121 protein-coding genes, 1 other RNA gene, 2 pseudogenes and 1 riboswitch (1 of these 125 running past the window's edge) are annotated in these 115,343 nt (G+C 33.9%); of the genes and pseudogenes, 22 read left to right on the forward strand and 102 right to left on the reverse strand.

Annotation, left to right across the window (positions count from 1 at the left end):
- Window positions 1-128: 128 nt before the first annotated feature.
- The 9 genes from dapF to ACQKP0_RS06595 form a co-directional block, all read right to left on the reverse strand.
- Window positions 129-1,118: a diaminopimelate epimerase gene (gene dapF, locus ACQKP0_RS06555; RefSeq protein ID WP_427405028.1), complete on the reverse strand. Its 990-nt coding sequence runs from the start codon at window positions 1,116-1,118 to the stop codon at window positions 129-131.
- Window positions 1,119-1,257: 139 nt separating this feature from the next.
- Complete coding sequence (locus ACQKP0_RS06560; protein ID WP_427405317.1) at window positions 1,258-2,541, reverse strand: NCS2 family permease; 1,284 nt, start codon at window positions 2,539-2,541, stop codon at window positions 1,258-1,260.
- Window positions 2,542-2,675: 134 nt separating this feature from the next.
- Window positions 2,676-3,428 (reverse strand): hypothetical protein, encoded by a 753-nt coding sequence (locus ACQKP0_RS06565; RefSeq protein WP_427405029.1) that lies wholly within the window; start codon window positions 3,426-3,428, stop codon window positions 2,676-2,678.
- 275 nt (window positions 3,429-3,703) lie between these two features.
- On the reverse strand, window positions 3,704-4,483 hold the full coding sequence (locus tag ACQKP0_RS06570) for an ABC transporter permease subunit (protein ID WP_427405030.1): 780 nt from the start codon (window positions 4,481-4,483) through the stop codon (window positions 3,704-3,706).
- The gene (locus tag ACQKP0_RS06575) at window positions 4,480-5,388 is read right to left on the reverse strand and encodes an ATP-binding cassette domain-containing protein (RefSeq protein ID WP_427405031.1); all 909 of its coding nucleotides are present in this window, start codon (window positions 5,386-5,388) and stop codon (window positions 4,480-4,482) included. Before ACQKP0_RS06575 ends, ACQKP0_RS06570 begins: the two co-directional genes overlap by 4 nt.
- Window positions 5,385-5,600: a PLDc N-terminal domain-containing protein gene (locus tag ACQKP0_RS06580; RefSeq protein WP_427405032.1), complete on the reverse strand. Its 216-nt coding sequence runs from the start codon at window positions 5,598-5,600 to the stop codon at window positions 5,385-5,387. The genes ACQKP0_RS06575 and ACQKP0_RS06580 overlap by 4 nt, the downstream gene beginning before the upstream one ends.
- Before the next feature lie 51 nt (window positions 5,601-5,651).
- Complete coding sequence (locus tag ACQKP0_RS06585) at window positions 5,652-6,743, reverse strand: DUF1648 domain-containing protein (RefSeq protein WP_427405033.1); 1,092 nt, start codon at window positions 6,741-6,743, stop codon at window positions 5,652-5,654.
- 14 nt (window positions 6,744-6,757) lie between these two features.
- Complete coding sequence (locus ACQKP0_RS06590) at window positions 6,758-7,138, reverse strand: GntR family transcriptional regulator (protein WP_427405034.1); 381 nt, start codon at window positions 7,136-7,138, stop codon at window positions 6,758-6,760.
- Window positions 7,139-7,335: 197 nt separating this feature from the next.
- The gene (locus ACQKP0_RS06595) at window positions 7,336-7,659 is read right to left on the reverse strand and encodes a DUF4870 domain-containing protein (RefSeq protein WP_427405035.1); all 324 of its coding nucleotides are present in this window, start codon (window positions 7,657-7,659) and stop codon (window positions 7,336-7,338) included.
- 162 nt (window positions 7,660-7,821) lie between these two features.
- Between ACQKP0_RS06595 and ACQKP0_RS06600 the strand changes: the two genes are divergently transcribed.
- The 3 genes from ACQKP0_RS06600 (at window position 7,822) to ACQKP0_RS06610 (ending at window position 10,059) form a co-directional block, all read left to right on the forward strand.
- Window positions 7,822-8,604: an undecaprenyl-diphosphate phosphatase gene (locus ACQKP0_RS06600; RefSeq protein ID WP_427405318.1), complete on the forward strand. Its 783-nt coding sequence runs from the start codon at window positions 7,822-7,824 to the stop codon at window positions 8,602-8,604.
- Window positions 8,605-8,620: 16 nt separating this feature from the next.
- A complete protein-coding gene (locus ACQKP0_RS06605) occupies window positions 8,621-9,220 on the forward strand; it encodes a DedA family protein (RefSeq protein ID WP_427405036.1) in 600 nt (199 codons plus the stop codon).
- Between the two features lie 275 nt (window positions 9,221-9,495).
- On the forward strand, window positions 9,496-10,059 hold the full coding sequence (locus ACQKP0_RS06610; protein ID WP_427405037.1) for a GNAT family N-acetyltransferase: 564 nt from the start codon (window positions 9,496-9,498) through the stop codon (window positions 10,057-10,059).
- A gap of 264 nt (window positions 10,060-10,323) precedes the next feature.
- Here the strand turns inward: ACQKP0_RS06610 and ACQKP0_RS06615 are convergent, their stop codons facing one another.
- The 3 genes from ACQKP0_RS06615 to ACQKP0_RS06625 form a co-directional block, all read right to left on the reverse strand.
- Entirely contained in the window at window positions 10,324-10,476 is a 153-nt protein-coding gene (locus tag ACQKP0_RS06615; RefSeq protein ID WP_427405038.1) for a DUF2639 domain-containing protein, read from the reverse strand.
- A 116-nt stretch (window positions 10,477-10,592) separates the two neighbouring features.
- Window positions 10,593-11,306 carry a CAP domain-containing protein gene (locus tag ACQKP0_RS06620; RefSeq protein WP_427405039.1) on the reverse strand — a complete coding sequence of 238 codons (714 nt, stop codon included), beginning with the start codon at window positions 11,304-11,306 and terminating at the stop codon, window positions 10,593-10,595.
- A 391-nt stretch (window positions 11,307-11,697) separates the two neighbouring features.
- Window positions 11,698-11,964 (reverse strand): hypothetical protein, encoded by a 267-nt coding sequence (locus tag ACQKP0_RS06625; RefSeq protein ID WP_427405040.1) that lies wholly within the window; start codon window positions 11,962-11,964, stop codon window positions 11,698-11,700.
- Between the two features lie 113 nt (window positions 11,965-12,077).
- Between ACQKP0_RS06625 and ACQKP0_RS06630 the strand changes: the two genes are divergently transcribed.
- The gene (locus tag ACQKP0_RS06630; protein WP_427405041.1) at window positions 12,078-12,329 is read left to right on the forward strand and encodes a DNA alkylation repair protein; all 252 of its coding nucleotides are present in this window, start codon (window positions 12,078-12,080) and stop codon (window positions 12,327-12,329) included.
- Window positions 12,330-12,500: 171 nt separating this feature from the next.
- Here ACQKP0_RS06630 and ACQKP0_RS06635 read toward each other — a convergent pair whose 3' ends face one another.
- The 4 genes from ACQKP0_RS06635 to deoD all read right to left on the reverse strand — a co-directional run bounded on the left by ACQKP0_RS06635 (window position 12,501) and on the right by deoD (window position 16,365).
- Complete coding sequence (locus ACQKP0_RS06635) at window positions 12,501-12,917, reverse strand: MarR family winged helix-turn-helix transcriptional regulator (RefSeq protein ID WP_427405042.1); 417 nt, start codon at window positions 12,915-12,917, stop codon at window positions 12,501-12,503.
- 129 nt (window positions 12,918-13,046) lie between these two features.
- Window positions 13,047-14,501 carry a S41 family peptidase gene (locus tag ACQKP0_RS06640; RefSeq protein WP_427405043.1) on the reverse strand — a complete coding sequence of 485 codons (1,455 nt, stop codon included), beginning with the start codon at window positions 14,499-14,501 and terminating at the stop codon, window positions 13,047-13,049.
- Between the two features lie 216 nt (window positions 14,502-14,717).
- Window positions 14,718-15,515 carry a M15 family metallopeptidase gene (locus ACQKP0_RS06645; protein ID WP_427405044.1) on the reverse strand — a complete coding sequence of 266 codons (798 nt, stop codon included), beginning with the start codon at window positions 15,513-15,515 and terminating at the stop codon, window positions 14,718-14,720.
- A gap of 151 nt (window positions 15,516-15,666) precedes the next feature.
- Window positions 15,667-16,365 (reverse strand): purine-nucleoside phosphorylase, encoded by a 699-nt coding sequence (gene deoD / locus ACQKP0_RS06650; RefSeq protein ID WP_427405045.1) that lies wholly within the window; start codon window positions 16,363-16,365, stop codon window positions 15,667-15,669.
- Between the two features lie 129 nt (window positions 16,366-16,494).
- On the opposite strand from deoD, the gene ACQKP0_RS06655 reads away from it, so the two are divergent.
- The gene (locus ACQKP0_RS06655; RefSeq protein ID WP_427405046.1) at window positions 16,495-16,617 is read left to right on the forward strand and encodes a hypothetical protein; all 123 of its coding nucleotides are present in this window, start codon (window positions 16,495-16,497) and stop codon (window positions 16,615-16,617) included.
- Window positions 16,618-16,885: 268 nt separating this feature from the next.
- Here the strand turns inward: ACQKP0_RS06655 and ACQKP0_RS06660 are convergent, their stop codons facing one another.
- The 3 genes from ACQKP0_RS06660 to ACQKP0_RS06670 all read right to left on the reverse strand — a co-directional run bounded on the left by ACQKP0_RS06660 (window position 16,886) and on the right by ACQKP0_RS06670 (window position 18,367).
- A complete protein-coding gene (locus ACQKP0_RS06660; protein ID WP_427405047.1) occupies window positions 16,886-17,062 on the reverse strand; it encodes a YozD family protein in 177 nt (58 codons plus the stop codon).
- Window positions 17,063-17,363: 301 nt separating this feature from the next.
- The gene (locus ACQKP0_RS06665) at window positions 17,364-18,020 is read right to left on the reverse strand and encodes a hypothetical protein (RefSeq protein WP_427405048.1); all 657 of its coding nucleotides are present in this window, start codon (window positions 18,018-18,020) and stop codon (window positions 17,364-17,366) included.
- 122 nt (window positions 18,021-18,142) lie between these two features.
- The gene (locus tag ACQKP0_RS06670) at window positions 18,143-18,367 is read right to left on the reverse strand and encodes a YozE family protein (RefSeq protein ID WP_427405049.1); all 225 of its coding nucleotides are present in this window, start codon (window positions 18,365-18,367) and stop codon (window positions 18,143-18,145) included.
- Window positions 18,368-18,626: 259 nt separating this feature from the next.
- On the opposite strand from ACQKP0_RS06670, the gene ACQKP0_RS06675 reads away from it, so the two are divergent.
- Window positions 18,627-20,435, forward strand: coding sequence for a methyl-accepting chemotaxis protein (locus ACQKP0_RS06675; RefSeq protein ID WP_427405050.1), 1,809 nt, complete (start codon window positions 18,627-18,629; stop codon window positions 20,433-20,435).
- Window positions 20,436-20,482: 47 nt separating this feature from the next.
- Here ACQKP0_RS06675 and ACQKP0_RS06680 read toward each other — a convergent pair.
- From ACQKP0_RS06680 to ACQKP0_RS06740, 13 genes and pseudogenes are all read right to left on the reverse strand, one after another.
- Window positions 20,483-20,572 (reverse strand): annotated as a pseudogene (locus tag ACQKP0_RS06680) (YjcZ family sporulation protein); the annotation flags it as partial.
- Between the two features lie 188 nt (window positions 20,573-20,760).
- Window positions 20,761-21,192, reverse strand: a complete 432-nt coding sequence (msrB, locus tag ACQKP0_RS06685; RefSeq protein ID WP_427405051.1) for a peptide-methionine (R)-S-oxide reductase MsrB — start codon at window positions 21,190-21,192, stop codon at window positions 20,761-20,763.
- The gene (msrA, locus tag ACQKP0_RS06690; protein ID WP_427405052.1) at window positions 21,182-21,718 is read right to left on the reverse strand and encodes a peptide-methionine (S)-S-oxide reductase MsrA; all 537 of its coding nucleotides are present in this window, start codon (window positions 21,716-21,718) and stop codon (window positions 21,182-21,184) included. The genes msrB and msrA overlap by 11 nt, the downstream gene beginning before the upstream one ends.
- Window positions 21,719-21,734: 16 nt before the next feature.
- Window positions 21,735-22,310 carry a YpmS family protein gene (locus ACQKP0_RS06695; RefSeq protein ID WP_427405053.1) on the reverse strand — a complete coding sequence of 192 codons (576 nt, stop codon included), beginning with the start codon at window positions 22,308-22,310 and terminating at the stop codon, window positions 21,735-21,737.
- A 23-nt stretch (window positions 22,311-22,333) separates the two neighbouring features.
- Complete coding sequence (locus tag ACQKP0_RS06700) at window positions 22,334-23,122, reverse strand: SGNH/GDSL hydrolase family protein (RefSeq protein WP_427405054.1); 789 nt, start codon at window positions 23,120-23,122, stop codon at window positions 22,334-22,336.
- A gap of 303 nt (window positions 23,123-23,425) precedes the next feature.
- Window positions 23,426-23,911, reverse strand: coding sequence for a dihydrofolate reductase (locus ACQKP0_RS06705; protein WP_427405055.1), 486 nt, complete (start codon window positions 23,909-23,911; stop codon window positions 23,426-23,428).
- Complete coding sequence (locus ACQKP0_RS06710) at window positions 23,908-24,702, reverse strand: thymidylate synthase (RefSeq protein ID WP_427405056.1); 795 nt, start codon at window positions 24,700-24,702, stop codon at window positions 23,908-23,910. Before ACQKP0_RS06710 ends, ACQKP0_RS06705 begins: the two co-directional genes overlap by 4 nt.
- A 150-nt stretch (window positions 24,703-24,852) precedes the next feature.
- Window positions 24,853-25,464 carry a YpjP family protein gene (locus ACQKP0_RS06715; protein WP_427405057.1) on the reverse strand — a complete coding sequence of 204 codons (612 nt, stop codon included), beginning with the start codon at window positions 25,462-25,464 and terminating at the stop codon, window positions 24,853-24,855.
- Window positions 25,465-26,154: 690 nt separating this feature from the next.
- Window positions 26,155-26,943, reverse strand: a complete 789-nt coding sequence (locus ACQKP0_RS06720; protein ID WP_427405319.1) for a class I SAM-dependent methyltransferase — start codon at window positions 26,941-26,943, stop codon at window positions 26,155-26,157.
- A gap of 44 nt (window positions 26,944-26,987) precedes the next feature.
- Window positions 26,988-27,422 (reverse strand): BrxA/BrxB family bacilliredoxin, encoded by a 435-nt coding sequence (locus ACQKP0_RS06725; RefSeq protein WP_427405058.1) that lies wholly within the window; start codon window positions 27,420-27,422, stop codon window positions 26,988-26,990.
- A 22-nt stretch (window positions 27,423-27,444) separates the two neighbouring features.
- Window positions 27,445-28,575 carry a conserved virulence factor C family protein gene (locus ACQKP0_RS06730; RefSeq protein WP_427405059.1) on the reverse strand — a complete coding sequence of 377 codons (1,131 nt, stop codon included), beginning with the start codon at window positions 28,573-28,575 and terminating at the stop codon, window positions 27,445-27,447.
- Between the two features lie 87 nt (window positions 28,576-28,662).
- Window positions 28,663-30,555 carry an ABC-F family ATP-binding cassette domain-containing protein gene (locus tag ACQKP0_RS06735; protein ID WP_427405060.1) on the reverse strand — a complete coding sequence of 631 codons (1,893 nt, stop codon included), beginning with the start codon at window positions 30,553-30,555 and terminating at the stop codon, window positions 28,663-28,665.
- Complete coding sequence (locus tag ACQKP0_RS06740; protein WP_427405320.1) at window positions 30,536-31,186, reverse strand: HD domain-containing protein; 651 nt, start codon at window positions 31,184-31,186, stop codon at window positions 30,536-30,538. The genes ACQKP0_RS06735 and ACQKP0_RS06740 overlap by 20 nt, the downstream gene beginning before the upstream one ends.
- A 179-nt stretch (window positions 31,187-31,365) precedes the next feature.
- Here ACQKP0_RS06740 and ACQKP0_RS06745 point away from each other — a divergent pair, with 179 nt between their 5' ends.
- Window positions 31,366-33,021, forward strand: a complete 1,656-nt coding sequence (locus ACQKP0_RS06745) for a glutamine--tRNA ligase/YqeY domain fusion protein (RefSeq protein WP_427405061.1) — start codon at window positions 31,366-31,368, stop codon at window positions 33,019-33,021.
- A 45-nt stretch (window positions 33,022-33,066) separates the two neighbouring features.
- Here ACQKP0_RS06745 and ACQKP0_RS06750 read toward each other — a convergent pair whose 3' ends face one another.
- The 5 genes from ACQKP0_RS06750 to ACQKP0_RS06770 form a co-directional block, all read right to left on the reverse strand.
- Window positions 33,067-33,921, reverse strand: a complete 855-nt coding sequence (locus tag ACQKP0_RS06750) for an amidohydrolase family protein (protein WP_427405062.1) — start codon at window positions 33,919-33,921, stop codon at window positions 33,067-33,069.
- Between the two features lie 11 nt (window positions 33,922-33,932).
- Entirely contained in the window at window positions 33,933-36,995 is a 3,063-nt protein-coding gene (locus tag ACQKP0_RS06755) for a GNAT family N-acetyltransferase (protein WP_427405063.1), read from the reverse strand.
- Window positions 36,996-37,226: 231 nt separating this feature from the next.
- Window positions 37,227-37,721: a hypothetical protein gene (locus tag ACQKP0_RS06760; RefSeq protein ID WP_427405064.1), complete on the reverse strand. Its 495-nt coding sequence runs from the start codon at window positions 37,719-37,721 to the stop codon at window positions 37,227-37,229.
- A gap of 47 nt (window positions 37,722-37,768) precedes the next feature.
- Window positions 37,769-39,457 carry a formate--tetrahydrofolate ligase gene (locus ACQKP0_RS06765; protein ID WP_427405065.1) on the reverse strand — a complete coding sequence of 563 codons (1,689 nt, stop codon included), beginning with the start codon at window positions 39,455-39,457 and terminating at the stop codon, window positions 37,769-37,771.
- A 91-nt stretch (window positions 39,458-39,548) separates the two neighbouring features.
- Window positions 39,549-40,226 carry a methyltransferase domain-containing protein gene (locus ACQKP0_RS06770; protein WP_427405066.1) on the reverse strand — a complete coding sequence of 226 codons (678 nt, stop codon included), beginning with the start codon at window positions 40,224-40,226 and terminating at the stop codon, window positions 39,549-39,551.
- Window positions 40,227-40,390: 164 nt separating this feature from the next.
- Here ACQKP0_RS06770 and ACQKP0_RS06775 point away from each other — a divergent pair, with 164 nt between their 5' ends.
- A complete protein-coding gene (locus ACQKP0_RS06775) occupies window positions 40,391-40,609 on the forward strand; it encodes a DUF3892 domain-containing protein (RefSeq protein ID WP_427405067.1) in 219 nt (72 codons plus the stop codon).
- A 52-nt stretch (window positions 40,610-40,661) separates the two neighbouring features.
- On the opposite strand, the gene mntR is transcribed toward ACQKP0_RS06775, so the two are convergent.
- On the reverse strand, window positions 40,662-41,087 hold the full coding sequence (gene mntR, locus ACQKP0_RS06780) for a transcriptional regulator MntR (protein ID WP_427405068.1): 426 nt from the start codon (window positions 41,085-41,087) through the stop codon (window positions 40,662-40,664).
- Between the two features lie 402 nt (window positions 41,088-41,489).
- Here mntR and cspD point away from each other — a divergent pair, with 402 nt between their 5' ends.
- Window positions 41,490-41,690 carry a cold-shock protein CspD gene (gene cspD / locus ACQKP0_RS06785; RefSeq protein WP_427405069.1) on the forward strand — a complete coding sequence of 67 codons (201 nt, stop codon included), beginning with the start codon at window positions 41,490-41,492 and terminating at the stop codon, window positions 41,688-41,690.
- Between the two features lie 69 nt (window positions 41,691-41,759).
- On the opposite strand, the gene ACQKP0_RS06790 is transcribed toward cspD, so the two are convergent.
- Both ACQKP0_RS06790 and ACQKP0_RS06795 read right to left on the reverse strand, forming a co-directional pair.
- Window positions 41,760-41,948, reverse strand: a complete 189-nt coding sequence (locus ACQKP0_RS06790; protein WP_427405321.1) for a zinc-finger domain-containing protein — start codon at window positions 41,946-41,948, stop codon at window positions 41,760-41,762.
- Window positions 41,949-41,983: 35 nt separating this feature from the next.
- Window positions 41,984-42,673, reverse strand: a complete 690-nt coding sequence (locus ACQKP0_RS06795) for a reverse transcriptase-like protein (RefSeq protein WP_427405070.1) — start codon at window positions 42,671-42,673, stop codon at window positions 41,984-41,986.
- Between the two features lie 140 nt (window positions 42,674-42,813).
- On the opposite strand from ACQKP0_RS06795, the gene ACQKP0_RS06800 reads away from it, so the two are divergent.
- Both ACQKP0_RS06800 and ACQKP0_RS06805 read left to right on the forward strand, forming a co-directional pair.
- Window positions 42,814-43,212 (forward strand): reverse transcriptase-like protein, encoded by a 399-nt coding sequence (locus ACQKP0_RS06800; protein ID WP_427405071.1) that lies wholly within the window; start codon window positions 42,814-42,816, stop codon window positions 43,210-43,212.
- Window positions 43,213-43,214: 2 nt separating this feature from the next.
- The gene (locus tag ACQKP0_RS06805) at window positions 43,215-44,132 is read left to right on the forward strand and encodes a DMT family transporter (protein ID WP_427405072.1); all 918 of its coding nucleotides are present in this window, start codon (window positions 43,215-43,217) and stop codon (window positions 44,130-44,132) included.
- A gap of 49 nt (window positions 44,133-44,181) precedes the next feature.
- Here ACQKP0_RS06805 and ACQKP0_RS06810 read toward each other — a convergent pair whose 3' ends face one another.
- Window positions 44,182-44,463 (reverse strand): DUF6123 family protein, encoded by a 282-nt coding sequence (locus ACQKP0_RS06810; RefSeq protein ID WP_427405073.1) that lies wholly within the window; start codon window positions 44,461-44,463, stop codon window positions 44,182-44,184.
- Window positions 44,464-44,600: 137 nt separating this feature from the next.
- On the opposite strand from ACQKP0_RS06810, the gene sspL reads away from it, so the two are divergent.
- Window positions 44,601-44,735 (forward strand): small, acid-soluble spore protein L, encoded by a 135-nt coding sequence (gene sspL / locus ACQKP0_RS06815; protein WP_427405074.1) that lies wholly within the window; start codon window positions 44,601-44,603, stop codon window positions 44,733-44,735.
- 62 nt (window positions 44,736-44,797) lie between these two features.
- Here sspL and ACQKP0_RS06820 read toward each other — a convergent pair whose 3' ends face one another.
- The 7 genes from ACQKP0_RS06820 to ACQKP0_RS06850 form a co-directional block, all read right to left on the reverse strand.
- Window positions 44,798-45,700 (reverse strand): 5'-3' exonuclease, encoded by a 903-nt coding sequence (locus ACQKP0_RS06820; protein ID WP_427405075.1) that lies wholly within the window; start codon window positions 45,698-45,700, stop codon window positions 44,798-44,800.
- A 117-nt stretch (window positions 45,701-45,817) separates the two neighbouring features.
- On the reverse strand, window positions 45,818-46,648 hold the full coding sequence (locus ACQKP0_RS06825) for a sulfurtransferase (RefSeq protein ID WP_427405076.1): 831 nt from the start codon (window positions 46,646-46,648) through the stop codon (window positions 45,818-45,820).
- Complete coding sequence (locus ACQKP0_RS06830) at window positions 46,645-46,833, reverse strand: hypothetical protein (RefSeq protein WP_427405077.1); 189 nt, start codon at window positions 46,831-46,833, stop codon at window positions 46,645-46,647. The genes ACQKP0_RS06825 and ACQKP0_RS06830 overlap by 4 nt, the downstream gene beginning before the upstream one ends.
- 21 nt (window positions 46,834-46,854) lie before the next feature.
- The gene (locus tag ACQKP0_RS06835; protein WP_427405078.1) at window positions 46,855-50,463 is read right to left on the reverse strand and encodes a dynamin family protein; all 3,609 of its coding nucleotides are present in this window, start codon (window positions 50,461-50,463) and stop codon (window positions 46,855-46,857) included.
- A gap of 180 nt (window positions 50,464-50,643) precedes the next feature.
- Entirely contained in the window at window positions 50,644-50,838 is a 195-nt protein-coding gene (locus ACQKP0_RS06840) for a hypothetical protein (RefSeq protein WP_427405079.1), read from the reverse strand.
- The gene (locus tag ACQKP0_RS06845; protein WP_427405080.1) at window positions 50,839-51,396 is read right to left on the reverse strand and encodes an isoprenylcysteine carboxyl methyltransferase family protein; all 558 of its coding nucleotides are present in this window, start codon (window positions 51,394-51,396) and stop codon (window positions 50,839-50,841) included.
- Window positions 51,396-52,475 carry a type III polyketide synthase gene (locus ACQKP0_RS06850; protein ID WP_427405081.1) on the reverse strand — a complete coding sequence of 360 codons (1,080 nt, stop codon included), beginning with the start codon at window positions 52,473-52,475 and terminating at the stop codon, window positions 51,396-51,398. The genes ACQKP0_RS06845 and ACQKP0_RS06850 overlap by 1 nt, the downstream gene beginning before the upstream one ends.
- 928 nt (window positions 52,476-53,403) lie before the next feature.
- Between ACQKP0_RS06850 and ACQKP0_RS06855 the strand changes: the two genes are divergently transcribed.
- Window positions 53,404-54,360, forward strand: coding sequence for a cation diffusion facilitator family transporter (locus ACQKP0_RS06855; protein WP_427405082.1), 957 nt, complete (start codon window positions 53,404-53,406; stop codon window positions 54,358-54,360).
- A gap of 87 nt (window positions 54,361-54,447) precedes the next feature.
- On the opposite strand, the gene ACQKP0_RS06860 is transcribed toward ACQKP0_RS06855, so the two are convergent.
- Window positions 54,448-55,398 (reverse strand): diacylglycerol/lipid kinase family protein, encoded by a 951-nt coding sequence (locus ACQKP0_RS06860; RefSeq protein WP_427405083.1) that lies wholly within the window; start codon window positions 55,396-55,398, stop codon window positions 54,448-54,450.
- 47 nt (window positions 55,399-55,445) lie between these two features.
- On the reverse strand, window positions 55,446-56,024 hold the full coding sequence (gene pdxH / locus ACQKP0_RS06865) for a pyridoxamine 5'-phosphate oxidase (RefSeq protein ID WP_427405084.1): 579 nt from the start codon (window positions 56,022-56,024) through the stop codon (window positions 55,446-55,448).
- A gap of 396 nt (window positions 56,025-56,420) precedes the next feature.
- Between pdxH and ACQKP0_RS06870 the strand changes: the two genes are divergently transcribed.
- Window positions 56,421-57,050: a DUF1349 domain-containing protein gene (locus ACQKP0_RS06870; protein WP_427405085.1), complete on the forward strand. Its 630-nt coding sequence runs from the start codon at window positions 56,421-56,423 to the stop codon at window positions 57,048-57,050.
- Between the two features lie 194 nt (window positions 57,051-57,244).
- Here the strand turns inward: ACQKP0_RS06870 and ACQKP0_RS06875 are convergent, their stop codons facing one another.
- Together ACQKP0_RS06875 and ACQKP0_RS06880 are read right to left on the reverse strand one after the other, a co-directional pair.
- A complete protein-coding gene (locus ACQKP0_RS06875; protein WP_427405086.1) occupies window positions 57,245-57,559 on the reverse strand; it encodes a CotD family spore coat protein in 315 nt (104 codons plus the stop codon).
- 141 nt (window positions 57,560-57,700) lie between these two features.
- Window positions 57,701-57,949: pseudogene (locus ACQKP0_RS06880) on the reverse strand (purine permease); the annotation flags it as partial.
- Window positions 57,950-58,529: 580 nt separating this feature from the next.
- Here ACQKP0_RS06880 and ACQKP0_RS06885 point away from each other — a divergent pair.
- Window positions 58,530-58,832 (forward strand): hypothetical protein, encoded by a 303-nt coding sequence (locus tag ACQKP0_RS06885; protein ID WP_427405087.1) that lies wholly within the window; start codon window positions 58,530-58,532, stop codon window positions 58,830-58,832.
- Between the two features lie 632 nt (window positions 58,833-59,464).
- Here the strand turns inward: ACQKP0_RS06885 and ACQKP0_RS06890 are convergent.
- Together ACQKP0_RS06890 and ACQKP0_RS06895 are read right to left on the reverse strand one after the other, a co-directional pair.
- Window positions 59,465-60,769: a nucleobase:cation symporter-2 family protein gene (locus ACQKP0_RS06890; RefSeq protein WP_427405088.1), complete on the reverse strand. Its 1,305-nt coding sequence runs from the start codon at window positions 60,767-60,769 to the stop codon at window positions 59,465-59,467.
- On the reverse strand, window positions 60,769-61,353 hold the full coding sequence (locus ACQKP0_RS06895; protein ID WP_427405089.1) for a xanthine phosphoribosyltransferase: 585 nt from the start codon (window positions 61,351-61,353) through the stop codon (window positions 60,769-60,771). Before ACQKP0_RS06895 ends, ACQKP0_RS06890 begins: the two co-directional genes overlap by 1 nt.
- A gap of 146 nt (window positions 61,354-61,499) precedes the next feature.
- A riboswitch (purine riboswitch) is annotated at window positions 61,500-61,601 on the reverse strand.
- A 346-nt stretch (window positions 61,602-61,947) separates the two neighbouring features.
- Here ACQKP0_RS06895 and ACQKP0_RS06900 point away from each other — a divergent pair.
- The 3 genes from ACQKP0_RS06900 (at window position 61,948) to ACQKP0_RS06910 (ending at window position 64,398) form a co-directional block, all read left to right on the forward strand.
- Entirely contained in the window at window positions 61,948-62,088 is a 141-nt protein-coding gene (locus ACQKP0_RS06900; protein WP_427405090.1) for a cytochrome c oxidase subunit 2A, read from the forward strand.
- 181 nt (window positions 62,089-62,269) lie between these two features.
- The gene (locus ACQKP0_RS06905) at window positions 62,270-62,752 is read left to right on the forward strand and encodes a cytochrome c oxidase subunit II (protein WP_427405091.1); all 483 of its coding nucleotides are present in this window, start codon (window positions 62,270-62,272) and stop codon (window positions 62,750-62,752) included.
- A complete protein-coding gene (locus tag ACQKP0_RS06910) occupies window positions 62,749-64,398 on the forward strand; it encodes a b(o/a)3-type cytochrome-c oxidase subunit 1 (RefSeq protein ID WP_427405092.1) in 1,650 nt (549 codons plus the stop codon). Before ACQKP0_RS06905 ends, ACQKP0_RS06910 begins: the two co-directional genes overlap by 4 nt.
- A gap of 42 nt (window positions 64,399-64,440) precedes the next feature.
- Here ACQKP0_RS06910 and ACQKP0_RS06915 read toward each other — a convergent pair whose 3' ends face one another.
- The 11 genes from ACQKP0_RS06915 to ACQKP0_RS06965 all read right to left on the reverse strand — a co-directional run bounded on the left by ACQKP0_RS06915 (window position 64,441) and on the right by ACQKP0_RS06965 (window position 76,587).
- Complete coding sequence (locus ACQKP0_RS06915; protein WP_427405093.1) at window positions 64,441-65,340, reverse strand: DMT family transporter; 900 nt, start codon at window positions 65,338-65,340, stop codon at window positions 64,441-64,443.
- Window positions 65,341-65,420: 80 nt separating this feature from the next.
- On the reverse strand, window positions 65,421-66,929 hold the full coding sequence (locus tag ACQKP0_RS06920) for a carboxypeptidase M32 (RefSeq protein WP_427405094.1): 1,509 nt from the start codon (window positions 66,927-66,929) through the stop codon (window positions 65,421-65,423).
- 381 nt (window positions 66,930-67,310) lie between these two features.
- A complete protein-coding gene (locus tag ACQKP0_RS06925; protein WP_427405095.1) occupies window positions 67,311-69,239 on the reverse strand; it encodes an ATP-dependent DNA helicase in 1,929 nt (642 codons plus the stop codon).
- An 86-nt stretch (window positions 69,240-69,325) separates the two neighbouring features.
- Window positions 69,326-69,502 (reverse strand): hypothetical protein, encoded by a 177-nt coding sequence (locus ACQKP0_RS06930; RefSeq protein WP_427405096.1) that lies wholly within the window; start codon window positions 69,500-69,502, stop codon window positions 69,326-69,328.
- Window positions 69,503-69,573: 71 nt separating this feature from the next.
- Window positions 69,574-70,710, reverse strand: a complete 1,137-nt coding sequence (locus tag ACQKP0_RS06935; RefSeq protein WP_427405097.1) for a THUMP domain-containing class I SAM-dependent RNA methyltransferase — start codon at window positions 70,708-70,710, stop codon at window positions 69,574-69,576.
- 93 nt (window positions 70,711-70,803) lie between these two features.
- An RNA gene (rnpB, locus tag ACQKP0_RS06940) (RNase P RNA component class B) lies at window positions 70,804-71,198 on the reverse strand.
- Between the two features lie 90 nt (window positions 71,199-71,288).
- Window positions 71,289-71,591 (reverse strand): cell division regulator GpsB, encoded by a 303-nt coding sequence (gene gpsB, locus ACQKP0_RS06945; protein WP_066228522.1) that lies wholly within the window; start codon window positions 71,589-71,591, stop codon window positions 71,289-71,291.
- A gap of 70 nt (window positions 71,592-71,661) precedes the next feature.
- Window positions 71,662-72,213: a DUF1273 domain-containing protein gene (locus ACQKP0_RS06950; protein ID WP_427405322.1), complete on the reverse strand. Its 552-nt coding sequence runs from the start codon at window positions 72,211-72,213 to the stop codon at window positions 71,662-71,664.
- A 76-nt stretch (window positions 72,214-72,289) separates the two neighbouring features.
- A complete protein-coding gene (locus ACQKP0_RS06955) occupies window positions 72,290-72,583 on the reverse strand; it encodes a CotD family spore coat protein (protein ID WP_427405098.1) in 294 nt (97 codons plus the stop codon).
- Window positions 72,584-73,055: 472 nt separating this feature from the next.
- Window positions 73,056-74,297: a ribonuclease H-like domain-containing protein gene (locus tag ACQKP0_RS06960; RefSeq protein ID WP_427405099.1), complete on the reverse strand. Its 1,242-nt coding sequence runs from the start codon at window positions 74,295-74,297 to the stop codon at window positions 73,056-73,058.
- A 22-nt stretch (window positions 74,298-74,319) separates the two neighbouring features.
- Window positions 74,320-76,587, reverse strand: a complete 2,268-nt coding sequence (locus ACQKP0_RS06965) for a DEAD/DEAH box helicase (protein WP_427405100.1) — start codon at window positions 76,585-76,587, stop codon at window positions 74,320-74,322.
- A 129-nt stretch (window positions 76,588-76,716) separates the two neighbouring features.
- On the opposite strand from ACQKP0_RS06965, the gene ACQKP0_RS06970 reads away from it, so the two are divergent.
- Window positions 76,717-77,187: an Hsp20/alpha crystallin family protein gene (locus tag ACQKP0_RS06970; protein WP_427405101.1), complete on the forward strand. Its 471-nt coding sequence runs from the start codon at window positions 76,717-76,719 to the stop codon at window positions 77,185-77,187.
- A gap of 301 nt (window positions 77,188-77,488) precedes the next feature.
- Here the strand turns inward: ACQKP0_RS06970 and ACQKP0_RS06975 are convergent, their stop codons facing one another.
- The 4 genes from ACQKP0_RS06975 to ACQKP0_RS06990 all read right to left on the reverse strand — a co-directional run bounded on the left by ACQKP0_RS06975 (window position 77,489) and on the right by ACQKP0_RS06990 (window position 80,137).
- The gene (locus tag ACQKP0_RS06975) at window positions 77,489-77,998 is read right to left on the reverse strand and encodes a YppG family protein (RefSeq protein ID WP_427405102.1); all 510 of its coding nucleotides are present in this window, start codon (window positions 77,996-77,998) and stop codon (window positions 77,489-77,491) included.
- A gap of 99 nt (window positions 77,999-78,097) precedes the next feature.
- Window positions 78,098-78,454 (reverse strand): YppE family protein, encoded by a 357-nt coding sequence (locus ACQKP0_RS06980; protein ID WP_427405103.1) that lies wholly within the window; start codon window positions 78,452-78,454, stop codon window positions 78,098-78,100.
- Between the two features lie 100 nt (window positions 78,455-78,554).
- A complete protein-coding gene (locus ACQKP0_RS06985; protein ID WP_427405104.1) occupies window positions 78,555-78,797 on the reverse strand; it encodes a hypothetical protein in 243 nt (80 codons plus the stop codon).
- A 344-nt stretch (window positions 78,798-79,141) separates the two neighbouring features.
- Window positions 79,142-80,137, reverse strand: coding sequence for a DUF2515 family protein (locus ACQKP0_RS06990; RefSeq protein ID WP_427405105.1), 996 nt, complete (start codon window positions 80,135-80,137; stop codon window positions 79,142-79,144).
- A gap of 115 nt (window positions 80,138-80,252) precedes the next feature.
- Between ACQKP0_RS06990 and recU the strand changes: the two genes are divergently transcribed.
- On the forward strand, window positions 80,253-80,858 hold the full coding sequence (recU, locus tag ACQKP0_RS06995) for a Holliday junction resolvase RecU (RefSeq protein ID WP_427405106.1): 606 nt from the start codon (window positions 80,253-80,255) through the stop codon (window positions 80,856-80,858).
- Between the two features lie 63 nt (window positions 80,859-80,921).
- Window positions 80,922-83,585, forward strand: coding sequence for a transglycosylase domain-containing protein (locus ACQKP0_RS07000; RefSeq protein WP_427405107.1), 2,664 nt, complete (start codon window positions 80,922-80,924; stop codon window positions 83,583-83,585).
- A gap of 32 nt (window positions 83,586-83,617) precedes the next feature.
- Here ACQKP0_RS07000 and nth read toward each other — a convergent pair whose 3' ends face one another.
- The 17 genes from nth to ACQKP0_RS07085 all read right to left on the reverse strand — a co-directional run bounded on the left by nth (window position 83,618) and on the right by ACQKP0_RS07085 (window position 100,432).
- Window positions 83,618-84,277, reverse strand: a complete 660-nt coding sequence (nth, locus tag ACQKP0_RS07005; protein WP_427405108.1) for an endonuclease III — start codon at window positions 84,275-84,277, stop codon at window positions 83,618-83,620.
- Window positions 84,278-84,315: 38 nt separating this feature from the next.
- A complete protein-coding gene (locus ACQKP0_RS07010) occupies window positions 84,316-85,011 on the reverse strand; it encodes a DnaD domain-containing protein (protein WP_427405109.1) in 696 nt (231 codons plus the stop codon).
- Window positions 85,012-85,393: 382 nt separating this feature from the next.
- Window positions 85,394-86,686: an asparagine--tRNA ligase gene (gene asnS, locus ACQKP0_RS07015; protein ID WP_427405110.1), complete on the reverse strand. Its 1,293-nt coding sequence runs from the start codon at window positions 86,684-86,686 to the stop codon at window positions 85,394-85,396.
- A 348-nt stretch (window positions 86,687-87,034) separates the two neighbouring features.
- Complete coding sequence (locus ACQKP0_RS07020; RefSeq protein ID WP_427405111.1) at window positions 87,035-88,228, reverse strand: pyridoxal phosphate-dependent aminotransferase; 1,194 nt, start codon at window positions 88,226-88,228, stop codon at window positions 87,035-87,037.
- Between the two features lie 17 nt (window positions 88,229-88,245).
- The gene (locus tag ACQKP0_RS07025; RefSeq protein WP_427405112.1) at window positions 88,246-88,728 is read right to left on the reverse strand and encodes a DUF5590 domain-containing protein; all 483 of its coding nucleotides are present in this window, start codon (window positions 88,726-88,728) and stop codon (window positions 88,246-88,248) included.
- Window positions 88,729-88,740: 12 nt separating this feature from the next.
- Window positions 88,741-88,911 carry a YpmA family protein gene (locus tag ACQKP0_RS07030; protein ID WP_427405113.1) on the reverse strand — a complete coding sequence of 57 codons (171 nt, stop codon included), beginning with the start codon at window positions 88,909-88,911 and terminating at the stop codon, window positions 88,741-88,743.
- A gap of 212 nt (window positions 88,912-89,123) precedes the next feature.
- Entirely contained in the window at window positions 89,124-91,934 is a 2,811-nt protein-coding gene (dinG, locus tag ACQKP0_RS07035) for an ATP-dependent DNA helicase DinG (protein WP_427405114.1), read from the reverse strand.
- A gap of 298 nt (window positions 91,935-92,232) precedes the next feature.
- Window positions 92,233-92,616: an aspartate 1-decarboxylase gene (gene panD, locus ACQKP0_RS07040; protein ID WP_427405115.1), complete on the reverse strand. Its 384-nt coding sequence runs from the start codon at window positions 92,614-92,616 to the stop codon at window positions 92,233-92,235.
- Between the two features lie 23 nt (window positions 92,617-92,639).
- Window positions 92,640-93,488: a pantoate--beta-alanine ligase gene (gene panC, locus ACQKP0_RS07045; protein WP_427405116.1), complete on the reverse strand. Its 849-nt coding sequence runs from the start codon at window positions 93,486-93,488 to the stop codon at window positions 92,640-92,642.
- A 2-nt stretch (window positions 93,489-93,490) separates the two neighbouring features.
- Window positions 93,491-94,324, reverse strand: coding sequence for a 3-methyl-2-oxobutanoate hydroxymethyltransferase (gene panB / locus ACQKP0_RS07050; RefSeq protein ID WP_427405117.1), 834 nt, complete (start codon window positions 94,322-94,324; stop codon window positions 93,491-93,493).
- 343 nt (window positions 94,325-94,667) lie between these two features.
- The gene (locus tag ACQKP0_RS07055; protein ID WP_427405118.1) at window positions 94,668-95,651 is read right to left on the reverse strand and encodes a biotin--[acetyl-CoA-carboxylase] ligase; all 984 of its coding nucleotides are present in this window, start codon (window positions 95,649-95,651) and stop codon (window positions 94,668-94,670) included.
- Entirely contained in the window at window positions 95,621-96,829 is a 1,209-nt protein-coding gene (locus ACQKP0_RS07060) for a CCA tRNA nucleotidyltransferase (RefSeq protein ID WP_427405119.1), read from the reverse strand. Before ACQKP0_RS07060 ends, ACQKP0_RS07055 begins: the two co-directional genes overlap by 31 nt.
- Window positions 96,826-97,980: an N-acetyl-alpha-D-glucosaminyl L-malate synthase BshA gene (bshA, locus tag ACQKP0_RS07065; RefSeq protein ID WP_427405120.1), complete on the reverse strand. Its 1,155-nt coding sequence runs from the start codon at window positions 97,978-97,980 to the stop codon at window positions 96,826-96,828. The genes ACQKP0_RS07060 and bshA overlap by 4 nt, the downstream gene beginning before the upstream one ends.
- Window positions 97,977-98,681: a bacillithiol biosynthesis deacetylase BshB1 gene (bshB1, locus tag ACQKP0_RS07070; RefSeq protein ID WP_427405121.1), complete on the reverse strand. Its 705-nt coding sequence runs from the start codon at window positions 98,679-98,681 to the stop codon at window positions 97,977-97,979. Before bshB1 ends, bshA begins: the two co-directional genes overlap by 4 nt.
- A complete protein-coding gene (gene mgsA / locus ACQKP0_RS07075; RefSeq protein WP_427405122.1) occupies window positions 98,674-99,087 on the reverse strand; it encodes a methylglyoxal synthase in 414 nt (137 codons plus the stop codon). Before mgsA ends, bshB1 begins: the two co-directional genes overlap by 8 nt.
- A 16-nt stretch (window positions 99,088-99,103) precedes the next feature.
- Complete coding sequence (gene dapB, locus ACQKP0_RS07080) at window positions 99,104-99,907, reverse strand: 4-hydroxy-tetrahydrodipicolinate reductase (protein ID WP_427405123.1); 804 nt, start codon at window positions 99,905-99,907, stop codon at window positions 99,104-99,106.
- A gap of 201 nt (window positions 99,908-100,108) precedes the next feature.
- A complete protein-coding gene (locus ACQKP0_RS07085; protein WP_427405323.1) occupies window positions 100,109-100,432 on the reverse strand; it encodes a nucleotide pyrophosphohydrolase in 324 nt (107 codons plus the stop codon).
- A 238-nt stretch (window positions 100,433-100,670) separates the two neighbouring features.
- On the opposite strand from ACQKP0_RS07085, the gene ACQKP0_RS07090 reads away from it, so the two are divergent.
- Window positions 100,671-101,543: a YitT family protein gene (locus ACQKP0_RS07090; RefSeq protein WP_427405124.1), complete on the forward strand. Its 873-nt coding sequence runs from the start codon at window positions 100,671-100,673 to the stop codon at window positions 101,541-101,543.
- Window positions 101,544-101,603: 60 nt separating this feature from the next.
- On the opposite strand, the gene ACQKP0_RS07095 is transcribed toward ACQKP0_RS07090, so the two are convergent.
- The 16 genes from ACQKP0_RS07095 to aroC form a co-directional block, all read right to left on the reverse strand.
- Entirely contained in the window at window positions 101,604-102,287 is a 684-nt protein-coding gene (locus ACQKP0_RS07095; protein WP_427405125.1) for a zinc metallopeptidase, read from the reverse strand.
- Between the two features lie 57 nt (window positions 102,288-102,344).
- Window positions 102,345-103,130, reverse strand: coding sequence for a sporulation protein YpjB (ypjB, locus tag ACQKP0_RS07100; RefSeq protein WP_427405126.1), 786 nt, complete (start codon window positions 103,128-103,130; stop codon window positions 102,345-102,347).
- A gap of 78 nt (window positions 103,131-103,208) precedes the next feature.
- Window positions 103,209-103,802 (reverse strand): DUF1405 domain-containing protein, encoded by a 594-nt coding sequence (locus ACQKP0_RS07105; protein ID WP_427405127.1) that lies wholly within the window; start codon window positions 103,800-103,802, stop codon window positions 103,209-103,211.
- A 100-nt stretch (window positions 103,803-103,902) separates the two neighbouring features.
- Complete coding sequence (locus ACQKP0_RS07110) at window positions 103,903-104,673, reverse strand: c-type cytochrome (RefSeq protein WP_427405128.1); 771 nt, start codon at window positions 104,671-104,673, stop codon at window positions 103,903-103,905.
- Window positions 104,674-104,731: 58 nt separating this feature from the next.
- Window positions 104,732-105,406, reverse strand: a complete 675-nt coding sequence (qcrB, locus tag ACQKP0_RS07115; RefSeq protein ID WP_427405129.1) for a menaquinol-cytochrome c reductase cytochrome b subunit — start codon at window positions 105,404-105,406, stop codon at window positions 104,732-104,734.
- Window positions 105,407-105,420: 14 nt separating this feature from the next.
- Window positions 105,421-105,930 (reverse strand): ubiquinol-cytochrome c reductase iron-sulfur subunit, encoded by a 510-nt coding sequence (locus ACQKP0_RS07120; RefSeq protein WP_427405130.1) that lies wholly within the window; start codon window positions 105,928-105,930, stop codon window positions 105,421-105,423.
- Window positions 105,931-106,083: 153 nt separating this feature from the next.
- A complete protein-coding gene (locus ACQKP0_RS07125; protein WP_427405131.1) occupies window positions 106,084-106,545 on the reverse strand; it encodes a YpiF family protein in 462 nt (153 codons plus the stop codon).
- Between the two features lie 197 nt (window positions 106,546-106,742).
- A complete protein-coding gene (locus ACQKP0_RS07130; protein ID WP_427405132.1) occupies window positions 106,743-107,282 on the reverse strand; it encodes a ReoY family proteolytic degradation factor in 540 nt (179 codons plus the stop codon).
- A gap of 35 nt (window positions 107,283-107,317) precedes the next feature.
- Window positions 107,318-108,580 carry a tetratricopeptide repeat protein gene (locus tag ACQKP0_RS07135; protein WP_427405133.1) on the reverse strand — a complete coding sequence of 421 codons (1,263 nt, stop codon included), beginning with the start codon at window positions 108,578-108,580 and terminating at the stop codon, window positions 107,318-107,320.
- Window positions 108,581-108,610: 30 nt separating this feature from the next.
- Window positions 108,611-109,498, reverse strand: coding sequence for a hypothetical protein (locus ACQKP0_RS07140; RefSeq protein ID WP_427405134.1), 888 nt, complete (start codon window positions 109,496-109,498; stop codon window positions 108,611-108,613).
- Window positions 109,499-109,567: 69 nt separating this feature from the next.
- A complete protein-coding gene (gene aroA, locus ACQKP0_RS07145; protein WP_427405135.1) occupies window positions 109,568-110,863 on the reverse strand; it encodes a 3-phosphoshikimate 1-carboxyvinyltransferase in 1,296 nt (431 codons plus the stop codon).
- Window positions 110,864-110,889: 26 nt separating this feature from the next.
- Window positions 110,890-111,993 carry a prephenate dehydrogenase gene (locus ACQKP0_RS07150; RefSeq protein WP_427405136.1) on the reverse strand — a complete coding sequence of 368 codons (1,104 nt, stop codon included), beginning with the start codon at window positions 111,991-111,993 and terminating at the stop codon, window positions 110,890-110,892.
- A gap of 57 nt (window positions 111,994-112,050) precedes the next feature.
- Window positions 112,051-113,154 carry a histidinol-phosphate transaminase gene (gene hisC, locus ACQKP0_RS07155; protein WP_427405137.1) on the reverse strand — a complete coding sequence of 368 codons (1,104 nt, stop codon included), beginning with the start codon at window positions 113,152-113,154 and terminating at the stop codon, window positions 112,051-112,053.
- A gap of 15 nt (window positions 113,155-113,169) precedes the next feature.
- Window positions 113,170-113,535 carry a chorismate mutase gene (aroH, locus tag ACQKP0_RS07160; protein WP_427405138.1) on the reverse strand — a complete coding sequence of 122 codons (366 nt, stop codon included), beginning with the start codon at window positions 113,533-113,535 and terminating at the stop codon, window positions 113,170-113,172.
- Between the two features lie 3 nt (window positions 113,536-113,538).
- A complete protein-coding gene (aroB, locus tag ACQKP0_RS07165; RefSeq protein ID WP_427405139.1) occupies window positions 113,539-114,609 on the reverse strand; it encodes a 3-dehydroquinate synthase in 1,071 nt (356 codons plus the stop codon).
- 1 nt (window position 114,610) lies between these two features.
- Window positions 114,611-115,343, reverse strand: the 3' portion of a protein-coding gene (aroC, locus tag ACQKP0_RS07170; RefSeq protein WP_427405140.1) for a chorismate synthase. It continues 440 nt past the right edge of the window; the window shows 733 of its 1,173 coding nt (coding positions 441-1,173); its start codon lies off the right edge, out of view; its stop codon occupies window positions 114,611-114,613.

Genomic DNA, 115,343 nt, shown 5'->3' on the forward strand with positions numbered 1-115,343 from the left:
GCATCTTCATCACCCCAAGTATTATTTCTATTTATATTTTAAAACAAAAAAGACTGTAGGCAAACTCGATTTTTATCGAGTTTGTCTACAGTCTGAACCGACAATAAAAACATTGTCGGTTTTAGAATTTATCCAAAAAGTATTTCTTTTTCAATAACATTTTTAGCATGGTTTTCGAGTTCTTCATACTGTTTTTGCTCATCAAAATTGGTTTTTTTTATAACTTCAAATGTTTCAGATCTTTTTTCATTGAATACTATTTCTGCATCATATAAATATGTTGCATTGCCAATTAAGTCAATTTTGTAGTTTTGATCATTTTTATGAACAACACAGCGAACTTTCCCGCCATTATTATAAACGTCTATCACCTGTTCAAATTGATTAATAGAGAGTAGGCATGAGACTAGTGAAGAGGCAGACATAGCAGTACCACATGCATTCGTAAATCCTACCCCGCGTTCAAACGTCCGAACATAGATAACTCCCTGATCCATCGCTTTCACAAAACTTACATTAACCCCATCTGGAAATAATTCATTCGTTCCGTTTACATATTCAGCAATTTTCTCTTGAATATTCGAGCGAATCACATCATTATCTACAAAACTGATTAAATGAGGATTAGGCACTGCGACAGCAGTAAATAATAACTCATTAGACAAAGATTCTATTTTTTCATTAATTAGCTGTTCTTTTTCTATGTTCAATGGCAATGCTGTAAGCGAAAACAAAACTGGGGATATTTCCACACAATAAGTTGGAATATCACTAAAAATTGAATCCGACTTATTTACTCTTAAAGTTACTTTCATCGTTTCTATGTAAATTTCATCTTTCTCTAATAACTCACAAACATATCTTCCTACACAACGTAAGCCATTTCCACACATTGAAGCCTCAGAGCCATCTGCGTTAAATACGCGCATTCTTGCATCTGCATGATCACTTTTCATTGTGAAAAGAATTCCATCAGCACCTAATTCAGTATTTCGATCACATAAGGCTATAGCTATATTTTGGCGATCTTTTTCTGAAAAATGATATTGAGTAGAAATTTCATCAATTAATAAGAAGTCATTTCCAGAACCGTGGACTTTTCGTATCGTTATATTCATATTTAGAATCCCCCAGTTTGTTAATACTATTAAATTAGTTATTTATTAAGGTTGCCACAAAACAAGAAATCAATCAAGATAATGTGGCGTTAACATCAAAATGGGCAGCAAATAATGCTGCCCACAAAAAATTTATTATTTATAAATATTGTAAAAGAAAATTAATAAAAAATAAACATGAAATAATATAAAGTGGAATCGATACCTCTTTTGCTTTTCCTATTGAAAGCTTAAGAATGGGATATAAAATAAACCCTATTGCAATTCCATCCGAAATACTTGATGTAAATGGAATCATTGCAATAATTAATATTGCTGGAAAAGCCTCGGTAAGATCACGTAAGTCCATAAAACGAATGTTCTGAGTCATTAATACTCCAATTAAGATTAGTATTGGAGCAATTGCATTATCTGGAATGAGACTCATATAGGGAATTGCAAAAGCTGATAATAAGAAAAAAGCACCAGTCGTAATCGCAGTCAAGCCTGTCCGTCCACCTGCAGTAATAGCTGCAGTGGTTTCGACTGTTGCTACGGTTGGACTCGATCCAAAGATCCCAGAAACAAGAGCTGAAATGCTATTTGCTTGTAATCCCTTTTTAAAATTATCCTCTCTTTTTAACAGAACCATTTGGCTATGAACAAGACCTATATTTTCAAAGACCACTACCATTGTGATTGTAAAAACTGCTATCCAAAACGAAAAGGACAGAAATTTATCAAAAGATAAATGTAGAAACACATCGTGGTAAGAATTCAATGAAAAATTGGCTTTACTAGTTGATGGGATTATACCCAAAAATGCTGCCAGTCCTGTTCCAAAAAGAATACTCCATAAAAAATGCCCTTTAATATTCCGTAAGAAAAGGATGATTGTGACCAGAAAGGTAATTATCGTTGCGATCACCTTTATATCACTTAAATCTCCCAGTGCAATAATTGATGTTCCTCCACGTACAACAAGACCACCCTTTTCCAATCCAATCAGCATTAAAAACAAACCTAAACCCACTGTAATCGCATCTTTTAATGTTTTAGGTATGGATGCATTTAAAATGTACGCAAGTCTTGTAAACGCGACGAGAGCAAAGATAATTCCTGATACAAATACTACCGCGAGGGCTTCTTGCCAGGATAGATTCATCGATTGAACAAGAGTATACGTGAATAATGCATTTATTCCCATTCCAGGAACTAAAATAATTGGAGCATTAGCCCATAGTCCCATGATTAAACAACCAAAAAAGGATGTTAAAATAGTTGCTAATACGGCTCCTGTTAATGGAATTCCCGCTTCTGAAAGAATAAATGAATTAACAGCAATAATGTACACAACAGTAAAAAAACCAATCATTCCAGCTGTAAATTCTTGCTTTACAGTCGTATCATGATCTTTTAACTGAAAAAAACTTTTCTTCTTCATGTCATTACCTATATTCAGTTGTCCCTCTCCCAACCCGCTTACATCTGCATAAAATATACAGGGAAGCCACAATTCATTATTATATCTTCAACTCCTTTACTTGACAATAAGTACCGTAAAAATGTAAGAGATATTCAGTAATAGTAGTTTCGAAAAAAATATATCAATAAACAAACAAGAATATAAAAATCAATTTCTTCTATACTTTCGATAAATTCAATAATCGGGGTATTCGGTGAAAACTGCTTTTGCCAATTAATCGGCATGATGCCTCTTTCAATTCTTGCAATGACTTTGTTTTCTTTATTAAACTCGATAGCCGAAGATTTTTTTACAATTGAATATTCAATCTTGTTTACAGAAAAGGAATGTTTATTTTTTTCTCTATTATTATGCGTAAGTATTAACCTTTCCTTATTATATGAGAGCCCAGCAGCTATTTTATTTGAAGAATCTAATTTAAACGTTGCTAGTATACTCCCATCTCGTTTTTTTATTTGATATATAGATGTAGTTTGAAAAAAAGTTTTCAACTTGGGAATTCTTTTTTCAGAAATTTCCCATTCACATAATCCGTTACTTTTAAACAACCTTATTTGAATGTTTCGTGCCGGGACATACATTACTAGAAATCGCTTATTATCATGAATGAATTTTTCCTGAGAATTTAAAAGAAAGGAAGCCTTTGAATGTCGATATACATAATAATGATATTTAAAGAAAAAATAGATTAATATAATGCATATTAGACCACATAAGAGTACTATGTTTATTGTAATTCCAAGACTAAACAGAATGAATAAACAAATCGTCGTATATATACTTATAATAATTACTTGATTAAAATATACCTTTGCCACCAAGGAATAATATTCTTTAATATTCATCTCTCTCTTCACCCTATTCTAGAAGTATCAATCTATTATATGAAAAAAAGATAGAATATATTCGTTTTTGGTGTCAGGCACCGCTTGTGGACTTTTCAATTAGTTTTCCACCCCATATGGACATTTTCGGTTTTCAAATGAAAATTTTTCCTTTTTGTCCATCTTGGGTGGAAAAAAAGATAAAATGTCCACGTATGGTGTCAGGCACCTTAACAATTAGAAAAGTCAGACATCAATTTGCAGAATGTCTGACTTTTGTTTTGACTCGTTACTATTTAGATCAGTTCTTTTCTCTTAAAGATTGCTAACGAAGAAACGAGTAATAGGACAATGAGGCAAAAGGTAATAATAATTGCTGATGTTGTACCTTCGGAAATATTCCCGTTACTCCATAATTCACCCGTATATTGAAATAATTTAGATGGAAACCATTTAAGTTTCTCTGGTACTAATGTCGGAACAAAGCTTAAAATAATTGTCAATGCAAGAGTCAAGGCTGCCGTTGCGCCTCCCGATTTCAACATACTACCAAAAAAGAAAACGAGTGTTACCACTAATGTTAACCATACTCCATAGATCATTAGTCCTTTAAGCATGAGGGAAACATCTATTAAAGCAAACAATTGATAAGTATAGTACCAGTTAGCGAACATTCCTAAAATATAGGACACCCAAACAATTAATAAGGCAGATGTCCATTTTGCAAGTACGTATGAGCGAAACGAGACCGGTTTTACTAAGACTAATGCGGCACTTCCATTTTTTCTTTCTCCTGGTATTGAGGACATAAAAGCTAACACAATAACCAAGATTCCAATCATATTAAAATACTGGCTTACCGTTCCAAATAAGACATCTGATGCTGATGGAGGCGGAATTTCGATTACTGATCCTTCTGGTAAATCTCCAAGAGAGTCAATAATTTTCGGCATATAATAGGTTGTTATGGGTTGAATCAATCCTAACAATATGAAAAGTAAGGGCATCCATACCCATCTAAAATTTCTAAGTGATTCTAAGCTTTCTTTTTTAAAAAATATGAAAAACTGTTTCATCCTCTCACCACTTTCGTGAAAACTTCTTCTAATGAAAGCATGCCAATTTCAAAACCAAGCAACGGCCAATTTTCATCACTAGCTCTTTTTAGTAACTGCTTCCTACCTTGCTCTTGATCTTTTACATTCACATGAATTTCTTTATTCACCATCTCTATCTTTTCAATCCAATCCTCTTTTTCTAAAGAGTTGTAGATGAATACTGGATTACTAGAAAAGTTCAAGCGAATTATTTTATTAGTATGTTTTTCTTTTACTTGACTTAATTCACCATTTTCAATAAGCTTACCGCTGTGCAAAAATAAGACATTATCACATACTTCTTCAGCATCATTTAAAATATGGGTAGAGAATAAAATAGTTGTTTCATTTTTCAACCTTCTCATTAGCTCTATCACTTCTCTGCGACCAAAAGGATCAAGTGCAGATACTGGTTCATCAAGTATTAAAATTTTTGGTTTATGAATAAGTGCTTGAGCGATTCCAAGTCTTTGCTTCATACCGCCTGAATATTGTCCAATACGTCGATTTCGCCCTTCCGATAAACTAACCATTTCAATTAGTTCATCAATTCTATGTTCTAATGCAAGTTTATTAATATTTGTTAACTGACCAACAAAGCGTAGATACTCTTCTCCGCTCATCCAATCAAAAAATGATGGATATTGAGGTAGATAACCGATTAAATAACGTAAATCCGTCTGAATAGGATTTGCCTGGGAGCGAGTCGTTCCACTAGTCGGTGAAATGAGTCCTGAAATCATATTTAAAGTTGTTGTTTTTCCAGCGCCATTTGGCCCTAATAAAGCTGTACATTTTCCTTCCTCTAGTGAAAAACTGATTGAATCGACAGCTTTTTTACCCTTGTAATTTTTCGTAAGATTTCGAACCTCTAGTACATTCATCTATTTTGTCTCCTTCCAACAATGAAATAAATGATTGGACCTACAATGCTTAAAAATAAAATAATTATAACCCAGAGCCATTTTGGTCCATTCGCTTGCTTCACACGAATTAAATCGATAATTGCGACAATAACTAAGACCAACTGAATTAATATGATCGGTGCGATTAAACCCCAATTAATCGATTGTAATGCATCTTGAATATTATCCATTCCTACCCCTCCAAAATGTTTGATCTAACTCTTGAAGTCCACCACTTTTTTCTATTTAACCGTTAAACTAATAATTATGGGTATTAATATGATAGTAATCATTACCATCCAACCAATTGGCCTAGCCAAATTAATTGTCCAACCAGTACCAAAACGCTTTTCTACCCATAAAGATGGATCATTCGGATTGAAATAAAATACACCTAATTTCCAAAAACGATCATCATCATAATTAATCTTATTATTACTAAAGTCATTTTTTATTTTCACCCTGCTTCCACCTTGACCAGTGGTGACAGATATAATAATCACTAGCAAAATAATGATTCCTACTAAACCTAATGAAAACCCTTGGAGTAAATTCTGATTGATGTTGATAATAAAGGAGAGCTGAATAAGAAAAAACATCAGTGACATTAATATGCTTGTCACAATCAAAAATAAAGACCATCTACGACGAAATATCACATTTTGTTTCATTGATTTTTCTGGATTTGATGCATTAATTTGCTGTTTGCTTCTAGAGATAATTTGATTGAGATATAAAAATAACCCTGTTAAAAATAACTGAATAAGAGGGAGTTGAAACACTGACCAGTAATTTTTATCTACCCAGTTGGTTACATTCCCTTTAAAATCGTATTTCATCGGCATTCTGTTCGGAATTTCTTTATAAAATAAAATCGTTATAATGATCGAGGCAATAGCAATGACAAATGAAATTAATAGCCATCCATTTGAATAAGTCTTTTTTTGAGAATGAAATCTTGTATCGATCGAGATGGATTGTGTTTTTGATTTTCTCCAATCATTACTTGCTTTTAACTTCTTCATTTGGTTATGAAACTTTAAATAGATTAAAAAAGAACCTATTGAAAAACCAATTATTGATACGAGCAATGATTGAATGACCCAATTTTCATTGCCAATTAGCCAGCTAATAAATACAAAAATGCAAATGATCAAACTGAGTATCCCTGTTAGAAAAACATACTTTTTTCTCATAACGATAAGCTCTTTACTACTGTATATTTCCTCGGGTATCGAAACCCCAAAGCACTCTGTCTTTCTAGTGATGTACGGAATTATCATCGTAATGATGGTAATAGGTATGACTGTAAAAAACACGATAAAATAACTCATCTCTTTTCCCCCATTTATTGTGTAATATCTTTAAAGATTTCGTTGCATAATTCTAAAAACTTTTCATCTTCCATCCCGCGACAAATAGATTCACTAATTAAAGGTCTTAGATTTTCTTTTAATGTCATCATAAACTCATCATTTACTGTTGGTAATTGGTCTGGATTGATAACGACCCCTTTTTGCCTGTGGATCAGAATAAAACCATCCTGTTTCAATAATTGATAGGCCTTATTTACTGTATGCATATTTACACCTAGATCCGCAGCCATTGTTCGAACTGATGGAAGGTCTTCACCAGGAAGAAGTTGCTTTGAAGCAATCCCTTCAATAATTTTATTTTTCAATTGGATATAAATGGGTGTTTCAGATTGTAAATCAAGACTAATAATCATTTCATAATCATCTCTCCTCTAGTCCATTCTAACTGTTATATAAATAATATAACAGTTAGAATGGGAAATCAATAGTAATTATTAAAATTAGACATTCTTAAAGATTATATTGCTACTGATAAGGTCTTGTAAGGAGCGTATCTAAGCCAATACATAAAGAATAGAAAAAGCTTGGAATGAATCCAAGCTTTTTCTTTTTATTTAATAAATTCAATCGTGAATGGTATACGATAAGCTTCACCTTGATATGCTTTGACAGCAGCTACAATCGTAAAAATGAATGCAAGTATTCCCAGCACCCAAAGTAAAACCACACCAATTAATACAAGAATTAAGATGGCACTAATAACAGAATACAGAAAATAGGAAATCGCAAAATTAAAATATGCCCTCCCATGAAAATCTATAAAATCGGAATCATCTTTCTTGATCAACCAAATAATTAAAGGACCAATAATTGTTGTAAAAAAACTTAATACATAAATCGCTGCAGCCATTAATTTTTCTTCTTGAGTTATCATTCCACATTCCTCATTTCAATTTGATTTCTAATACAAGAATATACGAATTTAATCTGTGTTTGTTTCCCATTTTGAAAATTTTTGATTAATTTCTTCTATATATATTGCATATGTTTATTATAGTTGTCCATATTTATCAATCATACAAAGTAGGTGAATTTTTTGTTATCAAATTTGCAGGCTTTCATTTTAGGCATTATCCAAGGATTAACAGAGTTCTTGCCAATTTCTAGTACGGGCCATTTGTATATTGGAAGACATTTATTTCATTTAGATGATGCCGGTCTTTTTCTTGATACGATGCTCCATGTTGGTACATTTCTAGCTATTGTTGTTGTATATAAGGATGAGTTTTGGAAGATGATTTGCCATCCGTTTAGTAAGCTCACATATATTATGATAATAGGGACGATTCCTGCGGTGGTTGTTGGCCTTTTACTCAAGGATTTTTTTGAGGAGATATCAAAAACAGGTGTCACCATAGGGTGGGAATTTCTAGCGACTGGACTAATTTTATGGTTTTCTGAAAAAGCAAAAAAAGGCAGCAAAAAATTAGAGGATATCGGTTACTCAGATGCACTTATTATTGGAACATTTCAAGCAGCTGCCATATTCCCAGCATTATCTCGATCAGGCTTAACCATTGCTGCAGGATTAATACGAAAACTAGATAGAGAAACTGCCGCTTATTTTTCCTTTTTATTATCTACACCGGCCATCCTTGGGGGGATTGTTTTACAAGGGAAGGATCTATTTACTGGACAAGTTGAATCTGTCACATTAACCGGTCTGCTAATAGGGACGATTACTTCTGCTATTTTTGGCTATATGGCCATTGTTGGGATGGTTAATTTTCTAAAGAAAAAATCACTAAAAATATTTGCATATTATGTTTGGATTCTAGGATTCTCCCTCATTCTTTTGCAATCAATAGGAATCTTCTAAATGGAGCTGAAAAATAATGGCAAGTGATTGGATAACAAATATTTTAGAAATTCTTGGGCAATATGGTTTTTTAGGTATAGCTTTAGCCTTAATGATTGAAATCATTCCTAGTGAGATTGTTTTAGGCTATGGGGGATATTTAATCTCAAGTGGAAAAATAAGCTTTATTTCTGCACTGCTTGCCGGGATAACGGGGGGTACCATTGCTCAACTTTTTTTATATTGGTTAGGTAAATACGGAGGACGTCCATTCTTCGATAAATATGGCAAGTTTCTTTTCATCAAACAAAAACATCTAGATGCGGCGGAAGGCTGGTTTAATCAATATGGTACAATTGTAATTTTTACAGCAAGATTTATCCCAATTGTTCGACATGCTATATCGATTCCAGCAGGTATTGCTAGAATGTCCTTCTACCATTTCCTCATATATACTCTAGCTGCGATGCTTCCTTGGACCATCCTATTTTTGCTCATAGGAATGCAGTTAAATCAACACTGGAACACGATTAGTGGTGTGGCAAATGCTTATATAAAACCGATTGTCATTATAGCTATTGGTTCACTTATAATCTATTTTTGTTTTCATTACATTCATAAAAAGAGAAGGAATTAGAACTTTGTCGAAATGAGGGTAATATAGTCAAAAAAAATTAACAAAAAACCTATTTTCAATTGCAAATTTTTATTGTAAGATACAATCAGAAACTAAACTTAAAAGCATAAATATTGTATTTTTAGGGAAGGCAAATGGTGCGCCACCAGCTCGTTTCTTGACTGGTTCTAGTGGGTTCGATTCCCACCCCGAAATTTTTTACGCAACTTTAAAAAATTTCGAGGGTGGAGATCTTCCTTTATTAGGGGACAACTGCCCTCTTTGGAGGGATCGTCATGCTCAAGAAACGCGAATTAATTGGTCAAGAGAACCATATTCTATTCGAACTAATGGTACACCCAGAAGTCTTTCCTTTTGTACGTCATAAGGCCTATTCACATGACGAATTTCTATTTCTGACCAAGAAAACAATAGAAGCTGAAGAGCAAGGTAAATTAATTTCCAGAACAATTATTGATGAATGGAGTAATCCAATAGGCACGATTAATCTATATGATATCGAAAATGGAGCCGGATTTTTAGGGACTTGGATTGGTAAAGCCTATCACGGAAAAGGCTACAACAAACTTGCTAAAGAAGTATTTTTTAACGAAGTTTTCTATGAGTTAGGTATTGAGACTATTTTTATGCGTATTCGAAAAGAAAATATTCGCTCAATAAAAGCTGCAGAAAAATTACCGTATACGATAAAAGCAAATGAATCACGCAAATCTATTTTCGAGCAAATAAATGCTAAAAATTATATATACGATTTATATGAAATATCAAAAGATCTATACTCACTGTACATTATGCGTCAGCAATCGATTCAAGATGAAACACAGGCATTAGAAGCATAAAGAACTCGCTTTTGCGAGTTCTTTATTTTTGGCTCTTTTCGTATAAATTGTTGTTTTTAGACTATAAACTTAGTCCGTTGATTTCCGCTCTTGCTTTCCGCGGGGAGGGATGGGAGCCTCCTCGGAGGTACCGCCTGTGGGGTCTCCCACTTCCCTCTTTTTCCCGCAGGAGTCAAGTGTCCTCCGCTACAATCAACTCAGATTGTTAATAAATTATCACTAAAAAAGCAACAAACTTTACGAAAACAGCCTTATTTTTATAAACTATTTTTCATTCTTTGTTTGTAGTTCATTATACAGATTTCTTACCACCCATGTTTTGTACAGTTCTAGTTTTCTTCTTCCTACAGGATGATAACGCATTCCCATATTTTTTAATTGTTGGACATACCATCCCTTTGAATACTTATAGGCCATTAACATTCCCCTTTCATTATTACTAGTCCATTTCAATATATGTGATGAAGATAAGGAATATGACCTTATTAAAAGACATAAAAAAGAACCTCCATTAGTGAAGGTTCTTACATATATTATTTACCGATAAATTCTTGAGTCCAATAGTTACCATTGGCAACATAACCTACACCAATATTAGTGTAACTTTTGTTTAAAATATTGGCACGATGTCCTGGACTATTCATCCAACCATTGACCACTTCTTCTGGAGAACGTTGACCCATTGCAATATTTTCACCTGCTGAACGATAAGAGATTCCAAATTTTTTCATCATATCGAATGGAGATCCGTAAGTAGGACTATTATGGTCAAAATATTTATTTGTTGCCATATCATTCGATTTAATTCGTGCAACTTTACTTAGTTCTGTATCAATTGATAATGCCGGTAAACCATTTTTTGCACGTTCTTTATTTGTTAAATCAACAACTTGCTTTTCAAAAGCATTTAAAGTATATCCACTTTGTTGATTATTTGTAGTTGTTGGTTTTGTAGTAGCTGGTTTTGTAGTTTGCCCAGTTGAAGGTTTATTTTGATTAACAACCGGTTTCTTTTCAGTTGTTGGTTTATTTTGTTGAACAACAGTTTTACCTTGTACATTATATTTTGACAATAATTGATTCATCCAAGTTTGTAGATCTTGAATATTGTTAGTTTTATAATCATATTGTACTACTTTCATATTTTGGTTGCAGTCATTTTGAAATGTTGCAGCATCTGCTTTATTCATAAATGGAGTTGCAAGAAGTGCCAATGCAGTTGCGGTAGTAATAATTGTTTTTTTCATGATTATTTTCTTCCTCCTTGTTATCTGCGTTGTTTGTCCTGCACAAAAATCATATCATATGTTTTTTGTAATATATTTGGAAAAGAATTCAATTATCATAGATTGATAACTATTTATAAGATTCTATTAGTAAAAGAAGCTTGGTAATATAGGATACTACTTAAATAGCTACCATAGGTTTGCCTCCAAAATTTTTACCAACTAATGATTAGTAATACCAAATATTAACTCATAATTGCTATTGACAGATTTTCAGGAAGAAGGAAAAATTAACGATTGTTTCAAATAGATTTCAAACATTTATATAAGATTAAAGTCATAAATGACCATGCTACAGGAACTTAAATAAGGTCACCATGTATCTCCATAAAAAAAAAGCCATTAGCATGAACTAATGACTGATTTCTTCCATAGTTTCTAGATAATATTTGATTAACTCCATTTTAAAGGAATTGTCTAAAGTAGATTCAGATATTCGCTTGATTGCATAATAAAACTTTTTTTCTATGGATTTTCTGATTCTAGGATGAGAATTTTCATCACGAAGCTCTATTAATATTGCCTTTTTTAGTTGTTCTTTAGAAGAATCAGTATTTTCTATACCTTTTCGGTTCTTCCAAATACTTAAATAAGCTTCATAAAGTTTTGAATCATTCATATATCCATCCCCTTTAGTAATTAATAACATAAATACGAACAAAATGGTTATCCTAATGTTAAAGACCTCGGATGAGGAAGAAATATAGAAATGCGGATAAAGGAGGTTTTTTTATGCATGGACCCTATTGCTGTCCAAATTGTAAAACGAATAGAACTCGTTTTAATATTATAGAGCAAGTTCCACAAGCAATAAAGATGGACCCAAAATCAGGGGATATTATTGAAGAATATGGTATCGAAGCACCTGATCTTTTTCATATTTCATATAATGGTCCAGAGTATCGGGTTCAATGTGGAGCTTGTGGTTTAGTAGAAGACGAAAAAACCTTTTTAAAATTCGGGGAGAATAAAACGAACTCGTAAGGGCTTTAATCAACCCCATACTATAATGTTCTTCGGCGATAAAAGTCCGCTTTTGACTTTTATTGCCGAAATATAATCTAGCCTTAAGGGGCTGCACACATAACTCTAAAAATAATCATATATAGAAAAACATCTATTTTGCCAATCTAGCTGTATGTACAGTCTGTAAATTTATATAATTGAATTTTCAAGCTTGCGTAATAGACAAATTAAATCATTTATTTCCTCTTTAGAAAACACTTTAAATTTTTCTTGTAAAAACTCTGAATTTAAAGTATTTAATTTTTTGATTAAATCATTTCCTTCGTTTGTTAAGCATAGAACAACTACTCTTCGATCCTTACTAGATCTCTCTCTTTCGATTAACTGCTTTTGAACTAGTGAGTCAGTAATACTTGTTATATGGCTTGCGGATACTTGTAAAGCCCTAGACAAATCTGACACCCGCATTTTCCCCTTCAGCAAATGCTTTAATACGATAAACTCATTAATTGTTACATATTCACTCATAACACTACTATATTGTTCACGCATCTTTCTAAAAACAATCCTAAATAACAACTCCAATTCAGATAATTCGTTATCCATTAGCTTTTATCCTTTCATTTTCACCCTTCCTTTTATGATACTATAAGATTCAGATTAAAAAAAGAGGATGACCCATAAGTGTCTAGCACTTTCTTTGAGGGTCACCCTAATTATGTGTCATACTCTCTATTATTTTAATATGCTAATAGCTTTTTTCACTTGAGTATCATTCTTAACAATCTTTTCTCTAATTTTATTCATTAATTGAAGCGTGGTTTCTCCTTCAATAATGCCGTTAACCTTTAATTTTTCTTTCTTTTGAAATTCTTTTACAGCTTTTTCTGTATTCTTATCGAAATATCCATCTACTTTTCCAGGATTGTAACCTAGTGCTTTCAACATTTCTTCAGCGGCTTTCACTTCATTTGATAATGACGAAACCTTAAGCTTGCTGTCAGGATTAATAATTGGAAGTTCTGAATATTTTGGGAGAGTCACCTTATAATTAGGATCAATCCCTTTTTTATGAATCCAATTCGCATCAGGGGTTAACCATTTTGCGGTTGTAAATTTAATATTTGATCCATCCTTAAAGTCACTTGCAGTCTGAACAGTTCCTTTTCCAAACGATTTCAGACCAACCAATGAAATCCCTGCTGATTCACTAACTGCAGCAGCAAATATTTCAGATGCACTTGCACTTCCATTGTCAATAATGACCGCTGTAGGTACATCTATTTTCTTTCCGCCCTCTGCTACTATTTCTTCTCTTTTTCCTTTTTTGTCCTCTATTTGCACAATTTTCTTTCCTTCAGGTACAAAAAGATTCGAAATTTTTATCGCCTGATCAAGTAATCCGCCTGGATTTTGGCGAAGATCAATAATTAGTGCCTTCATTCCTTTTGAATCCATATCTTTCAGAGCATTTAAGAGTTCTTTATAAGTATTTTCCGAAAAGCTTGTGATTTGAATTTTCGCTACTCCATCCTTCATCATTTCCGGATATACTGTATTCAGTGGAATTTCATCCCGGGTGATTGTAAGTTGTGATGTTTCATGAGAACCAGCTCTTTGGATGGACAATGTTACTTTCGAACCTTTTTCGCCGCGTATTAAAAGAACCGCTTCATTTGCACTCATTCCGCGAATACTTTTACCATCTACAGAAAGTATTTTATCATTGGGCTTAATTCCCGCTTTTTCTGCAGGAGATCCTTTGATTGGAGAAACAACAACGATAAATCCGTCTTTTTCCTGAATTTCAGCACCAATTCCTTGGAACGACGAGGAGATACTTTCGTGAAATTTCGTTGCATCTTCTTTAGTCATATAATCAGAATATGGATCATCTAAGGAATCTACCATTCCTTTAATCGCACCGTTAATTAATTTTTCGTTATCCAAATCCTTGTAATAATTTTTTTTCAATTGATCATACGTATCGTATAATTTATTGAACTCTGTTCTTTGGTTAACGCCAACCGTTACTGCTTTTTCATCACCAAATGCTAAGGCAAACGTTGTAATACCAGCTGTTGCAAAAACTAAAACAAATATAAGCATGATAAATTTAAATTTTCTTATTCGTATATAGCCATTTGTTTGTTCTGCATGAGAATCTATTTCTTGCTTATCATGTTCCAAGACCTTCACCACTTTCTTACCCGAAATACACTGCCTAATTTTCGAAAAATTTTCACAAAAAGAAATGCTAACTTCTATATTTTATCAGCTTTTTATTAATTACGAAAGAAAAGCTTTTTTACGGCATTATGACATTAAAATTTATATCATTTTTTAATGTTCTCTTTTTATTCTCAAATTGATAATATTTGTAGAAAAAGCAGGCATTGCCTGCTTTTACATTTTTTTGACCTCTTGAAAGTACTCCTCTAATGTCCAATTATTTTTATAAATAATTGAAGCTACTTTTGTACCAACATAGCGAAAATGCCATGGTTCATATTCGTAACCTGTAATTTTTTCTTTTTCTTTTGGATATCTCAATATAAAGCCAAATTCATGGGCATGTTCACGAAGCCATATACCTTCTTTTTGCTTCCCGAAATTTTCGGTCAATAGGAAGTTTTCAGATTTACCCGTAATATCCATTGCAAGCCCAGTTTGGTGTTCACTTTGACCCGGAGTTGCAACAGCTTGTACAGCCTTTTCTTTTCCTACTTTAGCTATTTCTGCATCTTGTAAAGCTTTTTGTCTTTTATAAGAGCGATATCCGGATGAAGCATATAAGATGATTCCATCCTTTTCAGCTTTTTTGAACATTTTTTCTAATGCCGCTGCTGCTTCTTTTCTCATATAGCTTTTTTCAATATCTTGGTTTCCGAAGGAAAAATTTACATTCGGACGAACTAAATCCTTAGGTTCGTAAGCGCCTAAGGAATATTCCTTATTAACCAGTGCAAGTATGTTAGATCTATTCTCAATGAGATTTTGACCATTTACTACCTTTATATGATTAAAATACTTAGATTCTAATAGTAAGTCAGGTTTTGAAGTTACCTGTGATTGCTTTGTTTCACCACTCGTATTTGAATCCTGATGCGGAGAAACTTTTTTAGTATCAATATTACTATTCTGTCCCCAACTACAACCACCTAGTAGGAGGAGCACTGATGTCGTTGCTATAATTCGTTTCATGTTTTCACCTTTCTTCTTGTTTCACATACAAAATGGAATACATAATAAATATTATCAAAACTTATAAAGGTCTGCTAGAAAAATTTATTGTAAAAAAATAGCCTCGCGTGTACCGAGACTATTTCTATTAAACCTTATTATTCGAAGTAAATTAGACTAATGTTGCTAGCGCTACTTCAATCATATCATTAAAGGTTGTTTGACGCTCTTCAGAGGTTGTTTCTTCACCAGTTAAAATATGGTCACTTACAGTTAATACTGATAAGGCATTTCGTCCATATTTTGCCGCAAGCGTATATAATGCCGCAGTTTCCATTTCAATTGCTAAAATACCATATTTAGCCCATTTTTCATGGTCAGCATTATCATTATAGAACATATCTGCAGTGAAAACATTTCCTACTTTTAAATTCAACCCTTTTTTAACTCCACCATCATATGCTTTTCTTAATAATTCAAAGTTAGCAGTTGGTGCATAATCAATACCACCGAATGTAAGACGATTCATCTGAGAATCTGTTGAAGCGGTCATCGCCAAAATTACATCTCTGACTTTGACATCTTTTTGTATTGCACCACATGTACCTACTCGAATTAAATTTTGAACATTATAGCTTTGCATTAATTCATTAATATAAATAGAGATAGATGGTACACCCATTCCTGTGCCTTGAACAGAAACTTTTTTTCCTTTATATGTACCAGTAAAACCATACATATTTCGGACCTCATTATAGCAAGTCACATTTTCAAGAAAAGTCTCAGCTATATATTTAGCCCGTAATGGATCACCTGGTAATAGCACTGTTTCAGCGATTTCATTTTCTTTTGCATTAATATGTATACTCATATAAATCCTCCTTCAAAATCCAGTATGTCCATTGTACTGGTTTACTATAAAGGATGCAATATTCTTTTGTAATGATGCGATCAATTTTAGGGAAGATTATGAAAGAATTTAAAAGAAGGAGGGTAATGGATGGGAAAGAAGCATCGCAATCGTATCAATGGTCAAAAGAAAAACAACCATATTCCTGCTGAACAAATTGTTGCTGAACATGAGGCCCACGCGAAGGAATTCTCTGCAAAAGATCGAAAATAAGAAAAGCGGAAGCGCCGCAGATCTAGCCTACGGATTTTGTAGTCTTCGACTGAGATAAAGGAAACACGGTGAGGTAGTTCACGAGTCGATGCCCGCTTATCGTATGGAAAAGATGAAGAAATCCGCTAGCCGATGGCTGCTTGCGCTAGACAGAAACTAATTTATTTAGTAAAAAATTTTATCCTTTCTTAACCTTTAAAAAAGCCTTCCTTAACAGGAAAGCTTTTTTTAAAACTATGACACCTTTTTAAGTTTGAAGTCGGACACGTTAGAAATCATCTTCCGATTCCTCATCAATAATTGATTTTGCGATTAAGTAGTCAAATGTTATGTCGGCGATTTCTTCAACCTCTTCTTCTTTAGGAGCATACCCTCTCTTAATTAATTCTTGAAAGAAAAATTCCGCTATCTCTTCCGTATCAATAATCACTTCAATATCCCTCATTAAAATCGCCTCCTTTGATTTACAATGTATGTTTTTTAAGCAAATTTTATGCACAGGCTCTTAACTGATTGAAACCAACTTTATATTGTTCTTGTTTTTGTTGGACAAGCATATACATTTAACAAATGATCATTACTTTTTAAGAACGGGGGCAATAACTATGATTCACTCTCATAATAATCAAAAAATAAATAAAAGTTCAGATAACATTGAATCAAATATTCTATTTTATATGGAGAAAGTATTATCCTTTTTATTTAAATCTTTTATCATCTCTTTTGTAGCATTATCAATCTATCTTTTATTTTTTTAAATTTTCATTTTTATATAGTGAAAGATTTAGTAATTGCTTTTCTATTACATGAAGATTTGACAGATATTTTTCATCATTAAACATTAAAAATAGTGTTTTATAATCATTATATTTATCCAGCAAGCAGTCAATCTTATGGGAAAGTTGTTCTTTCGGTGCAGGGATTAATAATGGTTTTTTTGTCTTTTTTACTGGATAAACAAATCCAAATTTTTTTAAGAATGCATCTGCATGTTCTGAGTCAGCAACCAATATCAACTCTGCTTCATCGGCTTCCAGCCATTCACCATCATTCACCCTTGTTAATTCATAAATGATGTCTTCCCATGCATCCTCCTGGTATCTCCAAATCTCTGTACGAAATCCAACAACTTTAAAAAGTTCATCTTTATATCCTTTAACTTGAACTAAGTCTCCAAAAAAGAATTTATATTCTATGTCAATTTGTTCTTTATCAAATATTTCACCCTTATAATCAGTTAGTAACATGATTCCATTCTCTTTAAATAAACCGCCGCTTTCATTAACTTCATACAAATATTGTCCATCCAACATTTTAATACTTGTTATTTTACCAACGGAACCATATTTTGTTACTACCACAATATCTCCTATCTCATATTTTGGTTGCCCTGGATTTTTCATTTCCTCCCGTCTCCTTGATACAAAGCCTAAGTATTATTAATTAGTATATGCAATGTCAATGCGAACGGTTTTGATTATTATTTAGTCTCATTATTCAAAATTAACTTATCTTAACAAATAGGTCATTGTTTTTTTTCAATTATGTATAGTTCCCATGCCTCGTCAAACACAGTCATTGATTTTAAATAATGTCCATTCAGTTCAAGATAGGAACTAATCTCATGATAGTCAAATGAACCTTTTGGGAAGGAATGATCTTCATAAGCATAATTAGCGAATTCGGAAATACTATCTTTAGGTTTCGGATTACGATATTTCATTAAATAGTGATAAAAAGTTTGATTCATATAGGGGACCCTTTCTTTTGATTATATATTTTAAAATTACATGCTCAGAAAACATAGCAAAAACCTCTTCATTATCCCCTATTATATTTTAACTCTACCTATAATAAAATACATGACAATTGCTCTATTTCCTTTTTCATACAAATTTTCTGTGTTTTTCGACAAAAAAAATAACTTTGACTAGATTATTCAATTAAGTGAAGGTAAAATTAATATTAGTAATATTTTCATAATTCAATAGACCAAAGGGGGAAAAGGTTTGATAAAGAAGCAAAAAAACACCAAGAAAGAAAAAACGCCTAAACCAATTAAAATAGGTCTTTTTCAAAAAATGAAAAAAAATAAATCAAGTGGGAAAAGAACTTCCTATTTGCAAACGATTAGGGGAAAAGTAGTAATATCCTTCAGCATTTTAACTTTATTGTTAATAGTTTTGACTACTACATCATACATCAATATGTCAAAGCTAGAATCAGAAATTAATAGGGTTGTTGAACAAGACTTAGTTGTCCATGAGAAAGTCAATGATATCAAGAGTTCTTCATTAAAAATCGAATCAGCCGAACTAAGCTATGTCGCTTCAGCGGACAAATCTTTCTTAAAATCCATGGATAAAGAAAAGGAAAATGTCCACTCCCTGATTACTGATTTACAAAAGATGCTAAAAGGAAATAAATCACAATTAAAAAAATTAGATGGGATTGAGAATGCCTATCAGTTTTGGATTGATTGGATTACTAAAGTTATTCAAGTAAGAGATTTTTGGTCGATTGAAGAAGCTGGCAAAGAGATTAAGTCTGCAAGAGGTCAAGATTATATAAAGCAAATGAATGAGAATATACAAGCATTAGTTGATGTTGAAACAAAATCGACTAATCAACGGATTGAGAACTTACATATACAAGCTACTATTGCAAAAACGGTTACTATTAGCTTATCTTTATTTGCACTTATTTTATCTGTAGTATTAGCAGTTGTATTATCAAGAAATATCATTTCAAGTGTTAGAAAAATCAGCTCATCTATTCTAGATATTGCAAATGCAGGAGGAGATTTAACAAAACGAATTGAGATAAAATCACATGATGAACTCTCTGGACTTGCTAAGGATACGAATGTTCTAATTGAAGGTATTGCTAACCTTGTTAAAAAGGTTTCTCTCATGTCTGAAAATGTATCGGCAAGCAGTGAGGAACTGTTAGCATCAGCTGAAGAAACTTCAAAAACGATCATGTCGATAGCTGAAACTTCAAGTGAAATTGCAACTGGAAGTGAACATACATCCAAACAAATGGATGAATCTTTAAATAAAATGAAATCATTAGAAGCAGTTGTAAATACCTTAAATACTCAAGCAGAAAGATTGAAGATTACTGCGCATAATATGCAAACAGCCGCGGAAGCTGGTAGCGAATCTGTAAAAGAAGCATCAAATGAAATAATGAGTATTGAAGAAACGATGGCAAATACTAGTACAACAGTTGAAACACTCGGTAAAAAATCACACGAAATTACAAATATTATTAATACAATAACTGGGATTGCTGCACAAACGAATCTTTTAGCATTAAATGCTGCGATTGAGGCTGCACGAGCGGGAGAACATGGACGGGGATTTGCGGTAGTTGCGGATGAAGTAAGAAAGCTTGCTGAACAATCTCAACTCGCTGCTAAAGAGGTAACAAAGATCGTACATTCCATACAAAGTGAAGTAGAAAAAATTATTGAACAAAACAAAGCTGGAGTCAGTGCAGTGATTTCTGGTGTCGAAATTTCAAATGAAACCAATCAATCTCTTCAAAAAATATTACAACAATCGAGTGAAACGAATAACGTTATTGCTGAAATGGTTGATCAAATCGAACAATCTCTATTACTTAGTCAAGAGGTTACATCCTCGTTTACAGAAGTTAGTGAAATTGCAGAAATCACAGCTGCACATACTGAAACGACCGCTGCTGCCTCTGAAGAAGGTTCGGCTGCAATGGAAGAAGTAACAGCATCTGCAACAGAATTATCTAAACAAGCAGAAAACTTAAGGGAACTCATTTCCAATTTCAAAATATAAAAGGGGCGGATACTTCCTCCCCTACATTCAATTACCTTTTAGATTATTTAATTAGGTCCAAACCAGCATGCTCCTATTATTATTAAAAGAATAAATAAAACAACAATTAGAGCAAAGCCTCCTCCAAATCCCCCACCATAACCACATCCATAGCCATAACCGTAACTGGCAGTTGGATAACAGCAGCTGTCATATCCGTAGTACATACCCTTCACTCCTCGGACGGTTTTTATGTTCCAATTGTAAGGTATGTCAAAAACCCAGACATTGTTTGTGCATTCGCCCATTTTTATATTAATTAAATGATGTTTCGAAATATTCCTATTTATTCTTCACTAAATAAGTAGCTAAATTCACCATATCCTTCATCTTCAAGGCTATCTTTAGGAATAAATCTTAATGATGCAGAATTAATACAATAACGAAGCTTTGTCGGTCCTGGTCCATCATTAAACACATGACCTAGATGTGAGTCAGCCGTTTTACTTCTTACTTCTGTACGTACCATGCCATGACTTGTATCCGACTTTTCAATAACTTCTTGCTCCTCTATTGGCTTTGTGAAGCTTGGCCATCCACATCCAGCGTCAAATTTATCCTTGGAGCTAAAAAGAGGTTTACCCGAAATAATATCTACATAAATTCCTTCAGCAAATTGATCCCAATATTCATTACGAAAAGGAGGTTCTGTTGCGTTATTTTGTGTAACTTCATATTGTAATGGGTTTAGTTTTGATTGTAAGCCCTTATCTATCATTTCCATCACTCCAATGTTTACGAATAAATGAAGCTCTTCCAGAACCTTCACTATAAGCATGATAATGTTCTGGATTTTTTTTATAATACTTTTGATGGTACTCCTCTGCATGATAAAAATTTGTAGCAGGAATAATTTTGACGACAATCGGTTTTTGAAATTGCCCACTTAATTGAAGCTTCTCTTTTGAATCTTGAGCTAAATAATGCTGATATTCATTATGATAATAGATGGCCGGTTGATAAGAAATTCCTCTATCATAAAATTGTCCGAATGCATCTGTAGGATCAATTTGCTGCCAGTATACATTTAATAATTTTTCGTACGGAAAAATTTCTGGATTAAATGTGATTTGGACAGCTTCTGTATGTCCTGTTAATCCTGAACAAACTTCCTCATAGGTAGGGTTTTCTGTTTTTCCACCAATATATCCAGAAACGACGCTATCAATGCCTGGCAATTCATCAAATGGCTTTACCATACACCAAAAACAGCCGCCCGCAAATGTTGCTTTTTCTGTTGGCATTTTCTTCACCCTTCTCTCATTTAGTTGGAAATTCCAATGTAAAAGCAATATCATTATTTTTCAAATCAAATTTGTCAGCATGGACAATCATATCGTTATTTACTTTCATCTTTTGCAAACCAACATAAACAATTTTATTATTTGGTTCAATGCTTACCCAATTAGGTAATTTATATGAATTTTGGATAAAATGTAATACATAGGAAACTGGAAGCTTCAGATCTCCTATGAGAATTGATTTTGGTTTTAATAATAAATCTCCATTTGCAAGAGCTTCTGGATCAAAAGTCATTTTTAATTGGATATCTTGTGAAAATATTTGAATGGTCCCATACAATTCCACTTCATCGGTTAAATTAATACTATAATCAATAGGACCGTTTAAACCTTCTTTTTGAATATAATGATTGATTAAACGGGTTAAATCATCTTTATTCGTATTAACTTTAAACTTTACATTTTCTGTTATCTTAGGAGCTGGTAACACTTTTTCTTTTCCTGGTGTAAAAATAAAGTAAGTTAATAAAAATACAACAATAATGTTAATAATTAATAAACTGAAAAATGCAATTTTCCATCGATGTTTCCCCATAGCATCTCTTCCTTCACAACACTTTATTCATTTAGCATTATTTCTTTACTATCATTCAAATAGTCAAAAACTCGATTAGCGATAAGTTTATATCCCTGATCGTTTGGATGAAAATTATCTGAATACAAAAGATCTTTTTCCTGATCTTCGAAAATATCCGAAATAGGTATAAATAGAGATTTATTATATTGGTTAATTACTTGTTTACTTGTATTGTTCCAATCCAAGATAATTTCATCCACTTCTTTAATGTCAGAAAACCATTTCATGAATGGATTGTAAATACCTATCAAGACAATCCCGGCATTTTTATTATATTCTCTTATCGTTTTTATTATTTCATTTAGTCTTTGCTTATATCCTATTAGTTCATGTTCAAACTTTGAAATTTTCAAGTTAGAAAAGTTATCCTTGAAAACTTTCATTACATCATTTCCGCCAATGGTGATCATCACTAGATCCGCTTTTTCGATTTCTGAGCGAATCTCGTTTTGCTGAAGTCGCTTCACCAATTGATCTGTGCGATTACCCATCACACCATAATTTTTAAAACTTGCTTTTCTTACCTCTTTTAATGTTTCAAGATCACTTCTTAAATATGGAATGTATCCACCATTATTTGAACTATCACCTATACCTTCCGTTAAAGAATCACCAATGGAAACAATACTCAAGTCCTTTGGAATAAAGTCAACAGGAGGTTTGGTTTTACTTTCACCATTCATGGTTTTTAATGTGTGTTCTTTAAATCCGAATGAACATCCTGAAACAAAAAGCAATATTGTTAAAAGTAAGGTGAGAATTTTCTTCATTATTAGGTCACCCCGCTTTAATGTTCGATTTATTATAACATGGAAATTTAGTAGGTAATCATATCTTTTAAGTTCTTCATTTCATTATAAATAGTTCAAAATATTATTTACAAAATTAAATTATGAAACCTGAATTTTATCTTTTTTATAAAATATGAAAATAACAACTACTATTTATGACAATTTTCTTCGATAATGGGACTTAAAATAAAATCGTTGAGTTTTTGATATATCAAACTCAACGACCTCCTAAGCTTTATTTTTTCACATTTAGTTTTATAAAGTGGATCATACTCTGGGCCATTATTTCCTATGATAAACCTGAAATTCATAATCATATGGATTTTCTTCGTTTTTTATACCCTTTTCACATGAAACTTGTACCCATTCTGACCAATCAATTATTGGAAAATATGTATCTCCGCCAATATCCTCATTGATTTTAGTTACATACAACCGATTAACTTCATCCATGAATAAACCAAATATCTCAGATCCACCCGTTACGAAGACTTCATCATCATTTTTTTCAATCCAATTTAATAATTGATACTTTGTTTGAAATATTAAACAGCCCTCAGCGTGAAAATTTTCATCCCTCGTCAGGATAATATTTTGTCTGCCAGGTAATGGTTTCCCGATTGACTCATAAGTTTTACGCCCCATCACAATTGGATGCCCCATTGTAGTCCTTCTAAAATATTTCAAATCTTCAGGAAGGTGCCACGGAAGTTGATTATTTTTACCGATAACCCCTTTTTCATCTTGTGCCCATAAAAAGGATATCATACACTAACCACTCCTTTTATATGAGGATGCGGATCATATTCTTCAATTGCAAAATCTTCATATTTAAAATTAAAAATATTTTTCACCATAGGATTTATTATCATTTTTGGTAATGGCCTAGGCTCCCTAGTTAATTGAGTTTTTACCTGTTCTATATGATTTGTATATATATGTGCATCTCCAAGAGTATGTACAAATTCACCAGGAGCAAGTTCACAAGCTTGAGCTATCATCATCGTTAATAGTGCATATGAAGCAATATTAAATGGAACACCTAAAAAAATATCAGCTGAACGTTGATAAAGTTGACATGAAAGTCGTCCATCTGCAACATAGAATTGAAAGAAGCAATGACATGGAGGCAGTGCCATTTTATCTAGATCAGCAACATTCCATGCATTTACAATCAAACGACGAGAATCAGGATTTGTTTTAATTTGATCTATAACCTCGGATATTTGATCAATCGTATTTCCATCGGCAGCTGTCCAAGAACGCCATTGGTGTCCATATACTGGTCCTAAGTCCCCATCTTCATTTGCCCATTCATTCCAAATTCTTACTCCATTTTCTTGAAGATAATGAATATTTGTGTCACCATTTAACATCCAAAGCAGTTCATGAATAATTGATTTCATGTGAAGTTTTTTAGTAGTTAATAAAGGAAATCCCTCTTGTAAGTTAAATCTCATTTGATAACCAAATGTACTGTATGTTCCAGTTCCTGTTCTATCCTCTTTTTTTACTCCATTTTCGAGTACATGCTTACAAAGTTCCAAATATTGTTTCATAAAACTATAATCACCTTTTTCTACTTAAGACTTGAAATATAAGGATGTGCCTTTTGCGGCTTTTTTTATTATATCATAACAATCGAATTTCAATTAATGGTATATCTCTTCAAAATAAAAATCGGCAAATGCCGATTTTTTTAGTAGTATTTAAGAATTCATCCACTTTGGTGGAGTATTTTTATCCCAATATATTTTTCCTAAATCATAATGTGTTTGATATCCATCGAAGCGTGTGTGGTAATGAAAGTTAAAGTAATATCCATCCATTGGCGGGCGATCTCTTCTTACATGAAACCGGATAATATCTTCTTTCGTTTTTACATTGTATATATGAAATATTTTTTCACTGACTCCACCACTTGGTGTCTCAGTAATAGCTAATGAAGATAATTCTTCCTCAGGATATAGGGCTATTGTCATCTCAATTGCATCTTGAATTTTTGGAAGAATCACTTGTCTGAATTCATCTTCTATGACAGGCGAAATCTTTCTTCCGAACTTTTCAAATGATTGTTTTTCCGCTTCATTCATCATCTTATGAATCAATTGTTCTCGATCAATTTCTTCGTTATCAAAATCTTCGCGAGCACTTATATGAGGATTAATTGATGAAGTTTGAGCAACACTCGTATTTGAACTCTGCTGCCTCGTTTTATCTACATCTTGGTTCCCATTCCAAATAGCATGTGCAGGAGTAACTAAGCCAAATGTTAAAATAGAGACAAGTACGACAACTGATTTTCTAAGCCATTGTTTCATACAAAAAGTCCTTTCCGATGTAAAAAGCCTATCTATGAAATTACTAATTACTTATACTATTATCTTATACTTATAGAGACGAAATTGGTACAAAAAGGTTTCAATTTTCACAAAAAAGATATATAATTAATATTATCAAATTATTCATCAACTTAAAAATATTCTAATATGCACAAATAATATTTTATATTAAATCACTTTATAGTAAAGTCATTTAGAAAACTATTTTTTCTCAAAATGTATATGCAATTTTTATTCTCGTATGATAGTAATAAGTACAATTTCACTTTTATAAGATTTATATTCGTAAGGAGGATAATATGAGCGCACTCATTTATATCGGCATATTTCTAATGCTGGCTTATTTTGTCTATTTAACAGCTACAGATTAATTTTAATTAGAAAAGCGCAAGCGCCTTGCTCATCGACGTACTTCCTTTCGGGACTTTCGACTGAGATAAAGGAAACGCAGGGCCTAAGGGCGAATCGATGTTGACTTATCGTAGGGAGAAGTCCTGAAGTACGTTAGTCGATAGGCGCTGGAGCTAGACATAGCAGACACTTTTCATGTCTAATACCTTTAGTAAATTTTATACTTTCTTACCTTAAATAAAAAAAAGAGGGGTACATTTATCAGCCCCTCGAAATCAAAAATTTGACAAGTAATATATATCCAACTTCAGCAATTTACTAAATTGAATTTTTTTCTAAATTAATTATTCCAAAGTGGAATTTCGCAGACTTCCTAATAAAAACTTCAAATCCATATTGATCAAAGCGCTTGGAACGAAAATGATCCTTAAGGATAATACGTTGTTTAGCTACTCTCTTTGCTTCAGATAGTACATCTTCATTAAGATTAGAATATAGTGCAAATTGTCTTAAACTTGAAATCCCATCTGATGAAAGTATCTTCTCTTCGAACATTGGATCAAAATAAATCACATCCACTGATTTTTCTGGTAACTCTTTGAGAACGTCTAGATAATTAGCATTCTTTGTTTCGATTCTTCTCATAGCTTGATTCATTTCTTCTAATTCTGATTCCCACTTTTCTAAACCTTTATTTACTAAAAAATATAAATACTTATTAGCTTCAATAGCCCTTACTTTACCTTTTTTCCCGACAACAAATGAAGCAACAATACTATCAGATGCAAGCCCCATTGTACAATCAAGGATTGTCATGCCGGGAGATAATTTTGCAGCTTCGATAAACGGGTCTTTTTCACCTTTATTCAACCTTTTTATACGAAAGCTGGCGGAATTAGGATGAAAGAAAAAAGGCTTTTCTGAATAAAGAGGATATAACTCCAATCTATTTTTTCCAACAACGATACAATCACTCTGAAACAGCTGCTGCATTATTTCGATTGATCGCTTTTTTCTAGGAATAAAGGGGATATTCAATTCTTTAGCAATAATTTTAGCTTCATCAATCATAAATTCTTCTGTTCTTCCAGCAGTTGTTACAATCATTTCATCACCTAAAAAAGAGGTGTCTCTGATAGACACCCCGTATATTATAAATATTTGTTAAATGCAGAAGTTAAATTACTCACAATTTCCTCTACGTCATGATCTTCAATGTCATCACGAGGAATGAAATGTACAACTTCCTTCCCCTTTAAAAGTGCCATAGATGGGGACGATGGTTCGTAACCAACAAAATACTCCCGCATTTTTGCTGTTGCTTCTTTATCTTGTCCAGCGAAAACCGTAACTAAATGATCTGGTTTTTGACTGTTATTCTGAACAGCTTCAATAGCTGCAGGACGAGCGAGGCCTGCTGCACATCCACAAACAGAATTAACAACAACAAGAGTAGTTCCCTCTACTGAATCTAAAAAGTTTTCTACTTGCTCTGTTGTCGTTAATTCTTTAAAATTAGCGTTTATAAGTTCTTCTCTCATCGGTTTTACAATTTGTTTCATATACTCTTCATATGCCATTGACATCTTTTTATTCCTCCATCTTCTTTTATTTATTTCCTTGTCTTGCTTCTAACATTTGCTTCCATACAGATCCCTTTGCCTGCTCACCACCAGCAATTCTTTCGATTGCCATCTTTACCTGTAATTTCACTTCAAATTCTGGATCATTTTCAGCTTTATTTAATGCAGGTAGAGCTCTTTCATCTCCTTCTTCATATAGAAACATTGCCGCTCGCCAGCGAACAATTTTGCTTTTATCAGAAAGTGCTTCCATCATTGGTTCAATTGCCTCTTTAAAACCAAGATCTGATAAAGCATCACCTGCAGTTCGTCTTACAGTAACAACCTTGTCTTTTAGCCCCCTAAACAAAAGTGGAAGGACCTGTTTATCTTTTATCATACCTAGATAAACGACGGCTAATCTTCTAATAGATGAATTTTCATCCTCTAATGCCTTCTCAAGGACAGGCAAATCTTCTATTGTCGGCTCTTCCATTTGTTCAAGAAGCTGATATCTTTTTCTCCAATCGGGATCTTCTAGCATTTCTGGTGTAACCTTAATTAATTTTTTTAGCTGTTGTTCTGTATTTGTGTGCGGTTTTTTCGTTGCTTCAATCAGACTTTTTAATCGTGTCTCTGGATAGGCTGCTAGTAGTTCTTCAACAACATCATGGCCAATTTGGTCCAAATCACCGTATCGAACACCCATCTCTTTCCATTTTCTTAATAATACATAGTTTTCGCCTTCCAATTGGGCCTCACTCATTGCGTGAACAAAGCTTTGCGGCAAACCAAAGCGTTTTTCTTGTTCTCCATCTGTTAATTTTACTTGTAAAGGAATCCCTTTAAACATTTGAACAAATACATTCACTTCCCCATAATGTTCATCAATTCCTGAAGTAGTGAGCTGTCCGCTATCTTCCTCTCCGAATATTTCCCTAACCTTAGGTAAAATTTGCTGCCAGTCAAACTTCCCATTCCGTTCCACGGCAAGGAAATCTGCCACATGATAAACCCCTTTAACACCTTCGATTTCTAATACATCTTGAATAAATTTTGGCGCATCATTCGCATGCTCTTTTTTATAATTGCTACTTTTACCCGCAGGCAGTTCTTGATCTAAAATTACTTTCATTGTGTTCGGACTGGGAGTTGGCTCAATTGAGATAATTTTCACCGATAGACCACCTTTCCTATAATTGTATTCATTCTAGCATAATCACTTTAATCATTTATTCATATATGCTCATAAATCTTGATTAAGTTAAGACATTGAATCCACTAATTCAGATAGATAGCTCCACCGCTCTATAAGGAATTCAAGTTTTTCATTCTGTGTACCAAGTTCTTCAGATAATTTTTGAGCTTTTTCAAAATCACTTCCAACCTGATTTAGTTGATCTTGAATGGATTCAATCATTTCTTCAACTGCAGCTATTTCTTTATCAATCTCTTCCCACTCTTTTTGTTCTTTATAGGACAGTTTTTTCTTTTTCAAAGGATTTTTCACTTCAATTGGTGAAGAAACCTTCTCTTTTACAGGTTCTTTGTTTTCAGATTTTGTATTTTGTTCCAAATACTCACTGTAGGTACCGAAGTAGCGGTCAATATTCCCTTCTCCTTGAAAAATTAAAAGTTGTTCAGCAGTTTTATCAAGAAAATATCGATCATGGGAGACAGAGATGACTACTCCCGGAAAATCCTCTAAATAATCTTCTAATACGGTTAATGTCTGCGTATCTAAGTCATTGGTCGGCTCGTCTAGTAAAAGCACATTCGGTTTTCCCATTAAAAGCTTAAGAAGGTATAATCGACGTTTTTCACCGCCAGATAATTTTCTTATCGGAGTACCGTGAGTGTTCATTGGAAAAAGAAATCTCTCTAACATTTGCGTTGCAGATATGGATTCCCCATCCTTCGTAGTCACTACTTCACCTTGTTCACGAATATATTCAATCATTCGTTTCGATTCATCCAATGCTTCATTTTCCTGTTGGTAATAGGCGATATTTACGGTTTTTCCAGTGATTATATTCCCTTGATCAAGCTGGATTTTTCCTGTTATTAAATTCATAAACGTAGACTTCCCACTACCATTTTTCCCAATTATTCCTATGCGGTCATGAGGCTTTATGAGCCAATTAAAATCCTTAAGAATGGTTTGCTCTGAAAAAGATTTATATGCATGTTCAAATTCAAAAACTTGCTTCCCTAAACGGCTGCCTTGCAATGCGATATCGACATTTTCCTTACTAGGTAAATTTCCAATACTCGTCTCTAATTTTTCAAATCTTTGAATTCTTGCTTTTTGCTTCGTAGACCTTGCTTTAGCCCCTCTTCTCATCCAAGCAAGTTCTTTTCGATAAAGGTTTTTTCTTTTTTCCTCTGCTTGAATGTTTTCCTCTTCTCTTAGAGATTTTGCTTCAATAAATGATTGGTAATTTCCTTTATAAGAGTATAAGTTTCCATGATCTAATTCAAAAATCCGATTGGTTACATGGTCTAGAAAATAACGATCATGAGTAACTAAAAGCACAGAGCCTTGGTATTTCGATAAATAATCCTCCAGCCAAGTTACAGTTTCGTAATCTAAATGGTTAGTAGGCTCATCTAATATTAATAAATCCGGTGTTTCAATTAACACTTGGGCTAAAGCCACCCTTTTCTTTTGTCCGCCTGAAAGTTCACCAATTTTTCTATTAAAATGGTCAATTCCCAGCTTAGAAAGGATCATTTTTGCATTTGCACTAGCATCCCAAGCGCTTAGGGCATCCATCTCTTCCTGTATCTTAAAAAGACGCTCTTGAAATTTTTGGTTTGTTGGATCCTCCTCTAAATTAAGAAGTGCTAATTCATATGTACGCAAAAGCTTCATTATTGCTGATTCACCTTGATAAACCTGTTCTAATATTGAAAGTTCAAGATTCAACTCAGGGTTTTGAGGTAAATAAGTAATGGAATAATCATTCGGATGAATCAATTCACCTGAATCAGAATCATCAATTTTTGCTATAATTTTTAAGAGGCTTGATTTTCCCGTACCATTGACCCCAATGAGACCAATTCTTTCTTTTTCATTGATGTGAAAGGATATATTTTGAAACAGTTGTTTATCACCGTAGGATTTTGAAAGATTTTCAACTGTTAATGATCTCATTGTCACCATTCCATTCTTTAAAAAATTGTTCTAAATACTTTTCCATCCATAAATGTCGCTCTATGGCAATTTTTTTTGCAGTTTCCGTATGCATAAGAGCCTTTAATTTTAATAATTTCTCATAAAAATGTTGAATTGAAGCGGATCTGCCTTTTCGATACTGTTCAACAGTCATATTTTCACGAATTTCTATTTTCGGATCATAAATGGCCTGACCTTTTCTTCCACCGTAGGCAAAGACTCTTGCAATACCGATTGCCCCGATTGCATCTAAACGGTCAGCATCTCGGACAGCTTTCTCTTCAAACGTTGTCAATTCTGCTTCATTCCCGCCTTTAAAGGATATTTTATTAATAATATTTACAATTTGTGTTCTTTGATCATTTGTTAAAGGGATAGTGTCAAGAAATGAATTTAATTTCTCCATTCCAATAAAGGTGCTATCATTTAATTTTTCATCAGGTATATCATGAAGTAATGCAGCCATTTCAATAACGAATGGATCTCCATTTTTTTCTTCGTCTGCAATATATAATGCAAGCTTTCGTACCCGATCTACATGATAAAAATCATGCCCTGTTACATCATCGCCCAACTGTGCATTTACAAACTTTTCCGTTTTGCGAATCATCCATTCCAACTCATTTTCTCTCCTCTCGGGTATTATTTTTATTTTAACATGTTTTAAAAATTTATTATAAGGATGCGATTATTTCTTACCTCAAACTTCCATAGAAATGTTTACTGTTTTGATTAGTTTGTTATAATATTAGAATATCTAAAATGAAAGTGTTAGAAGGGTGATAGTAAATGGAGGAAAAAGTAATTCCATCTAATTTTATACGAAACATAATGATCGAAGACTTACAAAATGGAAAACACGACAAAATTATTACTCGTTTTCCACCAGAGCCAAATGGCTACTTACATATCGGGCATGCCAAATCAATATTTATTAACTTTTCTTTAGCTGATGAATTTAATGGGATAACAAATCTTCGTTTTGATGATACAAATCCATTAAAAGAAGATATCGAATATGTAAAATCGATAAAAGAAGATGTTAAATGGTTAGGCTATGATTGGGAAAATCTATGTTTTGCCTCAAATTATTTTGAAGAAATGTATGAACGTGCAGTACTTTTAATTAAAAAAGGACTAGCATATGTTGAAGATTTTTCTGCCGACGAAATTAGAGAAAACCGTGGGACATTAACTGAACCAGGGAAAGAAAGCCCTTCTAGAAATCGTAGTGTAGAAGAAAACCTTGATTTATTCGAACAAATGAAAAATGGTGCGTTTGCAAATGGAGAAAAGGTTTTACGGGCAAAAATCGATATGTCTTCACCAAATATTAATTTAAGGGACCCTGTTCTTTATCGTATTTCTCATGCAACACACCATAATACGGGCGATAAATGGTGTATTTACCCGATGTATGCTTTCGCCCATCCAATTGAAGATGCGATTGAGGGTGTTACTCATTCACTTTGTACAGTAGAGTTTGAGGATCAACGTCCTCTATACGATTGGGTTGTTGAGAAAAGTGAAATGGAATCAACGCCGAGACAAATTGAATTTGGCCGTTTAAATTTAACAAATACAGTAATGAGTAAGAGAAAGTTAAAATTATTAGTAGATGAAAATTTTGTAGACGGCTGGGATGACCCACGGTTACCAACGATTTCTGGTCTAAGACGCAGAGGGTATACCCCTGAAGCAATTCGTGCTTTTTGTGAAGAACTAGCAATCACAAAAGGGAGCGGTGCTGTAGATGTTCAATTGCTTGAGCATTTTATTCGCGAAGATTTAAAACTTAAAGCACCACGGACAATGGCAATTTTAAAACCATTAAAAGTTGTCATCACTAACTATCCCGAAGGCCAAGTCGAAATGCTTGATGCTGAAATAAATCCCGAGGTTCCTGAAATGGGAATGAGAAAAATCCCATTCTCTCGTGAAATTTATATTGAGCAAGAAGATTTTATGGAGAATCCACCGAAGAAGTACTTCCGTCTCTTCCCTGGTAATGAAGTACGCTTGAAGCACGCATACTTTATTAAATGTGAAGAAGTCATTAAGGATGAAAACGGTGAAGTAGTTGAGCTGCGCTGTACTTATGACCCTGAAACTAAAAGTGGTACTGGATTTACAGGAAGAAAAGTAAAGGGAACGATTCACTGGGTCGAAGCAACTAAAGCTCAACCAGCAGAATTTCGTCTTTATGATTCATTAATATTAGATGAAGAACAAGAGGATGATGGCGGTACTTTCCTTGACCATGTCAATCCAAACTCATTAGAAATAGCTAATGGCTTTGTTGAACCGAATATGGCAGATGCCAAACCACATGATAAGTTTCAATTTTTTAGACACGGATACTTTAATGTTGATCCAAAACATACCACTTCTGATTCATTAGTGTTTAACCGAGTAGTTTCATTAAAAAGTTCATTTAAATTATAGTCATTAAAAAAGAGGGTGACCGTGTCACCCTCTTTTAACTTTATACTATGAAATAAAATTTTTTATCTTTGGAAATACCTTTAATGCATTATTATAAAAAACATCTTCATAATATTTCTCTGGAATCATTTGTTTGATAAATTCGATATATGGCTTTATTGGTGCCAGCGGCCAATCGGTTCCGAACAGAAGCCGCTCGTAATGATCACAATAAACTAAGGCATGGCGTAAATGATCAAAAAATCTACCCTCAGAATAGCTTTTAAGATCTTTTTCTGGCCCCACTAGCAGACCGGATAAATCTGCAAACATATTCGAATTTTTATAAACAACTTCTGCCCCAGTTAATACCCAAGGATCTCCAAAATGTGCCATCATAAAGCGAACATTTCGATAACGAACTGCCACCTCATCAAGTGTCAGCGGATGAGCGTATTTTAGCAACCCACGCTCCGAATAGGTATCACCCGTATGAAACACAACGGGTAAATCATATTTTTCTGCTAAAACATATACTGAATGATAAACTTCATCATATGCATAAAAAGGATAATATCCTAAGTATATTTTTAAACCGACAACATTTTCTTTTTGTAGCTCTTTTTCCAACATGTGGATACTTTCATCGTTTAATGTGTATGGATTTATTCCAGCACAATAAACAATATTTCTTGGCAAAGACCTGCCCAAATCCAACCCCATTGGCGTTATTGCTTCAGGATCTGGAAAACCTATTCCTGATGTTTCAGTTAATCCCATCCCGATGCCTAGAACTACTCCAGCTTCTTCAAATTCCTTAATAATACCAGCCTTTGAATAATCCACAAATGAGTGGTGCTGCGCTGTCTCATGGAATGAGCGTATATTTGAAAAATGGATATGTGCATCAATGATTTTCACAGCGAACACTCCTAAAACTTAATCGATTTTAAGCTTTCGACAGTCTCTTTATCAAAAGGTTGTTCAGGAAACATTAAAAATATCGGTTCAGTACTATGTCTAATTCCCGGATCAATAGTTAAGTAATTCAACATACTCGTTAAAGCGATTTCTTCACTAAAAATACATTCAGAATCTAATGCATCATAGCTAGAAAATATTTGTAAGCACTGTGACCCATCACCATTTGTAATAGAATAAGGGTTGCTGGCTTGAATGATATGTTCCTCAGACCCAGCTCTAAAAAATTTCGAACCGGATTCTTCTTGTATCTGAAGATATGTGTCTTTTAATTGGTTATGCTTCAGCCACAATTCTGTACGAAAATATTGATGTATCGTTCGATTTGGATGCTCTAATTCTGTAAAATGAACAATAATTGGAACTCCTGGAATCGTTAAAAAGTATTGAACTGTTTTTAATCCCTTCCATTTTTCATGGGAAGTAATATTTGTTTCAATCGCAATACCTTCCCAATCATTATTATATTGATCCTGTCTTTTTACAAAATGTGTTATCGATGTTTCCTTTAAAAAAGAAAATAAACTTATTCCACTAACATAAGATCTAATTCCTCCTGCCCATGGATTCCACCATGCCTTTGGTTCAGGATTTGGATATGTCGTATCTAGCCATTCTTTTCCCTTATAGGTCAGAGAAAACATCGTTGGGAAGAAACTTGCAGCAGCTCTATATGTCAAATCACCATTTACAATTTCATATATAACCTGTTTATCGTCTTCAATCTTATTTGACTTAATTTTTGTTTCATTTTGATTTAAAAGAAGTAAAGATCCCTCAATCTTTTGCGATTCACTTTCTAATTCATATTTTAATGGAACGAAACCTAATTCGCTTGTATGATAGTTAAAAGATAAATCTTGATTATCTTCCTGATTCACCGCCACTTTACTAAGTTTTGAAGTTCCTTCTATAATCGTTAATGTTCCTTTAAAATAACGATTTTGACTTCTCTTTAATACGAGATTCATATCATTTTTGCTTGCAATGATTGGATTAGATAAACTCGTATTTAGTTGTACTTCCTTTGTAACGTGGTTGGATTTCCTTTCCTCTGCAAAAATTTGAAATTCTTCTACAGTCTTAATTGCTCCCAATGAAAAATGTATTGGTTTTGTTTGTAACTTCTCATTTGTAACAATACTCGCTACCTTTTCTTCTAGATATATTAACCATCCCTCAAAACCAAGCTTTACATGATCGTTCCAACTAATTCCATGTGGATCTTTACTATCATTTGAAAAAATCCAGTTTTCAGACACATCTTTGCTATTCAATTGTCCCCAGTCCGTAATTTTTGCATCATTAAAGTAAATGACTTCACCTTTTAAAGGGATAAAGGTTTTATTGATTTCATGACGAACAGGTTGATACACAAATAAATCAGTAAAAGTATTTTCGGATGTATTTTCGATCTCCATCCAATAGTTTAATAATCCTTCACCATATAACTCAAAACAAAGTACTATTTTCATAGACAATGGCTGATTTACTTCATAGTGAATTTTCATGGTAGCTGCCGAATTACTTTCATCATATTCAAAATATGATGCTTGCTTTTTTGTTAGTTCTCCTACATAAGGTTTCCCAAATTTAGGCGGTAATAAAATGGTTCGCTGTTCTAATGTTTGATCGCTTCCAAATGAAATAGCGTTATCTCTTTTTCTAACAATCACTTTATAAAACCCATTTTGTAAATAGTAAAATTCCTTATCATACCCTCCAGCTTTTACACCAAAGTTTGGAATTCCAAACGCTAGAGTTTCTTTCCATTGAAAAGTTTCATTTTCAGTTTGAACTTTTACTGTACATTCTGATTGCAGAAAACCATAATTTTTAACATGGAAAGGAATTTTCAATATCCCGATATCATTTACCATAATAGAATGGGTTAACTTATCCCATTCCACCAAAGAATTCGACGAAAATTCTACCGTAATTTCAGCATCTGTTTTTAAATGATTCTCAATTTCTAGATAACAATACTGATCTTTATTTGTTTCGTATTTTTTTGGTTTATATACTGCCTTTAACTTCATTGCTTTTTTTGGATACATGCCTATAGCAAAAATGGATGGTATACCATTTATTTTGACTTTCACTTCAGCCCTAGGATGGGTCACCCATTCATTCGGCTCTTCACCATCTTTAATAACGACAGGTAACAGCAATTTCTCTTCATTTTGAATGCTGACTTCCTTGTTTTCACTTACAACTATTCGTTCATTTTTAAGACCTTCTAGCATTAAATGCATAGGATTAGTTCCCTTATTTTTAACAAATAGCTGCAGCTTTGATTCACGGCCTTCAATTTGTGTATGCTGATCCAACATTACTTCTGCGAGAAAATCATTCGTCTCAATCAGGCGAAGACCTCTTCCGCTTCTTTCAATATGAATACGAAGATAATAATCAGCATTTCTCCAAACATATTCATAATAAGTAAACCCATTTTCCTTTATACCATCAGGCTTCACTTCAATTGCTCTAATATTATCTTTATACCAGTCTATATGTTTAAAATAAGGCTTAGTTATTTCATTTTGTAGGACCATTGGGATGAAATTCATTAAATGTGTGGTATCATCACGATCTTCCCAAAAGAATCCGCATTTTTTATATAAAGGGACTGCCTTCACATTACCTGGCCATGTATAAAGATCAATACGCGGAAAGCCTTGTTCTACTGTTTTTTCAACGGCTTTTAAAACAAGTAGTTTTCCAATCTTTTTCCCATGATAATCAGGATGTACATTTAATAATCGAATGTACAATGCATGAGTATCCTCTTTATATTCAGATATTCCGCAATATCCGACCACTTTATCACCGTCTAATGCAAGATATAAGTAAAGGTCCTCAGAATTAGCTTCCTGTTCCTTTACTTGTTCTTCCGTCTTGATGCTAGCATCCCCGCCCCAGCTATCACGACTTTCATTCCACATATCGGCAATCGACTTTGCTAAACCTTCATGATATTCAACTATTTTTATTGTTTCAGTCATTGATTTCATCAATTTCTTCCTCCCAAAATAAATCATTTTTTCCTATGTAGTGTCATCCTTATCCCTTTTTAAAATCTTTTTTGTTCTGAGTACCATACTTACCTTCTCCTTTCATCATATATTTGGAAGTTTTTTCTTCCTCCTGTAATACTAAAGTATTGTTAAACCTTTGTAAATACTTTTCAGAAAAATTCGCACGTTCTAAAAAAACAAAAAAACAGGCTATGAGCCTGTTTTCGCTTATCGCAACTTACCTAAGATTTCCACTGAATAATGAAGCATTTCAACTACATCATCAATCATGTCTTCTGTTATCAATCGAGTGAAATCAATCTTGATTTCTTCCTTTGTACCATGTAATGATGAAAAGATTCTTCTTTCATCATAGGTATAATCGGGTCCCCAATGATCTTTTATTATTTTAAAATATTGTTTAGCCTTTTCATTTAATTCCCAAGAATAAGAAATAGTCGCAAATACCCCGAAATGTGATTGATTACCTAATTTTAAAATCTCCGAAGCTAATTGATTTAGTTTTGCTTCAAGAGAAATTGTAGCAAAAACAGATGCCTGCCCATATAAAGAATAGGTTATTTCGTATAATCTTGACAGTGTAGCAAGATCTACTATATCTTTTCGATTGACAACTCGGATTTTTCCACCTAGATCAAGATCGTATGTTGCCCCTTCTAAAACAACCTTCATATTTTCAAATGCAGTTGGATCAAAAATCATTATTTCCTCCGAATAGACTGTCCTTATCAATTATTAATGAATATTATTTAGAAAAGTCCAGTTGCTCTTCCATTTTCATCCACATTCATTTGATAGGCCGCAGGTTTTTTCGGTAGACCCGGCATAGTCATAACATCACCTGTTAGAGCAACAATAAAACCTGCCCCTAATTTTGGTTTTAATTCACGGACATGGACTGTAAAATTAGTTGGACGCCCTAGTTTACTTGGATCATCTGATAATGAATACTGTGTTTTTGCCATACAAACAGGTAAATGACTCCAACCTAATTCTTCAAATTCTTTTAATTGTTTTATCGCTTTTGTAGAAAATTCTACATCAGATCCCCCATATACTTTTTGGACAATTGTTTTTATTTTTTCTTTAATTGGAACTCCTAAATCGTATAAGTATTCGAACTTATGATTATTACGTTCAATTTCTTTCAATACTAGTTCCCCAAGTGCTAATCCGCCTTGGCCACCTTTTTCCCATACTTCGGTTAATGCTACTGGCACAGAGCGACCATGGCACCACTTAGTAAGAGTAGAAATTTCTTCTTCCGTATCAGTAATAAAACGATTGACCGCAACAATAATTGGTAAGCCAAATTGTTTAATCGTTTCTATATGTTTTTGTAAATTCTCTAAACCCTTTTCTAATGCCTGAACATCTTCAAATTGTAATTGTGTTTTTGATAAGCCTCCATGCATTTTTAATGCTCTAATTGTCGCAACAATAACAACAGCATCTGGTTTTATTCCAGCAGCTCTTGATTTAATATCTAAAAATTTTTCAGCACCTAAATCAGCACCAAATCCTGCTTCTGTTACCACATAATCACCTAGTTTTAATGCTGTTTTGGTTGCCATTACACTATTACAGCCATGTGCAATATTGGCGAATGGCCCGCCATGTACAAGTGCAGGTGTATGCTCGATCGTTTGAACTAGATTTGGTTTCAATGCATCTTTTAATAATAAGGTAAGAGCTCCTTCAACACCTAAATCTCCAACTGTAACAGGTTGTTTTGATGAATTATAGCCGATTACCATTTTAGCAAGCCTCTGTTTTAAATCCTCGATGCTTGTTGCTAAACATAGGACTGCCATAATCTCCGAAGCAACTGTTATATCAAACCCATCCTCACGTGGAACTCCCTGTGTAGGTCCACCAAGCCCAATAATAATTTGACGTAAGGCACGATCATTTAAATCAAGTGCTCGTTTCCAAACTATACGCCTTTGATCGAGTTGTAGTTGATTCCCTTGATGAATATGATTGTCCATTAATGCAGCGAGCGCATTATTAGCAGCTGTAATAGCATGTAAATCACCTGTAAAGTGAAGATTGATATCTTCCATAGGAACTACCTGTGCATATCCTCCACCTGTTGCACCGCCTTTCATTCCCATTGTAGGACCAAGTGACGGTTCTCTTAAGGCAATCATCGTCTTCTTTCCTAGCATACTCAAAGCGTCTCCCAGACCTACAGTAACAGTAGATTTCCCTTCCCCAGCTGGAGTTGGATTGATTGATGTAACTAAGATTAATTTACCGTCTTTTTCATTTTTTAAGCTATTTATCTTTTCATATGTAATTTTCGCTTTATATTTTCCATAATAATCAAAATCATCTTCAGTAAGTCCGATTTTTTCGGCAATTTCTTTTATTGGGAGTAAACTGGACTCTTGAGCAATTTCAATATCTGATTTAACTGTTTTTCCGTTTTTCAAAATATCTGCCCCCTAATCATAAATAATCTCATCCACATTTTAACATTCATATCATACTTTGTCTTAAAAAAGAAACAAGTATCATTTAATTTTAACCATCTTTTCTTAGTACAAACAGAGTCATAAATGTTAAGGCTTGAGTCAAGTCCTTTGATAATCCCTTTAAGTGATTCTCTGTCACACCTCTCTTATATACTCCTTTTTCAGCTATTTTTTTCCAGCCATTTTCAGTGGCAAGTTTTAAAAACTCCCATGGCATCATTGTATTACAAATAATATTTTCCCCCTCCAACCGAGGGAAACTATTTATTCGAGGTTTTGCTGTCGGTCCTAATATTCCAAAACATCCATAGCCGTCTTTTTGAACCACTCTAAAGATTTCATTTAATGCAGCCAACGGATTCTCTGTCCACTCCAATGAATTGATTGCTAAAACACCTGTAAACTCTTCATTTTTAAATGGAAGCTCCATAATATTTCCTTGTAAAAAGATTAAATCTTCGTTTTCTTGTTTTTTAGCAATATCTATCATTTTCTCTGATATATCCAAACCAACCACTTGATAACCCGTCTTATTTAATAACGATGAACCATACCCATCTCCACACCCTAAATCAACAATTTTTCCTTTTGGAATATGTTCCTTAAAAAAAGGAATAATATCTTGCCTACTTCCATGGTCCCACATACCCTTACTATTTGAATGCCAAAACTCTGCATTTTCATCCCATTGACTTTTCGAGGCATCTTCCCAAGAAAACGTTTTCATTTACTCCCTCCCACACGGTTATCTATTCAAGTGAAACTACTCTTTCATTATATACTTTTTCAAAACAAATTGATCTGAATAAAAACATTATGTTTATTTTTTTGGAAATTTCGCAAAGATAATATTAATAATATCCGGATAATTTAAAAAGGGAGTGATATTGATTGGAACACATTATGAAGGTACAACGTAATGATGTTGGAGAAATTATTAGTTTTCTAACATCTACAGGAAGAATCATATCTTATCGAAAAGCTTTAATGGAAGCAGAGAATGGGACTCTCCAAGGTGTTAATATTATTATTGATCAATACGGAATTGCTAGTTTATGCAGCGAGGATGAAAATGACATAAATTTCTCTGAATACCCAACGATATTTTAAACTGATAAAAAAACTATACCTAAAATAAAAAAGAACCGGCAAACGGTTCTTTTTATGCTTCTTCCTCGCCATTTAATTGTAATTGTCTTAATGCATTTACCCTTTCAGGATCTTCTTCAAAAAATTGGACTAAATCACCTATTCGATCAATTGAATTCCAGCTTAAATGGTGTTCAATCCCTTCAACATCTTGATAAATATTTTCCTCTTTAACTCCAATTATATTAAGAAACTGCTCTAATAAATCATGTCGTTCTACGAGACGCTTCCCTATTTTCTTTCCTTTATGTGTAAGTACCAAACCACGATATTTTTCATAAACTAAATATTCATCCTTATCGAGCTTTTGAACCATTTTCGTTACTGAGGAGGGATGTACCGAAAGGGCATCTGCAATATCCGAAACTCTGGCATATCCTTTATTTTCAATCAATAAATAAATTTGTTCAATATAGTCTTCCATACTTGGTGTAGGCATCCCTAAACCCCCATTTATAAAGATAAAAAAGTAAATACAGCTGCAAAAAAACCTCTAATTATATTATTGTTAAACGTGAACATTTATGTAATTTCTATAAAAAAAGTTAGAGGAATAAATTAAAGCAAACCCGTACATAAAAAAGTTTACTATACTTACCACGATTAAACAAGGAATCCTATATTCTTTAGTTTCAATGAATTTTTTTACAACTTATCGAAAAATTCATAGGATTTTATTTTTAATCCAATGTTTTCTTGACTGAATTTCCTACTTGGTGTATATTAAATTTATCATTAATTAGTATGAATATTTCTTTTCTTTAGAAATTTCAGCACCTAATTAATGCACAATATTTTTTCTTGGCACTTAGTGCTGTAAGATTTAGGAGGAATAAGAACTATGCAAAACGGTAAAGTAAAATGGTTTAACAATGAAAAGGGTTATGGTTTTATCGAAGTAGAAGGCGGAGATGATGTTTTCGTTCATTTCACAGCTATTCAAGGTGAAGGTTTTAAATCTTTAGAAGAAGGCCAAGAAGTTTCTTTCGAAATCGTTGAAGGAAATCGTGGACCTCAAGCCGCTAACGTTACAAAAAAATAATCTTATAAATTAACAGGCTGACATCTGTAGTCAGCCTTTTTGGTTTTTTATATGATTAGCTTTTTTAAGTTATATTTTTTTTAACTCCAACTGATTACCAAATTTCCTCAGCTGTTCACCAACCGTACACTTCTGAATGCAAAATTGATGAGCATATGTTTTACTAAATTCCTTTCGCAATGATGACTTTACCAAGCATCCATCGCAATAGGCTGTTAAGATTGCATTCATTTCTTCTAATATTAATTTTCGTTCCATCAAATCAACCTTTCTATTCATACCCTAAAACACTTCTATATCTCAGTATGACTGTATACCACCTTATTATTCAATGCTTGAGTAGCAAGTTGGTCCGCTTCCTTATTTTGTTTCCGTGATATTGATTCATAGCTGGGCTTTAACCCCAAATTATTTATTTTCTCCTCAATACGGTCTAACCATCGATTCAATATCTTTTCAAAACACGGCCACTCACCAGATAATTGTTTCAAAATACCTTGTGAATCTCCACGGAAAGTGCAAGGAGTTTGTTTAGCGTTAATTTTCTCAAGTAACAATACAGCATTGTATAAAGCAGCATATTCCGCTTCATTATTTGTTCCAAGTTCATCTAATTTTTGATTTGCTCGAATCCGATAATGTTTTTCACCTTTATCATAGTAAATTACTATTCCAACCCCAGCTGATCCTGTCTCTCGATCAAACCCTCCATCAAAATAAATGATAATATTGTTTGGTTCATTTTCGATTTTATTTTTTAATTTCATAAATTCCTTTTTTGTCCATTCATTTCCCATTTCATCGAGAACACTTATCTCAACAGTTCTTCCAGTTTTCATAAAATCTTCTATTAAAAGCTCAATTCCTTGCCTTGAAGTCCATTCAGATTCTAATAAAATCGAATCTGTTTTTGGCCCCTTATATCGCCATCTAATTTTAAACTTCATATTATTTTTCCCTTCAAATTTAATTGTACCTTTCATTGCTTACTCCAATAAAAGGTTTTCATTTATTATTATAATTTTTCATATTACAATATAATTATTATCATTTGTTTAGGTTTTTTCTTTTATTAAAGGAGTTTTATTTAACTCTTCAATAATTACTTGAAGGAGTGTAGGCATTGATTGAGGTGTACATAGATGGAGCAAGTGCCGGTGATCCCGGTAACAGTGGTGCAGGGATATTCATTAAAAACAATGGTCAAGTTGAAAAATATGCAATACCACTTGGGGTCCTAAATAATCATGAGGCTGAATACCATGCATTAATAAAAGCACTGGAAATTTGTAGACAAAATCATTTTAAGATTATTTCAGTCCGTTCCGATTCAACAGCAGTTGTAAATGCTGTTGAAAAAGAATATGCAAAAAAAGAAAAATATAGAATCCTCTTAAATCAAATATTGTCTTTATCTAAAGACTTCGACCTTTTTTTTATTAAGTGGATACCAAGTTCAGAAAATAGAAGTGCTGATGAACTGGCAAGAAAAGCCATACATCTTAATGACAAAGTGAGGTGAGCGTGTTGAACAAAAAACTTGCAGCAGAGGTCTCTCTTTTATTTGTTGCCTTTATTTGGGGTGCTACCTTTGTCATTGTACAAAATGCTATCGATATTTTACCCCCTTTATTATTTAATGCGATTCGTTTTTTTATTGCAGGAATTATTATCTTTCTTTTTTATTTAATTAAAAATAGGGGAAAAATAACGATAAAGTGGTTTTCGCTATTTCCCGGATTAATCCTTGGAAGCTGCCTATTTATCGGATACTCATTGCAAACGATTGGTTTACTTTACACAACTCCATCCAAAGCTGGATTTATTACTGGATTAAGCGTAGTTATGGTACCCATCTTAGCATTTATCTTTTTAAAAATCAGGCCACAGGTATCAGCAATTTTAGGCTCTATCGCTGCTGCTTTTGGTTTATATTTACTTGCTGTAAAAAATTCCAGTCCGTTTTCTATTGGGGATTTTTATGTTTTTCTTTGTACCTTTGGATTTGCTTTTCATATTATTCTTACGGATCGCTTTGCTAAACGTGTTCCAGTATTGTTGCTTACTACCATTCAAATCTTAACTGTTGCCGTACTTTGTATGTTTAGCTCATTGTTTTTTGAAGATTGGAAAATAGTGTTAGATGTAAAAACTTTTTTCTCTCCTTCTTTGCTTTTTGCTATATTGATTACATCGTTACTTGGAACGGCTGCCGCATTTTTTATTCAAACTTTTTCGCAAAAAGATACTTCACCAACTAGGGTTGCTATCATTTTAGCAATGGAACCTGTATTTGCAGCAATCACTTCTTATTTTTGGATCAACGAACGATTAACCGCAGCAGCTAGCATTGGATGCCTACTTATTTTATTTGGAATGATTATTGCCGAGATTCCCATAGGTAATAAACGTCTATTCACATTAAAAAGAAAAATATCCTAACCAAATATAAGATTGAAAAAAGTGCATTCTAAAATTAGAATGCACTTTCTTATGCTGGTAATAATCCTAATTCCTGTACATATGAATATGCCTGTTTTCTCGTTTCTATATTTTGCTTTTTAAATGTTTCTAACAAAGACATGTAAAAACTGCCGTCAAAATGCTTTTGCGTTTTTAATGTAATTTCAATTGCTGCCTTGATACTTTGATCGGATGCTTTTGTGTATTGCTTTCCAAAATATATAAAACCTATAACATCCTCTTCAAATTTAAAACCTTTTTCTCTTAAAAAAATTATATAATCATCTAACGAGTTGTTTCCTTCTTTCAAAATTATTCCTCCACTCCCCTATGCAAATCCTATTTTATTTTACCTTAATTTAGATTAAGTGACTATAACCTTTTTATGAATGGATTGTTCATTAATTTTTTTAATTAGGAGAATCTAAAATAACGGAGGTGATTATTTTGGGTAAGAAAAATAATACTCGAGGAAAGATCGCACCTGGAGTTAACCCACAAGGCTGGGGTCAAGATACAGAGTTTGCAGAGGAACCAAAGTCAAAGCTTGAAAATGCAGCAAAAAAGTTAAACAAAAAATAGATTGTCTTTTATACAGGAAAAGCAGTCAATAAATTGGCTGCTTTTCCTACAGTTTTCAATATTTAAGCATGTTCTACACGTTCCACCCAGTTTGATTGTAAAAGATGGCGTCTAATGCTTTTTAATTCAAGATCTTCAATTAAATTGATAAATGTATTAGGTATATTTTTTCTTAAAGATGTATTTAGTGCGAATTCAATAGGAACATTACAATTAATTTCGGCTAATTGACGAGATAAATGGAGCATATCGATATCGTCCTCAATTTTTTTCCTCTGACCCGAAGTTAATTGGGCAATATTCTCAAGCAACCCTTCAATCGAACCATACTCTTTAATTAATTTCAGAGCTGTTTTTTCTCCGATGCCCTTTACACCTGGATATCCATCACTTGTATCACCCATTAAAGCCTTTACATCAATAAATTGTCCAGGTGTGATCCCAAGTTCCTCTACAAACATTGAATGGGAATAACTTTTATAGTTGCCAAATCCCTTTTGAAGAATTCGAACCTCAATATTTTCGTCAAGAAGCTGTAACAAGTCACGGTCCCCTGTTAATATGCTGACATTTGCCTCACTATGCATTGCTTTAGCGATTGTTCCGATACAATCATCAGCCTCAAAGCCGACAATCCCATGGTTTGGTAAATCGAAAGCTTCAACAACGTCTTTCACTAAATCAAATTGTGGAATTAGTTCAATAGGCGGAGCTGCACGGTTTGCTTTGTATCCATTAAACATTTCATTTCGGAAGGTTTTACTTCCCATATCCCAGCAAACTGCCGCATGAGTAGGTTCCATCTCTTCGAGCGCATAAAATAAATGACGCATAAATCCTTGTACAGCATTTGTCGGCATCCCTTTTGAATTTACCATAAATTGTCCTGAAACTGCAGTGGCATAAAAAGCACGAAAAAGTAATGCCATCCCATCAACTAATAACAAATGTGGTTTATTATCCATCTTTTCACCTCATATACTAAAAACATTTATGTTAATGTATCATTTCTACAAAAATTCACTACCTATTATAACATGAAAGGACAAAGTGTGTTTATACACCTTGTCCTACAAATTCAACTATAAATCTGTTTCAATAGGATTTTCATCATAAGAAACCCAATCAGAGTAACTTCCAGGATATAATTTGATATGTGTATATCCTGCTTCTAGTAAAGCGATAATATTCGGAGTTGCGGTTACTCCAGAGCCACAATAAACGATGATTGAATCTGATGGTTTTATATCTTTAAACCGTTCTTTTTGCTCTTCGGCTGATTTCCAGTAACCCTTATGAAATCCTTCCGTCCAGACTTTATTTATAGCTCCTGGGATGTGTCCAGCTTTTTTATCAATTGGCTCTTCCAAACCTATATAACGATTGTGTGCTCGCGAGTCAATTAATATTGTTTTTTGTTCCTCTATATTATTTTTTATGTCTATCATTTTGGCAACCATATTATCCTGTAAAGAAACGGTAAAACAAGTATTTTTAAAGCTTGGTAAAATATTATCTACAGGGTATTGTTTTAAATTCCAAGCTTTAATACCGCCATTTAATATCTGAACATCTTTATGACCTAAATAAGTGAGTATCCACCAAAATCTGCTGGCATATTCGCCGCCGCCATCATCATAAGCGACCACTTTTACCCCATCATCAATCCCAGCGTTTTCGAGTTTTTCTTTAATTTGATCAATTTTGGGCAGCGGATGTCTGCCGCCATGCTTTTCTGGTGAACTAGATAAGTCTTTTTCCAAATCAAAATAGACTGCACCAGGTATATGATTTTCTTTGTATTCTTTTACACCTAAATGAGGATCAGATAATGAAAATCGGCAATCGACTATTCTTATATTATCCTGATATAAGTTTTCTCTTAGCCAATCGATTTCTACTATATATTTCAACAAGACTCCCTCCGTTCCTTGTCTATTAATTTCTTAATATGCTCTTTCGGATTCCAGCAGTTAAATGTATAGTTCGGTTTAGTCTGATAGCCTAATCTTTGACAGTAATAACTCATACCTTGTTCCGTTTTCTCTGCTAAGAAATGAATACAAGTTGCACATGCATGGAAACGATTTTGCTTCATGAAAAACCTCTCCCCTATTACCTATTTCATGATCAATTGATTCCTAACATCCAACCACTCTTTAACATCAATATGTTCATCTAATATGTCTAACCAACCATTAAATTGCTCCGTCAAATCTGCTTTTATTTCCCCAATCATTTGTTTGTACTCTTCTTCTATAAATATCGAAAAATCAGTCTTAATTACTTCACCTTGAATATTTAAATAATCATCTGCCATTGGTCGAAGTAATTCCTCTAATTCATTTTGCATTAATTGCTTTTCATTTTTTTCAAAAAAAGCTTTGGCATTTTTAAAATGTCTAAATGTTTTATTAAGAGTATCTCTTGATATGTTTTCAAACGCTATTGGAAACTCTGGTGTTTTTATTCGATTTAATTCAAAACTAGTTAAACGTACATCTTGTTGAATACTTGAAATCTGTTCCACTATTTTATCAAATCGTACTTCAAAACTGTATTTTACAATATTTTCAAGTCGTAGTGTTGTAGCACGCATTTCTTGTGAAAAATCATAGCCTAAACTTTGTAACAATTCTTCAAGAGCAATATTTAGTGCCTCTTTATTTCCCTTTTGAATGATGGCTGGATTAAAGGCTTCTTTAAAGAAATCAGTAAAACGTAAGAAAACCCTTTGTTTTACATAAAATAATAATTCCTTTTGTTCCTGAGATAGTTTATCTTTTATTAATTGTGATGAAGAATCATTTAAAATCGATGTAATTTGTTCTTGCTGTTCTAAAAGTGCTTGTTTTTTAACTTGTTTCTTTTCCTTTCCTTCCTGTGCTGTCGCAATGAAGCCTTCTAGAAGCTGAATCCCCTTTTGGAATTCTGATTCCGCTGATTGAACAGTCATTTTCGCTAAATCATGATTTAAAAAATGCTCAAACTCTTGTTTAAAATGGTTTATTTTTGATTCGCTCTTTTTATCTGTTAATGCTAATAAGCTAGATACGCCAAATATTCGAGGAAAGCGAATTCCATATTGTATTAATTGATCATGAACATAGGATTGAACTTCCTCAAGCTCATCTTCCGAATCAGCTAAATCAATGGCATTAATAATGAAAAACATTTTATCCAGTTCAAATGCATCTTTTACACGTCCTAATTGAATGAGAAACTCGCGATCGGCCTTTGAAAATGCGTGATTGTAATACGTAACGAACAAAATGGCATCTGAGTTTTTTATATATTCAAAGGCAACTCCAGTATGACGTGCATTAATCGAATCTGCTCCAGGTGTATCCACTAAAGTAATTCCTTTTTTTGTTAACTCTGATTCAAAGTATAAATCAATCGATTCAACAAAACAGGATTGGAACTCATTAGCAACAAACCCTCGAAACTCCTGAATATCCGTTTTTATATTGCTGCCGAGTTTTTCTTGATATATCGGAAATCCCTTTTGGAATGCCTTCAGAAAGGAAAGATGTACTTTTTCCTTTCCATCTCCCTCAGACTGCGGGTTCATTGTTGAAATATATTTTTCAGCCTCTCTTAAATGTTCACAATGGATTCCGAAAAATTTTAATGATTTTTGCACATCTTCCAACATTTGAGTTTCAGATTTTAGATGAACGACGGCAGTCCCATGCTTATATTCTTTATTAGGCGGACAAATTCGGTTGATCGCTGCAGTTGTTGGATTTGGTGAAACGGGTAACACTTTTTCTCCAAGAAGAGCATTGGCAAAGGAAGATTTACCAGCACTAAACGCTCCAAACAATGCTATTGTAAATTCTCTGTTCTGTAACTTTTCCGCTTTAGAAGATAAAACTTCAGTAAGACGTTGAAATCCTTTCTTATTTTTCAATAAGCTTACTGCTTTTGTGAGTTTTGCAATTGTTTTTTCAATGGAAACAGGTGTATCATCAGTTTCCTTTATTTGATTTTCACTGTTTACCTCTTTCGTCATTACAGGACTAACTATAAATTCGGCTTCATTTGTATATATTCGAATATTTTTTTCTTCATTGCTCCATTGTTCTTGGATAAACTGGTAGATTTCTTTCGTATTTGAAATTGGATTAAACAGCTGATCCTCTTTTTGTTGTCTTTCAATTTCTAATTTCTCTAGATTTCTTAAAGCTTCTGATACTTCTTTTACTTTTTGCCATTCATCTTTCAATAAGATCAATTGCTTTTCATTTTGCTGTTCTTTAATCTTCATTACTTTATATTTATAATCACTGCAAATTCTTTTTGCTTCTTTTTGTATCTGAGCAACAATTTGATCACAATAATTTAATACGGATTCACCTGTTAATCCTGCTCCTGGTTTAACCGAATCTTTGATTAGAGTATCATCTAATTCAACAGTTAATCCTTGTGCTAAACCTTGTAATTCATCATCTAAAATATCAGCTTCTTTAAGAACATTAGAAGCAAATTGTCGAATATGCCAGTTAATTTGTGAATCAACCTGAGTTTTTAAATTATTATAGAATAATTCAAGTCGTTCCTTTCTTTCAGCTTCTGTCTTCTTTTTTCCAAATAACAAACCGACTTTAAAATCAGGTTGTACAGATGCTAAATAACTTTGTGCTAATTCTCTTGTTTGAAAAGGCATTAAATATGCACTTTTCAAGATTTTTTCTAAATCAGCATCAAATAATCGAGACCATTTCTCAGGAAGATCCTCAAGCTCCTCTATTTGTTCAGTAAGTTTTTCATCATCTTGCAAAACAGTAGATCTTTTTTCTTCAGGATATTGATTGATAATAGTCTCAAATGCTGGAGCTTTTTCCTCCTCTTGCATCTTCAGCCATTTGAAATGTTCTTGAACGAGAATATTAATGGATGACCTAGTAGATGCCTCCAACCTTACTTCCTTTTGATTTAACGCTTTTTGAATAAGAGCTTTGATTTCATTAAATTGATTATTTGGATCCTCAGGCTTTTTCAATGATGTATAAAAAATTCCATTTGGATGTACATCCCAAGTAGCAAAAGAATCTTTGACAGTTGTTTGAAAGTCTGAAAATGATAATTCTTCATTATTATGTTTATCAATTTGGTTTATGATTAAGTACAATTCTACACCGTTTCGTAGAAGTTCCTTTGTATACATAAAGTTTAATTCTGATTGTACATGATTATAATCCATTACATAAAAAACAATATCAGCTAAATGGATCGCGGATTCGGTAGAAATTCGGTGTGCATCATCAGTAGAATCTACCCCTGGAGTATCCATAACCGTTACACCTTCGGCAAGTTCTGAATGAGATTGTCCGATTTCAATTTCTTGAACCGCACCGCTTTTGCAATACTCTTTCACTTTCTTAAAGTCATAGGGGGCTTGGAATAATAATGGCGGTTCATCTCGATAATAGACTTTAGCAAAATCGTCATCCGCATTATGCACTTTAACAAGATTAGCACTTGTTGGAATCGGGCTTGATGGTAAAACATTTTCACCTAGTAATGCATTGATCATCGTTGATTTTCCTGCAGAAAAATGACCACAAAACGCGATAATAAATTCTTTATTATCAAGCTTTTTAATTAGTTTTAAAGCTTTTTCTCCCCGCTCTACATCACCATTTTGTTTAAAATGTTCATATAGCCCGATTAATTGTTTAATTGAATCTTCTGTATGCTTTATTTCAATTGTTTTTGTCATGTTGAATAATAACTCCCTAACATATAATTACTATATATTTTAACGGATATTCTTCTATTTCCCAAGAGGAAATCTTTAAAGTTCCTTCTATAACTTAAAAATAATGATTGAATTCTGTAAAAACAAAAAAACGTCCACCAATATGTGCACGTTTGATCATTATATTTTGTGAGCAAACAATTAATCTTGCTCGACTAATTTCAATTGTTTATGTGTAGTTACACTTTTCAATACATACTTCATTAACATGCTATAGATGACAACGGTCCCAAATACTAAACCCCAAACCATTTTGTCAACACCACCTTTTGTATGTAGTTGAGAATAATTTTCATCCTCAATAAAAAGATTATCATAAACGATAACCATTTTCAATTACTTTTTTATTTTTGGAATAAATCGATGAATATGGTTATTTAGTAAATGATAATTTGTTTTATTAAGAAGTACTTGCTCCTCAAAAGGAATTCGAATAGATAAAATGATTTGATTTAATATAAAAAAGCAAATCAATGTAATATATGCATTGAACATGATAGGGATAATGATCAACTCTATTGTAACAATAAGGTAATTTGGATGCTTGAGGTATTTATATGGACCTTTTGACACGATATTTGCATTAGGCAAAACAATAATCTTTGTATTCCAATACCTTCCTAAGGAACTGATTACCCAAACCCTTCCTATCTGAGTTATTAAAAAAAAGCTAAACCAGATCAGCCAAGATTTGCTTAATGATTTTTCATAAAATGTGACTTCTAATAAAAGGAATAGAAAAAAACCTGTATGGATCATTACTAAAAATAGGTAATGTTTTTGCCCATATTCCTCTCCTCCCTTTGATTTCATCCATTTTTCATTTTTCTTAGCAATCATTAATTCGACTAGTCTCTGGATAATCACGATAGAAAAAAAAATTTTAAAAAACACTATTCCCACCTCATCAACAATTGTTCTGAACTAAATCCTGGACCTAAAGCAACAGCAAGCCCCCACTCTCCTGGGTTAATATTTTTGTCTAGAATTCTTTTTAAAACATAAAAAATAGTAGGTGAGGACATATTTCTAAATTGATTGAGGACTTCTCTTGAGTCCTTCGTTATCGAATGTGAGAAATTTAATGCTTTTTCATAGGCATTTAATACTTTTTTTCCGCCAGGATGTGCAATAAATTGCGATATATCAGATAGTCCTAACTGATATTTACTAATAAATGATTCAACGATGGGTTTTAACCAATTTTCAACGATTGATGGGATATCTTTAGAGAAAATAACATGTAAACCATCATCATTAACATCCCACCCCATCACATCCAAAGAGTCTTTCATTAAGTTCGATTGCGTTCCGTAAATAGATGGTACTGCTGATTTTGCATTTTTCAAAAGCTCACACTCGTCTCCAACAACTAATGTACAGGCTGCACCATCTGCAAATAACGATGTACCAATAATATTGCTTTTGGAATGATCATCCTTTTGGAAAGTAAGACTGCAAAGTTCAATCGATAAAACGAGTACTATAGATTTCGGGTAAGCTAGACAGTATTCATAGGCTCTTGATAAACCAGATGCCCCTCCAGCACAACCAAGCCCCCAAATCGGGATACGTTTAACATTATCTTTAAAAGAGAGCTGATTCATTATTCTTGCCTCAATACTTGGGGTAGCTAAACCAGATGTACAGACCGTAAAAATGGCATCAATCTTATCATAAGAAAGCGAAGGAATAAATGCTTTATAAAAACAATCATTGATTGAGTTAATACCTAATTTAATTGATTCTTCAATAAAGGCATTGTTTTTCTCAGCAAATGAATGTTCCTTTTTAAACCATTCTAGATCCTTCACGAAGTATCTAGATCTAATATCTCCATTTTCAAATACCTTTAATAATCTTTGGATATCATCATAAGTGTTAGAAAACAATTGATGAGCAAATTCCATGGTTTCCGCTTGGGTTATTTTGTATTGTGGTATTCCTAAACCAACACCGCATATTTTCGGCATAACAAACCTCTCCTCACCATCTTGTAAGGATATGTTTTCCAAAGGAAGATAAATTATGTAATGAAAATGTGAAAATAGAGTGTTCTTAAAAATAGGGGAAGATTTAGGATCATACTTGCCTTAGTGGCTGATATATATTAAATAACGCATTGGGGCGAAAGGTAGCAGACAATAAAAAATCTCCATAAAGGAAAGATTAGATAGTGTCCTCCTATGGAGAAAAAGTGTGTATATTGTTTTGAAGGAGTTGTTGTGCATCTTTATTATACAAAGATTTTGTAAAGGAATATAGTCACAAAGTTTACCATTTGACCATATAACAAAATATTTTTAAACTTTGTGAAACATAAATCGTTGAAAACAAAAAAGGTCAATCCCCTTTCAGATTTGACCCTATATTTGCTTGATATTGAACATGAATTTTAATTTTCTGCACTACATTACTACCACATTTTACACAAGTCCCAATTTTATCAGATAAATGTCGACAGTGCTCACAATAATATTTTTCCATAATTCCTATTTCACACTCACTTTATTTCATACTGTGATTTAGTTTATTTTAAACTAAGTAAGAATGTGACTGATTCACGAATGTCCTCTTTTTACTTTAGGAGATAATAAGGTCGCTATATTATAGCTAACTCTTTTACTATTTCAATTAAATTTAAATAAATTAATTGACAAAATAATTAATTCAATATATATTCATATATGAACATATGTACATATAATAATATGAGGTGCTTTAAATGATTAATGATATTTTGTAATAGGGATGGTCAAGCCGGCTTATCGATGGGGTATTACTTAAAGAAATCTTCATTATCGTTTCTAATTATGAATAAGAGTACCGAATTAGAATTATTTAGGGAAATAGAATTAATTCAAGTTTAATACGCATTTAATATCTTAAGGAGGAATTACTATGGGACACAACCATCAACATGGACATGATCATTCACATGGAGCAAATAAAAAAGCATTAATGCTTAGTTTTATCATTATAACTGGGTATATGGTTATTGAGGTCATTGGTGGTTTTTTAACCAATAGTCTTGCGCTTTTATCAGATGCAGGTCATATGTTAAGTGATTCAATTTCACTAGGGATAGGGCTTCTAGCCTTTACATTAGGCGAAAAAGTAGCTAACTATAGTAAGACTTTTGGTTATAAACGTTTTGAAATATTGGCTGCAGTTTTTAATGGGGTCACTCTCATACTTATTGCCCTTTTTATTTTTTATGAGGCATACCAAAGATTCTCAAATCCACCAGAAGTTGCATCAACTGGCATGTTAATTATTGGTTTTATTGGATTGCTGATCAATATCTTAGTAGCTTGGATTCTGTTACGTAATGGGGATACAGAAGAAAACTTAAACTTACGTGCAGCTTTTCTTCATGTTATCGGTGATATGCTTGGTTCAGTGGGTGCAGTAGTGGCTGCAATACTAATAATGTTTTTCAACTGGGGTTGGGCTGATCCACTTGCTAGTGTTATTGTGGCAATTCTTGTTTTAGTTAGTGGTTGGCGTGTTACAAAAGATGCTGTTCATGTATTAATGGAAGGTACACCTAACAATATTGAGTTGAGTGAAATTATTAAAACCATCAAAAATGTCGGTGGAGTAAAAAGTATTCATGATCTTCATGTATGGAGTATTACTAGTGGACAAAATGCTTTTTCTTGTCATGCAGTGATAGATAAAAACTTATCCATAATAGAAAGCCAAAAATTATTGAGAGAGATTGAGCATCAATTAGAACATCAAGGAATTGGCCATTCCGTGATTCAGTTAGAAAGTGAAGATCATTTCCACGAAGATTCAATTCTTTGTAAAAATCAGAACCACTCTATTTCTCATCTCCAGCACAACCATTAATATAAATAGGATACTATCCAATACCTCCATTTTGATTAAATGGAGGTATTTTGTATAAAAATAGCTAATAAAACAGTTCGATAACAGTTAAGCAGTTATTTGATCTGTATTTTTTACTGTTTTTATCAATTTCCAAGCACGTGGACGAACATTAATTTCCACAGGAGTACGCCCTTCTGCTTCCCCATCAGTATGAACAGAAATTGGGATGTCTGATTTTATACTTATTTGATTGCCTTTAAACGTCTTTACTTCCTTAAATTTTGTATGTCCTCCCCAAAAAACACTAATAAAGGCAAATAAAAGCTTTACTCTTGAAATGAGATGGACAACGGTAATATCAAATTCACCATCACTTGGATTAGCTTGTGGGGCAATTTTCATTCCACCTCCATAATATGACTGATTAGACACAGTGACAAACCAGGCTTTATCAAAGGTATATTGGATACCGTTAATCGTTAAATATAAAGTTGAAGGCCGATAACGAAAAAGTTCAACAATCAAAAATACCGCATAAACTATTTTACCTAAACCAATTCTATTTAGTATTTTTTTAATTGACGATGAATTCACCTTCTCAGAAATCAGTGCATCAAACCCAGCACCCAAACTATTAACAAAATATCCTTCACTTTTGTCAATTTTAAATTCACCCACATCATAATAAGCTTCTTCTTTCTCATCTACCATATGTAATAATAAATCTAAACATTTTTCAGGATTGGAAGGGAGTTTAAATCCTCTAGCAAAATCATTTCCTGACCCTGCAGGAATATAAGAAATAGTGACATGGGAAAAAGAAGCTACCCCATTAATTACTTCATGAATCGTTCCATCCCCTCCTACGGCCACAATGGTCATAGGATCAGAACTTGAAACTGCTATTGAAAATGCAATATTCATTGCATCTTTTCTTTCCTTTGAGTAGTATACTTCATGAGGAATATCCAATAATTTTCTCTCTATTCTTCTCCACACCTTTAAACTTACCCCATTTTTAGCCACAGGATTAACAATAAATACTAGCTTTTTCATCCAGCTATCCCCCGATTTGTTCAAGGTTCATTGAAAAGTTTATTCTATTAAGGCTGCAATAGACTCATCTGCCATTTATCTTCAATGGGAGTATATAGCTCTCTAATATGCAGACGACTTTCTTTAAATGTTAGAAATTCAATAGACATTGGTTTAACGATAAAGCCTCCCCAATTCTCCGGTTTTGGTATTTGCGTATCTTGTATATTCTTTTTAACTTCCTCAAACTGATTATATAAATCTTGTTCTGACAAAAGAGGTTGACTCTGTTTACAACTTAATGTAGTTATTTGTGCGTTTCTCGATCTTGTTTTCCAGTATTTTTCAGCAGTTATAGAGGAGATCTGTGAGGCGAGGCCATTAACTCTTACTTGATAACCGATTGCTTCCCACCAAAATGTTAACCCTACCTTTGGATTTCGCTGAATATCACGGCCTTTTTGAGAATCAAGATTGGTACAAAAAATAAATCCGCTCTCGTCAACAGACTTTAAATCTACAAAGCGGCCTGACGGAAACCCATACTCATCAATCGTTGAAACACATACTGCACTTGGATGCTTCAATTTCAAACTGCTTTTTGCTTCATCCCAACACGATTTAAACTTTATCATTGGATTAATCATTTTATTTCACCTCTAAAATTTAAATTGATATATTTAGAATCTCATAGATGATACCTCTTGTCTTTTAAGCTACCTCTCCTTTTTATCTAAAGGTAAAAAACATATTATAAGCCAAATATAACAAAGCACTATCACTACATTCAAACTTAACATCACTTGTTAATTACATGTTAGATATTTAATATTAATCATTGAATAGAAAAATGTAGGTGGAAACAGCTAGAAATTTGTTGAGATCAACAATATTTGATTGTATGTGAATATAATCAAAACAAAATAATAGAACACTTTATTCCAAATAGTGATACTAGGTAAAATCTCTTGATTAATCTAACTATAGAAGCTTATGATAATGGGTAAGTATGAAAAAAATATAGCAGATAAGGGGTACAATTAATGAGTAATAGAAGCATATTGATAGAGGAATTCAATAATACAGATTTAGATAAAAATTTAAAATGGTTCTCCCCACCTGAAAAATGGAAGGTTAATAACGAAGAGTCAAAATTAATAATTATGACTGACAACCAAACAGATTTTTGGCAAAAAACACATTATGGATTTCAAGCTGATAATGGACATTTTTTGTATTATGAACTAAACAGCGATTTTAGATTAATTACTAAAGTAAAATCTAAGCCAAAGAATAGATACGACCAAGCTGGCTTAATGGTTAGATTTTCGAAAGATACTTGGTTAAAAACATCTGTTGAATATATACCTGATGGTAATAATAAATTAGGTGTTGTTGTAACAAATAACGGTTTTTCTGATTGGTCTAGCCAAGAATTTATAGAATCACAGACTTCACTTTTCTATCGAATAACAAGAAAAGGAAATAATTTCTATGTTGATTATTCATTAGATGGTATTTCGTGGAGACAAATAAGAATGGCCAACCTCTTTGAAGAAACACAGAGTATCAAAGTTGGCATTTATGCTTGCAGTCCACAAGGAGAAGGCTACGAAGCTGAATTCGACTTTATTAAAATTGAAAATATTAATAATGATACAAAAGTATATTAAAAGAATTAAGATGAAAATATATGAATACACAGATATACGAAAAATTTGTTTCACAAAGTTAAAATTGCATAAGATTCTTTTCCATCAATTCCATGGAATATACCTAACAGATAATTGAACAGATATTACAAAAAAATCCCCACATCCAATGTGAGGATCACATTCATTTCTTATGCATAATAATCAACTATTGATTAATAAAATCCAAACGGTCTTGGCATTGGCATTGGCATTGTCGGGCAGCAAGGAATATGTGGTGTTCCACAACATACATGTTGTTCACAACATTCGTTAACTACAGATTCAGTATGAGGGAAATAATGTTGGTGTGTAATCATGTGTTTATTAACATGTGTCGTATGCGATGGGTGTACATGCTGTACGACATGTGGAAACACGGTTGTTTGTACATCGTTTAATGCTGGATCGCTCGTTCCAGGATCATACTGAGTTGGTGCTACTTTTGGAGGGCACATTATAGGTCCACAATGAGGACGATGATAACTCATAAAAAGGATCCCCTTTCACTTTTATTTTATTTACAGTATTAGACTATGAACTTGGAGGGATAGTTGTACTAGTTAAAAAACCTAATTTGATTTTGTCTTATAAAAAAAATCCCCACAAATATGTGGGGATCCATTTCAAAATTATGATGCTTTTTGCTCAAATTTCTTAATGTTTTTCTTATGTTTTGATGGTATAACATTAAATAAAATATTTAAAACGATTGCAGTGAAGCTTCCTGCTACAATACCATTGCTTGTTAAGATTTGAAAATTCTCCGGAAGATGTGTAAAAAGCTTAGGAACGACTGTTACACCCATTCCCATACCTACCGTGCATGCAATGATAAATAAATTTTCATGAGAAGAAAGATCCACCCTGCTTAACATTTTTTATCCTGAAACATAGTCCATACAAAGCATTAAAAATATTATATAAATATAACATTTCAAGTCGAATTATTCAGTCAATTATCATTTAAATATATGTAAGAATATAGTGTTAATTTGTTTAATAATTAGGCTCTTTTCGTATAAATTGTTGTTTTTAGACTATAAACTTAGTCCGTTGATTTCCGCTCCAGACACTTGCTTTCCGCGGGGAGGGATGAGAGCCTCCTCGGCGTTACCGCATGCGGGGTCTCCCACTTCCCTCTTTTTCCCGCAGGAGTCAAGTGCCCTCCGCTACAATCAACTCAGATTGTTAATAAAATATCACTAAAATAGCTACAAACTTTACGAAAACTGCCAATAATTAACCTCAAGGATAAGCCAATAACATAATATGGTTACTCTTTCCAAGAGTTTCTGATAAAAAGAAAAATACTTCAAAGGAGATATAATATATTTTAAAAAATGAATTGAGAAAGGAATAAAACATCCTAAAGGAGAACTATATTACTAGGTGGATCAAAAGGAATGAAATGACAATGCACATACAAATTGTATGTAAATAAATAAAGGAGTTTATAAAATGAACCTAAATTCTTTATCAGAGTTAAGAAACATTAGAATAGCTTTAGTTATCATAACCGTAATTTTAGCACTTTCATTATGTGGAAGAAATGAATCAGACCATGTTTATTACAATGATGATCAAGATTATTATCCTAAATTTTCTTATTCAAATATGGTTGATTTGGGTAATGGTGACTTTGGGGTCTTGAATGGAGATTCTTATTCTAGTGGAAATGCTACAATAGTAATTTATCATTATGATAAAAAGACAAATGAAATTACTGTTAAGAAAGAACAAGCACTAAATGAGCTACAATAAGATCGAATATATAATGAAAAATTACTTTTATAAGGAATAAATGCTTTTGTTGAACAAAATGAAGAATGGCAGTTTTATAGCGCCGAAGATGATAATAGCAGCTTTATTCTATAATATGATAAATTTCTTTATAATTTTTCAGATGAATCTGATCATATTGAGAGTATTCAAGATTTCTTATGTTCTAAGCTTACTTATCCAGAATTAACTTGGGAACATGTTAAATAATTTTTTTTTATGAAAAAGATATTTTATATACTTTAATGTTTGGAGGAATTTGTATTGGTAGAACTTTTTAATTTTATAGGGATTTATTTCTCACCTATTCTTTGTTTTATATTCATTTTTAATTGTGTAGAAATCGCAAAAAAGATTAAAAATGGAAATAACAATACTGCAATAAATACAATAATTGCTTCAGTATCTTTTACATTGATTGTTTATTCTGTAATTATCATAGCTTATTCTAGTTATTAATAAATATCTATCCACTAGCCAAGAAGATATTTATTTCTACAAATTGATAGATAATTAGATTGTAATTATCTATCAATTTGATAGTAGGTGCAGGAATATCAAGACATATTTTTGCCTTTAAAATGTGGGAGTAAAATAAAATTTTTCGTTTAATTTTATGATGCTTTTTCCTCAATTATCTTAATGTTTTTCTTATGTTTTGATGGTATAACATTAAATAAAATATTTAAAACGATTGCAGTGAAGCTTCCTGCTACAATACCATTGCTTGTTAAAATTTGAAAATTCTCCGGAAGCTGTGTAAAAAGCTTTGGAACGACTGTTACACCCATCCCCATACCGACCGAGCATGCAATGATAAATAAATTTTCATGAGAAGAAAGATCCACCCTGCTTAACATTTTTATTCCTGAAGCGATGACCATACCAAACATAGCTACCATTGCGCCGCCTAGAACTGCTGGGGGAATGATTGTTGTTAAAGCACCGATTTTAGGGATGACACCGATTATCATTAAAAAAATACCCATTAAATAAATCACATTTTTTGATTTTACGCCTGATAGCTGAACAAGCCCAACGTTTTGTGAAAAAGTTGTGTAAGGAAATGAATTAAATAATCCACCTAAAACACTCGCTAATCCTTCAGCTCGATATCCTTTTGCTAAATCTTTTTCGGAAATTTTTTGCTCGGTAATGTCACTAAGAGCATAATAAACTCCTGTTGACTCTACTAAACTTACCACCGCTACTAGAAACATCGTAATAATTGCTGTCCATTCAAATGTCGGCATACCGAAATAAAGCGGCCTTATCATATGAAACATGGCAGAGTCTGAAACAGGCGTAAAATCTACTTTCCCCATCAATGCTGCAGCTATCGTTCCTCCGATTAGTCCTAACAAAATAGAAATGGAACGTATAAAACCATTAAAGAAACGCTGCAGTAAAATGATAAAGATTAACGTTCCAAATGCTAAACATACATTGCTTACTGATCCAAATTCTGGGCTTCCTTCTCCACCAGCCATATTATTCATCGCAACAGGAATAAGTGTGATCCCAATAGTAGTGACAACTGAACCCGTAACAACAGGTGGAAAAAAACGAACGAGCTTTCCAAAAAACTTACTGACAACTATAATCATTAAACCAGATATAATTACCGCACCATATATCGCAGTGATTCCATACTTATGGCCGATTGCAAGCATTGGCCCAACTGCGGTAAAAGTACATCCTAGCACCACTGGCAACCCGATCCCGAAGAAACGGTTCTTCCAAACTTGTAAAATCGTAGCAATTCCACACATAAAAATATCTATGGAGACTAAATAAGTTAATTTTTCACCTTTTAAACCCATTTCTCCGCCGACAATTAATGGAATGATAACTGCTCCAGCATACATAGCTAGTACATGCTGAATGCTTAATGTAGCTATTTTTAGCTTACTCTGCATTAAACAGTTACCTCCTCTTTAAATGTAACTTGTCCATTTTTTAGACTTTCTATTTGTGCTAGTGATTCAACTCTTATCCCTTTATCTCGAAGGATTTCCCCTCCATCTTGAAAGGACTTTTCGATAACAATTCCGATGCCAACAGCTTCTGCATTCGCCTGTTTAACAATATCTAAGAGTCCTAAGGCAGCCTGACCGTTTGCTAAAAAATCATCTATAATTAATATCCGGTCATTTTCATCTAGAAAACTTTTTGAAACAGATATTTCATTCGTAACATTTTTAGTAAAGGAATGAACACTAGCTGTATATAGATCGTTGACAAGTGTAAGGGATTTGCGTTTTCTGGCAAAAACTACGTTAATCCCAAGCTTTAACGCCGTCATCACAGCTGGAGCTATCCCAGAGGATTCGATCGTAAGTATTTTCGTAATCTTCTCATCACGGAATCTCTCCACAAATTCATCGCCTATTTCTTTCATTAAATTCGGATCTATTTGATGATTTAAAAAGGAATCTACCTTTAATACTGAATCAGATAGAACAATCCCATCGTTTAAAATTTTTTGCTTTAGTAAATCCAATTTTCTTCCCCCTAAAATAAGATTTGACCAAAGGAAAATATAAAAAAGTCCAATGGTCATTGCACTCAACATCATTGTGAGTGAGCCAATGTCCATTGAACATTTTGTCAATAGAAAGAATAAAAAATCAATATATTGTACTATTGATTTCACCATTGCTCACACATAGTCAAGCTATTTTCGGTAGCTTGGTAGAAACTTGCAGGCCATATTCCCACGATTATATGAGTGAATGCATATTAAATTTCTATTATTATATCACTTATACAATTGGATTAAAAGCTATATTAATAAAACATTTTATTAATATAGCTTTTATTTTTGGCTTTGTTAAACAATGCTGTTGTTTCTATAAACCCCTGTATGGTATGTGCTTTCGCTAGTTTTACTTCGTAAAAAAATCGCCTCACACATACCATACAGGCGATTTTACCAACAGTAATCATTAACAAAGCCCAATTTTTATTTCTTTTGATTTCACACATTCATCACAAAATGAGCTGAAAAGTGTGATAAATGTCACAGATGAACTAGTGCATCGTCACTATGATAAAAGTATCAAGAACAATCACATACAAGAAAGGAGCAAAATAAATGGCTAAGCCACAGATGAAACAAAATCTAAATGAAGAGTCATCTTCATTAAAAGGGACTTTAGCAGCAGTATTTATCGTAGGAGCTTTCCTTGTCATATCATGGCTTGCAATTTTTGGATTATATTTAAACCGTTTATAAAAGTAGTTCTCATTAAGAGTATCACTATTTAAAAGTGGGAATTTCCTTAATCGGTTTGGTTTTGGGGCATCTTTTCTTAATAATCATCTTTTATGAAATATTCCATAGATTACGTTTTTTGAATTCAAATAAAAATGTACTAGAAAAGAGCCATTATAAAAGTTTAGGAGTTGAGAACGCTATGCATTTACATCGCTATGAAAAATGGTGGCTAACATTCGGTATATCTGCACTTATTATTTTCTTATCTATAGTGGGTATTCAGGCATTTCACCAAGGTCATCAACCGCCTAGTGCAAAAGCATTTGTCGATCCAGAAAGAGTTGATCAGACAGAACCGTTTAATAAGCCGGGATTAAAGAAAGTTGAAGGAAAGGATTGGGATTATGAGCTTGTTGTTGTCGCCTCTGCTTTCTCTTTTAATCCTGGAGAGATTGAGGTGCCAAAAGACGCCAAAATTAAGATTATTGCAACAACAAAAGATGTTGTCCATGGCTTTGAAGTCGCTGGTACGAACATTAATATGATGTTAGAGCCAGGATACATCAGTGAATATGTTGCAACCTTTAATAAAAAAGGAGAATATCTTATCGTTTGTAATGAGTACTGCGGGACAGGACATCATATGATGTCTGCAAGAATTAAGGTGGTGGATCAAGGATGAGTACACAAATCCAAAAAGTAGATAAACGTGATGCGAAACTAGCAATGGCATACATTGCTGTTGCATTTGTGGCCCTAGCAATTGGAGGATTAATGGGTCTTCTTCAAACATTAGTACGATCTGGAAAAATGGAATTGCCAGGCGGGATTAACTATTACGAAATTCTAACTGCACATGGGGTTTTACTCGGTCTTGGTTTAACAACCTATTTCATTTTAGGATTTCAATTTGCTGCAATTAGCCGTACAGCTGGGACATTATCTAATAAAGCAAGGGCTACAGGCTGGGTTGGATTTATTCTTATGGTCATCGGTACCATTATGGCAACATCAATGATTTTAACAAATAGAGCAACCGTTCTTTACACATTCTATGCACCATTACAAGCACATTTCATTTTCTACCTTGGGTTAACTCTTTTAATCGTAGGCAGCTGGGTAGCTTGTGGGGCAATGATTGCCACTTATATGAAATGGAGAAAACAAAACCCTGGAAAACCAAGTCCACTCCTCACCTTTATGTCTGTGGTAAATTCAGTAATGTGGATTGTTTGTACACTTGGTGTTGCAGGAGAAGTATTATTTCAACTTTTACCTTGGTCATTAGGCTGGGTTGATACAGTTAATGTACTTGTCAGTCGGACACTGTTTTGGTATTTTGGACATCCACTTGTTTATTTCTGGCTTCTACCAGCATATATGGCATGGTATGTCATTATTCCAAAAATTATTGGAGGAAAAATATTTTCTGATGCGCTTGCGCGTCTAGTATTTATCCTATTCTTATTATTCTCACTTCCTGTTGGGTTTCATCATCAGTTAACAGAACCAGGAATTGATGCAAATTGGAAATTCGTTCAAGTAGTTTTAACCTTTATGGTTATCATCCCTTCTCTTATGACGGTCTTTTCTATGTTCGCTACCTTTGAGATGTATGGAAGAAAACAAGGTGCTAAAGGTTTGTTTGGCTGGTTGAAAAAACTTCCTTGGAAAGATGCTAGGTTTGTCGTTCCATTCATCGGTATGACAGCATTTGTTCCGGCTGGGGCAGGAGGAATTATTAATGCATCTAACCAAATGAACCAAGTAGTCCATAATACCATGTGGGTAACAGGTCATTTCCATTTAACACTCGCAACAACGGTTGTTTTAACATTTTTCGGTATTAGTTATTGGTTGATTCCACATTTAACTGGAAGAATTTTCACAAAAGCTATGAACAGACTAGCCATTTTTCAAGCTATTGCGTGGACGATTGGAATGACAATTATGTCAGGTTCTATGCATCTCCAAGGTTTACTAGGTGGTCCTAGACGTACTGCTTATACAACCTATGGGGATGCAGCACAAGCATTAGATTGGATTCCATATCAAATCGCTCAAGCCATCGGCGGTTCTATCCTATTCTTAGGTATTGTGTTAATTATCGTCATTGTCATTAATCTAGCCTTTTTTGCCCCAAAGGGAGAACAAGAATTTCCTGTCGGAGAAGTAGCAGAAGGTGCAGAAAAGACTCCTTTAGTTCTAGAAAATTGGAAAATATGGTTGACCATTTTGGCAGCATTGATATTAATTGCTTACACTGTTCCATTCGCTGATATGATCCAAAACGCACCGCCAGGATCAAAAGGCTTTAAGTTTTGGTAAAATTCTAGAAGGTCTGCTCGAATACGAGCAGACCTCTTGTTATTAAAGCTCACGGGGGGCACTTAATGATACATCCGCTGTTTTTCTTTTTAAACTTAATATGAGTACTGAAGATAGGATGAAAAGAATTCCGATAAACTGTAGAAAGAATAACTTTTCTTTAAATAGTAATATCCCTACAAAAATTGCTGCTGCCGGTTCGATGGTTGCTAAAATAGCTGCTGTACTGCTTTCTACACGATTTAACCCAATAGTATATAAAATATAGGCAAGTACGGTGGGAATTAAGGCTAAACCTATCATATATACATGAGCATCGATCGGAAGTTGGCTCATTTTTTCCCAAAATCGATAAAAAGGTACAAGACATAAGGAAGCGATAAAAAAAGTATAGAATGTGATGGTAGTCGAGTTATAGTAGCGGAGTGCAAGCTTTCCAAAAATACTATATAATGCATAACCAAGACCTGCGCCCAAACCAATAATAAATCCTGTTTGGTTCCATTGAGATCCTCCCCCACTACCCGCCAATGCAATCATCGAGCAACCAATAATCGTTACACTGACAGCTATAAGCTTTTTCTTAGTTAATTTTTCTTTTAATATAAAGTAGGATAATAGCACAACAAATACAGGTGAAGTATATAATAGCATGACAGCTAATGAAACAGACAATTTATTCATCGCTGTAAAATAACACCAATTAAAAAATACAATGCTGAATAATCCCGTACCAAAAAAATATGGTAAATGAATGAGTTTTATTCGGAGGATACCTTTTTTCTGCTGAAATATTACAACCGGTATTAGAAGGATAAATGCATATAGCACACGTATAGTAACAATCTCCATTTCAGTAAATCCATAAATTGTTAGCTTTTTGACAAAAAGAGAAATAAAACCCCAAGATAAAGCGGCCAAAATAACAAAAAGTTGAGGCAATTTGGTCACCCTCCTATTAACATAACAAAAAATATATCGTTTGAAGAAAGGCAACCGGAAAATCCGATTGCCTTTATTAATTATAATTTATAAACATTTGTATATTTTTCAGTTAAATATTCGATTAAATAGCGAGCGTTTAATCCTTCGCCTGTTACATCTTTTAAAATTTCAAGAGGCTTCTTCAGCTTTCCATATTGATGAATGTTAGTTGTTAGCCATTCTTGAATAGGTTTAAGATTTCCTGTTGCTAAAAGGTCATCAAAATTCGGAAGATCCTTTAACATTGATTGCTTAAACTGGGCTGCATACATATACCCTAAGGCATAGGATGGAAAATAACCAAAATCTCCACCAGACCAATGGACATCCTGAAGGACACCTTCTGCATCATTTTCAGGTCGAATTCCTAAATATTCTTCATATTTATCATTCCATATTTTCGGTAAATCCTTCACTTCAATTTCGTTGTTAATTAAGCCTTTTTCTATTTCATAACGTATGATGATATGAAGTGGATAAGTAAGCATATCTGCTTCAATACGTATAAAAGATGGCTTAGATTCATTTATCGCATGATAAAACTTAGCTAGATCAACATGATCAAACTGGCCGCTAGCAAACTCTTTTAGTACATTGTAATTATGTTTCCAGAATGAATAGTCTCTTCCGACAATATTTTCATAGAAAAGTGACTGGGATTCATGAATTCCCATGGATGTGCCGCTACAAAGTGGTGTTCCAATTAATTCCTTTGAAATATTTTGTTCATATAATGCGTGACCACCTTCATGGATGGTTCCAAAAACAGCTGTACGCCAATCATTTTCATCATATCTCGTCGTTACTCGAACATCACCTGGATTTAAGCCAGTTGCAAATGGATGAATGGTTTCATCTAAACGACCTGATTGAAAATTATATCCCATTTGCTCCAATATTTTCAAACTAAATTCTTTCTGCTTATCTTTTGGAAATGATTCGTATAAGAATGATGTTTCGGGCTTAATTGGGGAATCCGCGATTTTTTGTACAAGTGAAACAACGGCTTCTCTAACTTCTCCAAATACTTGATCAAGAATTTCAACCGTTATTCCCGGTTCATACATATCTAATAGTGTATTATATTTGTTTCCTTCATAACCCCAATATTCCACAAACCTCTTTTTATATTCAACGATTTTTTCCAAATAAGGTCGAAACATCTCGAAATCCGCTTTTGCTCTTGCTTCCTCCCAAACACTCTCCGCTTTTGACTGTAAAACGATATACTCGCTGTATTCCTTTGCAGGTATTTTTTTGTTACGATCATAATACTTTTTACATTCTTCTAATGTCTTTTTTGTGATTTCTGATAACTCGCAGTTCCCTGTTAAACTTGCTATGTATGCTGCCATTTCCTCTGAAGTTGACATCTGAAAAACTTCTGAGGAAAGCACTCCGATTACTTCTGCACGTTGGTCCACACCATTTTTAGGTGCTCCTGTACGTAAGTCCCAATAAATTAATCCAAGCGCTTCGCTATATGCTTGCATCTTTTTAACATATTCTAAAAATTCTTTTTCTATTTCTTTCATTTGTTCAGTCATTTGATCCTCTCCTTATTAAATCAACTGGCATCACTTGACGCTACCCTTGCGAAAGTAATCAGTATTATTTTATCATATTCTTCTGAAAAAGGAGAAGACTTAGTATCAAATATGCTTTTCCAATACATCAAAAATTGTATCATCTTTACTTTTCCCAGATGTTCTTAACGACTTCAAACTTTACCATAAAACATACCTTTCTCCATGTTAACGATCCTCTTTCTGGAAAAAAATCAAGCAATAGACCAGAAAATGTTTGTTCAATCATGGAAGGCGTAAAAAAAACGAGCAGTTTCCTATAATTAATTACACTTTAACCCTTCTATAGAAAACGGGTGTCCATTTGAAATGGGCACCCTTATGATATAAAGTCTTTTCCGATTAGAAAATATTTGGCTTTACAGGCAATATTTCTTCTATCTCTTTGAAAACATTTTTACTTTTTATATCTGTTAACCAAATATGAACATTTCCTTTATCAGTAGATGTACGGATTAATCTTCCTATCCCCTGCCTTAAACGCAAGATCATATAGGGTATATCAACCTCGGTATCAGGGCTAGAACTAGCTTTACGCTTGGCAATAAATACTGGATCTTCAGGAGGGAAAGGAAGCTCCGTAATTAACACATTTGATAATGATCGCCCTGGTATATCTAGACCTTCCCATAAGTGATATGAACATAGAATAGAGTTTTCGTCATCTTGAAATTCTTCTACCAAATGGCTGATTTCCCTTTCGCCTTCAAAAAATATTTGAAAATCCAAGGTTTCTTGTTGCTTAATATATTGTTTAAATTCATTCATCGAATTCTTGGAATTGAATAACACAAGGCTTTTCCCACCAGCTTCCTTTACAACCGACAATATATCTTTATTTTTTGATATTGCGGATTTCTCACTGGCATGAATATTGATCTGCATGTTATTTTCATAATCAAAAGGCGAATCCACTTTAAATGATAAATAGTCTTCAATCCCTAAACTCTTCGTAATATATGAATAGTCTCCATTATTGGAAAGTGTGGCAGATGAAAAGATATAAGGAATGTTCTTTGAAAATACTTCCTCCCTTAAAATTTCCTCCACAAGACGTGGCATGATAACGAGAGTATGATCAGAACCAGTCATTTCAAACCAAATAATCCCTTCATTTTCCTTCAAAAACAACCTTAATGAATACAACATTTGCTCCAAATATTCTTCTATAATACGCAAATCATATTCATTCAGTACAAACATTTCCCCTTCATAAACAAGCTGCTCTGATAACTTTTCAACCTGGACAAGTAATGATTGCACATATTTAAGAATTCTAGGAGATTTTTTGATATCATAACGATTAGATCCTACAACAGATTTTGCTTCTTCCTTTAAAGTGTCAAAAAGTTGTTCGTTTAAGACTAATACATTTTCAATCGTATAAAGAGTTTCATCACGGACACCATTTTCCATTAATCGTGTCAATAACTTCTCTAAAGTTTCGGATTGAATACGATAGGTTAAGGCTTTTTGACAAGCATATTCAAGGAGATGGCCTTCATCGAATACGACACTGCTCGCCTCTGGAAGCAGCGGCAATTGTCCTTCACGAACTCGAGCGTTTTTCGTCCAGACATGTTCCATGTAATAGTCATGTGAACAAACGATTAAATCCACCGCTTTCCGATAATGATCTCTATGCAGTGTTTGACCACATCGATGGCGGACATCGCAAGAAAAACAATCTTGTAATGGATCCCAAGAGATCGTTTTCCATTGTTCTTCTGTAATATCTGGATAGTCCTTTCTATCCCCATACTTTTCATATTTAAGCATTGAACCAGTTGCGTTTACAAATTTAGGTAAGGAATCATATGCAAAAGAAATTTTTTCTGATCCATCCTTCATTACTTCTTTTTCAAGCTTCTTTAAGCATAGATACTGTTCTCTAGATTTAGCAAGCCTTACATCAGTCTTTATACCAAGGGCCGCTTCAATTTTTTGAATATCTCCTTCCTTTTTCACAAGCTGTTCAATCAGTGTTTCATCTGCACAAGCAATTATTGCAGGTTTCCCTGTGTACCGTGCATAACAAATAGTATATAAAAGGTAAACGATTGTTTTACCTGTGCCAACACCAGCTTCTGCAAATATTACCTTTTTTTCTTTAAATGCCTTTTCAAGTTGAAAGGCCATATAGATTTGTTCGTCCCTTAATTCAAAACCTTTTTCAGGCAAAAGTTCATAAAAAACATCACCGATCCACTCACCTAGTTTTTCATAAAAAGATTCTTCTTTCGTTACTGCAAAGGGTAATCCAGTTTTCATTTGTGTTCCTCCAGCCATAGACTTCCGCTTATTCCTATATTGTTTATTCAAGCAAAAACGCAAGTGTATCGATTACACTTGCGTTCTTAGATAATAGATTTATCTTTCGTTAATACATAACTCCAAGCTTCTTGTAACGATTGTTCTGCTTCCTTTAGCAATGCCAACGCCACTTTAGAAGGTCGTTCATCTGACCGTATGATCTCGTATGTATTAGTTATAGCTCTTGAGATTTTATCAAAGTCCAGTGAATTTTCGGACAACCTCCCCACTCCTTTTGACTATAATATATATTCATTATACTCAGGAGTGTAATAAGATATACCTTTAATATCTACTCTCTCGGCGGTCTAGGTCCCCAGTATTGATAAAGATCTGTCCGAATAAATCCATTAAATAATTTCCGCATCTTAGTTGCTTTTTTTCCGTAAATTTCTTCAAATTTTTCATATGAAGTTAATATATAGATCGACCATGTATCAAGATTTGAAAAAGATTTTCCCATTTCTGCATACATCTTTTCAACCTCTTTACGTTCTCCAAGTCTTTCACCGTATGGTGGATTTCCAACTATCACACCATATTGATCCTTCGTTGTGAAATCTTTAACTTGCATTTGTTTAAATTCAATTAAATCACCTAAACCAGCTTCAATTGCATTTTCCTTTGCCACATTTACCATTCGATGATCGATATCAGTTCCTATGATTTTTAATGGCTGATCATATTTAGCTAAATCCTCCGCTTCATTACGCGCATCATCCCAGACCTGTTTATTTATTATAGGCCAAGACTCGGATGCAAAATCACGATTAAAACCTGGTGCAATGTTTTGACCAATTAATGCTGCCTCTATAGGTATCGTTCCTGAGCCACAAAAAGGATCACAAAAAGGTCGATCAGGGTGCCAATTCGTTAGCTGGATTAAAGCAGCAGCTAATGTTTCTTTTAATGGTGCATCACCTTGATTTACTCGGTAGCCACGTTTATGTAATCCTACTCCGCTTGTGTCAATAGTTAGTGTGGCAATATCCTTATGTATAGCCACTTCTATTTTATATAATGGACCATTTTCCTCAAACCAAGAAACTTTTTTATAGTGTGAGCGAAGTCGTTCTACAATTGCTTTTTTTACTATCGCTTGACAATCTGGTACACTAAATAATTTTGATTTAACTGATTTTCCTTGAACAGGGAATTCCGCATTTTCCGGCAGAAAGCTTTCCCAATTAAGAGCTTTTGTTTTCTCAAATAGCTCATCAAATGATTCGGCTTTGAATTCACCTACTTTTATTTTCACACGATCTGCCGTACGCAGCCAAAGATTACTTCGTGCTATCGCTTTTTCATCTCCAATGAATTCGATTTTTCCATTGTCCACTTTACATTCATAGCCTAGATTATTTACTTCTTTTGCTACTAAAGATTCCAATCCCATAGCTGCAGTTGCAATTAAAGAATATGTAGACATCTTTTCACCCTTATATTATTTATTTTGATATAAATAATGCTCTCCTTCCTTAAGGAGAGCATAACATTTCAATGTTTATTACCTTCTATAACGTTCTGTAAGCCATGTTCTGTACCATTGTACTGCAAACGATCAGGTAATGATCTTGTACTCAGGTGGTAATCATCTATCTACAAGCGAATCCGCTTGTCCCTTTCTTCGTTCATTTCCTCTGAAAGGGTGCCCCTACCATAATTTGAGTTTCTCGCTCGCGGGGTTTACCTCGTTCCACCTTTGTGATTTCTCACAAAGCTACGTCACTGTGGCACTTTCAAGGTAGTCACTCCATATCCAAATAGGACTTAGGTGTTTTCCCTGCCGTCAGCCTAGTCGCAACCAGACTGCCCTAGCTTATGACTTCGCTAGGCACGAACACTACGGGCATCTCAGCACCGTGCGAGCATGGACTTTCCTCTGCAATACAAATATTGCAGCGATTACCCAAACGTTATATGTTACGGATTTGACCGCTTATCTATTATAAAAAACTTTTCACTTACTTTCAAGAAGAAATTTATCCCAGTTGTCATTTTTTTTCTTTATTCACTTAGCTTACTGCCAAAAACATGTTTTTCTAAATTTGAAAGTCTTTTTAAGATATCAAAATTGGTTGTACCTGTTGTTGGCTGCGAAGGTTGTCTGCGAAATGAATCATCCGCTTGTTTCTTTAAACGCATATTTTCCTGTTGTAAATCTTCAATCACTTGATGAAAGGTTTCATAATCTTTTATGATAAAATCCAAAAACTTGTCAACTTCTTCCTGTTTATACCCTCGAACTGCAGTTTTAAATTCTTTTTCTAAAATATCTTTTGCAGTTAATTTCACTTTATCAGATAACATTTTACACACCACCTTAAATTATCGCAGAATGCCCATTATCATTCTTTCAAATATTAGTATATTTGTCAATTTAATATGTCGACCATTGCTCTTCTTCTATTATCATTTGTAAATCATAAAAATCAATGGTTCGAATATCATATTTATTTTGTTCTTGATATCTTTTTGCTTCCTCAAATATGTATTTTGGCGATCCTTCCTTTTGTACATCATAGACTATGAGCATTCCCTGACTTTTATGAAGAAATATTTTATTTTTGTTTCTAAACTGTTGTGGGCTTGAGTAAGGTTGTTTCGAAATGGATTCCACGAAATCAGCTTGCTCAAGTATCATTTCGTAATATTCTTTATTTCCCTCTTTCCAACCTTCCTCCTGCTGTAAAAACGGGGTTAAAATGGCAAGCTTTAAACTTGTATACTCTTGCCGAAGCTCATAGACAACATCAGCGGCCCATAACTCCACCCCAAGTTGGCCAGAGATGAGCACCCACTCCAATCCATTTTCCAATAAACTAACTAGTTCTTTTCTAATTGCCTTTTTTATAAAGCCAACAGCAGGGTGTTCATTTGAAAATACTCCTAGTTCAAATGGTTTATATCCCGTTATGGATAATACCTTTATCAACAAGCTCGCTCCTTATTATGTTTTCAAGTTATAAAACAAGGATGGAAATTCCATCCTTGTTTAAGTCCAAGCATTAACGTGGATAGCCGAAAGGCGCCATTCCTGGATATGGACCAACCCCAGGTCCTGGTCCGTAAGGCGGTACAGGACCTACAGCTGGACCTAAATTAACATTACTAACCTCATTAACGAACGATTCAGTATGAGGATAATAATTTTGATGTGCAATAACCTCGTGATTCACATTTGTAGTATGCGAAGGATAAATATGTGGTTGAATAAAAGTCTCTTGAGTATGTTTCACGCAACATTTAGTAGGATGAACCACTGCAGGTAAAACTTTAGGACCGCAACCGCAAGGAAACATGTTATAACTCCTTTCAATTATTTGTTTTTTTGTACATTAACAAACTATGTTAAAAGGCTATAACATGTACTAATATAAATACCTATTTTTAAATAATAAGCTGAGAAAAAATAGACATATTAATTAAAAGAAGTTATAAAAGCTTTCTCTTAAACTAGTAAAAAGCAATGCGGTTAGACCAATCACCACAAAAAACAAAATAAATAAAGCACGATACATTTCTTCAGCCCCATATCAATTAAATTGCTTATACTTAATGAGAAGAAATAGGTCATTTTATATCCATCTAACCATTTCTCCTACAAAAACTGCCTTTGTCATTTATATTTTACAGATATGAATTATTCGACACAATCATAAAAATTTAACATGTTTATAAATTTTTTATGACATTCTTGTAAGTTTTTGGCGGTTGATGTAAAACTTTTTGAAACCTTCGTCGAAATCTGCGCTTACCCAGGAAATAGATGAATTATTTCCTCTTCAGCCTTTCCAATCTTTTCACTGCCTCTTGCAAAAATTTGTCTTTTGATCGGGGAATATTTTGTTGATCAATACCATGTATTGTCAATGCTTTTTTAGTATATTCTTTTGCTAGCTCATAGTCTTTAAATTGGTGTTCTAGTATCTTTGCAATTTCAATACATGCTTGCTTTTTAAATCTATTATTCCCTCCTTTAACAACATCTAACCACAATGATTTAGCTTCAGAAAATTTCTTTTGTTTTTTAAGATGGAATGCTAATTCATGTTTCGCTTCTATATCATTTTCATTCGCCGCCACTTCAAAAGTTTCAAATGCGGCCCTTTTTTCCCCTATATAATGAAACCATTTCCCTAATTGTACTTTTTCATGGCTCGTTTGATTCGGATCCTTTTGTAAAATTTGAAACGATAAATGGGTATAAAGGGTAATTAATGAAAGGATATCATTTTCGTTATGTTTTAAAACGTTGATCATCCCTTCTGGATTTTTACGTTCAACATAATCAAAATAAATCATCGGGGCTAAAAATCCAGGTACATCGTCCTTCCGTTCAAAATGCAGGATTTCCTTTTCAATATTCACCAATTTTACAGAGGGTAACTGTTCTTTCCACAGTCTTCTTGATGCATGATATAAATCGAAATGACCGAATGAAGGCAGCTTAGGAACATGTTCACGAATAAGTGTATGCCTAGTTTTCACTTGTGGCCAATCAAATGCTTTGCCATTATAGGTAACAAGTGTTGTGTAATCAATACTTTCAAGAAAACTATAATAAAGCGGGATTTCAAGTCCTGGTTCAGGCAAGATATGCTGTCTTAGTACAATCTCATTATTTTTTACACATGCATATCCTAGCAAAAATATTGTATTTCCTGCTCCCCCGCCTAATCCTGTCGTTTCAGTATCAAAAAAGAATAAATCCTCCGGATGATAATTATAAGAGGAAAGTGGATGTTGAACAGGTTCTTTGTTCCACATTTCAATAGCCGTTAAAAAATCTTGGAACTGATACCTTCCATGCAGATGTTCCATTGGATAATGGACTTCACGGATTAAACAATATTCATTCTCTAGATAGTATGTTGTTGTATTAGCTTTCTTCCACACATCTAAAAATGGTACCTCTTCGTTACTCTTCTTTAATTTTGGTAATTGATTACTAAAATCTGAAGACACTTCTTTATGACCTAGATGATTTTTAAAACGCTGTAACTTGTTTTTCATTGACACTCTGTTTCACCTCTATTTAGGCTCCATCAACTGAAAAATATGATAATAAATTTAAAGCTAGATGTTTGCTTTTGGACGAGGTTCCCTCTAATCCTATACACGACGGACATCCGTTATCACATGGACAATGACTCACCATATCTTCTGTTTTTTTCATTATATCTAAAATGTTTTCATACACCTTTTCACTTAATCCAATTCCACCTGGATACCGGTCATATAAAAATATCGTAGGCTTCTCATTATGAATGGCTTTAATTTGTGGGACTACATGAATATCATGTGGATCACACATAACAAACAAAGGGACGATTGCATTTAATGCATGAGCCACACCTTTAAGACCTTCTTCTAATTGACCTTCAGATAAGGTGCTTTCAAATGAAAACCAAGCAGCGTTTGTGTGCAATTCTTGTTCTGGTAAATGAATAGGACCTGAACCAATATTTTCATGGGTATTAAACTTTATTTTTTTAAAAATTGTAGCCATCGCTTGGACGGTAACATCTCCATAATAAACATGCGCATTCGTGATGAGTTTATGTTTGTCTTCCTCCAACACTTTTAATTGAACAGCTAAATTAGCATCCGTATAATAATCCACATCAACCTCACGAACAAAAGCCTTTTTCTCTTCCCAATCTAATTTTTCAACTTGATATTGAATTCCCTGATGGAGATATATTGCCTCATCATGTAAAAGTGTCATCGCACTAAATTGGTCCATTTCACCAATGACTTTTACGTTTGCGGTTTCAGTAATATCGATGATGATCACATTTTCTTGAGAGGCTGATCGAAGACTGATGTTATGAGCAGGGAATGAGTCATTCATCCAATACCATTTTTCTCCTCTATAATGCAAAACTCTTTCATCTACTAAAAATTCAAGAATATCATCAATTTCTATTTCTCCAAAACCTTCCCCTTTCTTAAAGGGCAATTCGTATGCAGCACATTTTACATGGTCTACTAAAATGACTAGATTATCAGGGTTAATTCTAGCTGTTTCAGGAGATTGATTAAAAAAATACTCAGGATGATCGATAATATATTGATCTAAAGGTGAAGAGCTTGCTACCAAAATAACTAACGACTCCCCATGACGACGACCAGCTCTGCCTGCTTGCTGCCAGGCACTAGCAATGGTTCCGGGGTAACCAGTCATAATACACACTTGAAGACTGCCAATATCTACACCAAGCTCTAATGCATTCGTACTTACGACACCTAAGATTTCTCCATTTCTTAAACCTTTTTCAATCTCTCTTCTTTGCGCAGGCAAATAGCCGCCCCGGTAGCCTTGTATAGATTTTGGGCCTATTTGGTGTACAATTGCTTCTTGAAGATAAGTCAAAATGATTTCAACCCTAACCCTGCTTCTTGCAAATACAATGGTTTGAATTTTTTGTTTTAATAATTCCCTTGCAAAATGACTTACTTCTAATGTAGCACTTCTTCGAATATTTAAAGGCTTATTAACGATTGGCGGATTATAAAATAAAAAATGTTTTTTACCACTTGGAGCACCATTATTATCAATCAAATTAATTGGTTCCCCTGTTAATTTTTCTGCTAGTTCCTTTGGATTTGCAATCGTAGCAGAGGTACAAATAAAAACTGGATCGCTTCCATAGTATTTACATATCCGTTTCAATCTCCGAATAACATTTGCTACATGACTTCCAAATACTCCGCGGTAAATATGTAATTCATCGATAATAATAAATTTAAGATTCTCGAAAAATGCTACCCATTTTGTATGATGTGGCAAAATAGCTGAATGGAGCATATCTGGATTGGTAATAACAATATGCCCTGCCGTTCTCACCTTCTGACGAATATTTGAAGGTGTATCTCCATCATAGGTATAACTTTTTATCTGTACTCCAGCTTCCTGGATAAATTCATTTATTTCACTTTTTTGATCTTGGGCTAAAGCCTTAGTTGGAAACATATATAATGCTCTGGAATTAGGTTCATTCATAATAGTTTGTAAAACAGGTAAATTATAACAAAGGGTTTTTCCCGATGCCGTCGGGGTTACAGCGACAAAGCTTTTCCCTTGCATCGCCTGATCAAAAGCGGAACGTTGGTGTGTGTATAAATTAGAAATCCCTCTATTTTCAAGTGAAATTTTTATTTGTGGATGGATGCTTTCAGGAAGCGGAACGATTTTCTCCTTCTTCTCTTCCAATGTATTCCAATGGACAATATGTCTGCTAATGTCAGCGTCTTCTTTTAACATTTTAATCACTTCGTGTAAATCTTTTTTACGCTTCATTTCTTCACCTCATTACAAATATTTTAGCGAATAAACGTTCGTTTTCATAGGACTTTTTTCAATCACCTTTAAACAAAAAATACATACAATGTAGAAAACTGTCTTGTGTTAGGGAGGAGAATAAATATCATGTCTGAAAAATTACCGGAAGAACCAGGAAAAAGCTTTTTTCATGAACCTTTTCAAGATTTTTTCCGATCAATGAATGAAATTTTTCAAGAACGACCCGTAAAGGGATTCCTTCAAGGTATAGATGATTTTTTTGCTTCACCTTTTCCTATTAGTGGATTTCCGGTTCATTTAAGTGAATCTGATAACCATTATATTATCACAGCAAAATTATCGGGCATAAAAAAAGACCAAATCGATATTGGTATCTTTGAAAAACACATTACTATTACTGTTGAGAATAAGGAGTCTGTATCAAAAGAAGATGAGACACAAAATTCAATATTTAAAAAGAATTCATTTCAGAGAACATCGAAAACAATTCCTCTCCCAACTCCAATTAAAGAAGAAAAAGTAAGAGCTAATTATGAAGATGGATTATTGACCATAAAGATACCTAAAGAAAAAGGGAAACGATTAAAAATTGAATAAAAATGAAATTAAATGGAGTCAGTGTAATAACTGATTCCTTTTTTTAATAGGCTCTTTTCGTATAAATTGTTGTTTTTAGACTATAAACTTAGTCCGTTGATTTCCGCTCCAGACACTTGCTTTCCGCGGGGAGGGATGGGAGCCTCCTCGGCGTTACCGACTGCGGGGTCTCCCACTTCCCTCTTTTTCCCGCAGGAGTCAAGTGCCCTCCGCTAAAATCAACTCAGATTGTGAATAAAATATCATTAAAAAGCAACAAAATTTACGAAAACAACCTTTTAACACAAAAAGGCTTGGAAGCCTATACTTTAAAGAGACCTCCCAGCCCTTTTACCATTGTAGACATTTGATTAACCGCATTCATCATTTGACCTGCCGTATTGACCATTTTATTAAAATCAATGGATCCATCTTGTGATTTAAAAGAGTTCATTAAAGAACTCATACCACCTTGTGGTTTAATACTATGATTACCCTGTGGATAAGGATTTGGATACTGATTATGGATACTTGGTTTTTTATTATTAATTGAGTATTCATCTATTGACTGAAGCGGATTTTGGAATATGTGTGTTTGCTGTGAAGCTTCATCAACATATCCTTGTTGATAAGGATTGTATGGAATGGACCCCATTGGGAATTGGGGTGGAACTCCAAATGATTGATATTGCCCATATGGATTTTGAAAAGGTAAATGTGTCTGTTGAACCTCTTGCATATATGGCAAAAATGGTGCTTGAATTGGGTAATTAGGTGGCTGATAGTTACGAAACATCGAATAATCTCCAAAATAAGGATAAGGTTCCTTCATATTCTTTCCTCCCGATTACAGATCATCACTACTATTACAGTATGAACAATAATAAAAATGGTGAGATGTCTATGTATAAATCACTAGAAGAAATTCTAATCAGCTTATTTCTCCTAACATTCGATTTAGTACATAATCCACTGATTGTACATGGCTTTTAAATTTTTTTAAGCTTGAATCGGGAAAAAAGGCTCTCACTGAAACCATTTGAAGATTTTCACATGTATTTTCTAATTGAACAGAATGAAGATGTTTCGGTTTAATTCTATTTACCCATTCAATCGCAAGCGGTAACCACTCCTCACACTCCCTTTTCACTTGGTCAGCAAATGGCTTTACCTCTAAATAAAAATCACCTTGTTTACCTGTCTCTCTTACTTTATTAAATGATTGAAGAGCAGATTGATTTCGTTCAATTAACTTTTTTGTCAAAACTAGAAGCTCGTTATTAGACATTCATTTCCTCCTAAATAAAAAGCAGCTTTTAAAAGCCACTATACCATTCGATAATTATCATTATACTTTTCGTTTTATTGGTGGTCAAAAATCCAGAACTCTACCCTAATTGTTGTAATTTAAAAGGAAGGTTATTTTGTGCAACGGAAGCAGATCGTTTTTTTAATCTTACTTTTTTCTCGAGCCTAGTGATTCGAGTTTCCAATAAAAGTTGCGATTGATATACACGTGTGATTATTTCCTCTTCTTCATTTTGCATAATATCCGTAAATTGTTTCTCCAAATGATCAAATAAATCCTCGAGCTCTTCCAGCTGCAATAATAGCTCATCTTTTTTTATCATTTTTACCACTCCTTTAGTTCTATAAAATATATATTCTTTCTCCCCGCTCATTCACCTCCATGCCTGACAAAACTAGAACTGTTTCGCCAAAGAAAGTGATAAATATACATTCTTATATAACTTTTCGACAGATGTATGAGGAGCCATGGGTAGTGCAAAATAAATAACGGAGGTGTAAGGAAAATGAATAAAGATTTGGAGAAACAGAAGAAAAAGGAAGAAAAAGCAAAATCAAAAGCTGCAGATAATAACCCAAAACTAACCGGACCCAATCGACCATCTACTTAAGAAAGAAAAAAGCAAGGATTGACAGAAAATCCTTGCTTTTTCATTCAAATTATTACTCACACAAAAAAATGCATGAATCGAGATAATTGCTGTATTTGAGTTTGTTTTTGAAGGAACCATTCTGATATCTCATATAAATCATCGAGATTATTCATTTTTAACCATTCGCTATTAATGGAGATTTTCATTGACCAATCTTCATGTTTGCGATTATGGTGCTTTACTATCGGATATACCTCTCTTAAATATGGTGTACCCGCTCCCTTCTCTAGTCTTAAAAACTGTTCATAATCATTTCTTGAACCTGTATGTTTATTATTTAAAGCAAATGATAGAAATTTAGGAAATAAATCGTAGTTAAATAATATTGAAGACAATCTTTTACCTAATTCTATCCTTTCATCCACTTTTCGAAAATTCACCACACTTGAACCATATAATTCTCCGTTCATAGTCGGAAAAACTACACAACTAAAATGAAATAATTCTTGAAACTTAAAAATTAATGAAGAAAAAATTCTTTTCTTATATAATGGATGTTTAATGATTGGCTGTTGAATGATATTTTGTTCATTAATAATTAAAGAAATCATTAATCGAATGCAATCCTTTTTCTCATAAAATATCTTCCATTCCTGTTCCATAAATTTAGACACATAAAATTCTTTTAATAAATGAAACAAAGGACGATTATAAATCGTCGAATAATGGTAAAGCAATAATTGAGGAAATGCATCTTGGAAAATTAGCCAATTTGCTCTTTCATAGGTTAAAAACAGTCTTTTTCTTATTTTATCATTGACCATTTTTGGAAACGTCGGTCCTTTAAGATCACACATATTCCATCCAGCATTTCTTGAAACCATAGAAGCAAGAAATGCCCATTTTATTTCAGGGTACAAAAGATAAAAGTTTAAATATTCCTGAGTACGTGATATATTATCTAGGTTTCCATTGAAAGTAATGTTTTTTACACTTTGGATAATTTGACCATCTGATATGATTTGAGAGCCTTTTAATAAAAATCGATGAAAAAGACTACTTTCACGCATAAAATACGCTCCATTCCTTAATTTAACCTTATCATAGCGGGAAATCATACTTTTTATTCACACAATCAATGAATATTTCTGCTATGATATAATTTAGCTTGTGAGGTGAAGGTGAATGGAAATTAGATACCCTAACGGGAAAAAATATATCCTTGACAAAACGCCCAAAAAGAAATTAACATCTACGAAAAGTATTTCGTATAGTAATAGAGGGATGACCCTAGAGGAAGATTTAAATGTAACGAATCAATTCTATTTACAGAATGGAATTGCCGTTATTCATAAAAAGCCAACACCTGTTCAAATTGTCCATGTTGACTATCAATCTCGTAGTACAGCGGTCATTAAAGAAGCATATTTTAAACAGCCTTCAACTACGGATTATAATGGAGTATATAAAGGAAAATATATCGATTTTGAGGCGAAAGAAACGAATAATACGACATCCTTTCCTTTACAAAATTTTCACGCTCACCAAATAGATCATATGAAAAAAGTTGTAAATCAAAATGGAATATCCTTTGTCATTCTTCGTTTTGCCAAAACGGAAGAAGTATTTTTATTAAAGAGCACAGATTTATTTGTTTTTTGGAACCGAATGTTATCAGGCGGAAGAAAATCAATTAAAAAAGAGGAAATCGAGGCAATAGGATATCAATTACACTTAGGCCTTCACCCTCGAATTGACTATATCCAAACGATTCAGAAAATATTTGTATAATGAATCGTTGACTTAAACTTCTAAATCTATTCTTCTGATTTAGGAAAGAGAGGAAATTTATTTATGGCAGAAAAATATCAAACTCGTGAGGAACGAAGAAAACAGCAAGAAACTGTTAAAAATAAAAAAAAGCCAAAAAGAAAAAAGGCTTCAATTTTTAAACGAATTATTTTAACCATATTCATCATTGGAGTAATAGGTCTTTTAACAGGTGTTGGAACATTTGCTTACTATGCAAGCAAAGCACCCCATTTAAACAAAACACAACTTCGAGACCCAATTGCGTCTGAGGTTTTAGGGATGGATGGTAAAGTAGTAGGCAAAATCGGAACTGCAACACGTAACTATATTGCATACAAAGATATTCCAGACACAGTAAAAGATGCAATTATTGCAACAGAAGACTCTCGTTTCTTTAGTCACCATGGAATTGATCCGATTCGAATTGGCGGAGCAGTGATCGCTAATTTTAAACGAGGCTATGGTGCTGAAGGCGGAAGTACAATTACACAGCAAGTAATAAAAATGTCCTTTTTATCAAATAACAAAAATTTAGAACGAAAAGCTCAAGAAGCATGGCTATCTATACAATTAGAAAGGCAATATACGAAAGAAGAAATCTTTGAAATGTACGTGAATAAAATATACATGTCTGGTGGAATTCACGGAATTCAAACTGCTGCAAAGTATTATTATGGGAAAACATTAGATAAATTAACTCTCCCACAAGTCGCACTCATTGCTGGATTACAGCAAAGTCCAAATAATTATAATCCTTTTAAACATCCTGATTTAGCTGAGAAGCGTAAAAATGTCGTACTGGGCTTAATGTATCAGCATAAAAAAATTACAAAGCAGCAAATGGAAGATGCAAGAAAAGTTCCAGTTACAAAAGGGCTATTAAAGGAAAAGAATAGAGACAATATGCCTCAATATAAATATGATGCATTTATGGACCTCGTGATTAAAGAAGTTGAAGATATGGGCTATAATCCATTTTCGGATGGTTTAAAGATCTACACTACATTAGATAAAGATGCCCAAGAATATACAGAAAAAATCTTAAATACTAATGATATCGTTCAATATCCTGATGATATATTCCAAGCAGGAATTACTTTATTGGATACGAAAACAGGTGAAATTCGAGCGGTTGGTGGTGCTAGAAACCCTAAAGTTAGTCGTGGATTAAATCGTGCAGTTGATATTAAACGCTCACCTGGTTCAACGATTAAACCAATTCTCGATTATGGACCGGCAATCAATGAGTTACAATGGTCTACTTCTCATCAAATTGTTGATGAGCCATATCATTATATTGATAATGGTCCAGAATTGAATAACTGGGATAATCGTCATTGGGGACAAATGTCGATAAGAAAAGCTTTGTACACTTCTCGAAATGTCCCTGCAGCAAAAGCTTGGGCTGATGTTGGTGCTGGTAAAGCTTATGAATTTGGAAATAACTTAGGATTAGACTTAAATAAAAAGAAATTCTACCCTTCTTCTGCTATTGGCGGCGGTCTTGAAATGTCACCAATGAAGATGGCTGGTGCATATGCAGCATTTGGAAACAAAGGAATTTATAACAAGCCTCATGCTGTTCGAAAAATTGTTTTAACAGATGGAGAAACTGTCGTAAAAACAAATCCTGAACCGAAAATTGCTATGCATGATTATACAGCATATATGATCACTGATATGTTAAAAGATGTTTTAACTAAACCGCAAGCGACTGGAACTTTGGCCAATATACCTGGTCTTCCGGTTGCAGGTAAAACAGGAACAACAAACTTTAGTAATACTGATGTGGAGAAATATAATATTCCAGGAGGGGTGAGTCCAGATTCCTGGTTTGCAGGCTATACTACTAATTATACGGCTGCAGTTTGGACTGGATATGATAGTTCATTTGATGAAAATGGAAATTTCAAATATTATCTTACTGCAAGTGAGCAAAAAATCTCACAGCTTATCTTTAAAAATTTAATGGCTCACGTTTCCGAAGGGAAAAATACACCAGACTTCGAAATGCCTAACAGTGTAGTAAAGGTACCTATTGAAGTTGGTACAAATCCTCCTCAAAAACCAAGCCCATATACACCAAGCAGCAATATTGTATATGAGTTATTTGTCAGAGGGAATGAGGAACCGACGGAAGTTTCAAATAAATATAATCAATTAGAAGCTCCAACTAATCTTTCAGGTTCTTACAATCAAGAATCTAATAAGATTGAAGTAAACTGGGATCATCCGAAATTAAAAGAAGGTGTATCATTTGAAGTCTCAGCTTCCTTTAACAATGAAGCCAAACAATCATTAGGAAGCACAAAAGATACTTCCATTTCGATTGCTAATCCAAAATTGGATGGAACATATCGGATTGAAGTTACTGCAATCCTTGGAGATCAAAGAAGTAAACCAGCAAGCATAACCATTAAATTAAATAATCCTAAATCCGACGAAAATAATGGAAAAGATCCAAACGATAAAGGTAAAGATCATGGCAATGACCAAGGTAACGGCAATGATAACGGCAATGATAACGGTAATGGCAATGGCAATGGTAATGGCAATGGCAATGGCAATGGCAATGGCAATGGTAATGGTAATGGCAATGGTAATGGTAATGGCAATGGCAACGGTAATGGTGAGGGTCAAGGGAATGGAGATGGTGGCGATAGTCCACCAGATCCTGGCACCCCTGTTGACGGTAATGGAGAATGAAAAATAAGAAAATTAAAAGAGGCATTGAATCGCTAAGATTCAATGCCTCTTTTTTTCATCCTTTTTTTACCTTCACGACAAAGATCAAGTAAGGGACACACAGTACATTTCGGATTTTGTGCTTTACAGTGATAACGACCAAAGAAGATCATCCGATGATGAGTGATTGACCACTCGTCTTTTGGAACCTTTCTCATTAATGTTCTTTCTACTTCTAAAACATTGTCCTTCCATTTACATATTGCTAGTCGTTTGCTTACTCTCTCCACATGTGTATCCACAGCAATAGCTGGAATACCAAAAGCAACCGAAACTACTACATTGGCTGTTTTTCGACCTACTCCAGGAAGCTTAGTTAATTCATCCCGGTCTTTAGGTAAAACTCCGTTATAATCATCAATCAGCATTCGACATAATTTTTGAATATTTTTTGCCTTGTTCCGATACAATCCAATCGAGCGAATATCATTTTGTAATTCATCTAATGAGACAGATAAATAATCCTCAGGAGTTTTATATTTTTCAAAAAGCGTCTTCGTAACCTTATTTACAAGTGCATCTGTACACTGTGCCGATAGTGAAACCGCAATGACTAGTTCAAACGGATTTGAATGATTTAATTCACAATGTGCCTCTGGAAATAATTTTCCCATTTCATCAAGGCAAAATCGAATTTGCTGCAAATTTAACATTACTATATTTCCACCTCATACAGTTCTTTTCATTCATTCTATTGTTCTAACCAATTATAAAAAGGTACCATATTCGAGCTTTTTTGAACCGTCTGTGTTTTTTTTCGTGTTTGACGAAACTTTTTCCCGAAATCACGTGCCTCTTCAATTGTATTAATTCCATTTTTCTTCCATTCGAACAATATTCGATCAATATATCGAAAATTTAGTTTTCCTGAAATAACTGCTTCACGTAGAGCAGCTATAATGACAGTAGGATTATGATGGTCTTGATCGAGCCACATAGCTAATGTTTCACATTCAAGAGGAGATAAAGGCCTGCCAAACTCTTGCTCAAAAGTAGTATATAAGTTGGTTTCCTCATGTAAGTTCTTTTCTAGCTCCTGCTGTTTCTTATCATAAATAAAATCATCTACAAGTTTACTCCATAAAGGATTTAATGAGTATTTTTCAAAACGAATATTTTCTTCAGAATATCCTTCTTCTATACTTATATATTGATTTTGAACAAGTTTTCTCAATATAGAGGCACATAAACTATCAGGAATTGTCATTCGTTCTGAAAGTTCTTTTGGAGTAGGGAAATCGTTGCCTTTTTTTAAAAAGGAATAAACTTGAAGGAGAAGGACTAATTCGGTTTCATTTAAACCAATATGTTTATACTTTGCCATTAATAATTGGGGAATCTGAATAGTCCCCTCTTCTAACCACTTCATTATTAATTCTTTATCCATATGGGACACCTCTATTTAAGTATAAATGATGGATGATAAAAAAGGAACGAGGAAAATCTGTCATTTGTTTTCTCAGATTCTCTAATTTCCTTTTTCTTTTAAAAAAAGGCTCTTTTCGTATAAATTGTTGTTTTAGACTATAAACTTAGTCCGTTGATTTCCGCTCCAGACACTTGCTTTCCGCGGGGAGGGATGGGAGCCTCCTCGGCGTTACCGCCTGTGGGGTCTCCCACTTCCCTCTTTTTCCCGCAGGAGTCAAGTGTCCTTCGCTACAATCAACTCAGATTGTTAATAAAATATCACTAAAAAGCAACAAACTTTACGAAAACAGCCTAAAAAAAAGAAAAAGCCAGGCATAAATGCTTGGCTTTCTTTTTTTGAATTAAGGATAAAGTCGATTAAGTAAGCGTGGAAATGGTATCGTTTCACGTACATGTTCAACACCAGATAGCCATGCAACTGTTCGTTCTAGACCTAGTCCGAAGCCAGAATGTGGAACTGACCCATATTTACGTAATTCTAAATACCATTGATATGCTTCTAAAGGAAGTCCATGTTCCTGAATTCTCTTTTTCATTAATTCATAATCATGAATACGCTCAGAACCGCCAATGATCTCACCATAACCTTCAGGAGCAATTAAATCTGCACATAAAACGACCTCTGGACGCTCTGGATGCGGCTGCATATAAAATGGTTTCAATGAAGTTGGATAGTTAGTAATAAAAACCGGCTTATCAAAAGTTTCAGCAATAGCTGTCTCATGTGGTGCACCGAAATCATCACCCCATTCAACATCGTCAAACCCTTTTTCATGCAAAAGCTTGATCGCTTCATCATAGGAAATACGAGGGAATGGAGCTTTAATTTGTTCTAGTTTTGATGTATCTCTGCCTAATCGTTCTAATTCTAATTTACAATTTTTTAGGACAGATTGAACAATATGAGATACATATTCTTCTTGCACTTTTAGGCTATCTTCATGTTCGTAAAATGCCATTTCCGGTTCAATCATCCAAAATTCAATTAAATGACGTCTTGTCTTAGATTTTTCTGCTCGGAATGTAGGTCCGAAAGAAAATACTTTTCCAAGTGCCATTGCTGACGCTTCCAAATAAAGCTGTCCACTTTGTGAAAGATAGGCCTCTTCATCAAAATATTTTGTATGGAATAATTCAGTCGTTCCCTCTGGTGCACTACCAGTTAAAATTGGTGGATCGACTTTAGTAAATCCATTTTGATTGAAAAATTCATATGTAGCACGAATTATTTCATTACGAATTTTCATTACTGCATGCTGACGGCGAGAACGAAGCCATAAGTGGCGGTTATCCATTAAAAATTCAGTGCCATGTTCTTTCGGTGTAATTGGAAAATCAACCGATTCATGAATCACTTTAATATCTTTTACAAGCAACTCATATCCGAATGGTGAACGGCTATCCTCTTGAATTGTTCCAGTAACATAAATGGATGTTTCTTGTGTTAAAGATTTCGCTTTTTGAAATACTTCTTCAGGTACGTCCGTTTTTACAACAACGCCTTGGATAAATCCAGTACCATCCCGAAGCTGTAAAAATGCAATTTTGCCGCTTGATCTCTTGTTGGCTACCCATGCTCCGATAGTTACATCTTGTCCAACAAATTTTTTAACTTCTTCAATTGTTGTTTTCAATTCTTTTCCCTCCAAAAACAGTCAAACACATATAACAATATGTATAACCCTTATTATACTAAACCCAAATATAAAAGGAAATTATTAAGAAAAGCGCAAACGCCGCACCTCTAGCGTACGGATTTTGTAGTCATCGACTGAGATAAAGGAAACACGGCGAGGTAGTTTACGAGCCGATGTTAACTTATCGTAGGGAGAAGACGAAGAAATCCGCTAACCGATAGGCGCTGGAGCTAGACACAGCAGACACTTTTCATGTCTAATATCCTTAGTAAATTTTATACTTTCTTACCTTTTAAAAAATAATCCCCCTCCTCCTCATGTGAAGGGGGAATTATATCCGTAAGATTATTTATTTAATTTATTATTAATATACTGATTAATCCTTTTAATCGCTTCTTCAAGAAGATCTAATGAAGTTGCATAGGATAAGCGTATATAATCCGGTGCACCAAATCCTGCCCCAGGGATAACTGCTACATTTGCTTCTTCAAGTAACGCAGTTGCAAATTCATCAACTGAAGAAAATCCAGTCATTTGTGCAGCTTCTTTGACATTAGGAAATAGATAAAATGCTCCTTGAGGCTTTAGACAGCTTACTCCTGGAATTTGAATCAATTTATTATATATAACATTTAATCTGCTTTCAAATGCTGCACGCATTGTTTCGACGGGTTCTTGGCTTCCGTTATATGCAGCAATTGCCCCATATTGTGAAGGGGTTGTTGGATTAGAGGTAGAGTGACTTGCTAAGTCTGTCATTGCTTTGATGATCTCTACATTACCCGCTGCATACCCGATACGCCATCCAGTCATAGAATGTGATTTGGAAACTCCGTTAATAATGATCGTATTCTTCTTTAATTCCGGTGAGATTTCCGCAATAGATACATGTTCATGATGATCATAGATTAATTTTTCATATATTTCATCTGAAATGATCAACACATCATGTTCTAAACAGATTTCCCCAAGCTTTCTTAATTCATCTCTTGAATAAAGCATTCCAGTCGGATTACTAGGTGAATTAATAATTAATGCTTTAGTTTTACTTGTAATCGCTGATTTAAGTTGTTCAGGAGTAATTTTAAAATTGTTTTCTTCTTTACCGTCTACATATACTGGTAGACCACCAGCTAGTTTTACTTGTTCAGGGTAACTTACCCAATAGGGAATCGGAATGATTACTTCATCGCCTTCGTTAAGAATGACTTGAAAAAGTGTATATAAAGCATGCTTTGCTCCACTTGTAACAATAATTTCAGATGGGCCAAAATCAATATTTTGATCTTGTTTAAATTTATTGATAATAGCTTTTTTTAACTCAGGTAACCCGCCAGTTGCAGTATATTTTGTTAACCCTTCATTCATCGATTTTGTAGCAGCATCAATAATATGCTGTGGTGTATTAAAATCAGGCTCACCTGCACCTAAACCAATGACATCTATTCCTGCAGTCTTCATCGCCTTGGCTTTGGCTGTAATAGCCAATGTTGATGATGGTGTAAGGGTACTTACTCGATTTGCAAGTTGGATTGACATGTTTCTCCTCACCTTTTCTATATATTAGTTATCATATACGGTGGTTTATTATTATTTTTTAAAAAATATATATAAGCGTAGTTCAAGTTGGAGGATTTATCAAGATATGAAATTTCCCAAACAGGCTCCTTATTTAGCATCCCTAATCGGGTTCCTAATATTTTTGTTGGATCTACTTTTGATTTTAATCTATTCACTGCTTCTGTTTTGGAAATTCCATCAGACATTTTTTCAACTGTTACATTATTACTATTTTTTTCAGGAATCCATACAGCAATCTCTTCACCATTTGTTTGTTTTCCAACTGTAATATAATAAGTTTCATCCCCATTATATAAATAAAACTGATCCACCGAATCGAGATTCGCCTTTTCCTTCGCTTTTTTTTCAGCATAATTTTTAGCGCTATTTAATGGCTTAGTTGATTGAAAATAAACATTAACAGAGAAACCGATTGCTATCAAAATCACTACACATACTAATATTATCCACTTTTTCATCATTAACCTCTATTATGTACGATATATAGTAAATATTGCCTTAGTCTTATCTTCCGAATCAAGCGCTAAACCAAACATTAGATCTTCTGACTTTAATGTTCTGTTTAATGAATCAACAATTTTATACATATCAGTCTGATATTCGACTTTTATGGTTGATAGCACTTCAATTTTACTTTCCATAATAATCCCCCTACAAAAAACAAATATTGTTATAAATATCGTAACCGATTAAAGCCACAATATAAATACTGAAACACTCATCTTTCATTATAACAACAAATGATGATTAAATATCATGATCATATGTTATTTCAAAAAAATTTTTTCTAGTTCACACATATTATACGCTGCATAAGCAGCGTATCTTTTTTGTTCACATCTCACTCATTTAATTACAGCCATTCATCAACAATTTCAATTATTTTATTTAAAGGTGCATGATCAATCGGAATTGGTGGAATAGAACGAATAAAGGTACTTCCGTATTTTGTTGTTTCAATTCTACGATCAAAGACGATAATAATTCCTTTATCGGTATTCTTTCTTATCAAGCGTCCAAATCCTTGTTTAAAACGAATGACTGCCTCAGGCAATGAATATGCTGAGAAGGAATTTTTACCTTCTGCTTTTAATGCTTCACTTTTCGCCCATGAATATGGTTCATCTGGTGGGGAGAATGGAAGACGGATGATTGCTAAACAAGACAGATCTTCTCCAGGGATATCTATCCCTTCCCAAAAACTATTTGTTCCAAACAAAATCGCTTTATCAAATCGTTGGAAGTTTTTTGTAAGTCTTGTTCTACTTCCTGTTGATATTCCTTGGGCTATTAAAATAAATTCATCTAATAACCCACTCTCCTTCATAAGGTCATAAGTTTTTCTTAACAATTCAAAAGAGGTAAATAAAACAAGCATTCTCCCCTTTGTTGCTTGCGCAATTGCAATTAAGTGACCTGCTATTGCTTCCGCATATTCAGATAAAGATACTTGACCAATTTCTGGTACATCATTCGGGATAATTAGCCTAGTCAACTCATTGTAACGAAAAGGAGATGAAATTTGCTTTTTAATACGATTTTCAAATACGTAAAGCCCTAGCTCATTTTCTATGTAAGAAAAGGAATTGTTTACAGTAAGTGTAGCTGATGTTAAAACTACACTATTCCTTTTCGAAAAAAAGTCATTAATTAATTGATCTCGTATAGATATTGGCTGTGCTTGAATCGATACACTATTTGGAATCGCTCTAGAATCACCTTCCAGCCAATAAACATAGCCATCAGATTGATTTAGCATGAGCAAATGCATGGATTGATCTAATATTATTAACTCGTTAAGCAAGCTGTACACTTCTTCAATTAATGCTTTCTCTATTTCAGTTAATTTTTCACTTATTTTATTTAAATTGTCTAATCTTTCAGTTATTCCCGCTATAATTTCCTTTATATTTTGAGCTATCCTTTCAGCACAATATATTACTGGTTTCCAGTTACTTTCATTCATCCATTGATTTGATAAATGAATTTGTATTTTCTGGTAGTTTTTATTACTTTTCTTTTGATGGTCTACAAGCTTTTCTGCTAGACCCAAAAATAAGTCATCCACATTTCTTTCCAATTCGACAATTGAAAAATCCAGTTCAAAAGCAGGTATATGTACTTGGAGTTTTTTTGTCTCTACTAGCTTTTCTAATTGGAAAAATAATTGCTTATTATTTAAAGACCCTATTTTACTACATAGAAATTTACTGGGAATATAATTAAGCTTTTCACCAAAAAAATTTCGTGCGGCTTTCTCAAAATGATGTGCTTCGTCAATGATAACATAATCATATGATTGGAAAAGCTGTTGGTCTTGAACAAGATCATTTAATAGCATGGCATGATTCGTAATGACTAAATCAGCATTTTCTGCCTCTCTTCTAGCGTATAAATAAAAGTCTTTAGAGACCCATGGATCACGTTCTTTAGATAAATGCCAACCGTCATGTTTAATCCTATTCCAAAATAATTTTCCTCCGCTTGATAGATTAATCTCGTCAATATCACCTGTTTCAGTGTCAGTTAACCATACTAATATTTGCATTTTGGTCATTACTGAATCATATTGTGCATCTGCTTCACATAATGTTTGCTCAAATTTAAATAAATTTAAATAATGTTGTCTCCCTTTTAATAAAACGGTTTTAAACGGGATCTGAAACATTTTTGATAAATTTTTTACTTCTTTTTGCAGAAGTTGTTCCTGTAATTGAACTGTATATGTACTAATTAATATAGGTTTATTTTCAGATTTACTAAAATAGATACTTGGAAGCAAATAGCCTAATGATTTTCCAACACCTGTACCTGCTTCAATGATCGCATGTTTTTGTAAACGAAATGCCTCATAAACAGTATCCATCATTTCATATTGGCCATATCTACTTTCAAATTGCTGTATATTTGCAGATATTATTTTTTCTTTCTCATCATTGCTTAATGGATACTCTATCTTCTCACGATAATCATGGCTTATTTGCTTCTTTCTCTTCTTCTTTAAGGCAATTCCCCGAAATACCTCTAGATGGTTAGGAAGGTTTTCTACATGATTTTTTTTCTCATGAAGTACTGATTCAAACACTATCTCTATATCGCTTTTCAATTCAATGGATAGTACAGATAATTTTTCCAGTGTAACAAGAGGTAATTGCCTGGTTCGATTAATAAAATGCAAAAGTAATTCAGCTGTAACAAACGCATCGCTATCCGCTTGGTGCGGCCGCTCGTGATTGATCGAAAAACTCTCAGTAAGTTCAAAAAGCTTAAAGCTTTCAGATGAAGGAAATAATACCCTCGCAAGTTCCACAGTATCAATTGACTGACCTGTAAAATTAGAATAGCCCACCCTATTTAATTCTGATTGTATAAAATTAAGATCAAAAAGAACATTGTGTGCAACAAAAATACTATGATCTAGCATTTCCAACAATCGAGGTGCAATTTTTTCAAATAAAGGTGCGTCTTTTACCATTTCATCGTTAATCCCTGTCAATTCTTCTATAAATGCAGGAATAGGAACACATGGATTAACAAAGGTAGTATATTGATCAACAATCTGCTCATTTTCTACTACAACGGCAGCTAATTGTATGATCCGATCACCTTTTTTAGGTGAATTTCCAGTTGTCTCAATATCTACTACTACAAAGCGTTGTTTCATAAAATCACCTATTTCTTACTACAAAAATCTAAATCATTTTTACTAAGTTTATCATACTAGAAACGACAATACACATCTATTGTAAATTAAGCCTTTTTTCGTAAAGATTGTTGCTTTATCGTAAAAAGATATCCTTCAAATATAGCTTGGTTTCGGGGAATCTTTTCTAAAAATATTTTTGATCCAACATAATATGGTAGTTATCACCAAGTTTTCTTATCAAAAGCAACAAAGTTTTAGAAAAGAGCCTAAATTAAAAACAACCGTACCAATTACATTTTGATACGGTTATAAATATTTATAATATTGTGGATTCTGGTTCGTACGAAATCATTTCCGTAATATGGTTATTAGCGTCTAGTAAGGCAATTTTTGGTTGATGACTTTCAACCTTATCCTCTTGGATGAGTGCATAGGAAATAATAATAACAATATCTCCCACATGAACAAGTCTTGCTGCAGCACCATTTAGACAAATAACTCCACTTCCACGTTGTCCTGGGATAATATATGTTTCAAAACGAGCACCATTATTGTTATTGACAATTTGTACTTTTTCATTGGCTGTCATTCCAACTGCATCTAAAATATCCTCATCAATTGTAATACTGCCGACATAATTCAAATTTGCCTCCGTAACGGTTGCCCGATGGATTTTTCCGTTCATCATCGTGCGAAACATAGGTAAATCCTCCTCGTATTTTTCTACTCGATATCAAGTATGATATTATCAATTAATCTTGCCTTAGAAAACTTCACAGCTACTGCGATTATTATCTTGCCATTAATCGTTTCAAGTGGAATTAATGATGGATACGAATAAATCTCTACATAGTCAAGGGATCCATTAGTATTTTTTTCAATATGTTCTTTAATAAGATCAGCTACTTTTTCCACCATTCTTTCCCCGTCCGATATAGCATTTTTTGCTGATAAAAGGCTCTGATATAATTGTGATGCTTCCTTTCTTTCAGATTCTGTTAAATAGACATTTCTCGAGCTTTTGGCTAATCCATCATTTTCTCGAACTGTGGCGACAGGAATAAGTTCGATGGGAAAAAAGTAATCTTGAATGAGACCATCCACTACAGCTACTTGCTGAGCATCCTTCAGCCCAAAATAAACCCGATCAGGCAGGATAATATGAAATAATTTTGATAAGACAGTGACAACACCATCAAAATGTCCTTCACGACTTTTACCACAAAGAACATTAGCTCTTTTTACTACAGATAAATGATTCCCCATCTCTTCGGGGTACATTTCCGTGACGGAAGGAGCAAAAATATAGTCTACCCCTGCATTGGCTGCTAAGCTTTGGTCTCTTTCCAAATCTCTAGGATAGGTTTCAAAGTCTTCTGACGGACCAAATTGCATTGGATTCACAAAAATACTCATGATAGTTATATCATTTTGTTGTCTTGACTTATCAACGAGAGACATATGTCCTTCATGTAAATAGCCCATTGTAGGAACAAAACCAATCGTGTTTGAATTACTTTTAAGCTGTTTAATTATTTGAGTCATTTCCGTTCTTGTTGTAATCAATTTCATGTTTATTTTCCTCCGTATAATGTGGACAATTCTTCTTGTTTCATCGTAAAGGAATGTTTTTCTTCTGGAAATTGACTTGATTTCACTTCAAGAACATATTGCTTCAATCCTTTCACGATCATTTCATTTGAATCTCCATAGGTTTTTACAAATTTCGGAACACGATCTACCCCAAACTTAATAAGGTCGTGAAAGACTAATACTTGCCCATCAACATCCACACCCGCACCAATTCCAATGGTAGGAATTTGGAGACGTACAGTAACTTCTTTCGCTAATTGTTTTGGTACACATTCCAAAACAATCGCAAATGCACCTGCCTCCTCACATTTTATTGCATCCTCGATTAATTGATTGGCTGCTTCCGCTGTTTTTCCTTGGACTTTGTATCCTCCTAATACCCCAACTGTTTGAGGGGTTAAGCCTAGATGCGCCATAACAGGGATTCCAGAATCGGTAAGTGCTTTTATCATCGGAATAACATTTCCTGCTCCTTCCACCTTTACTGCATTTGCCCCTCCTTCTTGGATAAGCGATGCAGCTGCAGTCAATGTTGCTTCCCGGTTTAGATGATAAGTCATAAATGGCATATCTGTTACTATAAAAGTAGATTTTGCCCCTCGTTTTACAGCCTTAGAATGATGAACCATATCACTTATCGTAACAGGGACTGTAGATTCATATCCTAAAACAACCATTCCTAATGAATCACCAACTAGAACGATATCCACACCTGCCTGTTCTGCTAATTTTGCAGATGGAAAATCATATGCAGTCACCATTGCTATTTTTTCCTGTTCATCTTTCATTTTCAAAAAATCAGTCGTTTGTTTCATGCATATTCCTCCTTATAGAGTCAATAATTTGGCTTTTAGGAAAGTAGCTTGAAAACATGCGACCTTGCTTTTAAGGTGAGAGGTGGGGTCTTCGATTGGAAGCGAGTCAACCAATTTCAAGGTACAATTTTCCTCTCTTAGATATCTGAACGATTAAAAAAGAGTCCTTCCGCAAGGCAGAAGGACTCCTGTTTATTTATTTTCATTTCGACCCTCTGTCCCCGTCCAAAGTGGATCAAGGCAGAAACATATTCAATTAATAAATAATTTTAAGCAAGGTGCAGTTCCGATGGATACTACCCAAGAAAATTATATCAAAAAATATTCATTCAAACTATAATTTTTATGACTTAACCTCAATATCAGCAGAATAAATATCATGTATTACACCATTTGAATCTTGTATTTTTAATACACCTTCATCAGAGATACCGATTGCTCTGCCGGAAATAGATCCTGTTACCGTTCTTGCAATTATTTCTTTACCGATACTAATGGCATAACTCTCCCATAATATTTTTAAAGGAGCGAATCCCCGTTCCATATAGATCTCATAATATTTCTCCAAATTTGCTAATATATGTTGGATTAAGGTAGAGCGCGATAACTTATTCCCACTTTCAATGGCTAATGATGTAGCAATTGATCTTAATTCATCTGGAAAATCAGTTTCAGCCTGATTAACATTAATACCAATACCTATAATAATCGAATGAATTTTATCAGAATCCGCTTGTAGTTCGGTAAGTATTCCTGTTACCTTTTTTCCATTAATCAAAATATCATTTGGCCATTTAATTTCTGGAATAACACTTATAAGCTCCTCAATCGCTTGTACAACTGCAATAGCAGCAATTAAGGTGAATTGGGGTGCTTTTTGCGGTGGAAGCTTTGGACGTAAAACAAGACTCATCCAAACACCAGTGTATTTCGGAGAGTGCCACTGTCTTGTCAGTCTCCCTCTACCATTAGTTTGCTCCTCAGCTATCACCAATGTACCTTCTGGACAGCCTTCTTGTGACAATTGGTGAGCAACCTTTTGTGTCGAATCAGTAGATTCCAAATAATATATCATATTACCTAGTAAATTTGTATTTAAACCGAGACGAATCTCATTTTCTGTTACACGATCCATTGTAGAAACAATCCGATATCCTTTTTTCCGAACAGCTTCTAATTCAAAGCCTTCTTTACGAAGTTCTTCAATATGTTTCCAAACAGCCGTTCTTGAACATCCCAATATATCTGCTAAAGCTTGTCCAGATAGAAATTCCCCGCTCGCAGCTGTGAACGCTTCTAGTAATCGTTTTCTAGTTGGTGTTTGCATGTTTGGATCCACCTCTTTATCGACTCTTTTTCATTTTTTACTTCATTATGTAAAATCACCTTTTCAATATTCTCCATCATTTTTCTGATCCAAGGACCTCCAGGGCGCTGACACCATTCCATTAATTCTTCTCCAGAAACGGCAATGTCTTCTCGTTTTAGGATGGGCATCTTCAAAAATTCCTTTTCTATTTCCTCTTTAATACCATTAATTGATTTTTTCTCTAATGTTTTTACAATTGTTTCAACATCTAAAGAAATTTTCTTAGTCGCATAATATAGTGATAGTGTAGTCCATTCTTCCTTTAATCGTCTATGTAAAATATTTAGTGATTTCGTTAAATATTTTATTTTTTTTGATGGCAATTTCCAACCTCTTAATGACTCTTCCGGGTTATCTGAATTAGAAAGATATAGAAGAAGAAGCCACATTTGGTTCTCTGTTAAAAGGTCTATGTTCAATGTGACAAAATGACGTAGTAGATTGGGATGACCTTCAAGAATCGGTAAAAAACGCCACAATTCACATTGCAATAATAATGTCATTGCTTGTTTTTTATTCGGTCCACATATAAGCTTAGTGAATTCCGCTAAAAGTCTTTCTATTGAAATATATTGTAATAAGTGGGCATTTTCTTGAATTGCTTGTCTAGTATTAGGATGTAATGAAAAACCTAATTGACTTACAAAACGTAAGGCTCTCATCATTCTTAATGCATCCTCGGAAAAGCGGTCATTTGCTTTTCCGACTGTTTCAATCATATGATTTTGAATCGCAATACTTCCATTGAACGGATCGATAATTTCACCACTTTTGTTCATAGCAATTGCATTCATAGTGAAATCTCTTCTTTTTAAATCCTCATACAAAGACCGAATAAAATGGACTTGATCTGGACGACGATAATCAATATATTTAGATTCTGTGCGGAAAGTGGTCACTTCATAATTACTGCCTTTATACATTACTAGAATCGTTCCATGTTCAATTCCAATATCAACTGTCGAAGAAAAAATTTCTTTCATTTCTATTGGTGTTGCAGAAGTAGCAATATCCACATCATGAATCGGACGTTTTAATAAATAATCACGGACAGATCCTCCTACAAAATAGGCTTCGAATCCATGATTTTCTAATGCTTGAATAATGGGAATGGCGCTTTGGAATGGTTCCTTCATTCCATCCCCACCTTTTCTTTATGTGATAATACACGATCATAAATTTCCTCATATTGGTCAACAATTTTATTTGACATGAATCGCTCTATTACACTGTGGAAAGCATTTTCCGAGAACTGTTCGTGTAAGTTTTCATCCATTAAAAGATTTAATGCTTTATCAGCAATTGCCTCTATATCACCTAGTTCACAAATAAAACCATTTAAACCATCTGTTATTACTTCTGGAATTCCGCCAACATTCGTACCAATACAAGGAACTCCGCACGCCAATGCTTCTAAGGCAACTAAACCAAAGCTTTCTTTTTGCGAAAGTAAAAGCAATAAATCACTGATGGAATATAATTCTTCCAAATTATCTTGTTTTCCTAAAAATAATACATGCTCTTTTAAATTTAATTCTTGGACTAGACTACAAATAATTGTCATTTCTGGTCCATCTCCAACAAGGAGGAGTTTAGCTGGTATATACTCCTTTATTCTTGCAAACACTTTAACAACATCAGGAACCCTTTTTACACTTCGAAAATTAGAAACATGAATTAATATTTTTTCATGCGGTAAAATTCCATATTCAGATTTTAAATGTTCTGAGTCCATTTTTTTGTAAATTCTCTCATCAATAAAATTATAAACTGTGTCTATCATTTTTTGAGGTTGGATTAATTCCATTGTTTGCATAACTAACGCTTTTGAAACAGCAGTAACATAATCTGAATGTTCGATACCAAAACGAATCGCTTCTGTTAATGAAGGATCATTCCCCAAAACAGTAATATCGGTTCCGTGTAAAGTCGTCACAATTTTTACATCTGTGCCAGCCATTTGTTTTCCAAGTATTGCACAAACAGCATGTGGCATAGCGTAATGAACATGGAGGATATCTAATTTTTCTCTTTTAATTACCTCTGCCATTTTGCTTGCAAGTGCAATATCATAAGGTGGATATTGAAATACTGAGTATTGATTGACTTCAACCTGGTGGTAGTAAATATTATGATACATTTTATTTAAACGAAATGGCATGCTGGATGTAATAAAATGAATTTCATGGCCACGTTCTGCAAGTAATTTTCCTAATTCTGTAGCTATAACACCCGATCCGCCAACTGTAGGATAGCAGGTAATACCAATTTTCAACTTCTCACTCATACCCCTATCACATCCATATTTAATAATATCGGTTTTTTTGATTTAAAACCTTCGGCAAAAATCACACCTACTTCTTTGCCAAACATGCGCTCTCTCGCTTGAACACTTTCAATATACCCTTCAGTTAAAGGTGTTTTCACACCCTCATTTGTATTTACAAATTGGCTTTGATAGGCATTTAAGCTTTCAATTTTTTTATCCATATAGTTTGAAACATCGATAACAAAATCAGGCTGATGGAACCCGTTAATCATATAATGATATAAATTTCTTGGTTTATGTGGTTCTAATGATTTAGTTGTAAATTTTCGTATACCCGCTGAAAAAAATGCTTCCTCAACAAGTCTAGCACAATTTCCATGATCTGGATGCCTATCTTCATAATAAGGCGCGAAAACAATATTCGGTTTATATGTACGAATGATCTCAACGACCATTCGAATATTTTCATTATTTATGTATAAGCCTCGATCGGGAATAGTGAGTGATATTCGCTCTTTAACACCTAATATAGATGCTGCTTTCTTAGCCTCTTTTTTTCTATTTTCAACTGTACCATTTGATGATAGTTCTGCTTCGGTTAAATCACAGATAACAACGGATTTCCCTTCAGAAGTCCATTTTGCTATCGAGGCACCCATACCGATTTCAACATCATCAGCATGTGCCCCAATAGCAAGAATATCGATTGTATTATTCATCTTTTGTTTCACCCCTAGCAATACTGCGCCAATCTAAATCACCTTTTTCTAATCCTCGTATAAGGACCTCAGCCGTACCCATATTCGTTGCAAGTGGTACGGAATATACATCACAAAGTCGCATTAACGCAGAAACATCTGGTTCATGTGGCTGAGCTGTTAGAGGATCTCTAAAAAAAATCACCATATCTAGCTTATTTTTCGCAATGAGGGCACCGATTTCCTGATCCCCTCCATATGGTCCAGATTGAAAGCGAACAACAGGTAATTTTGTTGCCTCTGTAATTCTTTTTCCAGTCGTACCTGTAGCATATAATTGATGATGTCCAAAAATATTGCGGTAAGCAGTTACAAAACGAATCATATCATCTTTCTTTTTATCGTGTGCAATTAATGCGATTTCCATTTAACCACCCCATAGATTATTCTATAATATTCTCTAATCCATAAATTAATGTACTTAAGTTCATAACCGTTTCAATGGACAACTTTACTCCAGACATAAATGATGCTCGATTATAGGAATCGTGGCGAATAGTTAATGTTTGTCCATCTGCTCCAAATAGAACTTGTTGATGTGCTATTAATCCTGGCAAACGAACACTGTGGATATGCATTCCATCTATATTAGCGCCCCGTGCCCCTTGCATCGTTTCCTTCTCGTTCGGATGACCTTGTTCTTTTGTTTCTCTTACATCTGATATCATTTCCGCCGTTTTAACAGCAGTGCCTGAAGGTGCATCTAATTTTTTGTCATGATGTAGCTCAATTATTTCGATATCATTGAAATATTTAGCTGCCATTTGGGAAAATTTCATCATTAATACTGCTCCTATAGCAAAATTGGGAGCAATTATACATCCAATTTCTTTTTCCTCTGCTATTTTCTTTAATTCCTGTAGCTGTTCTTGAGTGAAGCCTGTGGTGCCAACTACTGGTCTTACTCCATATTGAAGCGCGGTTTTTGTATGGAAATATCCAAATTCAGGTGTAGTTAAGTCAACAAAAACATCTGCTTTTGATTTTTGTAGACATTCTTCAATATTAGAGTAGATAGGGATGTTCGTATATTTATGAAAATCCTCAATTTCGTTTAGCATTTGGCCATCATGTTTATGGTCTAGAACACTCACTAATTCAAAGTTATTAATAGAATTTACCATTTTCACTGCTTCTTTTCCCATTCTTCCACGAGGACCTGCAATAATGACTTTCAATTTATTCATAGAAGTTAATCTCCTTACATTTTACTTTTAGGCTGTTTTCGCATAGATTGTTGCTTTTCGTATATATCTCCAATTCTAAAAAAATAGGCTTCGTGCTCTTTTCATCATCCCATACTCATTATGAATGTAGTAAATAACTGTAAAAATCCTACTGCCGATTTTTACTTTGTTACAGAAAGCAACAATGTTTCAGAAAAGAGCCTACTTTTTTGTCCAACGATCTTTATCTCGAGTGTTAAATTTATGCATAACTCTCTCATGTGCTTCTTGAAGATCTATGTTTAATGAATTTGCCAAACAAATTAGTACAAACTGTAAATCTCCTAATTCTTCCTCAATCGTTTTTTCTTCTTCTGAAGATTTCTTAGGTTTTTCTCCATAGTAATGATTGATTTCTCTTGCTAATTCTCCCAGTTCTTCAGTTAATCGTGCAACCATGGCAAGTGGACTGAAATAACCTTCTTTAAATTGACTAATATAGTTATCTACATCTTGCTGCATTTCTTTTATTGTTTTATTATCCAATTCACTTAACACCTCGCTTATTCTCTCTTCATGTTAGCTAAATCTGCAGGTATTTACAAATATTTTTGATCATTCACCTATCTAAACAACTCAGTTTTTTTTATTATCCAACCATTGCTAGTTCGTATTCAATTCTATTATAATTAGAACGTTGTGCATAATTGGATTATTTATATATATCTACTTAAATCTTCATATATTGGACAATCTATACTCATAAGGACAGGAGGAAGCAGCAATGTTTAATGGATTAAAGATTAGAAATATTTTATTTATTTTATTAGGTTCTGCTATTTTTTCATTCGGTATAGTTCATTTTAATATACAAAATCATTTAGCTGAGGGCGGATTTACCGGCATTAATTTGCTTCTATATGCTCTTTTTCATATAGACCCTTCATACTCTAACTTAGTATTAAACATCCCACTTTTTTTCATCGGATGGAAATTACTCGGAAGAAGAGCATTCATTTATACAATTATAGGTACTGTTGCAACTTCAGTCTTTTTATGGATATTTCAAAGGAAGCACTTTAATATTCCTCTTGAAAATGATATGTTTCTTGCTGCACTATTCGCAGGTATTTTCATCGGGATCGGATTGGGAATAATCTTTCGTTACGGAGGAACAACCGGTGGAGTTGATATTATTGCCCGCCTCTTTTATAAATATAAAGGGCTTGCGATGGGAAGAACAATGTTCATTTTTGATGCATGTGTAATCATTTTATCGCTTTTAACCTATTTAGATTATCGTGAAGCGATGTATACCTTAGTTGCAGTTTTTGTTGGGGCAAGGGTAATTGATTTTATGCAGGAAGGCTCGTATACAGCAAGGGGTGCATTAATTATTTCACCAAAGCATGAGGAAATCGCCGATCTGATTATGAATGATATGGATCGTGGTGTTACTGTCTTACGCGGCCATGGTTCATATACAAAAGAAGATAAAGACGTCCTTTATTGTGTCGTTGGCAAAAATGAAATTGTCCGATTAAAGGGATTAATACATTCTGTCGATCCTCATGCATTCGTTTCTGTAACGATTGTCCATGATGTATTAGGAGAAGGATTTACTCTTGATGAGAATAAGAAGCCAATTGAAATATAATGTGAGACATTATTATATATGAAAAAAGGAAGGCTATCATAAGATTGCCTTCCTTTTATATTACGATTCATCCCTTGAAATATTTGTAAATACCAGTATCATACGTAATAATTCAATTACAGCAACTGCAGCAGCAGCTACATATGTTAATGCCGCGGCATTTAATACTTTTCTAGCATCATGTTCTTCACTATTATTGATTATTCCTAATGTCACGACTTGATCCAAAGCTCTGGACGAAGCATTAAATTCTACTGGTAATGTTACCAATTGAAATAATACACCTGCGGACATTAAAATGATACCAATCAACAGCATATTAGGAATATGCGAAAACATTCCAATAAGGATAAAAATCCAAGAAAGATTAGAGCCAATATTCGCAACTGGTACTAAAGAGTGACGGAATCTCAATGGACCATAGTTTTCTTTATCCTGAATCGCGTGTCCAACTTCATGAGCAGCAACAGCTGCACCTGCAACAGATTGTCCATGATAATTTGAAGAGGATAAATGAACTGTTTTCGTCATTGGATTATAGTGATCACTTAAAAAACCGCTGTGTTCAACTACTTTTACATTATATAATCCGTTATCGTCTAAAATTTTTCTTGCTACTTCTGCACCGTTCATCCCTGCAGTAGTTGGAACCTTTGCATACTTATTAAATGTACCCTTTACTTTCATTTGGGCCCAAATAGGAATTAGCGCTATGATGATATAGTAAATGATAAATGATCCCATTTTAACCTCCACATCTCGAGTTATTTAATTATATTTTATTCGATTCATGTGTGAGGGTCAATCATTATGCTCTTTCTGCTTTGTATGCGTCTCACCTTTATACTTTCTCCAGCCTACATAGGATAATGTAAGAATAATGATACTTCCCGTTGTAATAATTACCCACCAAATGGAGGGATCTGTCTCATCCTCTGATATATGATCAAACACATTTTGTAAATCAGCTTCCAACATATCTAATTGGATAAATTGTGTATCATCTTCCATAATTTTCTCACGGTATTTATCAATAAAAGTAATTTCAGCATCAAGTCTTTGTATTTTTGCTACAGGAATATCTATTTTTAAGCTAGGCTCAATTAATGAATATCTAGTTAAAAAAGAATTAAGTTTCATTTGATAGACATCTAAGTCTTTCGCTTTAACCGCTTCCTTTATTTGCGAGAAAGCTGACATAATCGGCTCTTGTAATTCGGTCCATAGCGGCTGGTAGTGTGAATGCATAGCATCTACAGCCAAACGAAGCTTTGTTACTTTATTAATTTTTTCTTCTGGCAGCTTATTAATTTCTGACAAAGCCCTCTTTGCTTCATTTTGAGCTGTTAATAATATTTTTATTTCATCCATAGAAAATATTAGTGTATCTGTTGCTGCTTCCGAAAACTCCTCCTGAAATTGTTCTAGTATTTTTTCCGCGTCTACAAAGCGACCAAGCTTTGTTAATTGAAGTGCTGTATCTGCCAGCTTGTCCAAATTTTCTATAGTGGTAGGTGATTTAGCTGATACATGAATATTTGAAAGAAAAACTAAAGAGCATAGAAGGATAAATATTTTTTTCTTCATTCTTGTCCCCCCTCAAACTACTACTAAAGTGTATGATAGGTTGGACAAGAGTAGACCATAAACTTATTCTAAAAGAGTTTATTTAATAGTTAGTTTTATACTATTCTTTCTAACGGAACAATAATATGCTATTGCAAGAGATGCAATACTTAACCAAAAGGTAAAATAGCCAATTTCACGAACATACATTTCTAATCCACCGTATTTCGGATATTGCATGAATACATAATCAATTACAACATCGTGCAATGTCCAAATGGCAACGAAAATTAAATGCTTTAGCTTTATTCGATAAAATGGTGAATATAGAATTCCTTCTATTGCCATTGCTGCATGAGAAATAATTAACATATATCCTTCCCACGGCAAATCGCCAGTAACAATTAGCGTTAAAATGTTCATAACTACAGCCCAAATACCATATTTAAAAAGGGTGACTATCGCTAATGCTTCAAATATTGGCCAGTTCTTTTTTAATAAAAATGCAAGCAAAACAATGGTGAAAAATAAACTAGCAGTCGGGCTATCAGGAACAAACGGAAGAAATTGAACAGGTGTAACTACCAATTGCGGCTTGTACCAGATATACCCATATATTGAGCCTACAAGATTAATGATAAATAACAAAAGTAAAAACTTTCTATCTGCTAGAATTGGATAGATAAATTTCATGCATTCCCCCACTTTCGACTTTAGTCCCCTATTATCAAACTATTCAATCAAATGATTTCGAAAGAAAAGCTGGCAATATGCCAGCTTTTTTTATTTATGATTATTTAGCTTTTAAGCTTGAAATAAACTCAGAAAGTTTCTTCAATTCATCAGGAGTACCTTTGAATTGATCCTTCGGCATATTTCCTATACCGTGCTGAGCAATTTTTGCTACTTCATCCGCGCTTAACCCTGTACCAATTAATGATGGTGCAGCAGGACCGCCTGAAAGATTATCACCATGACATGTTATACATGTTTGCTTGGAAATAACCTTATATCCATCTGACTCCTTATCAATATCTACAGAAGCAACAATCTTGCCTTGCTCTGCAGCTTTTTTCCAGTCATGATGTGCTGCAGCTTCCCATGTTAAATAGAAAACAGCCGCAATTGATAATAACATAAATCCCGTTGCTAATGGACGTTTTAATGGACGTCGATGTGGTCCACGATCAATAAATGGAGCTAGAAGTAAACCAATGAATGCTATACCTGGAAGAACCAATCCGATAACATTGTACGGTCCTGACGCATATGAATATTTCAGCATTTGATAAAGGAATAAGAAATACCAGTCAGGCATTGGGATATAACCCGCATCTGTCGGATCGGCAATACGCTCTAGTGGTGCTGGATGTGCTGCTGTTAAACATAAAAAGCCAACTAGGAAAACAGCACCAACCATCCATTCTTTCAATAGAAAGTTTGGCCAAAAGGCTTCTGTTTTACCAGGGTACTCAGAATAATCTTTAGGGCCCATTGGTTTACGTACAGAAGGATCAAGAATACGTGAATCCCCTACAAATTTCATCCCTTTTCCACGATGCATTACGTCCCCCTCCTTCTTTTTAAAGAGTTATAAATCAGTTATTATTGCAAATTAAATTTTATAGTGGACCCGAAATACCTTGTTTACGGATCATTAAGAAATGGGCCGCCATTAATCCTAATAATACAGCTGGCAGGAAGAACACATGAATCGCAAAGAAACGTGTTAATGTTTGTGCACCAACTATATCAGGATGTCCGGAAAGTAGTGTCTTAACATAAGGCCCGATTAATGGAACAGAATCAGCGATTTGCAAACTAACTTTTGTTGCAAATAACGCTTTCATATCCCAAGGCAACAAATAACCTGTTAAACCTAATCCAAGCATTACAAATAAAATAAGAACACCGACGATCCAGTTTAATTCACGCGGCTTTTTGTATGCTCCTTGGAAGAAAACACGCAGAGTATGTAAGAAAATCATAACAATTACTAGACTTGCTCCCCAATGGTGCATACCACGAACAATTTGCCCGAATGCTACTTCATTTTGAAGATAGTAAACAGATTCCCAAGCATTTTTGATATCTGGCACATAATACATCGTTAAAAACATACCAGAAAGGATTTGGATTACCGTTATGAAAAAGGTTAATCCACCAAAACAGTAAACAAATGCTGAAAAATGATGGGCAGGGTTTACATGTTCAGGTACTTCATGATCAGCGATATCTCGCCATAAAGGCGTAATATCTAAGCGCTCATCCACCCAATCATAGATTTTGTTAAGCAATGATTACGCCTCCTTTACTTCACAAATGGATTTTCTTTCGGTTTTCCTAAGTACAAGTAACCATCTTTCACTTTTGTTGGATATGCGTCCAAAGGTTTTGACGGTGGTGTACCAGGAATGTTTTTGCCATTGATTTCATAGCGTCCACCATGACAAGGACAATAGAATTGATCTGGATGCTGCTTGTTTTCTCCCCATGTAACGTTACAACCTAAGTGTTTACAAACAGGTGAAAGCGCTACAATTTCGCCTTTCGCATCCTTATAAACCCAAGCAGTTTGTGTAACGTCTGACTTATACCATGCATCGACTTGCTCATAAGTAAATTCAACACGAACAGGTTCATTGGTCAAGTCAGCAACCTTTTGTTTCGTCGCATGAAATTCTCCAGCACCTCTATGCTGCAGAACTGGATCTACTGCAAAACGAACCATTGGCATTAATATTCCGGCTGCCATAAACCCACCTACACCCGTAAGCGTGTAGCTAAGGAATTGGCGTCTTGTTACAGGATTCTTGCTCATCCTTTTCCCCCCTCTAACAGTAAGGTAAGTCCAATGGACAAATTTATAATCGCACAAATACAAACTAGGACATAACCATGATATATCAATAATTTAACAAGGTCAATATGTGTCTAGTTTAAAAACATGTCAACAATGTGACGAATATCCGAATTATTTTATAGTTTGCCATTGTTGAACAATAATATTTATTAATTGCTTCACTTGATCCTCTAAAATGGAATGTTTATACTGTTCGTCCATATGTTCAAGCGGTACGGAAGGGAGCCATATCACTTGCTTTGCTATCTCCCCTTGCTCTCTCCAAATACTATCAGATGTTAAATAAAAGATATGAGTAAACCCACTTTCTTTTAATTTCACCTCCCAGGATTGGAGCATGTCCATTTTTTGTTCATTGCTAATACTAGTCAAATACGTTAAAGCTGGGAAGAGCATCATCCTACCTTTAAATTGTCTTTCAAGATGCATTGATAATAAATCAATGAATTCACCTTGTGAAGCCGCCTGTTTCATTTCCGTACCAAATGATATCGGTAGTAAGGGAACAACAGCAGTATCAATGAATTGTTGTTCTTTTAAATAAACTTCAACATCTTTTCCATTCCAGTTCATATAAACACTCCTACTCATATTATTTCGAATATATATACATAACATGCAAAAAAGAAAAAACATCTTTCTTAATTTAAATGATTGCCACTTTTATTATAAAGAAAGAGACTTATCTTAACAATCAAAAGGAATCGAAATGATCCAAGCACCTTGACAACAAAAAGCCCCCTTGCATATGCAAGAGGAGAACTTGTTCGCTATAATTGTTTAAGCTGTTCTGTTAAACGTTTAAAAGTAATAACATCGTGATTATCAAGTGCTTCATCGATTTCACGTAACAACTTTTCCCTTTTAAAACTTGTAATACTTTGTTGGAGAAATTTTTCCGCGATCACTCGATCCTCATCATTGATACGTAACAATTTAGGCATGTATGGGTTTTCTTCTAAGACCGCTGCATATTGGTATGATATGTTTGCAGCCTTGAAATTTAATTGAATATAAATATCATCTTCCCGATTTAATCGAATATCATGAAACGACTTTTCAGCATCTGTTGTCATAATATTTTCTTTGTAAAATCGGAATGGTACATTATCAACACAATGTGTCGACATAATTAATCCCCGAGGACAAAATTGAGCTTCTTCAACAAAATGCACTTTTTCCATTAGTTGATCATGACTCATTAAATAGTTCAATATCCAGACTGATTCTCTTCTTTTTAATTGATAATGATTCAAGAACCAGCGTATAAAATCTTTCTTCTCGTTGACAGATACAGGGGTGGCAGCCAATGAAATCCCTCCTGTCGCATAATGAAAATATGCTTTTAATTATCTTCCAAACGCTCTAAAAGTGATATCCATTCTTCGTTTAACGGATCTTCATGTGATAGTAATCGGAAAATAGATAATGCTTCTGCCCGATTACCCTCCTCAATTAAAAAGTAGCCATAAGCTGATAAAAATTCGATGTTATTCTTTAAATCATTATATGCTTGCTGATAATGTTTTAATGCATCTTGATATTGTTCAAGATTTTGGAAAGCAATAGCAGCGTCCCAATGTAATTGCGGATCGATGTCACCTTCTTTTTCCATTTGTAATATGATTTCTATCACATCCTCATATCGTTTTTGGTGAAGAAGTAGCTTATTTAAAGTTAATGCCGCATCTAGATAACCTGGGTCTAACACTAGAGCATTTCGAAAATAATGCTCTGCAAGCTCTTCATTTGCCATTTTTAGAGCTATTTTCCCACCGAATTGGAATAATTCCTTATTAAACTCATCTACAGCAATACCTGATTTTACTGCCTCTAAGGCGAGACCTAGATCCTCTTCACTTTCGTAACACTTCCCTAAATATAAATATAAAGAGTGATACTCCGGATCCAACTCGCTTAATTGTAGAAATAATTCGATAGCCTTCTTATAAAATCCTGCTTTATATGCAGTGAAAGCATATCCAAATAATGTATTAATCTCGATATTTTCTTCTAATGCTTGCTCAAAATATGGAAGAGCTTCTTCAAATTTTCCAGCAGAACTTAATACTTCCCCTAAACGACTATTAATATTGACTCCAGCAAAAGTATCCTCGCCAGTGGTAAGTAAGGCTTCGTAAAGTTTGATAGCTTCTGCATTTCTCCCAAGAGAAGCATATAATTCAGCTAGAGCAAAGTCAATTATCGGTTCATCTTGTAATATTTCTTTCGCTTGTAGTAATTTGTTTTCACTGACTTCCACTAAACCTTGCATTTGATATAGATCGGCTAAAATCAGTAAAGCGCGAGGAAATTCCGGATCTGATTCATGTATTGAATCTAAATAATTTATCGCTTCTTCCTCATTATCCATTTCAACTAATACTTCAGCCAAAGAAACTTTTATTTCTCCCTCATTTGGGTACAAGCTTAATAATAACTCATATAATTCTTTTGCTTCATTTAAAAATCCTAATTGCAATAATTCCTCTGCAAGTATATATTTTTCTTCATCATTACCCGATACTTTAACTTTTGATAGCACTTCAGCCGCTTTCTCCATACTACCATCTTCTAAAAAATGAATCATTTGCTGTATATTATTCATAACAATATATCTCCTCTAAAAACGAAAAATTTACACAAAAAGGGAAGTTCCGTTAATAACAATTTCTTCCCCAAATCCAGGACGAAATTTTGTTGTATTTAAAGTAGTCGTCACTCTTCCTTTGTGCACCATTATAGCTAATCTATCATTATCATAATGAATCCCCTTTTGTTCAGCAACTTTCTTGTTTTTAAAATAGAGATTATAATTTATTTCTCCCCCAATATGCAAATCTCCTCTTTTCGGATATAGTCCAAATTTCTTTAAATTTTTTACACTTATTGGCGTTTTTTTAGGCATTTCATCGGATAAACTCGGAATTTTTTCATAACCCAAAATATCGTTCCATTTTTTTAAAATCGCTTTTTTCTTAGAATGATCATTTACTAAGTAGATAGGAACAAGGATAGGATTGTATGGAAACATTGCTTCACGAATCCATCCCCATGGGATTTGGCTAAGTGAAGATTCATCATGGATTTCACAAAAGATAATTGCAATTTTTCCCTTTTTACATTTCCTAATAATATTTGTTGATAGCTTCTCAAGTGGAAGTTTAACAGCTAAAACATAATCAACCGGACTATTTAATAATGATACCCTTTTTTTATGAAGTTCTTGATCAAATTTCCATTCATTTTGAATGGTAAATGGTGTAATAATTGTATGACAGCCTTTTAATAGAAAATTAGTTGTGAAGTATTTTTTTTGAATTTGAAATGTGGAAACGGGGATGTCTGAATCCAGCATGACATGTGTAGGAGTCATAATAAAGGATGAAACATTCATTCTCATGAGGGCTGTTTTCACAAAGTCTGTTTTTATAGAATGAATCGTATTATTTTTTATAAAGAGTGATTGTTTCTTAACATTTTGTTCTTCCTCAAAAAATATATCTGCTTTATCAATAATATACATCATTTCTCCTCCATCTTACATAGTATATAGACAAGCTTATGCCATGATGGAGAAGAAAATGACCATTGATTATTTACTAATTAATCGATCTAAGTCTTCAAAGAATGTAGGATAGGAAACCTTTACTGCATCCGATCCTTCTAAATAAACTTCCTTTTCACAAACTAAAGCAGCAATACTTAACATCATTCCGATACGGTGATCACCATAACTACTTACAGTCCCGCCCTTTAATGGTGTTTTTCCATAAATGATCATTCCGTCCCGTGTTGCTTCAATATTTGCTCCTAGTGTGTTTAGTTCTTTTACAACTGTGTCAATTCGATTTGTTTCTTTTACCTTTAATTCTTCGGCATTTTTAATTACTGTCTTCCCTTCCGCTTGTGTAGCTAAAAGAGCGATAATAGGTATTTCGTCAATTAAACGAGGAATTAATTCTCCACCGATTTCAATACCTTTTAATTGTGATGTGCTGACAGTAATTGTCCCGTTCGGTTCACTGCTCTGACTAATTTTATTAGGGTCTATTTGAATATCTGCACCCATTTGTTGCATAACACTAATAATACCTGTCCTTGTTGGGTTTAACCCAACATTATCTAGAATGATTTCACTATCGTTTATTATGGCAGCAGCCACCATGAAAAAAGCAGCTGAAGAAATATCACCAGGTACATGAACTTCTGTTGCCTGAAAATTTTGTGGTCCTATTATTTTTATTGTATTTTGCTCAGTAGATAACTGACCGCCAAACTGTTTTATCATTCTCTCTGTATGATCTCTAGAGGAAAGAGGCTCAATAATTGTCGTTTCGCCTTCAATTTGTAAGCCAGCTAACAATAATGATGATTTTACCTGTGCACTAGCCACAGGCATCTGATAATTTATAGGATGCAATTGTCCTCCTTGAATGGATATTGGGGTATAATTAGCATCATCCCTACCATGTATGACCGCACCCATATCTTTAAGCGGCTGGGTAACACGTTTCATTGGCCTTGTTGCAATTGAGTCATCACCAATGATAACTGTATGAAAGGATCTTCCTGCTAGCAGTCCAAGTATAAGACGAGCTGTTGTACCAGAATTCCCAACATCAAGTATTTCAATAGGCTCACGTAAACCGTTAAACCCATTGCCATATATTTTTATCTCATCCTCTATTTCCTCAATTTTCACTCCGAGTTTTCGGAAACAATCGATTGTACTCCTACAGTCTGCTCCATTTAAAAAGTTTCTTACAGTTGTAGTTCCTTTCGCAATAGCACCAAACATTATGGCACGATGCGAAATCGATTTATCACCAGGTACTGAGATATTTCCTTTTAAAGAACTTTTTGTAGATTGGAGTTGGACTAGATTCATCAAATCACCTTCTTTTTGTTGTCTTACTATTGTAAAAATAATTCGTAGTTTGTTCTTCTTTTCAAACAATCCATTGCTTTTTCACGATCTTTTATATTTTGGAAACTAATACGAAGAACTCCATAAATATCTTCTCTCGTTTCTAAAATTCTTATATTCGTAATACTTATTCTTTCTTCAGCAAGATAACCCGTTATTTCTGAAATAATTCCAGGATAATCAGGAACATCCACATATAGATCATAAAAGGAATGAATCGCTCCTGTACTATGTATAGGTAATTGATCCCGATAAGATTTTGCTTCAGCAAAAAATTGGTAAATTCGATCGTATTCTTCCTTTTCAATTATGTTCTTAATATCTCTCATATCATGGATCCAATCATTCAATAAATTAATGATCACACCTTTATTTCGAAGACTGATATCTGCCCACATACTTGGATTTGAAGAAGCAATTCTTGTAATATCTCTAAATCCACCTGCAGCCAATCTTTTTAAAAGTGGATATTTTTCCTCATACGAATGTGCTTGGCCAACAAGTGATGCCGCAATAATATGAGGAAAATGACTTAATATCCCAGTCATTTCATCATGTTCTTCAGCTGATATTTCAAGAAATTTAGCATTTGTACCTGCAAGTAAATCTTTCAATAAATTAATTTTCTCTCTTGGCAGATCTGGAGTTGGAGTTAAAATATAAAATGCATTTTCAAATAAAGTATCTTTTGCAGCAACTACACCACTTTTATGTGAGCCTGCCATTGGATGACCGCCAATAAAACAAATACCCTTATTTGATAATATTGATGCTTTATTTAAAATGGTCTTTTTTGTACTACCTGTATCGGTAATAATTACATTTTGTTTCAGGTTTAATTTAGATAATTCTTCTATGATTTTTTCTGTTTCTATAATAGGAACGGATAAAATGATTACATCTGCCTTCTCTGCACCATTTCGGATGCTTTCAGCCTCAAAATCAATAACCTTTAATATTTTTGCTCTATACATTTCTCTTTGATTCGTATCATATCCAAAAATTGTTACATTCGGGTGTTCTTTTTTAATAGCTAATGCAACTGATCCACCAATTAAACCTAATCCTATAATAAATATATTTCCTTGCAAATCGTCTCCCCCTGGATGTTCCATTCAGTGAAATGGCAGTTAAATATTTTAAACACCTTATTTAATAGCTGATGTATGATTAAGAAATGCTTCCATTGCTTTCATTACCCCTTCATTTTGCTCTCTTGTCCCAACTGAAATACGAACACAAGTCGGTGCACCCAGTTGTTTCCCAGAGCGAACAATATAGCCTTTTGAAAGAAGGAATGAAAAGACTTCATCTCCATCACATTGAAAATCAATTAATATGAAATTTGTTTGAGATGGATAATATTTCAAGCTATGCTGATCACAAAATTGATAAAAACGTTCGAGTTCTTCTCTGTTTAAATTTCGGCATCGTGTTACAAATTCTTGATCTTTTAATGCTGCCAATGCAGCCTTTTGAGCTAAAACATTTGTGTTAAAGGGTTGCCGAACTGGTTCTAATGCTTTAATAATTTCCTCAGATGCTACACCATATCCAATTCGAAAACTTGCAAGACCATATATTTTTGAGAATGTACGTACTACAATCAGATTGGAATATTTATTTACTAAAGATAAAGCATCATAATAATCATCTGCACAGACATAATCAAAATAAGCTTCATCAAGAACGACTAAGACGTCTTTCGGAACTTGATTTAAAAACTCTTGAAGATTAGCATCGGATATATAAATACCAGTAGGATTATTCGGACTACATATCCATACGATTGCTGTTTGATGATCAATCCTATCTAGAATCCCATTTAAGTCATGTTCTCCATCAATTAATGGAACTTCTCTGACTTCTGCACCCTCGAGTAATGAATTATGCTTATATTGCGAAAAAGTAGGGGTTGCCATTACTGTATTTTTACCAGATGCAAGAAGAGCTTTAGCGATAATATGAAGCAATTCGTCCGCACCATTTGTGAAAATAAGCTTAGTTGGCTCTATTCCTAAAAATTTTGAAAGTTCTCCCCGCAAATCAGTAGCATATCCATCAGGATAATAGGAAAAAGTAGAGCTCCCTTCTTCATCAACTACCTTTTTTACTTTATTGGAGTATCCATAAGGATTTTCATTTGAAGCAAGCTTATATATATGTTCAAGATTATATGCTCTTTTTACTTCTTCAATAGATTTACCAGGCTGATATGCATTAAGATTCAAAATTTGACTATTCCATTTCATAAACTCAACTCCTACCTAATTTTTTTGTAGATCAGGCCGCAATATAGATGTGTTTCTTAAATAAACATGATGGATCTTTTGCTGAGCTTTATCTGTATTAATATGCATCATAATACGAATGCAAAGCGGTAAACTCCCCTCTACATTAATCTCTTTCATACACATAACTGGTACATATGTCCAATCAGGGAGCCTCCGCAATGCTTTAGCGGGGAAAGTGGCATTTATATCTGAGGTAACAGATATGAAAACAGAAGCAACATTAGTTGCTTCCAAATCATTTTGTTCAATCATCTCTTTTAGTAACTCTTCTGTTGATTCAATAATTTCAGCTTCTTGATTATTTGAAACAGTTGTTGCCCCCCGAACACCCCGGATCATTTATTACTCCCCCTGTTCCATATAAAACGTATCCTTCAAAAGCTTTTCATCAACTTCCATCATAACAGGGTTACCAATATCTTTAAGCAAGACAAAAGTTGGCTTCCCAGAAATTGATTTTTTATCTCTTTTCATTAACTCAAAAATCTTTTCAAAAGACATATTAGAAGGGATTCTCCATTTATAACCTAGCGCTTCAATCCATAAAATAAATGGATGAAGATCAAATTCGAGGCCAACTATTTTTTTGCTTAATAATAGTGAATACACCATGCCACACATCACAGCTTCACCGTGGGTAAGTTCACCAAACCCCGCTTGAGCCTCAAGAGCATGACCAAGTGTATGGCCAAAATTTAAATACGCTCTTACCCCTGTTTCTCTTTCATCTTGACTAACAATTGATGCCTTCACTTCAATTCCTTGCTTTAGGAACTGTGTCAACAAAGCACCATTCACTTGATCGATTGAAGTAACATTTTCCATTAATTGCATTAAAAAGTCTGAATCTGAAATAAGTGCATGTTTAATTACTTCGGCAAATCCACTTCTAAGTTGCCTTTCGGGCAAGCTTTTTAAAAAACTTGTATCATAAACCACCATTTCAGGTTGATAAAATGCCCCTACCATGTTCTTGCCTAACGAGTGGTTGATTGCGACCTTTCCCCCAACCGCACTATCATGAGCTAATATAGTTGTCGGTATTTGGATAAAAGGAATTCCACGCATATAGGTTGCCGCTACAAAGCCAGCTAAGTCACCTATTGCCCCGCCACCAAAGGCAAGGATGACAGACTTTCGATCAAGTCCTTCTTTTAATGCAAATGATATACAATCCTCATATACTTGAAAGGTTTTCGCTTTCTCTCCACTAGGAGTGGTATAAATAACCGTTTCTATCCTTTGAGGCAGATCATTCATTATTTTATTTACGTGATATTTACTAACTGTTTCATCTGTAATTAGTAAGATTTTTGTAAAATTCTCCAAATTAGGGAGTACATTTCGCAAAATATTTTCGCCAATAAATACTTGATAATCTTTTGAGGATGTATGAATATCTACTATTTCCATTCTAAAAAGACCTACCATATATTTTTTCTTGCTCAATAATCTCTTTCAGCGTACTAAAACGATCACTATAAAATTGACTCACAATTGCGGAGGCTAGTTCCCAAGCAACAACCGATTCTGCTACAACACTAGCGGCAGGTACAGCACAGCTATCTGAGCGTTCTATGCTTGCAGTAAAAGGTTCTTTCGTTTCAATATCAACACTTTGTAATGGCTTATATAATGTCGGAATAGGCTTCATCACACCTCGGACCACAATTGGCATACCGGTAGTCATTCCACCTTCAAATCCTCCTAATCGGTTGGTGTTTCTTATGTAGCCTTTTTCCTCGTTCCATAAAATTTCATCATGGACCTGGCTTCCAGGTTTTCTTGCCATTTCAAAACCGAGACCGAATTCAACCCCTTTAAATGCATTTATGCTCATAATTGCCCCAGCAATTTTTGCATCCAATTTTCGATCATAATGGACATAACTACCTACACCTGATGGCATTCCTTCCACAATAACTTCAACAATTCCACCAATGGAGTCTCCGTTTTTCTTTGCATTGTCTATTGCTTCCATCATTTTCGTTTCAACTGTTTTGTCAAAACAGCGAACAGGTGATTTTTCAGTTTTATCCTTTAGCTCTTGCAAACTAGAGTACTCAGGGGGATTTGCCCGTACTCCACCAATTTCTAGCACATGACCTGCCACTTCTATACCTAATAATGATAAGAGTTTTTTAGCT

This window comes from Heyndrickxia sp. NPDC080065, assembly GCF_050281185.1.
Classification (GTDB): domain Bacteria; phylum Bacillota; class Bacilli; order Bacillales; family Bacillaceae_C; genus Heyndrickxia.

Coding starts and splice junctions, on each gene's coding strand:
- ACQKP0_RS06710 (WP_427405056.1), bottom strand. CDS start 24,702: ATGAAACAATATTTGGAACTTTGTAAGCATGTACTCGAAAATGGAGTA.
- ACQKP0_RS06580 (WP_427405032.1), bottom strand. CDS start 5,600: ATGGATAATATTCAAGATGCATTACAATCGATTAATTGGGGTTTAATC.
- ACQKP0_RS06860 (WP_427405083.1), bottom strand. CDS start 55,398: ATGAAAAAGCTAGTATTTATTGTTAATCCTGTGGCTAAAAATGGGGTA.
- ACQKP0_RS06885 (WP_427405087.1), top strand. CDS start 58,530: ATGAACCTAAATTCTTTATCAGAGTTAAGAAACATTAGAATAGCTTTA.
- ACQKP0_RS06935 (WP_427405097.1), bottom strand. CDS start 70,710: ATGTCTACATATTCTTTAATTGCAACTGCAGCTATGGGATTGGAATCT.
- ACQKP0_RS06700 (WP_427405054.1), bottom strand. CDS start 23,122: ATGAAGAAAATTCTCACCTTACTTTTAACAATATTGCTTTTTGTTTCA.
- ACQKP0_RS06835 (WP_427405078.1), bottom strand. CDS start 50,463: ATGACAAAAACAATTGAAATAAAGCATACAGAAGATTCAATTAAACAA.
- aroH (WP_427405138.1), bottom strand. CDS start 113,535: ATGATCCGGGGTGTTCGGGGGGCAACAACTGTTTCAAATAATCAAGAA.
- ACQKP0_RS06870 (WP_427405085.1), top strand. CDS start 56,421: ATGAGTAATAGAAGCATATTGATAGAGGAATTCAATAATACAGATTTA.
- nth (WP_427405108.1), bottom strand. CDS start 84,277: ATGTTAAATTTGCAGCAAATTCGATTTTGCCTTGATGAAATGGGAAAA.
- ACQKP0_RS06755 (WP_427405063.1), bottom strand. CDS start 36,995: ATGAAATCAATGACTGAAACAATAAAAATAGTTGAATATCATGAAGGT.
- ACQKP0_RS06760 (WP_427405064.1), bottom strand. CDS start 37,721: ATGATTTTTGATCCAACTGCATTTGAAAATATGAAGGTTGTTTTAGAA.
- dinG (WP_427405114.1), bottom strand. CDS start 91,934: ATGAAACAACGCTTTGTAGTAGTAGATATTGAGACAACTGGAAATTCA.
- ACQKP0_RS06910 (WP_427405092.1), top strand. CDS start 62,749: ATGAGTACACAAATCCAAAAAGTAGATAAACGTGATGCGAAACTAGCA.
- ACQKP0_RS06705 (WP_427405055.1), bottom strand. CDS start 23,911: ATGATATCCTTTTTATGGGCACAAGATGAAAAAGGGGTTATCGGTAAA.
- hisC (WP_427405137.1), bottom strand. CDS start 113,154: ATGAAATGGAATAGTCAAATTTTGAATCTTAATGCATATCAGCCTGGT.
- ACQKP0_RS07090 (WP_427405124.1), top strand. CDS start 100,671: ATGTTTAATGGATTAAAGATTAGAAATATTTTATTTATTTTATTAGGT.
- ACQKP0_RS06625 (WP_427405040.1), bottom strand. CDS start 11,964: ATGAATGATTCAAAACTTTATGAAGCTTATTTAAGTATTTGGAAGAAC.
- ACQKP0_RS06610 (WP_427405037.1), top strand. CDS start 9,496: ATGCTCAAGAAACGCGAATTAATTGGTCAAGAGAACCATATTCTATTC.
- ACQKP0_RS06735 (WP_427405060.1), bottom strand. CDS start 30,555: ATGAGATCATTAACAGTTGAAAATCTTTCAAAATCCTACGGTGATAAA.
- ACQKP0_RS07140 (WP_427405134.1), bottom strand. CDS start 109,498: ATGTATATTATTGATAAAGCAGATATATTTTTTGAGGAAGAACAAAAT.
- ACQKP0_RS06740 (WP_427405320.1), bottom strand. CDS start 31,186: ATGATTCGCAAAACGGAAAAGTTTGTAAATGCACAGTTGGGCGATGAT.
- ACQKP0_RS06570 (WP_427405030.1), bottom strand. CDS start 4,483: ATGAAACAGTTTTTCATATTTTTTAAAAAAGAAAGCTTAGAATCACTT.
- aroA (WP_427405135.1), bottom strand. CDS start 110,863: ATGAATCTAGTCCAACTCCAATCTACAAAAAGTTCTTTAAAAGGAAAT.
- ACQKP0_RS07095 (WP_427405125.1), bottom strand. CDS start 102,287: ATGGGATCATTTATCATTTACTATATCATCATAGCGCTAATTCCTATT.
- ACQKP0_RS07105 (WP_427405127.1), bottom strand. CDS start 103,802: ATGAAATTTATCTATCCAATTCTAGCAGATAGAAAGTTTTTACTTTTG.
- ACQKP0_RS06855 (WP_427405082.1), top strand. CDS start 53,404: ATGGGACACAACCATCAACATGGACATGATCATTCACATGGAGCAAAT.
- ACQKP0_RS06770 (WP_427405066.1), bottom strand. CDS start 40,226: ATGAAAACGTTTTCTTGGGAAGATGCCTCGAAAAGTCAATGGGATGAA.
- msrA (WP_427405052.1), bottom strand. CDS start 21,718: ATGCCAACAGAAAAAGCAACATTTGCGGGCGGCTGTTTTTGGTGTATG.
- ACQKP0_RS06575 (WP_427405031.1), bottom strand. CDS start 5,388: ATGAATGTACTAGAGGTTCGAAATCTTACGAAAAATTACAAGGGTAAA.
- ACQKP0_RS06590 (WP_427405034.1), bottom strand. CDS start 7,138: ATGATTATTAGTCTTGATTTACAATCTGAAACACCCATTTATATCCAA.
- ACQKP0_RS06645 (WP_427405044.1), bottom strand. CDS start 15,515: ATGAAACGAATTATAGCAACGACATCAGTGCTCCTCCTACTAGGTGGT.
- ACQKP0_RS07030 (WP_427405113.1), bottom strand. CDS start 88,911: ATGGAAAGTAAAATTGAAGTGCTATCAACCATAAAAGTCGAATATCAG.
- ACQKP0_RS06745 (WP_427405061.1), top strand. CDS start 31,366: ATGGAGGAAAAAGTAATTCCATCTAATTTTATACGAAACATAATGATC.
- ACQKP0_RS06850 (WP_427405081.1), bottom strand. CDS start 52,475: ATGCCGAAAATATGCGGTGTTGGTTTAGGAATACCACAATACAAAATA.
- panC (WP_427405116.1), bottom strand. CDS start 93,488: ATGAAATTGATTACAACAAGAACGGAAATGACTCAAATAATTAAACAG.
- ACQKP0_RS06615 (WP_427405038.1), bottom strand. CDS start 10,476: ATGGCCTATAAGTATTCAAAGGGATGGTATGTCCAACAATTAAAAAAT.
- ACQKP0_RS07020 (WP_427405111.1), bottom strand. CDS start 88,228: ATGTCAATCCAACTTGCAAATCGAGTAAGTACCCTTACACCATCATCA.
- ACQKP0_RS06875 (WP_427405086.1), bottom strand. CDS start 57,559: ATGAGTTATCATCGTCCTCATTGTGGACCTATAATGTGCCCTCCAAAA.
- ACQKP0_RS06905 (WP_427405091.1), top strand. CDS start 62,270: ATGCATTTACATCGCTATGAAAAATGGTGGCTAACATTCGGTATATCT.
- ACQKP0_RS06630 (WP_427405041.1), top strand. CDS start 12,078: ATGCATGGACCCTATTGCTGTCCAAATTGTAAAACGAATAGAACTCGT.
- ACQKP0_RS07135 (WP_427405133.1), bottom strand. CDS start 108,580: ATGAATAATATACAGCAAATGATTCATTTTTTAGAAGATGGTAGTATG.
- ACQKP0_RS06695 (WP_427405053.1), bottom strand. CDS start 22,310: ATGGGGAAACATCGATGGAAAATTGCATTTTTCAGTTTATTAATTATT.
- ACQKP0_RS06975 (WP_427405102.1), bottom strand. CDS start 77,998: ATGAAGGAACCTTATCCTTATTTTGGAGATTATTCGATGTTTCGTAAC.
- ACQKP0_RS06990 (WP_427405105.1), bottom strand. CDS start 80,137: ATGCGTGAAAGTAGTCTTTTTCATCGATTTTTATTAAAAGGCTCTCAA.
- ACQKP0_RS06830 (WP_427405077.1), bottom strand. CDS start 46,833: ATGAAGCAAAATCGTTTCCATGCATGTGCAACTTGTATTCATTTCTTA.
- ACQKP0_RS06960 (WP_427405099.1), bottom strand. CDS start 74,297: ATGAAAAACAAGTTACAGCGTTTTAAAAATCATCTAGGTCATAAAGAA.
- ACQKP0_RS06955 (WP_427405098.1), bottom strand. CDS start 72,583: ATGTTTCCTTGCGGTTGCGGTCCTAAAGTTTTACCTGCAGTGGTTCAT.
- bshA (WP_427405120.1), bottom strand. CDS start 97,980: ATGAGTGAGAAGTTGAAAATTGGTATTACCTGCTATCCTACAGTTGGC.
- ACQKP0_RS06790 (WP_427405321.1), bottom strand. CDS start 41,948: ATGGAACGAAAATTAATATTAGAAGAAATGAATGCAATCTTAACAGCC.
- mgsA (WP_427405122.1), bottom strand. CDS start 99,087: ATGGAAATCGCATTAATTGCACACGATAAAAAGAAAGATGATATGATT.
- panB (WP_427405117.1), bottom strand. CDS start 94,324: ATGAAACAAACGACTGATTTTTTGAAAATGAAAGATGAACAGGAAAAA.
- ACQKP0_RS06660 (WP_427405047.1), bottom strand. CDS start 17,062: ATGAGGGATATTGAAGTGATTATTGATACGGAAGAGATAGCGGAATTT.
- ACQKP0_RS07025 (WP_427405112.1), bottom strand. CDS start 88,728: ATGAAAAAGTGGATAATATTAGTATGTGTAGTGATTTTGATAGCAATC.
- ACQKP0_RS06605 (WP_427405036.1), top strand. CDS start 8,621: ATGGCAAGTGATTGGATAACAAATATTTTAGAAATTCTTGGGCAATAT.
- msrB (WP_427405051.1), bottom strand. CDS start 21,192: ATGATAGATAAGGGCTTACAATCAAAACTAAACCCATTACAATATGAA.
- gpsB (WP_066228522.1), bottom strand. CDS start 71,591: ATGTTATCTGATAAAGTGAAATTAACTGCAAAAGATATTTTAGAAAAA.
- ACQKP0_RS06565 (WP_427405029.1), bottom strand. CDS start 3,428: ATGAATATTAAAGAATATTATTCCTTGGTGGCAAAGGTATATTTTAAT.
- ACQKP0_RS06635 (WP_427405042.1), bottom strand. CDS start 12,917: ATGGATAACGAATTATCTGAATTGGAGTTGTTATTTAGGATTGTTTTT.
- ACQKP0_RS06585 (WP_427405033.1), bottom strand. CDS start 6,743: ATGAGTTATTTTATCGTGTTTTTTACAGTCATACCTATTACCATCATT.
- mntR (WP_427405068.1), bottom strand. CDS start 41,087: ATGCCTACACCAAGTATGGAAGACTATATTGAACAAATTTATTTATTG.
- ACQKP0_RS06820 (WP_427405075.1), bottom strand. CDS start 45,700: ATGGATAATAAACCACATTTGTTATTAGTTGATGGGATGGCATTACTT.
- bshB1 (WP_427405121.1), bottom strand. CDS start 98,681: ATGAATAATACAATCGATATTCTTGCTATTGGGGCACATGCTGATGAT.
- ACQKP0_RS06795 (WP_427405070.1), bottom strand. CDS start 42,673: ATGAAAGGTACAATTAAATTTGAAGGGAAAAATAATATGAAGTTTAAA.
- ACQKP0_RS07055 (WP_427405118.1), bottom strand. CDS start 95,651: ATGCAAACACCAACTAGAAAACGATTACTAGAAGCGTTCACAGCTGCG.
- ACQKP0_RS07125 (WP_427405131.1), bottom strand. CDS start 106,545: ATGAACTGGAATGGAAAAGATGTTGAAGTTTATTTAAAAGAACAACAA.
- ACQKP0_RS07060 (WP_427405119.1), bottom strand. CDS start 96,829: ATGAAGGAACCATTCCAAAGCGCCATTCCCATTATTCAAGCATTAGAA.
- ACQKP0_RS06720 (WP_427405319.1), bottom strand. CDS start 26,943: ATGATTGTAACAACTGCTGGAAGAACAGAAGAATTTATGATTGATGAA.
- ACQKP0_RS06560 (WP_427405317.1), bottom strand. CDS start 2,541: ATGAAGAAGAAAAGTTTTTTTCAGTTAAAAGATCATGATACGACTGTA.
- ACQKP0_RS06980 (WP_427405103.1), bottom strand. CDS start 78,454: ATGTCTAATAACGAGCTTCTAGTTTTGACAAAAAAGTTAATTGAACGA.
- pdxH (WP_427405084.1), bottom strand. CDS start 56,024: ATGATTAATCCAATGATAAAGTTTAAATCGTGTTGGGATGAAGCAAAA.
- ACQKP0_RS07120 (WP_427405130.1), bottom strand. CDS start 105,930: ATGAGCAAGAATCCTGTAACAAGACGCCAATTCCTTAGCTACACGCTT.
- ACQKP0_RS06900 (WP_427405090.1), top strand. CDS start 61,948: ATGGCTAAGCCACAGATGAAACAAAATCTAAATGAAGAGTCATCTTCA.
- cspD (WP_427405069.1), top strand. CDS start 41,490: ATGCAAAACGGTAAAGTAAAATGGTTTAACAATGAAAAGGGTTATGGT.
- aroB (WP_427405139.1), bottom strand. CDS start 114,609: ATGGAAATAGTAGATATTCATACATCCTCAAAAGATTATCAAGTATTT.
- ACQKP0_RS06620 (WP_427405039.1), bottom strand. CDS start 11,306: ATGAAAAAAACAATTATTACTACCGCAACTGCATTGGCACTTCTTGCA.
- ypjB (WP_427405126.1), bottom strand. CDS start 103,130: ATGAAGAAAAAAATATTTATCCTTCTATGCTCTTTAGTTTTTCTTTCA.
- ACQKP0_RS06595 (WP_427405035.1), bottom strand. CDS start 7,659: ATGATAACTCAAGAAGAAAAATTAATGGCTGCAGCGATTTATGTATTA.
- ACQKP0_RS06970 (WP_427405101.1), top strand. CDS start 76,717: ATGTCTGAAAAATTACCGGAAGAACCAGGAAAAAGCTTTTTTCATGAA.
- ACQKP0_RS07010 (WP_427405109.1), bottom strand. CDS start 85,011: ATGGATAAAGAATTAATAATGAAGTGGTTAGAAGAGGGGACTATTCAG.
- dapF (WP_427405028.1), bottom strand. CDS start 1,118: ATGAATATAACGATACGAAAAGTCCACGGTTCTGGAAATGACTTCTTA.
- ACQKP0_RS06715 (WP_427405057.1), bottom strand. CDS start 25,464: ATGAAACAATGGCTTAGAAAATCAGTTGTCGTACTTGTCTCTATTTTA.
- ACQKP0_RS06925 (WP_427405095.1), bottom strand. CDS start 69,239: ATGAAAACTGGATTACCCTTTGCAGTAACGAAAGAAGAATCTTTTTAT.
- ACQKP0_RS06725 (WP_427405058.1), bottom strand. CDS start 27,422: ATGTCAATGGCATATGAAGAGTATATGAAACAAATTGTAAAACCGATG.
- ACQKP0_RS06670 (WP_427405049.1), bottom strand. CDS start 18,367: ATGAATCAAACTTTTTATCACTATTTAATGAAATATCGTAATCCGAAA.
- ACQKP0_RS07110 (WP_427405128.1), bottom strand. CDS start 104,673: ATGCATCGTGGAAAAGGGATGAAATTTGTAGGGGATTCACGTATTCTT.
- recU (WP_427405106.1), top strand. CDS start 80,253: ATGGAAATTAGATACCCTAACGGGAAAAAATATATCCTTGACAAAACG.
- ACQKP0_RS06920 (WP_427405094.1), bottom strand. CDS start 66,929: ATGACTGAACAAATGAAAGAAATAGAAAAAGAATTTTTAGAATATGTT.
- dapB (WP_427405123.1), bottom strand. CDS start 99,907: ATGAATAAATTGAAAGTCATTATTGCAGGTCCTCGTGGAAGAATGGGA.
- ACQKP0_RS06890 (WP_427405088.1), bottom strand. CDS start 60,769: ATGCAGAGTAAGCTAAAAATAGCTACATTAAGCATTCAGCATGTACTA.
- ACQKP0_RS06965 (WP_427405100.1), bottom strand. CDS start 76,587: ATGAAGCGTAAAAAAGATTTACACGAAGTGATTAAAATGTTAAAAGAA.
- ACQKP0_RS06985 (WP_427405104.1), bottom strand. CDS start 78,797: ATGATAAAAAAAGATGAGCTATTATTGCAGCTGGAAGAGCTCGAGGAT.
- deoD (WP_427405045.1), bottom strand. CDS start 16,365: ATGAGTATACATATTAATGCAAAAGAAAATGAAATCGCTGAAACAGTG.
- panD (WP_427405115.1), bottom strand. CDS start 92,616: ATGTTTCGCACGATGATGAACGGAAAAATCCATCGGGCAACCGTTACG.
- ACQKP0_RS06665 (WP_427405048.1), bottom strand. CDS start 18,020: ATGAAAAATCCAGGGCAACCAAAATATGAGATAGGAGATATTGTGGTA.
- ACQKP0_RS07000 (WP_427405107.1), top strand. CDS start 80,922: ATGGCAGAAAAATATCAAACTCGTGAGGAACGAAGAAAACAGCAAGAA.
- ACQKP0_RS06655 (WP_427405046.1), top strand. CDS start 16,495: ATGGGAAAGAAGCATCGCAATCGTATCAATGGTCAAAAGAAAAACAAC.